Here is a 115,343-nt window from a genome sequence, read left to right on the forward strand (position 1 = left end):
CGTTGGTGAATAATACTACCAATCCCAACCACCACAATAATTACTAAAATACTAAAAATAATCAATCCTGTTCTTCTCTTGCGTTTCATTTTCTTCCTCCTTTGCCAGAAAAGAAAAACGTCCCTAAGAACAACTCAATCATGTTCTTAGGGACGTTAATAACGTGTTACCACCCTGTCTTCAGTACAAAAGTACCCTCCATTCTAATCCCAGCTTGAAATTAGAAGCATAGATAACGGTTGCTACCCCGTAGAAAATTTGCTTTTAAGCAAAGTTCACCCTCTCAATTAACCAAAGACCATCTTCATTATTTCGTTTCCTGCCATTTCTCAGCTCCTATGGCTCTCTGTATTGGTCGTAAAATAATTACTCATCTTTTCTAACGTAATTTTAATTTATTTTTAATTATACTAACAACAGACGCTACATAAGTCAATATCTTTCTAGAAGTTTTCCTGTACACAATTATGATAATTGCATTTTTTATAGACTGAACTATAATATTAGTAACAGTTATTTTATTTTTGTTAATAACTGTTATTGTTGAAGCGTTTCAGAAAAAGAGGCGAAGTTATTTATGGCACTTAGTAAGCAAGAACGTAAGGAAATGGCTCGTAAAGCTATGGAAAAGCGTGGCAGCAAGAAGCCAGATGGTTCTGGTTTTGCAAAGATTGATGCTGACGCCAAGAAACTGAGCGAATAACTCTTTTGAAGCAATTCACTTATATATTTAAAGAGACAGAGATGTATTAACACCGCTGTCTCTTTTCTTTTAGGCATTATTTTTTGCTTGCTTACAAAACTCTGCGAGACGGTCCATCCCCGCTTTAATCTGCTCAAGACTTGTAGCATAACTAAAGCGAAGGTATCCTTCTCCACCCTTACCAAAGTTTGATCCAGCTGTTACAGCAACCTTGGCTTCATTGGCAAGTTGATAAATTAACTTATTATCATCCTGATTAAGGAATGACGGAATCTTGGCAAAAATATAAAATGCACCCATTGGTTGACTACATTCAAAGCCCATCTCTGTAAGTCGCTTATACATATAGTCACGCCGTTTGATATATTGAGCATCCATTTCCTTTGTTGCTTCATCCCCAACCTTTAGAGCGGCCTCTGCAGCATCCTGAACAAATGTGGCGATATCTGTCACAGCAAATGCATGAACCTTGAACAGCAGATCGGTCACTTTAGCTGGTGCACAAAGGTAGCCAATTCGCCAACCAGTCATTGCATAGGACTTAGAAAATCCATTTGCTAAGATTGTCTGGTCTGGCATGATTTTAGCCATGCTTGAATATTCACCGTCATAGTTTAGTTCACTATAAATTTCATCACAGATTGCAAAGATTGGCTTGCCCTTAATTAAGGCTGCTAACTCATTCATTTCTGCTTGAGTATAGGCAATTCCAGTCGGGTTAGAAGGATTAACGAAAACAATTCCCTTTACTCGATCACCATATTTATCTAGATAATGTTTAAGAAGGGCGGGCGTTAGTTTAAAACCAGTCTTGGATGTATCTACTTCTACTGGCGTTCCTCCAGCAATCATTACATCAGGCGTGTAGATTGAAAAAGTAGGCGTTGGAACTAAAATTATATCTCCGGGATTAGTAATCGCAGTAATTGCAACAGAAATCCCTTCCGTTACGCCGTTTGTAACAAGAATCTCTGTTGTAGGATCATACTGAAGGCCATATTTATTAGCCAATGTATCGGCAATTGCTTGACGTAATCCCACTGTACCACGTTGGGGAGCATAGTGCGTTCGATTGTTTTCAATGCTCTCTATTCCGGCCTTCTTAATATATTCTGGTGTATCAAAATCAGGTTCACCAATTGTAAACTTAATAATTCCTGGAATTTTTGAAACGTATTGAGAAAAATCAAATACTTTCAACGTCGGAACATCATTTAAGATCTTCCGCATATGTTCACTCATTTCAACCATTTTACTTAAGATCCCCTTTTTTTACTAACTGCATATCTTAATTATATGACAGTTTAAAAGAAAAAGCATAGAACAACATCGATTAACTGTTGTCCTATGCTCAATTTTATAAAGTTAGTTTTCAAATGCTTTGATCATCCGGTCAAGCAATTCAATATCTGTATCACGAGAATAGATATCCATGATCTCATAAATTTGTGGTGCAGACGTTGAACCAGTAAAGGCAAGGTTTAATGGGAAGTATAAACCGCGACCCTTAATGCCAGTGTCCTTACCTACTTCCTTAATAGCTTGACTGTAATCCAGGTCATCGTCACCGTTTTCAAGTTTTGCCTTTAAGCCCTTGAGAACAGCTAAAACATCTTCATTAGCGAAGTCTTCGTTGTCCTTAAGCAAGTCATAGTTGAATGATTGGTCAAGAACTGTATAGTATGACCATGCATATTGAATAACTTCAAGAAGCTTATTAACATCCCGCTGGTGAACCTTAATTGTCTTCTTAAGCAATTCAGTCAATTGTTCTTCTGGAATACTTTGAAGGCGCTTAGCTTCTTCGGTTTCGCCTTCTTTAATTAATTCCATTGTCCGATCAGTTAATTCATCAATCGACATACTCTTAATGTATTGAGCATTCATCCAATCAAGTTTCTTTTGATCGAAGTAGGCTGGTGCCTTTGACATCCGCTTTGGATCGTAAACCTTAATCAACTCTTCTTTAGAGTAAATTTCACGTTCACCAACTGGAGACCAGCCTAAGAATGCGATAAAGTTAAAGATTGCTTCGTGGAGGTAACCGTGCTTCTTGTATTCACTAATGAATTGAAGGGTATCCTTATCACGCTTACTTAACTTCTTGCGAGTCTTTGGATTAAAGATCAATGGAATGTGACAGAAAGTTGGGTGTTCCCAGCCTAATGCTTCATAGATAGCAATTTGCTTTGGTGTGTTTGAAATGTGATCAGCACCACGCAAAACATGGGTAATGTCCATAGTGTGGTCATCAACTACGACGGCAAAATTGTACGTTGGCATTCCATCACTCTTTTCAATGATGAAGTCACCACCAAGGTTGTCAGAGTTAAATGAAACATGACCACGTGCAATATCGTCCCATTCGTAATCATGGTCTTTAGGGAAGTGGAAACGAATAGTTGGCTTCAAGCCCTTTGCTTCAGCCGCCTTTTGTTCTTCTTCACTCTTACCATACCAACGACCATCATAATGAGGTGGTTCATTGTTAGCCTTTTGCCGTTCACGCATCTCGGCTAACTCTTCCTCTGTTGAGTAATCCTTGTATGCAATCCCCTTGTCTAACAATTCTTGAATGTATTTGTGGTAAATACCTTCTTTATTCCGTTCACTTTGACGGTAAGGGGCATACTTTGGATTTGGCTTATTTGGACCTTCATCCCAGTCAATTCCTAACCAGTGAAGATTTTCACGTTGGCTAGCTTCACCATCTTCAACGTTCCGTTTGGTGTCGGTATCTTCAATCCGTAATACCATCGTTCCATCGAAGTGACGTGCAAATAAATAATTAAATAATGCTGATTGAGCATTTCCGATATGTAAGAAACCTGTTGGGCTAGGTGCATACCGAACTCTGACCTTTTGATCCATTATCTAAGACTCTCCTTTAGTAACTAATCGAAATATAATTCCGATTTAAAATTGGTTGCTAGATCAACTAGCAGTCTTAAAAAACGTACTACACATATTATAATAACACGCTTTTATTGCAACAAATATAATTGTATATGAAACAGCATATTTGTCAATTAACTAGTTGATTTCGTATGAAAAACACTTAGCAAGTAATCCTGCATAAGTGTTTTTTCGTTGTTTATTAACTTATTGTTATTGATTAGTATTGTTCCATATAGTGTTGACGTTCCCAGTCAGAAACGTGTTGACGATATGAAGCATATTCACGAGTCTTGGCTTCCATAAAGCTGTTATAGAGGTGTTCACCCATTGAACTCTTGATAACCTCATCGTTAGCCAAAGACTTTAATGCGTTGTGTAAAGTATCTGGTAAATCATGAATATCTTTTTCAGCTCGTTCGGCTTTCGTCATCGTATAGATGTTTTCATCAACGTTATGAATTGGTGGTAAGTTGTTGCGTAAACCATCTAAACCAGCTTCAAGAACAGCAGCGATTGCAAGATATGGGTTAGCTGATGGATCTGCTGACCGTAACTCAAGTCGTGTTCCCATTCCACGATCACTCGGAATTCGCACAAGTGGTGACCGGTTAGAAGTTGACCAAGCAACATAAACCGGTGCTTCATAACCTGGAACCAATCGCTTATAAGAGTTGACGATTGGGTTGCAAATTGCAGTATAGCTTCGTGCATGCTTCATCAAACCGCCCAAGAAATGGTAAGCAGTTGCGGAAAGCTTATCTTTATCATTTTCATCAAAGAAGGCGTTAGTACCATCTTGACTAAACAATGACATGTTGAGGTGCATTCCTGAACCATTAATACCAGAAAGCGGCTTAGGCATAAAGGTGGCATGGAAGCCATACTTCTTAGCAATTGTTTTAACAACAAACTTAAATGTTTGGATGTTATCAGCGGCTTCTAAAGCATCTGAGTACTTGAAGTCAACTTCATGCTGACCAGGAGCAACTTCATGGTGAGCAGCTTCAACATCGAAGCCCATCTTTTCAAGAGCTAAGACGATGTCACGACGGCAATCTTCACCAGGATCTGCCGGTTCCATGTCAAAGTAATTTTCCTTATCGTTAAGATTGGTAGTTGGGTTACCCTTTTCATCAGTCTTGAAGAGGAAGAATTCTGGCTCAGGTCCAATGTTAAAGTCTTTGAAGCCCATCTTCCGCATATCTTCAAGAACCCGCTTTAAGTTGTTACGGGGGTCACCTTCAAATGGAGTACCGTCAGTCTTGTAAACACTGCAGATTACCCGCGCAACCTTTCCGTGTTCAGCACCCCAAGGGAATGCAAGCCAAGTGGACATATCTGGGTAAAGATACATGTCACTTTCTTCAATCCGAACAAATCCATCAATTGAAGAACCGTCAAACATAATTTTGTTATCCATCAATTTATCTAACTGACTAACTGGTAAGTCAACGCTCTTAATCGTTCCTAATAAGTCAGTAAACATAACTCGTAAGAAATGAATATCTTCATCCTTTACCATTTGGCGAACTTCATCTTTTGTAAATACGTGTTTACCCATAAAATTTCATTCCCTTTCATACAATCTCCACAGAAATAATAGATGACCATACCAATCTATCTAAGATCTGCTTCTCTCCTTAACACTGTGACTTAGAATAACAATAGACAAGGCATAAGTCAATTCTATTTAAGAGCTTTATTTTAATAAAAAAAATCTTCCCTTCCGTACTTTATTTTTTTAACCAATCATTTATAAACTGCTTAATTTGATTAATATCATCGGGATGACGCAAAATATCAAACCAGTGAGTATCAGCCTTATTTCTAAACCACGTCAACTGCCTTTTAGCATAATGGCGAGAATCCTGCTTAATTTTTTCAACCGCCTCGTCTAGGCTAATCTCGCCACGAAAATAAGGAAATAATTCATGGTACCCAATCCCTTTACCTGCTGGCAAATCTTCCCCTCCTTGATCAAATAACCATTTTGCTTCTTCTAACAAGCCGTTTTGAATCATCAAATCGACTCGCTTATTAATCCGGTCATATAAAACAGGACGATCAGTAGTTAGGCCAATCAAGAGAAAATCATTTGTTGCTTTGAAGTGTGGCTGGTTGGAAAATAATTGACCCGTTTTTTTGATTACCTCTAAAGCCCGGATAACCCGACGAGTATTAGACTTGGGGATCCGAGCGCTGGCCACTGGATCCAACTTGTTTAATTGTTCCCAAACATACTCGGCTCCCTTTTCTTCAGCAACCTCTTTCCAATGGTTACGAATGTCGAGCGTTTGTTGGTCAAACTGGTCACTTCCCAATGCTAGGTTATCCGTTAATGTTTGAAGATAAAATCCAGTTCCACCTGCAATGATCGGCAAATGATTACGTTGAGCTATTTCGTCTATTTTTTGGTCAGCAAGTTTCTTAAAACGGGCGGCAGAAAAACGCTCCTCAATATTGCAGATATCAATGAGATGGTGCGGCACATCCCCCATTTCTTCGGGAGTAACTTTTGCCGTCCCAATATCAAGGCGGCGATAAACTTGCATCGAATCACCGGAAATTACTTCCCCATCAAATTCATGTGCCAGTTTTATTGATAGCGCAGTTTTTCCTACAGCGGTCGGGCCGACAATTGCAATTACTTTATTCATCTTAACTCTCCAATTTTTATAAATTTTATGCTAAAACTTGTCCTTCTCACTGGTAAAACACCATTAATTCTTGCATAATGGAGGTAACCTATAAATTCGAGGAGGTTTTATGTTATGAAACAATTAGCAAAAGGTATTTTAGTTGGTAGTTTAGCAACAGTTGCTGCCATTGCTAGCGGGGTTCTTACTTTCCATAAAACTGTCATTAAGCCAGCGGAAGAAGAAGAAGAAAAGTTTGATCAAAACCGTCGAGCTGCTATCCGTAAGGGCCGCTCAGCACACCAACTTTAATTTTATTTAAGATTCAAAAAGCAGAGAGGCTGGAAGAAAACTTTGTTTTCTCCCAGCCTCTTTTTTATTGGTTAAATTTCACAAGAGGCTAGATTCTAAGCATTAGCAAATAATTGGTTAGAATCATCAACCATCCTGACAAAAAGCATGTAAGATACTTTTCTTAATACTTGGACTTCTTAGTCTTACCGTCCCACGCACGATAACCATCTTTTAAAATATAAAGGTGGTTATACCCATGCTTACCTAAAAATGCAGCAGCCTGGGTACTTAATGTCATTCCTTCATCATATAAGTAAACCGGCAAGTCCTTCCGCAATTCGCCATATTGTTGACGAAGATATGGATAAGGCAAGTTACGTGCACCAAGAATGTGACCTTGTTTAAAGTCATTTTCTTGTCGCAAGTCAATAACCTGTGCTTTTCGCATTCCTTGCTTAAAGTCATCTTGACTAAGGACAGTTGCATATCTCTTTCGACGGTAAGTCTGAAATGCCCAGCTAAAAATCCATACTAACAAGATGATTATAATGACTGTATTAAGAATCATCAAGCCAGAGCTAACTCCAAGTACCACGATCATTTCCCCTTACAAATTAATCTGCGTTTACAAACTGACGAGCTAATGAAGCAGCACCGATAACACCAGCATCATTACCTAATTCAGCTAACTTCAATTGAGTTGAAGTCCGAACTGTTGGGAAGGCAAATTTTTCAAAGTTTTGCTTTACCCGCTTCAAAAGGAATTCACCAGCTGCGGAAACTCCACCACCGATAACAAGGTATTCAGGGTTCAATGCGTTACTTAAGTTGGCAGTTGCTAAACCGAGGTAGAAGCAAACTTCATCAACAACAGTATTAGCAAGGTAGTCGTTTTCCTTAGCAAGGTCAAAAACAATCTTGGCTGTAATTTCGTCACCGTTATCAATCATTGCCTTCAAACGACTGTTACCTTCATATTCTTCCGCTTTATCTTGAGCGATATGAACAATTCCAGTGGCAGATGCATATTGTTCAAGACATCCATGGTTTCCACAAGTACAAAGGTATCCATCTGGCTTAACAATCATGTGACCAACTTCACCACCAGCACCAACGACACCGTGGATAAGCTTACCATTGGAGATAAGTCCACCACCAACACCGGTACCTAAAGTAATAAATGCAACATCGTCACCTTCATTACCAGCACCCTTCCAACGTTCACCAAGTGCGGCAACGTTAGCATCGTTATCCAGAGCAAATTGCATCCCAGTGCCTTGTTCAATGTCTTCTTTAACATTTTGCGTTGTCTTCCAGTTTAAGTTGTAGGCACCAATAACAGTTCCCTTTTCACGGTCAATTGTTCCGGGAGTTCCCATTCCGATTCCAATAAATTGGTCTCGAGACATTTTGTATAAATCAAGGTGGTGATTAATTGAGTTAATGATGTCTGGCACAATGTGTGAACCATCATCCAAAATGTTAGTCCGTAAAGACCACTTTTGTTGAATCTCACCGTTCTCCGTTAAAATTGCAAACTTGATAGTAGTACCACCAAGGTCAACACCAATTAATTTCTTAGCCATAATGATTCCTTTCCTGGGTAAGGTTTAATACAGTTTACCCCTTTTAATTCTCGTTTGTTCTTCACGATGTTCTTTACGCAAAACAATCTTTGCTTTTGTATAAGTTGAATTATCTACAACTCCTGATTGATAGAGGTTATCAAGCTCAATGGCCATTAACTCAATATCATACAGGCGCTTACCAACATATACAAACACGTTGAATTCTTTTAATAGTTGCTGAACATCGTATAGTGTGCGGTAGTTTCTTGAGGCGATCGCCATAAATTATCACTTCAATTCTAGAGTCAAAATTACCAAACTTACCGTTAATACAGCTCCACTTAAAAACTGTTTTAGGTGATCAACAGTTTCTAGCATGGGAGCACCAACAATAAATGCAATGAAAAAGCCACCAAAAAGGCCGCCAATATGTCCTATCAAGTCAACTCCTGACAGGAAAAAATCCATCACAATATTAATAATAACAAATAACAAAAAAGTACGACTTAAGACGCGAACAATAACGTTATGGCGAAAACAAACGCCTAACATTAAAAATGCGCCAAATAATCCAAAAATAGCAGTACTAGCACCAGCTGAAATTGTCGATGGCATGAAGACCGCGCTGGTAAAGTTACCAAAAAGCGCACTGACAAAGTATATGACTACCATTCGCCAATGACCGAAAAATTCTTCAATATAACGGCCGATATATAAAAGCGTAACGCTATTGACTACTAAGTGTGATAAACCAACATGAAGGAACACAGGTGATACTAAGCGCCACCATTCACCTTCCCTGATTAAGGGCGTACTACGAGCCCCCATATTCAGGAGGGTTACTGTATTAGTTGAGCCACCTGCATAAACTAACCAGCAATAAACTAATACCTGAAAGATTATTAAGGTAAGCGTCACGGGCGCTAATCTTAGTCCCTGCGTCCGCATCTTCTATATCCCCGGTAAATACAACACTTTATCTATTCGCTGATCGAATTCTTCTGGTTCCCATTCGTTCTCTTCAGCCAGTTGCGTTGTCAATGCCATTGAAACTTTAGGACCCTTATAGTTTTTTAGGTAACGATCATAATAACCGCCACCAAAGCCCAACCTGTTACCAGATGCGGTAAAGGCTACTCCAGGAACAACCATCAAATCAATCTCATCTGGAGAATAAACTTTGCCATCATGTGGCTCTAAAATACCAAAAGACGTCTCGTCGAAATCGGTATCCTCATTTAATTCAACAAATTCCATTTGACGATGAGGCAACGTCCGTGGAATAACAATCTGTTGGCCCTTATGACGCGCATGAAGGATAATAGGTGCAGTATCAATTTCAAAAGATTGACTTAAAGTAACAGCAATTGTCTTAGCCCCTGTCCATTCAGGTTGATCATATAGCAAAGATGCTAACTTTCGCTCTTCGTAAAGACGGGTGTTTAAATCTAATTGTTGAAGGCGCGCAATATATGCTTGTCGTAACTCTTTCTTTGAATAAGCCATTATGTTATGACCGCTCCTTTATAGTGAAGTAACAAACGGTATCAGATTTTATTATCGCCGCTTGAGGGAATTTATGCAAGCGTTTTTTTATAAAAATAAATAAAAAGAGCCGGTCTCCCAGCTCCTTTATATGGTCATTACTTAGTTTCCCGATGTAATGTAACCTTTTGTTCCCGTGGACAGTACTTGTTTAATTCAAGACGATCTGGGTTGTGACGACGGTTCTTGCTAGTTAAGTAAGTCCGTTCGTGGCATGAAGTACATTCAAGTGTAATGTTGACACGCATTATTTTGACCTCCAAACTATTTCTTTTATTTAACGTGGTTATTTATCGTAACCCTAACTCGTACAACTATATCATTTATTCTTCTATTTGGCTAGTAATTTATCAAAGTTTGTTAAGGAAATTTCCTTGACAGTTTAATTAGTCACCAAAACCCTTGGGACTCTGAACAGTCTTCCAGTAGGCCTCAAAAATTTGTTTTGCCATTGTCAGGTTGGCACCACCATCGGAATTTGAAGCTCCTGGAATAGCCAAAGCAACTACAACTTGTGGATTATCAGATGGCGCAAATCCGGCAAAACTTAGCGTAGTTGTTGAGTGCGACTTGTAGTAGGTTTCGGCAGTCCCTGTCTTACCAGATACTGATGGTTTAACAGATGCCAACGGTTTACCAGTAACATAACGGTTAGAACCATGAACCACTTGATAAAGCCCTTGTTTAACGACATCAAAGTCAGCTTTAGAAGCAGGAATGGTTAATTGAACTTGGGGCTTTGTTGTATATTCAACGGCACCAAGTTGACCATTGGCTTTCGTACCACGGATTTCTTTAACAATGTATGGACGCATCCGGTTACCACCGTTAGCAATGGTAGACATATATTGGGCAAGTTGAATCAAAGTATAACCATCATAGTTACCATATGACAAGTCAAGTGCTGAACCGATATGCTTTTGGTCAGCAGGTCCTGTATAACCGCTTGTTTCACCAGGCAAGTCGATTCCAGTTTTAACTCCGAGTCCAAACATGTTGAAGTAACCCCGCGCTTTAGCAAAAATACTTGGCTTCATCGTAATTTGCGCATTCGGTGTATATTTCATTCCTGCTTCTTTCATGAGTAGTTGCATCATATAAGAGTTGGAAGAAACTTCGAGGGCCGTTGCTGCATTAATTGCCATATTTGCTGAGCCGCCATGGTTAAACCATGATCCCTTAGATGAAGTTCCAGCAAGCTTAATTGGCATATCGGTTAAGGTATTATTTGTTGGCGTAATTACACCATCCATTAATGCCCCCATGACCATCGCCGGCTTTACAACGGAACCCATCGTAATTGGGTGGTTGATAGCACCAATTTCATCAGGGGTTTCTTTACCTGTTTCTGGGTTACGATCAATACCAGCCATCGCATAAATTGCACCGGTATTTGGATTCATTACTACTGCATATACCCCAGTAGAGTACTGGTTTCCGGCAGCCGAGTAATTGTTTTTCAAAATCGATTGAACTTGCTTTTGGAACTTTGAATTAATCGTCAATACAAGGTTATCACCCTTCTTACCAGGGTACTTAGTCTTTTCTTTAGTTACGTCATTTCCATCAGTAGTAACCTCAGTTTGTGACTTCGACCCGGCTAAGGTTGATTGGAACTGCTTTTCAAGATAACTTTGTCCAACGCTATCATTTCGAGAATATCCTTGAGCAAGCAGTGAGTTAACTTCATCACTTGGTAAACCAGTAGTTGAGACAGTTCCTGTTAACGATTGAATATCTGTGCCTTGTGGGTAATTACGAGTCCAAGACGTGCCGATCTTTACCCCTGGCATTTCATTCAGGTGTTCTCCAACTGCTGCAAGCTCTTTAGCACTAACACCTGTTTCTTTAATATAAGTTGTCGAAAGGGAATATGCTCCACTCATTGCCGCATAAATTCGGGCATTATTCTTTTGCTGATCAGTAAGCTCCCATGAATCAGGATGCTTGCTCAAATATTCGAGAGCTTTATCATATTTAGTATCTTCAGAATCGGCATCTGAAGTCTTGACATGTTTCAAAACACTCTTAAGCCGCTCTTTATCAGCAAGGTAATAATCCTCTTCATTTCGATCAGTTAAGCGTGAATTCTTATTAGAGACAGACACATATTTTCCTAAACGATTAGCAATCTGATAGAGCTGATCAGTAGTTACATTGGCCCCTTTGGTATAGGTAATGGCTTGATGAGTTTGATTACCAACAAGAACGTTCCCTTGTGAATCATAAATCATCCCCCGTTGTACGTTATTCGTCTGCGTTGTTGTATCTGATCGCTTTACTTCCGCTTTAAATGATGTTCCTTGCAGAACTTGAAGATAAAACAGTCGAATAGTTAACGCTAATAACAAGATACCAACAATCCATAGTAGCATGTTCAGCCGGAATGGAATAATTGACTGCGCATTTTGACGCTTTTTGGTACGTGAACCAAATAAGTTCATTATTCGATCAAAGAATTTCACAGTTTTATAATTCTCCTTCATCGTAGTGAATCTATTTTAACAAAAATTACCTGCTTTAACAGATAGTTACCACTACTAACGTGAAAATAATACTCTTTATTTTATAAGAAATGAAGAATTTATTCCAATGATTTAATGAAATTTAATGAACAATAGTAATGAATATCATTTTCAAAAAGGATATGATAATGTGGATGTGTCTATTTAATTGAGAGAAGGAGAATTTTGCTGTGTTTTTATATCAACATCATCGTTTATATCGACGCAAAATTTTGATTACAAGTTTCCTGTTACCAGTTATTTTGATGGCTTGCTATTTTGCATACCGTCAAATGACTCCCTTTGGCAAAAGCAGCTTATTAACCGTTGATCTCGGTCAACAATATGTCGATTTTTTCAGTTACCTTCGAAATACCATTCTCCACCATCCCAGTAGTTTCTTTTATTCGTTTAGCAAAGGGCTGGGTGGCGAAATGTTTGGAACTAATGCATATTACTTGCTAAGTCCATTAAACTTAATTTTGTTATTTTTCCCTGCTCAACACCTTGCAACTGGGATAACCATCGTTACACTCGTTCGATACGGTCTAGCGGGATTGAGTTTTGCCTGGTTAATGCAAAAAACGGAGCTACAACAGGGGTGGCGAATTTTAGCATTCAGTACAGTCTACTCAATGAATGGCTGGATGATTGCCAACCAATTAAATATGATTTGGCAAGATGCTTTAATACTTTTGCCGTTAATTATTTGGGGACTCCTTAAACTTATTTATCAAAATCGTGTTGGCACTTATATCGCTTGGCTAGCCGTAATACTGATTGATAATTATTATATGGGCTGGATGATTGCCATCTTTACTTTTCTATTTTTCCTCTGGCAAACACCAGCTTTGGCGTCATGGCGACAACGGGGAGTAATCTTTCTCCGCTATCTCGGTAGTTCGCTGCTTGCGGCGGGGATTTCAGCAGTCATTTTATTGCCAACTTTCTATGCCTTGATGCAAAGTAAAGGGACGTATACTGAAACCAAGATTCACAGCCGTTTTGAGTACTTTGCTCCTAAAATGCTTGGGAAACTTGTTCCCGGATCATTTAATTTTAATCAAATGCCAAGCGGTCAGCCCAACATTTATATTGGAATGCTATTAATGCTCGGTGCTTGTCTCTACTTTTTCAACAATCGCTTTGACCTTCGTCGTCGTTTGATTGGGGCAGCCATTTCTATTTTCTTTATTTTCTCATTCTGTTACGAACCATTAGATCTTTTATGGCATGCCGGACAGTTTCCAGTTTGGTACCCTTATCGTTTTTCCTACCTTTTCTCTTTCTGGTGCATCTATCTTGCAGCTAAAGTGCTTCAACCTGATTTCAAAATAAAAAAGCGCAGTGCACTTATCCTGACGTTGCTTATTATCGCAATTTACTGGTATGTTGGTATGCTTAACTTATCGTATATTAATAGCAATCAACGGAATATCGGCTTATGCTTTGCGCTGATCGCTGTTAGTTGCCTTTGTATTCCCCGAACAAATTCACCGCGCTTATACGACGCGCTTCTTGTTCTCCTTGCTGTCTGTGATATTTCTATGAGTGGGTACACGGCGCTTAATAAGATCTCTTACGTTTCACAGCCTGAATTTGGCAACTACACTATTGCTCTTGATAAAAGTGTAGAAAAACTAAAGAAACATGATCCAGGCTTCTACCGCGTTGCCAAAACTTTTATGCGAACAAAAGATGACCCCTTCCAAGCAGACTTTAATTCTGGTGACCATTTTGGTTCGACCTTAGAACCGCCAATTCCAGCCTTCATGGGTGCAATTGGGCAGCCAGATGGGGATGGCTTTGTTACGTATACTAATGGAACTCAAGTGAGTGATGCGCTTCTTGGTTACAAATACACTATGAACGCTCGGAACACTTCAGCTGGACAGGCATTACCCCTATCAGGTTTCCGTCCCGATTGGTATAGTTACCCATTAGTAGGATCAACTTCAGCAGTCAATCTCCGTGAGAATCCACATGCCCTTCCGATCGCATTTGGAGCTAATGCCGCCATCCTCCACCTTCAACGGACAACAATGGATCCGTTAAATTATCAGTCACAGATTTTCCAAACGCTTGCCGGTCGTCCAACACTTCATTCATTATTTGCCGTTCAAAACTTTAATTCCGTTAAATTCAATAATGTTCAAAGTGCTAAGCAAATTACTGGCACGATCTTTAGAAAGCAAAACCTGCTTAAACCAGCATCAGTTCAACTAGAATTTATTCCGCCAACCAACGATTCTTACTACTTAACACTCGGACCAAACGTTGAGGATAATGCCACAATTACGATGAATAACAAAAAATTCACCCAATATGACACCTTTCGTAATACGGTAGTAATCAACGTTGCTCATGATCAAAAAGGGCAAAAAATCCTTGTCAATTTGCAACTAAAGAAAGCTACACTTTGGATGCAAAACGTTAGTATCTATCAACTAAAGCAACGACCATTTATGGCCAGCTTAAAGACTCTCCAAGAATCTCCCTTAAAGATTAGTTCATACCGTAGTAATCGAATCGTTGGTACAGTCAATCTCCAGCGGAATCAGCGAGTATTGATGACTACTATCCCTGCTGCCAAGGGTTGGCACGTTAAGGTAGATGGTAAGCCTACTACTCCCCAGACCGTACTTAATACGTTTATGGCTATCCCAATGAGTCCCGGAAAGCATCGGGTTGAATTTTATTACCGACCACCATTCCTCATTCTTGGACTTATAATTACAGTTCTAAGTCTCGGCTTAACTGGATGGTGGGTTAAGAAAGAACATCAAATAAAGACAATTTTTGATTAGAAATAAAGGTTTGACTAGCAATAAAGCTCTTTAGCATACTATCATTGGACAGTACATGCTAAAGAGCTTTTTCACTATATAAAAATTAATGCTGCGATGCTCCAGTAGAGGCATCAGCCTTATTATCGGAATGATCATCAGCGTCATTAACAAATCCAGCTACGTCAGGTGTATCGCCATCTTCATGTTGAAAATGAAATACCAGTCCGTCTACTTGCGGATCATAGTCAACAGTAGTGATAAGATCCTTAAAAAACCATTCATCTAGCGAATCAATGTGGTAATTAATGCCATCCTTTTTTACCTCTAAAATCGGGTCAACTGGCTTATCTTCACGAGTAAATCCTTGCGAAAAGCCATGATGGACTTCAGTTTGACCATAAGTTTTGCCGTAAAACTTTACTCCATTCCCAGGTTCTAATCCCATTTCCTCACGAAACCATTGACTTGCAGCATCAGTAATAATCAATTTCATTTTTCTTCCCTCCTACGTTTGTTGATATCGCTTTCATACACCTTACTATAGCATAGTAGAGCAACAATACCAATAAGAAAAGCGAGAGGGAGCGAGACAGAAGTTACAAGTAACTTCTGTCTCGCTCCCTCTCGCTTAAAAGATATTGATTAATCAACCTTAACAATCTTTAACTTAATTGTCCCATTAGGAACTTCAACTTCAACTACTTCGCCGACCTTGTGACCAAGTAATCCCTTTGCCATTGGAGATTCATTCGAAATCTTACCATTAAATGGATCAGATTCTGATTCACCAACAATTTGGTATTCTTCTGGTTCTTCATCTGGCAATTCTTGAATAGTAATTGTCCGTCCCATGGATACTTCATCCTTGTCGACATCTTCATTATCGATAATTTCAGCATATTGAAGCATGTTTTCAATTTGCGCAATCCGGCTTTCAACCATTGCTTGTTCATCTTTTGCTGATTCATATTCTGAATTTTCAGATAAATCACCATAACTACGAGCAATCTTTATCCGCTTAATAACTTCTGGTCGACGCTTCAAGCGGTATTCTTCAAGTTCGTCTTCAAGCTTTTTCTTCCCTTCAAGGGTCATTGGAAAAGTTTTTTCTTCAGCCATTATAAACACTCCTCATAATTTATCCAGTGCAACATTACCATTTCTACTTCAGCTTGTAAATACCTATCGCAATTCGGTGTGTCCACGTTTTACTAAAATATCGCGGATTTTTGTCGATAATAGGTCGATTGCAACTTGGTTTTCGCCACCTTCTGGCACAATAATGTCAGCATAGCGTTTAGTTGGTTCAACAAATTGATGGTACATTGGTTTTACCGTAGCCAGGTACTGAGTAATAATTGAATCAAGGGACCGTCCACGCTCTACCATATCACGTTGAATTCGACGAATAATCCGAATATCATCATCTGTATCAACATAAACTTTAATATCCATTAAATCCCGTAAACGTTCATCATCAAGAATTAAGATTCCTTCTAAAATAATGACATCAGTCGGTTCTACATGAACGGTTTTGTCGGAACGCGTATATTGTGTATAGTCGTACACCGGCATCTCAATCGCCTTATTACTCCGCAAATCCGTTAGCTGTTTAATCAAAAAATCTGTATCAAATGCAAGCGGATGATCATAATTTACTGCTTTACGTTCATCCATTGTCATATCTGACTGATCATTATAGTAAGTATCTTGGTTAATAATCTGGATCGCTTGTCCATGCAATTGGTCATAGATTTTATTACTTACCGTTGTCTTTCCACTACCGGAACCACCTGTAACACCAATAACTACTGGACGCTTATTCTGTTGAATACTCATCAATTTGTCTCCCTCATTAAACTTTCTAATCTGAAATAGTATATAGCACTCTTTTGTGATGCGCAAGATAATTACTAATTTAAATTATTAAAGGCGAGGTAAAAAGTGAATATTAATGCATAACAACATAGTAATTTCCAGGGAAGTATTGTTGGTCAGTAATTTTAACTGTTTCATTCTCGTTTGGAGCTTGAATAATCCGACCGTCCCCTAGTGAAATAGCGACGTGGTATGGCGCATCATCAGAACCATAAAAAACAAGGGCCCCATATGGCGCGTTTAAGACGTTATCGTGAATATGTGGTCCTAAAGCTTGTTGTTCATACGTCGTCCGTTGAGGAATACCGTAGCAATATTGAACCAACCCAGAACAATCAAATCCACCTGGCTTATTACCACCCCAAACATAAGGGGTTCCTAAATAAGACATTGCCTTGTTAACAGAATCTTGTAGATTTTGACTATTCTTGTTGGCTTGATCCTTTTTCTCAGTATTATTAGCAGGTGTTTCATTTTTATCTTTGGTTGGAATTGTCAACTTTTGTCCTGCAAAAATCAACTCTTTATTTTGCAAGTGATTAGCGGTTGCAATATCATCCGCACTAACATTATACTTTTGAGCAATCCCATTTAAACTATCGCCAGCATTGACCGTAACAGTTGCATCAGCCTTAGCAGTTACAGTACCCATTGCCATTGCGCCAGCTACCCCTAACGACGATGCAAGAATTTTCTTCGTTGTTGATTTCATTATTTCGTTTATCCCTCTTTAATATCAAATGTTTTTATTTTATCAAATTATTAATAAAATAGCAGAAAATTTTTAGCCCTTCAACCACTAATTATTACTTTAGTGATTGGCCCTATAATATAAATACGTAAAAAATAATTATTTGCACTAAAAAAAGGCCGAAAAAATCCAGCCTTTTAATTTTTAACGAATTTCTGCATCAATCTTATCTTGCAAGTAAGCAGTAACTTTATCAAAGGCCGCGTTTACTTGGTCTTCAGTCAATGTTCCTTTATTATCTTGATAAGTTAAGGTGTAAGCTAATGACTTCTTACCGGCAGGAAGGTGCGAACCAGCATAAACATCAAATAAGTGAATATCTTTAAGGTAAGCACCACCCTTTTGCTTAATAGCCTCGACAATCGTTGCATTTTCAACCTCATCATCAACTAAGAGGGCAATATCGCGAGTGATTGAAGGATACTTACTAATAGGTGTATATTCATTTTCAATCTTTGGTGCAGTCAGTAATAATTCGAGATTTAATTCAAATACGTATGTTTCGGGAATCTTGTATTCCTTAGCAGTTTGTGGGTGAACTTGACCAATAAAGCCAACTAATTGGTCATCAACCATAATATCAGCGGTTCGTCCTGGATGCATTTCTGGTCGATCACTAGTTGGAACATAAGCAACCTTACCAGCAATCCCCATATTCTTAAGGTAACGTTCAACGATCCCCTTTAATTGGAAGAAATCAACCGGTTGATCTTTCTTATTCCAACTATTAGCTACCATTTGACCAGTAACCGCAGCTGCAAGGTGTTCTTGTTCTACTGGACGTTCATCCCCCATTGGCAAGAAGACCCGGCCTTCTTCATATAGTGCTACATTGTCAACATTCCGCGCCACGTTGTAAGCAATATCATTAAGCAAGCCGCTAACAATATTCATCCGGGTAGCTACATGGTCCGAACTCATTGGGAAGTCAAGTTTCATTGGTTCAGCGAGTGGCTTAATTTGGAATTGCTTAGCCTTTTCAACAGTTGTGAGAGAATAGCTAATTGCTTGAGTTAAGCCCATTCCTTCGAGGTCATGACGACTTGCCCGAATAAACCGTTGACGTGGAGTAAGTCCTCCCCGGTTACGCGTCATCGTTGGTAAAGTAGATGGCAAGTTATCATAACCGTAAATCCGCGCAATTTCTTCATAAAGATCTGCTGCAAGACTAATATCCCACCGCCGTGCTGGGGCAATTACTGTTAATTGATCATCACCATCAACAGTGTAAGCAAATGCCAAGCGATCAAAAATATCAGTAACTTGTTCCATGGTTAATGAAGTTCCCAGAACATGATTAATCTTTGCAAGGGATAGTTTGATTGGGGTATCAACTGCTGGCGCTTCACTACCAGTTACAATTCCTGCTGTAATCGTTCCCCCCGCAAGCTCCTTAATCATTTCGGCTGCTTCATTCAATGCGGTTTCAACTGTTGCTGGATTGATTCCGCGTTCAAACCGCATTGAGGATTCACTATGAAGATCTAAGCGCCGTGCTTGCTTCCGGACCATTACTGGATCAAAAATGGCTGCTTCAAGGGCAACTGTTGTCGTATCATCACTTACTGCAGTTCCTTCTCCACCCATCGTTCCCGCAAGCGCAACTGGCTGGTTATCGACAGTTACAACAATATCATTTGCTTTTAAGGTTTGTTCATCCCCGTCTAACGTAACAAACTTTTCACCTTCATTAGCGTGGCGAACCCCAAAGTTTTTACCAGATAATTGGTCATAATCATAGCTGTGGAGGGGTTGACCATATTTAAGGAGGATATAGTTAGTCACATCCACGACATTATTTACAGGACGAATACCACTGTTCCAGAGGCGAATTTGAAGCCATAATGGACTTTCGGCAATTTTAACACCTTTAATTACCCGTAATTTATAAGTTGGCGCAATCTTAGTATCCGCAATTTCTGCTTGAAGAAGGTCCGCTGTCTTTTCAGTCCCTTCTTCTTTAATTGCGACTTCTTTAAAATGCGACTTTAACCCGTAAAAGGCTGCGATGTCATTAACATTTCCATAAATACTAAGCATATCTCCACGATTAGGAGTTACATCTGTATCGATGACCGTGTCGTCCATCCCTAAGTACTTAAATACGGGATCACCGTTTTTAGCATCATCTGGTAAGAAGTAGATACCATCTTCGTAATCTTTAGGCGCAATCTTGTCGCTAAAACCAATTTCTTGAAGAGCACAAAGCATTCCGTTTGACTCAACACCACGAATCTTACCACGCTTAATCTTTTGGTTATCAGCAATTCGCGCACCGTGAAGGGCAACGATTACCTTTTTACCTTCTTGAACATTAGGAGCACCACAAACAATTTGGATCGGTTCTTCTTCGCCAACGTCCACTTGACAAACATGAAGGTGGTCTGAGTCAGGGTGATTTTCACATTGCACTACTTCCCCAACAACGATCTTTTTTAATCCGTCGCTCAGTGAGTAAACGTCATTAATGTCAACAGAGGTACGAGCAATCTTTTCAGCTAAATCTTGAGGGGCAACATCTAAATCAAGGTATTCTTGAAGCCATTGATATGATACTTTCATTTCACATTATCCTTTCTGGTCAAATTGGTTAAGGAAGCGGACATCATTTTGGTAGAAGTTACGAATATCGTCAACGCCGTACTTCAGCATGGCAAAACGATCTGGTCCAAGTCCAAAGGCAAAACCACCGTATTCTTCTGGATCAACGCCTGACATCTTAAGCACATTTGGGTGAACCATACCGGCACCAAGAACTTCAATCCAACCAGTTTGCTTACAAATTGCACAACCCTTGCCAAGGCAGTTGAAACAAGTAATATCTGCTTCAACTGATGGTTCAGTAAATGGGAAGTAACTTGGCCGCAAGCGGACCTTTAACTTGTCACCAAAAAGGTTTTGAGCAACTGCTTCAAGGGTTCCCTTCAAATCAGCCATGGTAATATTTTTACCAACAACCATCCCTTCAATTTGGTGGAATTGGTGACTGTGAGTTGCATCATCAGTATCACGCCGGTAAACCTTACCTGGTGAAATCATCTTTAGTGGGCCTTGACTAAAATCGTGTTTTTCGAGCATCCGTGCTTGCATTGGTGACGTTTGTGTCCGCATCAAAACAGATGGCGTAACATAAAAGGTATCTTGCATGTCACGAGCGGGGTGATCTTTTGGCAAGTTAAGCTTTTCAAAGTTATAAACTTCTTGTTCAACTTCATCCCCAACTGCTACTTCATACCCCATTGATACAAACAAGTCCACAACTTGGTCAATGATTTGTTGAATAACATGAGGTTGTCCTTGTGCTACTGGTGTTCCAGGAAGAGTAACATCAATTGTTTGGGCTGCTAACTTAGCGTTCATAGCGGCCTGTTCTAGCTCAGCACGCTTTTCTTCAATCGCTGCTGACAATTCATCCCGCACCTTGTTAGCAAATTGCCCTACTTTTGGTCGTTCTTCAGCGCTGAGGTCACGCATGCCTCGAAGAACTGACGTAATAGGCCCTTTCTTTCCCAGCATCTTTACGCGGATTTCATTAATTCGTTTTAAATCCTCTGATTGTTTAATATCTTGCAATCCTTCTTCACGAAGTTCGGCTAATTTCTCTCTTAGTCCCATATTTTCACTCCTTAATTCAAAAAAAGCCTCATCCCAATATAGGGACGAGGCTTCGCGGTACCACCCTAGTTTGTAGGGGAAAATCCTACACACTCTAGTAATCAATAACGGTGATTGGCCGGAATACCATTACGTATCAGCTCCGAAAGTGAAATTCGCTTTAGATCACTGATTGCAATTCTCAGCTCATGGTTGCAACTCTCTAACAGGATCGTTTAGCTACTAGCTCTCATCATCGCTTTTAATTCAATTACATATTCTAGACAATCATCTGTAAGGCGTCAAGCGTTATTTTTAAATCCACTTGTCACTCCATGCGTGAACAGCTTCCATGACTGGCCGCAATTCTTGACCACGTTCAGTTAGCGAATAGTCTACCCGACTAGAACTTTCGTAAGTGTTCCGAACAACAATTTGTTCGTCTTCGAGTTCTTTTAATCGTTCACATAAGACTCGATCGCTGCACTTTGCAATGCTACTGGCAATATCCTTAAATCGCATGTTGCCATTTTTAAGTAGTACTTCAATGATTAATCCGTTCCATTTCTTTCCCAAGATCATAAACGTACGTGTAAATTTTGGACAAAGTTTACAGTCTTCATCAAGTGCCTTTTCTGCTACTAATTGTTCCATAATTTAACTCTCCTTCTCCTCTACCAAGTTGTTCGCATCCGACGTTTCTTAATCTTTCGACGCATCTTTGCACGTAGCGGGCCAAAGAATTCATGCTCTGCTTCGAAATCATCAACTAGCGATACAATTAAACTCTCCGGATAGCGTGGCACTGCCAACGTTGCGCCAAACATATGCTTAAGGATAATATCCTTTTCTTTTTTATTTAACGGGGTTAGCTTTTCAGCATTGCGTAATGCAACTCGGGGATGAATAAATGCATGGGTTCCTAAATTGAACTTAGTCGTCCGCCAATCATAATAAAAGAGATCATGCAAGAGGCCTGCCCGCGCAGTACTGCGATAATCAAGATGCATTTTTTTAGCAATTTTGTAGCTATCATACGAAACCGCAATAGAATGTTGCAGGCGGGTAGAGTGATGATGCTGAGTATAGTTCGCTAGCTTTTGAACAGCTGGCTGGGCTAAAAGATCGGCAACGATTGAAACATACTCTTTATCGGTGCGCCATTCATTTTTTGATTTCATGTAATACCCCTTTTCTATATTATTGCAATTATCATACACGATTTTAACGAGAAAATAAATTAATTTAATCTAGATTTTGATTAAGCTGAAACATTAAGATTCCCGCAGAGATAGCGACGTTAAGCGATTCGGCTTCACCACGCATTGGGATATAGAGGTTATCAGTTGTCTGTGAAAGAAGGTCATCGCTCATCCCCTGCCCTTCATTGCCCATGATTAAGGCAAAAGTATCACCGGGATCAACAGTTCGAAAGTTTTTGGCTTGGGGATTCAGTTGTGTTCCATACACCGGAGCATTGATTGATTTAAAATCATCAATCCACTTTCTTAAGTCACCCTCAAACATTTGAAGGTGGAATTGGCTTCCTTGCATTGAACGAACAACTTTAGGACCAAATAAGTCTGCTGAGCGTTGTCCAACTACTACTCCAGTAAACCCAGCGGCATCTGCTGTCCGCACCATTGTCCCCACGTTTCCTGGATCTTGAACTCGGTCGAGGAAAAGCCATGCCCCATGCAATGGCCCTGCTGGTAAACGATGAGAATCTGGTAAAGCAACAACCGCGGCAATCCCTTGCGGCGTTACCGTATCAGTAATATGCTTCATGATCTCTTCAGTAACTTCATAGGTTGCATTAGCCATTCCTTCAAGCTCTGGATGGGCAGCTAATTGTTCAGCTGTCCCGACTACTTCTAAAAGCTCGATTCCCGCTTTGGATGCCTCTTGAACTAAGTGCCAGCCATCTAACAGGTAAGTACCAGTCTGCCGTCGCGCTTTTTTGGTTTGCAGCTTCTTCCAATCTTTAACGTGCTGATTATGAATTGATGTTAATTGTTCCATATAATTTGCATGCTCCTTCTTGTTAATTAAATTATACCATGTTCCTGTTGTACAATTGTTATTAACTAATAATAAGTTTTCATTAAGGAGTTTTAATTATGATTAATTACCATCTTACCATTACTGGGCACGTTCAAGGAGTTGGTTTCCGCTGGAGCGTCTATCAGTTGGCACAGCAGGCTGGAATTGAGGGAATTGTTATGAATAAGAATGATGGGAGTGTTTATTGTGAATTGCAGGGGCCTATCGAGATTGTTAAACAATTAATCTTTAAAATTAAAACTGGGCCCACTCCTTATGCTCGAATTAATAAGGTTAAAATCATCGAGGGAAGCCTGCAAAACTACCATCATTCATTTCAAATCACGCATTAGTTCGCGATTAGCGGTAGAATTCAATTCCTGAATAGAGTAAAATACGTACTATTAACGTAATTAATATACAAAGAAATAAGGGAGTTTGATTCATTAATATGAAACGAAAACGAATAACGATCGCTGGAGGTCTCTTTACCCTCCTGTTGCTTCTTAGCGGATGTGTACGGACTACTAAGAGCGGTCGACCATACGGGTTTGTCTATGATTATATGGCTAAACCAATGCAGCACTTGATGGAATGGTTAGCCAGCCATATGGGCAATAACTACGGTTGGGCAATTATTGTCATTGTGGTAGTTGTGCGAACAATCCTTTTACCAGTGATGTTCTCACAAATGAAAAAATCAACCATTATGCAAGAAAAGATGTCCAAGGTTCAACCATTGATTAAAGAACTAACAGAAAAACAAAAAGCAGCCAAGACTCCTGAAGAACAGGCTGCCGTTAGTCAACAAATGATGGCTCTTTACCGGGATAACAACATTAGCTTAACTGGCGGTATTGGCTGTCTCCCATTGTTAATTCAGCTGCCAATTTTTGCCGCCTTATATGCTGCTATCCGTTATTCGCCAGACCTTTACCATGCGACTTTCTTTGGGATTCCACTTGGTAAGCCAAGTATTATCTTAGCGGTCTTATCTTTTATTGCCTATGCTGCTCAGAGTTATCTTGGGCTTGTCGGTGTTCCTGAAGCCCAGAAGAAGCAAATGAAGGCTGCTATTTGGATGAGTCCTTTCATGACCTTCTTCATTTCTATCACTTCTTCTGCCGGATTAGGTCTTTACTTCTTCATTGGTGGATTATTTGCCATCTTACAAACCTTGATGGTCAATGCTTACCGTCCGCGGATTCGTCGCCAAATTGAGGAAGAGAGCAAGAAGAATCCAATTAAAATGCCAGAAGCACCAGTAATTAACACCCCTAGTTCTTCAACTAAACCGACTGATGCAATTGACCAATTACGTAAAGGCGATGCCAAGCCAAGCGATCAAGCAAACCGTAATCGTCAACGTAATGCTGGCAAACAGCAACATCATAAAAAATAATTATCAAGAAGCTGGGAGAAAGCAAAAGTTTTTTCTCAGCTTTGTTTTTTCGGAGGAAGACACATGATTAAACCAATTATTAAAGATCAACAATTACTCGCCAAAAAAGCAACCCCCACAACTAAAGCTGATTTGCCCCTTGCAACCGATCTTAGCGATACGCTTAATGCTCACCAAGCTGAATGTGTTGGAATGGCTGCCAATATGATTGGTGTAAATAAGAATGCAATTATTGCACGAATCGGGCCCTTTAATGTCGTAATGTTTAATCCGCAAATTGTCGCTAAAAGTCACCCTTATCAAACTACAGAAGGATGTCTTTCATTGAGCGGAACTCGTCCTACTAAACGGTATAAGCAAATTACCGTTAAATTTCGCAATCAGAGCTGGCAAGTGCAAACATTAGAACTTGCGGATTTTGCTGCTGAGATTATTCAACATGAAATTGACCATTGTAATGGAATTATAATATAAGCAATGAGAATATTTGCTAAAATATCGATAAATGAAATAAGGAAAGTAGAATCGCCGGGTTCTGCAACAAATTAATTTATGCTTCTCAAACAGGCGTCCAACAGGGAGGATGGGAGCAAGTTTTGTGGAGGTTTTAATATGGATTTACCAATGTCAATTACGAAGGAAGTACGGCATTATGTTGTTCGTAATGTTGTCGCCACTCTTGGGATGTCAATGTATGTTATTATTGACACCCTTTTTATTTCAATCGCGGCGGGAGCTTTAGGCCTAACTACTCTTAACCTGGTGCTGCCCCTGTTCAACGTTTTTAATGGAACTGGACTATTACTTGGAGTCGGTGGCGCCACAATCTTTTCGTTAAATAAAGTTATGCATCCTGAGAGAATAAAATCATTATTTAGTCAACTGATGATTTTTGCTTTTACTTTCGGTCTTATCCTAGCAATCCTATTAAACATTTTTGCGACTCCAGTAGTTAATTTTCTTGGGGCAGATGATGCCACTCGTCAGATGGCAATCATTTATTTACGAATAATTTCATGGAGTGGACCTCTCTATATGGCTAACTACATTGCCATTAATTTCATTCGTAATGATGGCAATCCCACGTTAACCATGAAGGCCACCTTAACTGAAACATTATCTGTCATCCTCATCGACTGGTTCTTTATCTTTGGAATGGGTCTTAAATTGGAAGGAGCAGCATTGGCAGTGTTATTTTCGCCAGCAATTAGCTTGATGGTTTTAAGTTTTCATCGGAAGTTTGCCGGCCGACAATTACAATGGCACTGGGTTGTCCCTCACCTAAGAAACATTTGGCGCTCAGCACGTTTAGGGGTTGCCTCAGCATTAAACGAATTAAGTACTGGTGTTAGTATCTATTTCTTTAACCATGTTTTATTGCAACTAGCTAATAACTATGCCGTTGCCGCATATGGCGTTATTTCCAACATTGCCATCGTTGTGCTGGCAATTGCTAATGGAGTAGCGCTCGGTGTTCAACCGCTTGCTAGTCGGGAATTTGGTAAACACGAATACAAGAATGTTTCGATGACATTAAAAAATGGAATTATCATTACCCTCTTTCTAGCAACAATCAGCTTTATTATCCTAATCACCTTTAAGCATCCCATTATTGAAGTTTTTAACACTTCTCATTCTGGTCAACTCCTCGCCTATGCTAGTGTTGGCCTCCCGATTTACTTTACAAGTGTATTCTTCAGCGCGTTAAATCTATTGTTCATCCTTTTCTTAACAGCAATTGGATCAGCGCGGGCATCATTCTCTTTATCGATTCTTCGTGGTTATATTATTCTCCTCCCCGCGATCTTTATTCTGGCAAAAGTTGCCGGAATTAACGGGGTCTGGGCAGCAGTTCCTTTTACTGAATTTGTTATTACTTGCATCGGTGGAATTATCATTTACCAGCGACTTAAAAAATTGAATAAAGAGTAAGTGGAAAATCTTCTCGCTAAGGTTCGTATAGATAAAGAGACTATTGAAAAAATCAAAAATTTTTTCAATAGTCTCTTTTATCTACTTTGTAATTTTCTTTGATGCGTGATTGTAGAAAATCCAAGCAACAATTCCAAAGAAAACCGGACCAAATGCTGTCCAGAATGCAGTTTGAAAATCATGCTCAATAATCGGTTGGATACACGTAAAGATGATTCCTAGGCAAACAATTATTTCAACAAAGATAACTAATACATTTGTCCAAAAATGATTCTTAAATACCACAAAATCATGTGGAATATCCTTCTTTTGAAAGAATGGGAATGCACCAACAAGGAAGATATAAGGGGCACAGGTTGAAACATTAACCATATCTGTCAAGATTTGGTAAAAACTAGCAGCTGCTGAACCCCCAAATGCAACTAAGAAAATAATACACGAAACAAAAATTGCCTGAATCCACATTGCATATGCTGGCATCCCGTGTTTGTTCAGTGTCACAATCTTTTTAGGCCATAACTCAGGATTAGCTCCCATGATAAAGGACTTAATCGGGGAGTAAACTAACAGGAACATTGCTCCTAACATCCCCATCAGCCCAGCTAACGCAATCATTCGCGTAAAGAGAACACCAAGAAAAATATTAGTAGCATGACTTAACCCTAGCGAAACACCTAGTTGGTATCCTAATTGGTTAAAGACAACGTAAGTAACATTACCTAAGTTAACGCTTGATTTTGCAATAACATGATTGTAATTAACGCTAAAGCCAGTCATCAAGATCATTAATACGTAACTGCCAATCGTTAAGAGCGAACCAATAACTAAGCCTCTTGGAAATGTCTTCGCTGGATTCTTCATACTATCAGTAACCCCACCAAGATTTTCCATTCCACCATATGCAAAAATTGCGTAAACAACGAATGAGATAATCGCAATTGGCGTCTTAAAAGCAGGATTAGGCGATTCGATAAAACTGCTAATACCATGAATAGGCTGGGCGGTAACCCCCTTGTTAGCAATAATCGTCACTAAACTTGCAATAATAAAAATGGCATTCATTCCAATCATAAACGCCCCACCAAACGAGCTGATTTTCGTAATCCCATTAATTCCCTGTGAACTCAGCAAAGTCACCAGTAAAACGAACAGAATTGCCAAGATACCAATTAACTGATTAGAATTAAAAATCCAAAAGTGCCATTGTTGGGTAGTATCATGGCCAAATAATAGTGCCGACAATGTTATCCAAAGTCGAGATGCACTTGATACTAGCCACAGAACCCAACTCGCTAACCAAATAAAGGTTCCGATAAAGGCCAGCCGTTCCCCGATCGAACCAGCTAACCACGAATAAATTCCTCCTTGGGCATCCTTAAACGCCGAGCCATATTCAGCCATCATCAAACAACAAGGGAAGAAGAAACAAACTCCAGCAAGGATATACCAAAACATCCCCGCATATGCCATTTGATCATAAGCTATTGAAACATTACCAAACCCATATATTGTCGAAATAATCATTAACACCAATGTTGGCGTTGTGATTAATTTTTTCTGCTCTTTCGCAGCCACTCCTATTCAACTCCTCAATAAAAATCCTCATATTTTAGTATCCGTTTTCATTATACCGCCCTTGGTTGAAAACATCGCTTATTTTGTCGGCCATTTGGAAAACAATTGAATAAAAATGTTTTGTAATAAAAAAGTGAGGACAGGAGCAAAAATTTCTCATCTTGCTTCTATTCTCACATCTTAAATATTTATTTTTTTGTCTCTGGATCTTCAATAATCGGTAAAATGATTCTAAACAATGATCCAGCACCGACTGAACTTTCTAGGGTAATCGAACCGTGATAACCTTCAATTAGTCGCTTGGCAATTGAAAGGCCTAGTCCATTACCGCCCTTCTTACGACTACGCGCCTTATCTACTCGATAGAAACGATCAAAGACCCGTTTTACATTTTCTGGTGAGATCCCTTCACCAAAGTCCTGAATACCAATCTCAACAGTATTCATTCCCCGTGAAAGAATAATATGGATCTCTTTATGGTCATCGGTGGAATATTTGACAGCATTATCACATAAAATTACAAGTACCTGTTCAAGATGGTCGCGATAAATATCAACCATGATTGGCTCTTTCAGATCGTCGTCCAAACGGAAAGTAAAGTCCGGATACAACATCTTAAAGTTATTGTAGACCTGATGAACCACATCATTAACAATCGTATGCTGATTGCGGAAGTTAATCTCCACTTGCTCTGCTCGGCTCAAATCAAGCATTTCTTGAACCAGGTTTTTCATTCGGCGAGTCTCAATTAATGTTGCTTTAATTGAGTCATCCAGCACTTTCGGATCATCCTTGCCCCAACGTTGCAGCATCTCCAAGTGTCCTTGAATAATCGCAACGGGTGTCCGCAGTTCATGGCTAACATCACTGACAAATTGTGACTGCTGGTCGATATACCGCTGCATCCGATCAAGCATCTCATTAAACATCGTTATCAGTTCTGCTAGTTCATCATTACGATTGGTAGTTGGTACTCGGACATCTTTAGTCGGATCTGCACTAATCTCCTTAACCGTGTCATGAATTCCATCCAATGGTCGAAGGAGGAAAAGTGAAAGAAAGTATCCCAAGAGGCCGCTCGCAATCACAACCAGGCAGAGCGCCAAGATGCACACCAATGCTAACTGATGATAACTTTGCATATAAGCATCAAGGTTATTTTCAACTTGTAAATATCCAATCAACTGCCGATTATTCTGACCATAAATTGGCATCTGCCCGACCAACACATCATGATCAGGCCCAGCAGCAATATGAATATTGCGATTAGTCGTAAACTGTGGCTTTTTAATATAACGACCTGTACTCAAAATATTCTTTCCATCAGGATTATAAATGTTAATAACCAAGTGTCCATCACTTAATTCTTTAATTACCGGTCGTTTATATTCCTCTCCAGAAATAATATTCGACCGGTTTCTGTCTGGATCAATAAGGTGACTAACATTCTTTTTTGTTAAGGGCTTATCAACAGTACTTAATTGTGTACTAATATTGGTCATCCCTTGATTCAACAATTGTCTTTCCTGATGAAATAAATTTTGCGTAAATGCACTAAACAATGCCATGGCAACGATACAAAAGATGATTAATGACCCTAATGCCGTCCCAGCTGCCCACTTAATTTTTAGCGAAACAAACCGTCTTTCATCTTTTTGCTTCATAATTGATCATTCCTAGGAGCGAATCACATATCCAGTACCACGAACCGTTTGGATGTAGCTCTTTTCACCAGGTCGGTCGATCTTATTCCGTAAGTACCGAATATAAACATCAACAACATTGGTTTCAACTTTGGAGTCATAACCCCACACCTTACTCAAAAGGTCTTTTCGTGACATAACAACATTGATATTTTCCATCAAAATCAAGAGTAATTCGTATTCCCGCTTTGTAAGGTTAATTACTTCATCACCACGACGAACGACCCGATTCTCTTTTTCAATGGTAAGATCCTTGTAATTGACCGTTGTTTGGTGTTCTTTATTATTACCATCTTCAATACTGATTCGCCGTAATAACGCCCGCACCCGTGCAAGGAGTTCTTCAATAGCAAATGGCTTAACAATATAATCATCTGCCCCATGATCTAAACCAGAGACACGGTCAATAACAGAATCACGAGCGGTCATGATAATAATTGGTGTATCTTTTATTTCACGAACCCGTCGTGCAACTTCAATCCCATTTAACTCTGGGAGCATCAAGTCTAGCAAAATCACGTCAAAGTCTTGATTTAAAGCTGCTTCTAGTCCGGCACGACCATCAAGTTCAACATCTGTATCGTAGCCTTCATGCTTTAATTCAAGTTCTACAAAATTTGCTAAATTTTCCTCATCCTCAATAATTAAAATTCGACTCATTAATAACTCACCTACTATAATAATCTTTTTTTACTTGTTATACGTATTAATAAAACACAATAATTTTATCACAATTTTTTAATAAACCCCAGTATTCTCTGTACTAAAAATCTCGATTTATCAAGGAATTAGATTATATCATTTTTTACTTATAAATTCTTAGAAAATTTTAAAATAAAAAAACTATCCTAGGTCCGGCGCCTAAAGGATAGCTTTTATATTAATTAGTTGTTAGTGTTAACAACTTGCTTGCCGTCGTAGTAACCACAACTTGGGCATACCATGTGGGACTTGCGAAGTTCACCACAGTTTGGGCAAGGAGTAAGGCCAGGTACATTTAACTTGATGTGACCCCGACGCATACGCTTCTTAGTCTTTGAAGTCTTCCGTGCTGGAACAGCCATGTTTGACACCTCCTAAGAAATTAGAATTATCCACAAATGGTTTTTAACCGTCCGCTATTTTTTGTTATCCTGATCAGGAAAAAGGTTTTGCAACTTAGCGAGACGTGGATCAACTTTGTCATCTTTCTGCTGCTGGGCCTTGTAGTCATCTTCAGAGATAACACTCCAACCTTTTCCATTTGGCATTGGTTTGCCAGACTTTTCTTCGGCAGAAAGAACCCGTAGTGGTACCTGTTCAACGATATTTTCCGCTAATGCAGTATCAAAATCAATTGAATCACCCTTTTTAATCAGGAAAACAACCTCATCTTCATCCTCATAGCGGGCAAAGTGTGAACGATCATCGATATACGTCTCTGAGAACGTAAAATCGAGCGGTAATTGAACGGGTGTTAACGAGCGACTAGATGGAACGGTTAACGTCGTTGTAACATGAGCGCTAATCGTTGCATCACCATCGTCATAAGTAACGTAACCATCAACTTTAACTGGTTGAACAGCTAAAATAATATCTGGAAACAGCTTCGTTAATGATGCGTTCAGATCAAAAGTACTTTGAATATGAAGTGGTTCATCTTGGTAACGATGTAATTCAGCTAACGACCATTTCAACGTACTAACCTCCTAATGCAACATGTGCAATTATACTAGTCCCCTTATACGTTGTCAATGTTTTTTCCTTGACAACCTTTTAGGGAACCAAATCTACTTAGAATATTTTACCAAACTTTATCAAAGACGTTAATTAATAATTATCGGTGGGTGCTTCAAATCTTGTTCAACCGGCGTAAATAACTGATATAGTTTCCCTGCACGATAATCAAGATTAAGCAATTGATCCCGCATTTCTTGGTCAACTTTTGTAATTAGTGGTAGAGCAAGCTCCTTTTTTACCTCATGAAGGTATTCACGTCCTTGCTTATTAAAGGCCAAAACATGAAGATAAGGGTGTTTACTATGCTTCTCTACCTCTTCTTGGGTAATCTGCAAGATAGTGTATAAACAAACCCGCAATAAGTGGGCATAGGTATACCGTTTAGTCTTGGTAAATTTCATAAATGAATTAAAATCAAGGCTTCGCTGGGCCGCCTCCTTCATCCGATATTCGAGTCCTTCTGCCATTAAGTAAGTTGACTGAAGGGTTGAAACAGGCGCTTGAATAAGCTGATTCCGCAATAAAGGATAAAGTTCTGTCCATAAGGGAATACTCTTTATTGTCGCCAATATATCTCCCATCACCTGGGGGACAGCTTGCCGATAATCGCCCTTTTCACTGATTGCCTGACGGATTGCACTCGCACTAGCAATCTTGCCTTTAATTTGCTGGTCGTGATAGTTACTTCCCTGCCGCTTGATAGGCAGCAATTCAAAATGATAACCCTGGTTAATTTTAGCTTTGGTATAAGCAAAAGCTAAAATATCATTGGGATCAATTAAGGTGACACCAGTTTGTTCCTTCAATTGTTGGTTAAATTGGGTGGCGTAAGTTGCATTATACTTATTAAAACTTTCCTGGTTAAAAGCTTCTTCAGCCTTCACCAACCGAGCAAAATCCCATTCTGGATGCTCACTCCCAAAGACAATTGAATCAACGCCAAGAGCATTTAAGAGACTCAGCGCTCCTCCGGCAAACCGGTGTGCTGGTTGAACAGCGTAAAAAAGCGGTAATTCAATCACCAGGTCAACCCCATTCATCACTGCTGCCCTTGCCCGTGACCATTTATCAACAATTGTCGGTTCGCCACGCTGGGTAAAATTACCACTCATTACCGCTACCGTTACATCTGCCTCGGAAATTTTTTTTGCCTGCTGAAGGTGGTAGCGATGCCCATTGTGAAATGGATTATATTCAACAACCATCCCTACTGCTTTCATGTGAACTCTCCTTATTTATGACACTTAAAGAACCATCGTGTTGGGTTTTCTTCTTTGATAGAAGTCGAAAAATTTGATCCCACTTCAACAGAATTAAAGCCAGCTTGAGATAGCATCTGCTTTAATAAAGGCAATTCATAAGCACGTTCATAATGGGTTTCTCCAACACGATCATAGCGTCCATCATTATCTTGAGTAAAAAAAGCTAATTCATGAATTACACCATGATCAACATCATCGTCTTTAAAAGACTGCCACATGAATGCTCGCTGGTGGTCTTCATCTTCGTAGTTGAACATATACCCCGGATAAACGACATCAGTTTGATAAGGAGAAATGACATCAAATAAGAAGACACCATTATCTTTCAAGTGATCAGCAATTTCATTGAAGGTCTTTTGAACGGCCACAGCATCGTCTAAATAACAAAAAGAGTCCGCATAACAAGTAATCGCATCATACTGCGGTAAAGCACTGAGGTCCCGCATATCAGCTTGCAAGAGATTCATATTAACTCCTGCTTCCGTCGCATGTCGATCGGCAATACTAAGCATCTCAGTAGAAAAGTCAGCAACCGTTACGTCAAATCCACGAGCAGCCAGCATCACTCCCAACCGTCCACTACCGCCAGCTAAATCTAAAATATTCTTAGTATCAGCAGGAAGGTTTTTGATTGTGAATTCTTCCCACTTCTGGTACATTTCAGGATCAAAAAGCTGGTCATATAACTGGGCAAAACTTTGATAAATCATTAATCATTAATCCAGTCGCTAATATTGACAAGAGGTGCGTCGGCCCATAATTTTTCAAGGTTATAGAATTGACGAGTTTCTTCACGGAAAACATGGACAACCACGTCACCAAGGTCAACCAATACCCATTGAGCATGGTTTTTACCTTCAACACTACCAATCTTGACATTTTCTTCATGTGCTTTTTCAACAATGGCATTGGTGATCGCCTGTACTTGACGGTCTGAACCCCCTGTCATAATAACGAAATAATCAGCCATTGGACTAATCTCATCAACTTTAAGAGCGATGATATCTTCTGCGCGCCGACCATCGGCAGCTTTGACAACCATTTCTAATAATTGTTTACTATCCATTAATCTATCTCTCCTTCATATTGTGGAACCCATGCATTATAGGTATCTATTGTCTTTGGATATACCGGCTTCCCATTTCCAATCAAATAAGTCAGCGTATGTTTTGTTTGGTAAGCAACCCCTGCTTGAAGGTTTGCGGCTGTAATTACTCGTGCCTTTTTTACGCCTGCAAAGTCTCGACCCGGCTCAATATAATCAGCCATGTAAATAACCTGCTCAAGCTTTGTCATTACTGGCGCCCCAGTAGTATGGTGGCGAACCGCATTTAGGATATCTTCATCCCAAATCCCTAATTCATCCTTAATTAGCTCTGCACCAACTACTCCATGCCAAATTGCATTACCATAATCTAAGAGCAGCGGATTAAGCCCTTTTTTCTTAATCTCAGCAATAAAATCTTCGTCAGGACGCTGTTTGGCATAATCATGACACAGGCCTGCAATACTAGCTTTTTCAACATCAACCCCGTATTGCTCAGCTAACTTAATCGCTGTCTCTTCCACACGTAACACATGCTGAAATCGTTTGTCCTTTAACGCCTTTTTGAGACGGTCGATAAGTTCAGACCGTGTCATTGGGATATAATTTTTATTATAAACTAATTCTTCATTCACGATATAATTGATGCTCCTCAATAAACTTGCTTACGGCATCTGGGACCATATACTTGATTGATTGACCATGTTGCACCCGTTGTCGAATATCGGTTGAACTAAAATCAACCGTTGGGACATCTACCCAAATTACTGGATATCGTGTCTCATTCTTCGCTCTTTGACGATGAACGCCGACAAAATGAAAATGGGGCAAGCGAATTAAATCATTGATCCGGTACCACTTGTCAAGATAATCGACCATATCACCGCCGATAATAAAGTAATAATCGACATCAGGGTGCTTATCTAACAAATACTTAATAGTATCGTAAGTATAGCTAACTCCTCCTCGCTCTAATTCGGCATGCTCAATCCCTAAAAAGGGGTTATCAGCAACTGCCAATTCGAGCATCTGCAACCGCAATTGAGGATCAAGTGAATCTTTATGATCAATATGGGGAGGTTTAGCATCTGGTAAAAAATCAACCCGATCAAAACAGAGGGCATGACCAACCTGATCCGCCATAAATAGGTGAGCATTGTGAATAGGATTAAATGTTCCCCCATAGAGGCCGATTCGTTTACGGTGTCCACTAACCTTAGTCTCCGGTTGCACCTGGGTTTGCACCTTGTCTACTACACTACAGCTTTGCAAAACCGTCACTCCTACTTTTACTTAGATTTCAGCTACTCGTGATGACAATTCACGGGCATCCTTATTTGCTGAAACTTTAAATAAAACTAATACCCGACCAATAACTTGAACTACCTGAATAGAAGTTTTTTCTTCAATTAATTCGCGAACTTCATCAGTTGTAACATCTGAGTTTTGCAAAATGCTAACCTTAATTAATTCTCGACGGTCGAGTGCACCATCTAGTTGAGCAAGCCAATTGTCAGTCAGACCATCTTTACCTACAGAAAATAGTGGTTGAAGGTGGTTTGCTTGTGCTCGTAAAAATCGTTTTTGTTTTCCTCTTAATTGCATAAGTCTTTCCTTTCAAATATTAATTAAATCATTGCGCGCCGTACCAGAGCCCCGACACCTTTCGGAACCCATGCAGCAACAGTCGTTTTTGCAGGAACAGTAATCCATCCTAGACCCTCAAAGACAATATCGCTCTTTTCGGTAATGTGGAATTCATAACGTTCTAATGGTGGGAACTCATTCTTTTCATCGCTAGTCGGTGGGGTAAGCAAATCTCCTAAGTGTTTAGCATAGAAATTATCAGCATTGTTTAGCTTTGTACGGTGAATTGGTAAATTATTATCAAAGTAAGCAACCATTCCCGCACGTTCACCATGAAGATAATCAAATCGCGCAACGCCACCTAAGAATAATGTTTGACCATCATTTAATTGGTAAGTCTTTGGTTTAATCTCTTTTTGGGGTGCCACAATCTTCAAGTCTTTTGGCGATAAGACATGGGCCATTTGTTCTTGATGGATAATTCCAGGCGTATCAACTAAAACATGCCCATCATCAAGCGGAATTTCAATCTTATCAAGAGTAGTTCCTGGGAAGCGTGAAGTAGTGATCAATTCTTTTACTCCCGTTCGTTGCTTGATAATTTGGTTTATTAACGTTGATTTTCCAACATTGGTAACACCAACAACATAAACGTCTCGATTGTGTCGATATTTTTCAATCACATCAAGCAAGTGGTCAATCTGATGGTTCTTTTTAGCTGAAACAAGAACCGTATCAATTGGACGCAATCCGGCAATATTTGCCTGTTGACGAATCCAGTCAGTTAACTTTGGCCGCCGTAGAGAACGTGGCAACAAGTCTTCCTTATTTCCAACTAATAATACTGGATTATCGCCAACAAAACGGTGTAAGCCCGGAATTAGGCTTCCATTAAAGTCAAAAACATCAACAACATACACAATTAAAGCATTGGCATCCCGAATCTGATTTAATAGGCGCAGAAAATCATCATCCGTTAATGACACTGGAGCAATTTCATTGTAGTGCCGCAAACGGAAACAACGCTGACAGTATAATTCTCCTGTCTCCTTTCCCTTCTCCAGGGCTGACTTAGGCGTGTAACCCAAGCCATTAGGATCTTCCGTTTGGATAATGCTCCCACAACCTATACAACGTAATTCTTCAGTTTGTTGTTCTTGTTCAGTCATTCAAATCCTCCTGCCATTTTAAATCTGGATATTTTTTGTTTAAGCTCTTCCAAACACGACGTTCAAAGAAGCGGTTAATACGGGTATCCCACTTATCTGTATTTAATAGCGGACGTACTAAAATGCTGCGAATGCCCGCTTGGTTAGCCGCAGCAACATCAGTCAATAACTGGTCACCAACCATAACCACTTCATCTTTTGCTAAATTAAGTTTTTTTCGTGCACGATCAATCCCAAAACTTAAGGGCTTTAATGATCGCGAAACAAATGGAAGGTCAAGGCTATTAACAGCTTTCCCAACTCGTTCTTTACTATTATTAGAAATAACAATTAGTGGAATATGGGCTTCCTGTAAAGCATCCATCCATTCCTTTAATTCTGGAGTTCCATCTGGATTGTTCCAAGCAATCAAGGTATTATCTAGGTCACTAAAAACAGCTCGCACTCTCTGCTCTTTTAATTGGGCAGGAGAAACAGAATATATTGTATTAACCATCCATGTTGGTTTAAATATCTCTAACAAAGTCGCACCTCATCAAATTTAATATTCCAATCGGTTAACCCGATTAAATGTTCTAGTATTTAATTATATCGTGTGCTTTACTCGGAAAGCAACTAATTAAAAAAAGCCGCTTATCATGCATACGCATCATAAGCGACCGAAGATTATTTAGGCTTAGTTAAGAGCTTTCTTAGCTTCGTCAACGAGTGCCTTGAATGCATCTGCATCGTTAACAGCTAAATCAGCTAACATCTTACGGTTAATGTCAATGTTAGCAACTTTTAAGCCGTGCATTAACTTGCTGTAACTAATGTCGTTCATACGTGCAGCAGCGTTAATCCGAGCAATCCAAAGTTCACGGAACTTACGCTTGTTGACCTTACGATCACGGAAAGCGTAAGCGTAACTCTTCATTACTTGGTCTTTAGCAGTCTTGAAAAGACGGTGCTTTGAACCACGGTAACCCTTTGCTAACTTCATAATGCGCTTGCGACGTGCACGCGTAACAGTTCCACCTTTAACTCGCATGTTGAAATCCTCCTACGTATATTAAATAGTTATTTTTGTGAAGTTTACTTAAATGGTAATAACTTCTTGTAACGCTTTACGTTGGTCTTGTCCATCATGCTCAAACCACGTAATTGACGACGTTGCTTCTTAGTCTTACCGTGGAAACGGTGACTAGTGAATGAGTTTCCACTCTTGAATCCACCATTAGCTGTACGCTTGAAACGCTTGGCAGCAGCACGGTTACTCTTCATCTTTGGCATAACTAATTCCTACCTTCTTAAATTAATTCTTTGCTTTATCAGCAGCCGGAGCAAGAGTTAAGAAAATACTCCGCCCTTCCATCTTCGGACGTTGAACAACAGTAGCGATGTCTGAAGTTTCTTCAGCCATACGTTCAATCATGTCACGACCGATATCCTTATGGGTAATAGCACGACCACGGAAACGTAATGAAATCCGCACCTTATCGCCCTTTTCAATGAACTTACGAACGCGCTTTAACTTAACATTAAAGTCATTAGTATCAATTGATGGACTAAGGCGAATTTCCTTAACCGTTATCGTCTTTTGCTTCTTACGAGCTTCACGCTCTTTCTTTTGCATCTCGAAACGGTACTTCCCGTAATCCATAATGCGGGCAACAGCTGGGCGTGCCTTTGGTGCAACTAATACTAGGTCTAAGTTAGCTTCTTCAGCTAACTGTAGCGCTTCACGTTTAGACTTAATGCCCAATTGTTCACCATTTTGACCGATTAACCGCACTTCCCGTGCACGAATACCGTTATTGACAATCATATCTTGTGCTATGGCAACGCACCTCCAATTTTTTTAGCGAAAGATCAAGCAAAAAAGCGAGGCACAAAAGTACCCCGCTTCATAACAACGACCTTATCCTAGTGGTCGATTATCATTCATCTCGTCAGCCCGGCGATCAATACCACCTAGGCGAGAAGCGGGTGCTTCTGCTTTTTCTTTCAACATTTATTAGCTTACTAAATTCAAAGTTTAATGTCAAGAACTTTATCCCTTATCACGCAAATTCTTTCCTTCCATTTCAATCTCACGTGATAAGTACTTGATTCTTTCCATAATGCGAGCCGCTTTGAGGGGCTCATTATCGCCTTGCGCATTGATAGCAAGGTGGTTATTTTGCAACTCATCCATTGAAAAATTAGAACTAAAGAAGGTCGGTAATTCTTCTTGCATCCGATATTCTAAGATCACTCCTAAAACATCATCTCTTATCCATGTTGTCATTGCACCGGCACCAATATCATCAAGCATTAAAATTGGCGCCCGTTTAATAGCATCCAATTTTTCGCCAGTATTATTTTGCTTAATTGAATTCCGCATTTCAACAGCAAAACTAGGGAAATGAACCATCGTTGTTGCAATCCCCTTGCTCTTAGCGAGTTCATTAGCGATTGCTCCAAGGAGGTATGTTTTTCCGACTCCGAATTTCCCATATAGGTAAAGCCCTGGTTGAAAATTATCTTTTTGGTAATTATCCGTAAAGTCCATAGCTGCTTGAATTGCCTTTGTGCGTGTATCAGTTTGGGTATCTTCATTTAAATAATAATCATCATATGACGCATTTTTAATGAACTTAGGCATATTAATCGAGTTAACTAGCCGTTGAATATAACGTTGTCGTTGGCGTTCTAATAACTGTTTAGTTGGAACGTAGGTTACGTCAATCTGCCCGGCACTGATAACCAATTGTGGAGAATATCCTGGGGCAACAGTTGGCACGCCTTTTTCAATTAATTGCTTTTCATGAAAAAACTCATAAAGCTTTGATTGGCCCCGTTTAATTGCTTCTTTACTAAGACGATCACGATTTTCGTTTAAGAATGCTTGAACATCTTTATCCGCATAAACTTGCTTCATCGTTTGTTGGATATTATCTGCAATATTTTGACCGCGCATTAACTCTTGTAAAGTTTTGTTTAGTGACTGCATGCTGCCACCTCCTTTAGCTACTACTTCTTCTTACGATTAGCGATCCGTTCACGCAGTTTGGCAATTTCTTGTGAGGAAGCTTTTTTCATTAGCTCACTCGTATCTTTTTTACTCCATTCTGGCATCGGTTCCTTAATCGTTTTGCGCCACTTATTTTTCTTTGGCGTCTTTGTTTTCTTTTCTTGTGCCTGCTTGTTGAAAGTCTTTAATTGGACGATGGCTTGCTCTCCATTAATTACGCCATGTTGGAGCCAGTTATTGGCAATTGCATCGACAAAATTAGCTGTCAAAGTAGAATTTCCCCGGTCAATAATCACATACCAGGTTAAGATATTAATGGCATCTTGGGTAAGTTTTTCTTGCGCTACTAAGCCTGTCAGAATATGACGTTCACCTGAAGTTACATAGCCACCCGTCTGCCCTTTAAGGACCTGGAGAAATTCAACTGGAGAATAATCCTTAGCTGTTGCCAATAATTCTTGATCTTTACTGGTCAGTTCACTATTTTTATTTGTCACCGGCGCTTCTTTTTCCGCTACCTTTGTCGTTGAAGAATAGACTATATTATAAGCAGACGCGACAATTTGCTTAAATTTTTTCGGATTGAAATGATTAGTTTGTAGATCAATCGACCGCAAAATCAATGTCTTCATCGTTGGCGCATCAATCCCGTATAATTGATGTTCTAATAATATTAGGTCTCGATTATTTTCAAGGTCCGCACTGACAATTGGCTGATTAGCCAGTAAGTGAATGAGGGTTGACCAATCAAAGTCATCGCTCATCCCCACGGTTAACTGGGGTTGCTTTTCTACCGGTGATTGTTTTCGCGCCGTTAAAATCGCTTGTGGTGTTTCAGTAATTGACTGTGAGTTAATGTGAAATTCTTCAAAAAAGTTATGACTCACATTAGTTAATGAAGTATTAGAAGAAGCAAGCTTGTATTGCCGACTTTGCTTAGTCAAACGTTCAAACGCATCTTCTCCTACTTCCTCTAACAGTAAAATACTCAGCAAATTATCAGCTAAAAATTTTTCTGGAGTAAGGGTCGGCTGCAATTCATAAACATATACGTCCCCGATCTCATCGTGCTGAAAATAAGTTTGCACTAAGCCAACTGCCTCTAAACGATGAAGAGCCTCCAGCACTTGTTGGCCCCCAGCATTTACCTGGGCTAACAGGTCGCTTTGCAAGGTCCGGTTGGCAATCGTAGGATTAGGCAGCAGGCGCGCTTTTAACGCATAAAAAAAACTAAACGCAACTGGTCCTAAGATTGGCTGATAAAATGTTGCAAAAGTCTGGTCATTAAAACTAATAAATGCAGTGCTGGCCGTAACAACATAACCGGCTTGCGGGTCAAAAGCTGCTGCAGTCATTTTACAGCCCTCCTAAGTTATTTTTTATGTTCTGCCTTCATCATGGTTTCAAGTTCGCTCATAAAGGCATCAACGTCCTTAAATTGGCGGTAAACACTTGCAAACCGAATATAGGCAATCTCATCGACGCCTTTTAATTCGTTCATCACAAATTTACCAATAATTTGACTGGAGACTTCGCTTTCACCAATACTCCGGATTTGTTTTTCCACTTTATCTGCAATCTTGGTCAACCGCTCCATACTAACCGGTCGTTTTTCCGCCGAGCGCACAATCCCATTGAGGATCTTTTGGCGACTGAATTCTTGGCGCGTGCCATCTTTTTTAATTACTAGTAGCGGCGTTTCCTCGTACCGTTCAAAGGTTGTAAAACGAAAGCCACAATGAATGCACTCACGACGACGACGAATAAAGCTTCCGTCTTCGCTTGGCCGACTATCGACAACCCGTGATCCATTTTTGTGACAATGTGGACAGCGCAATGTGTCCCCCTCCTTTATAGTATAAGTACTTTATTTTACCACATTTTACTTTGCTTTTAGCTGATTTATTAAGGATGCGACTTGTTTTTGCAAGGCAACCTGGTCACCATTATTATTTATTTTAAAATCCGCCCGCGCTTCTTTCTCTGATAATGGCATTTGGGCAGCAATTCGCGCTTGCGCTTCCTTTTTAGAACAGTGATCACGAGCCATTAACCGTTTAAGCTGCGTTTGCGGATCAGTATAAACAACTACAACATAATCACAATCTTCATCATAGTGTTGCTCAAATAATAATGGTACATCTAACACCACGAGCGGAATTCCCTGTTTCTTCAAAGTATCAGCCTGCACAAAAATTGCATCGTAAATCAATGGCTGAAGAATCTCATTGAGTTTTTTCAACGCTTCTTTATCATTAAAGACAATTTTTGCTAAGGCCGGCCGATTGAGCTCACCTGTTGGCAAAAGCACTTTCGGGCCGAATACTTTGACAATCCTCGTTAACCCAACCGAGTCTGGTGTCTGGACTTGCCGCGCTACTTGGTCAGCATCAATCACCGGAATCCCAGCCTGGCGCAAAATGTTGCTTACCGTTGTCTTCCCCGTTGCGATCCCACCTGTTAATCCAACTATTTTTGTCATTTCCTATTCCTTCAATACTTGACAGTGGGGACAAAAGGTCGTTCCGCGTTCAGCAACCTTAATTTTAACCATTTTTGTGCCACAACGCGGACATTCATCCCCCGCATGACCATAAGCTTTTAAGCGATCTTGAAAAGCACCAGCATCACCAAATGCATTCGTAAAACTATGCACAGTGGTTCCCTTGTACTTAATCGCTGTCGCCAATTCTTTGATGATATTTTCCCGTAATTCAGCAATCTGGTTAGCTGTTAAAGTATTGGCTGGTTGCTCCGGATTTATCCCCGTCATCCATAGTACCTCATCAACGTAAATGTTACCCAGACCGGCGACATGACGCTGATTGAGCAAGAATGGCTTAATCTTTCCCCGACTCTTTTTTAATTCAGTTGTAAAGTATGGCAAGGTAAAGGCGTCTTCTGTCGGTTCAGGGCCAATCGTCTTCAATCCACCGACATTCATCTCATCACCGGTTTTTACCAATGTCATCCGACCAAATTTACGGGTGTCTTGGTAACATAATTCCGTACCATCTGTAAATTCAAAGACAACATGGGTATGTTTATCAATTGGTCCGCCAATCGGTTGGTTGTAATATCTTCCTTCCATACGAAGATGTGAAATCATCGTCAAATCATTAGTGAAACGAAAAAGAAGATATTTTCCTCGCCGATCAATATTTTCAATCGTCTGGCCAATCAACGCCTGCCGAAAATCTTCAACGTCATTGGTAATCGTTTTACCATAATAAACATCGATCGCGTTAATTTTACGCTTAGCGGCAATCTTCAGCAAACCGCGGCGAACAGTTTCAACTTCTGGTAATTCAGGCATTTAATTCCTCCGATCTATTTTTTAAGGTCATACCAGGTATCCCCATACTTACTATCTACTTTAAGCGGCACATCTAACTTAACGGCCGAATCCATTACTTTTGGCACTAATTCCGATAGAACCGGGATTTCTTCCTTTGGAGCCTCAAAGACTAATTCATCATGAATCTGCAAGATCATTTTTGCCTTTAGATGGCGTTTCTCAAGCTCATCTTGCATCCGGATCATCGCAATCTTAATGATATCAGCAGCGCTTCCCTGAATTGGAGTATTCATTGCAGTTCGCTCTGCAAATGATCGCTTGTTGAAACTTTTGGCATGAATGTCTGGTAAGTAACGACGGCGATGAGTAATCGTCTCAACATAACCATTCTCTTTAGCAAACGCAATCGTATCATTGATGTATTTCTTTACACCGGGGAATTCATGGAAGTAATTTTGAATAAATTCATGAGCTTCCGCACGGCTAACATGAATCCGTTGCGCCAGTCCATAATCACTAATCCCATAAACAATTCCGAAATTAACCGCTTTTGCCCGGCGCCGCATATTACGGTCAATCTCGGCATCTGGGGCTAAATGGAAAATCCGACGAGCTGTACTGGCGTGAATATCTTCACCATTCTTAAAGTCTTCCTGAAGGTTTTTATCACCAGTGATATGGGCAAGAACCCGTAATTCAACTTGCGAATAATCTGAAGAGAAGATTTGCCAGCCTTCATGACTAGGAACAAATGCCTTCCTAATCAAGCGTCCTTCCGGCAACCGTACTGGAATATTTTGCAGGTTAGGATCAACAGAGGACAAGCGACCAGTTTGCGTTAATGTTTGTAAGTAGCGCGTATGGATCTTCTGGTCATTTGAATGAATAACTTTCAGCAAACCAGTGATATAGGTAGATTGAAGCTTAGCAATTTGACGATATTCCAAAATTTGCTCAACAATTGGTGACTTATCAGCTAACTTTTCCAGCACATCAACTGCAGTGGAATAACCGGTCTTGGTCTTTTTGATCACTGGCAATTTCAATTTTTCAAACAGAATATGGCCTAGTTGCTTAGTGGAGTTAATGTTAAATTCTTCGCCAGCTTCTTGATAGATCTGACTTTCAATTTCTGATAGCCGTTCAGTTAGCTTACTACCCATATCTTTCAAAGTTTGTGCATCTACGTGGACACCCGCAATTTCCATTTTTGCAAGAACCCGGGTTAGGGGTAATTCAATATCAGTATATAGTGGCGTTTGCTTATTCTCGTCTAATTTGGCAAAAAGATCCTTGCGCAGCTGTTCAATTGCCCGCGCTTTCGTAGCCAGGTGACTAAAGAAGGTCTCGTCATCATCAGGCACAGCACGCTTAGCTCCTTTACCATAAACTTCCTCATCTGTTCGGACATCATCGTAACCGTGTTCCTGAGCTACTTGTCCCAGGTCGTTACTATTGTCATTAGTATTTAGAAGGTAAGATGCCAAAAGCAGATCAAAATTAATATTTTCAAGTGGAATACCGAGACGATGCAGACCAACGATTTGTGCCTTGGCATTGAAGACATTCTTTTTAACACTATCACTCTGGAGCAAATCTTTAAGGGGCTCCTCTTTAAGCAGGTCCACATCTCGACTTGTAAACCAGTGTCCTTCATTACCGATCACAAAACCAGCGAATGGTGACGTATGGTAATTTTCTTCTGGCATTTCAAGGTAAAAACTGACTTCACCCGTTAATTGTCCTAGTTCATCTAAGTTATCCTTAGTTAAAACCGTGTAGTCAATTGGAGCAATCTCAGCTTCGTCTTCCTCTCCAGTCCCATCGACATCCATCTTTTTCAAGAAAGATTTAAAGCCCATCTCTTTGTAAAACTTAATCAAGTCATCCGTTTGTGGGCCTTGATATTGCAGATCATCTAAGCCGATCTTAATCGGGGCATCCTGAAGAATTGTCGCTAATGTCTTACATTGGCGAGCAACCTCTTCATCCTCAATCAAATGTTCTTTCATCTTACTCTTTTTGAGATCATCAATATGGTCATAAAGCTCTTCAACTGAACCAAACTGTTTTACAAGCTTGATCGCCGTCTTTTCCCCAATTTTAGTTACACCAGGATAATTATCGGAAGAATCACCCATCAGTGCCTTCATATCAATTATTTGGCGTGGTGTAATCCCTAATTTTTCTTCGACATGTGCCGGAGTGTAGTGTTCCGTATCAGTAACTCCCTTGTGGGTAACGGCAACGGTCGTATTCTCACTTGCTAGCTGGGTAAGGTCCCGATCTCCAGTTACGATCAACGTCTTGTAACCAGCATCATCCGCCTGCTTAGCCAAAGTACCGATAATATCGTCAGCTTCATAGTTAGCTAATTCATAACTATGTAACCCAGAGTCTTTGATCAATTCGCGAACATAAGGGATCTGCTCGGTCAATTCATTAGGCGTCTTGTTTCGACCACCCTTATAGTCATCATACATTTTCGTCCGGAAAGTTACCTTCCCTGCATCAAAGGCTACTAAAGCCGCATCCGGTTTAAAATTTTGCAACACATGGTCAAGCATTAACTTAAAGCCATAAATTGCAGCTGTATGCAAGCCGTCCTTATTTGTAAACTTGTCCATTTGATTATGCATGGCAAAAAATGCCCGGAAAACAATACTATTTCCGTCAATTAACAATAATTGTTTTGTCATTTAATTCCCGCCCTTCTATCGCTAATAGTAATTGTACCAGAGAATATAGCAATGGTTTAGTTTCTTGACCAAAGATTTAAGTTATAATTAAAATGAAAAACATTAGATGTGAGATGAAATTCATGGATAAACTCATTAACTATCAAAAGCCTGCAGAAGCACGTCTCTTTGCCCTGCTCCTTACTTTTAGCGGTGGCTTCATCGATGCTTTTACATATATCAAATGTGGGCGCACAATGGCAGCAGCCCAAACTGGCAACATTATTTTTCTTAGTGCCGCGCTTGCCAATCACAATTTTCTCGGCGTCGTTGATCGGCTCGGCTCATTGATTGCATTTATTCTTGGATTAGCAATGGTCAGCATCCTGCACGCTCATTTAAGAACTGATTATTGGCGAGTAGTTTGTCTGTTGCCGATTTTATTAGTAGGAGCAATTATCGGTTTTCTCCCGGATAGCTTTCCTGACTATCTGATGGTACCAGCCGTTTCATTTGGTCTTGCAATGCAAAGTGCCGCTTTCAGTAAAATCGAAGGGCTCGGTTATAACAGCGTCTTTACAAGCGGCAGTGTCAAAAAAGCTGCGGTTGCCTGGAGCGAATATTATTTTCATCACGATCGCTCGCAACGATCAGCCGCCTTTAGTTATTTAATGATCGTGATCTGTTTTACGCTTGGCGCGATCATTTCCGCTCAGTTGCTTCCCTTTTTCCGAATGAAAACTATCTGGATCGCAACGTTCTTGATTCTCGTAACTGATAGTTCTTATTATTTAACAAAAAAGAATGCTAAAAATTAATCATTTAAAGTAGGAAAAAGGCTAAGAAAAAGTTTTTGCTTTTTCTTAGCCTTTTCAATTAATTTCGGTCACTCATTCCAAAAATTTGAAGAAGTGAGATAAAGAGGTTTACAAAGTCTAAGTACAATTGAAGGGCACCTAGAACAGCTAAACCATTTGTTGATACTTCGCCGCCATAGTTGATGTAGATTTGCTTCATCTTTTGTGCATCCCAAGCTGTTAAAACAGTAAAGATAATAACAGCGATAAAGGAGAAGATGTAAGCAATGGCAGGACTTTGTAAGAACATGTTGATAAGGTAAGCAATCATTAAAGCAATCAAGGCAGCCATCGCGTGAGCACCAAACTTGCTTAAGTCGCGCTTAGTAATGGTCCCATACAAAGCCATCGTGACAAAAACAGCCGCGGATGATACGAAAGCTGAGGCAATGCTTGCTCCCGAATAAACACCAGCAATAATTGCAAACTCGACACCATAGATTATTGCCGTCAGCATCAGCATAACAAATGCCCCAACTGGGTTCCGGGTAGCACTAAAGCTTACCCCCATTGACAAAGCAATCGGTAGCAATAAGATAACCCAAACCATTCCAGGGTGAGCACTAAAGAAACCGAAAACGGCACTCCGGAATACCCCCATGGTCAAGTAAGCACTGAATGCAGAAACAAGAACTGCCAACGTCATGTTTCCATACATTCGGGTCAAGAAACTATTCAAGCCAGCTGCGTCAGTGACAACCCGACGCCCTGGTTCTTGAGAAAAGTTATTCATCAAAACTCCCTCTTTCTATTTAATTTGACTTTATTTGACTAATTATAAAAATGGTAGCAGAGGCCACCATTTCGTTCAAGTAAATCTTTAATTATTTTAACAATTCTTTGTACTTTTCTTCGTACTTTTCAACGTCACCGGCACCCATGAAAACAACTACTGCATTATGATATTGCAAAAGTTTATCCATGGTATCCATGTCGATGCCTTCACTACCGTCAATCCGTTGCTCCAAATCAGCACTAGAAACATTCCCAGCATTTTCACGAATTGAACCAAAGATCGGGGTAACAAAAGTCTTATCTGCCCGGCTAAGCGATTCTGCAAAGCCATCGATGTAAGCAGCCAACCGTGAGTATGTGTGTGGTTGGAAAACAGCAATAACTTCACGATCTGGGTACTTTTGCCGTGCCGCATCAATTGTTGCCTTAATTTCGCTTGGATGGTGAGCATAGTCGTCAATAATGGTTGTATCCGCAATGTCAGTCTCGCTGAAACGACGCTTTACCCCACTAAAGTTAGCTAATTCCTGTTGAATCTCATCCATGTTCATGTGTTCCATGTATGCAACTGCTAGTACTGCTAAGCTATTAAGAACACTGTGTTCACCATATAAGTGGATGGTGAATGTGCCGAGTTTTTGGTCGCGGAAGTAAGCATCATATGTTGAGCCTTCTGGTGTTCGTTGAATATTTTCTGCCCGGAAATCATCATCTGGATTAGTTCCATAGTAGTAAACCGGAACATCAACGTTTAAGTCACGAAGACTAGGATCATCTCCCCAAGCAAAAATTGCCCGTTGAACCTGCTTACCGTACGTTTCAAATGAATCACGGACATCTGCCAAATCATTGAAGTAATCGGGGTGATCAAAGTCAACGTTCGTCATAATTGCATAGTCTGGATGGTAGGCAAGGAAGTGATCACGGTATTCATCGGCTTCAAAAACAAAGAAGCGTGCATCCGCATTTCCTTTACCTACCCCATCACCGATCAAGTAGCTGGTTGGTTCAACCGCTGCTAATACGTGTGATAACAATGCAGTCGTACTGGTCTTACCGTGTGCTCCAGCAATCCCAATACTAGTATGATTCTTAACCTCATTTTCAACAGCCTCAGGGTAGCTTAAAATTTTAAGGCCTAATTCATGTGCTCGTTTAATCTCTGGGTGATCATCATCAAAAGCGTTTCCTTGGATAACAATCATCCCTGGTTTCAAATTGGCTGGATCAAATGGCAAAATTTTAATTCCCGCCGCTAATAATGGCGCTTGTGTAAATGTTTCCTTTTCAATATCTGAACCTAGTACTTGGTGTCCTTTGTCATGAAGGATACGTGCTAAAGAGGCCATCCCGGTCCCTTTAATACCAACAAAGTAATATGTATTTTGTTCCATCAATCCAATTCCTTTCAACAATTCAATTTAAAATAAATGCGAGGGGTAGATCAGTAACTATGATCCATCCCTCACTAAATAATAAAGCATTATAAAATTTTGGCAATAGTAATCAGCTGTTTTTTGTTAGTTTTCTGGGTAGAACGTATCGGCCTTAGCAAAATCAACCGGTTCACCGACTTCTTGCCAATCATCAGGGATAATGAATAGGCCTTTTTCATCGGGCGCATTCTTAATCCGTAGTTCACGGAAACCACAGAGCATTCCGTCACTATCAACACCCATCAATTGACCAGGCCAAATGATCTTACCGTCTGGCATCATCGCACCAGGTCGAGCAACTACGACTTTAATACCTTCTGCAACATTAGGAGATCCACATACGATTTGGACAGTCTTATCATCAGCAATCCGCGTTTGTGTTACTTTTAAGTGGTCAGACTTAGGATGGTCAGTGATCTTTTCAACATAACCGACCACAAATTTAGGATCTTCGTCAGCTGTTAAGAGCTTATCAAAGCCTGCTTCTTGTAACTTTGCATTTAATTTTTCAACTTGGGCTGCATCTAAAAATACTTGCCCGTTTTCACTTGTTAATTCTGGTAAGATCTTGCTGGCGTTCATAAAGTTATAGCCAAGTAATGCACCATCTTTTTCAGCGGTGATCTGAGCTACATCATCAGCAATCTTAGTAATTTGGTCATCCGCATCTGGAGCGGTAATAACGACTAAAATGTCGCCTAATTCATTGGGATTGTAACTTGAAATTAACATCAAATATTCCTCTCTCTAATATAATCTACCATTTTATATTATTACATAAAAAGAAGACTATGAAAATCTAATTTAAAACTAAAGAAGGCTGAATGATTCAGTCCCTTTATTTTCACAGCCTTCTTATTTTACTTCAAATTGTTTAAAAAATCTTCAACTTGTTGCTTAGTTTTACGATCTTTATTGACAAATCGACCAATTTCTTTACCATTATCATATACAATGAAGCTTGGAATTCCAAATACATTTAATTCAGCAGCGAGGTCGATGTTTTCATCGCGATCAACTTCATAGAAAGTATAATCACTGAAGTCTTGTTCGATCTCAGGCATTGCCGGCTTAATGAAACGGCAATCTGGGCACCAATCAGCTGTAAAGAAAAGGACGACCTTGCCATTGCCAATAGTTTCAATTAATTGATCTTCTTTTAATTGTGGTAATCTTTTCATAATCCTCATCCCTATATCATTTTAGCAATATTATACCATGCTTCTTATCTATTGTAAGTAATCTGCTTGCAAGGACTAGATATTTGGATTCTAATAATTAAAAATGATAGAATAAATGAGAAGTTAAGAACGGATTAAATTTAAATAGTGAAGGAAGCAATCATATGAATGCAAACAATAACTCCCTCAACCCCTGGCTGATTCCAGTCACATTAGGTGCATCTGGAATCGCCGGTTTTATCGCTGGTAAACTTTTTGGTAACCGCCAAATATCTGCTGATCGGATCTTAAAATTAGTCAAAAACGATTTTGCAAGTGAAGGTTCTTTAACCGGCAGCTGGATCAATGATAAAGCAGTACCTTTTCAACGATTCGCGGTTAAAACCCATGCTTATGAAGGCGGCGTTTCTCGTCTAGAAGATGGCGAAGAAGTAGATTACGAGTTTATTGCTGATGCATATACTGGTAGTCTATTAGAATTAAAACGGATTGAGAATAACTAGAGTAAAGGCTGGGGACAAATTTCCCGGCTTTTTTAATTAAAGGAGGATATCATGAATCTTAATGACGCAATTCAAGAATGTTGGAGCAAAATTGATGAAGGACAGGTAGCAACCTACATTCCCGCTTTAGCAAAAGTTGACCCTTATCAACTTGGCGTTTACCTTTTTGACGTCACAAATGATAAAAAAGCAGAAGCAGGCGCATCGCAAGTTCGATTTGCCATCGAAAGCGTCTCGAAAGTAATCACCCTCCTCTACGCAATTGAACGTTTAGGCTTGTCAGCAGTTGAAGAACAAGTCGGAACACGCCAAACTGGCTTCCCCTTCGATACAATCCTTAACATGGAAATTACCAAAGAGACCCATCCTCTCAACGCTTTTATTAACAGTGGCGCCATCCTCATTAGTTCATTAATCGAAGAACAAGATGGGCTTTCTCCCTTTGACCAAATCCTTGAATTTAGTCGTAAAATCTGCAATGATCCCGCTATCACCCTCAATGAAGAAATTTACCAATCGGAGTTGCGAACCGGGGATATGAATCGGTCGTTAGCCTACTATCTCAAGGCCAAAGAAGTCCTCACTAATGATGTAACCCTTAGCCTTGATACCTATTTTAAGCAGTGTTCAATGATGGTCACTTGCCAAAGTCTAGCTAATCTCGGTGCTGTCCTTGCCAATGACGGGATCGCTCCTTGGAATAATGAACGAATCATTTCAAGCGAGGCTGCTACATATACAAAATCGGTCATGATGACGACTGGCCTCTACAATGAATCAGGAACCTATTCCGTTCGAATCGGCGTACCGACTAAGAGCGGTGTCGGTGGCGGTTTAGTTTCTGCTTCCCCCAATCATTACGGGATCGGAATTTTCAGTCCGGCACTCGACCATGCTGGTAATAGTGTTGCCGGGCTAGCACTCCTTGAACTCATCAGCAAAAAATTAAAGCTTGATGTTTTTAGGTACTAGTTGCAAATATCCGCCTCCTTATCGGGATCTGCTTAATTATATTCAACGTTCAATTCAGTTTCGTTAATTTACTATTCTAATTAGATATTTAGGCACATCCCAGGGATACTTTTAGTATAATTAAGGTAATTGATGTATACGTTTTCACTAACAAGGAGGTTTCTCATGATGTATCCAGTAACAATCGGTCATTCAGAAGTTAAAGTAAATCCCCTCGGTCTTGGAACAAACGCTGTTGGCGGTTATAATCTCTTCCCAGGTTTAGATGATCAAGCCGGCATTGATCTTGTTAAGACTGCTTTAGATAATGGAATTAATTTATTAGATACTGCCTATGTCTATGGCTTGGGTCATTCAGAGGAATTGATCGGGCAAGCCATTCAAGATTACGATCGTCATAAAATCATCATTGCAACAAAGGGCGCTCATGATTTTTCAACGGGTAAAGAAGTTATTAATAATGATCCGGATTTTATTACTAAGCAGGTCAATGACAGTTTAAAACGGTTGCAAACTGACTACATTGACATTTACTATCTGCACTTCCCTGATCATGATACGCCGAAAGCAGAGGCAGTCGGTGCTCTGCAGAAATTACGGGAAGAAGGAAAGATTCGGGCAATCGGAATTTCCAATTTCAGTCTTGCTCAAATTAAAGAGGCAAATGCGGATGGTTACGTTGACATTGTAGAAGACGAATTCAGCCTTCTTCATCAAGATCATTTAACGGAAGGAATGCTAGATTACCTCCATGAGAACAACATCAGCTTTGTCCCTTACTTCCCGCTTGCTTCTGGGCTATTGACTGGAAAGTATACCACTGATGCAACATTCCCTGCTGATGATATCCGTAGCCAAATTACAGACCTTAAAGAGCCACGTTACAGCACAATCTTACATGCTGTTGATCTCGTCCGTCCAATTGCTGATAACCATCATGCTACGATTGCTCAAATAATCCTCGCATGGTACCTGCAAAATCCACTCATTACTGCGGTGATTCCAGGAGCTAAAAATGCCCGTCAAGTACTCTCTAATGCAAAAGCAATGAAAATTGAACTTTCGACTGACGAATATCAAACAATTGAACAAGCATTCAATCAATTTAAACAAATTAAGAGTGGTAAATCATTAAAAGATCCAGACTAAGGGGAAAAACCACCAAATCGTTTCAAAAGGAATTTATCATGAATTATTTCATCACTAGCCGGCAAGATTTACACACCTCGGCCATCGAACTTGCCCAAGTCAAACGGCTACGAATTTTCGATCATCTAAATGTCCCCGCGATCATTGTCACGATGCTGTATAACTTCGACCATCAAGCTGTTGAAGAAAAGCTTAAAGTTAAAGGTCGCATCCTTAACATCTACCAGTATTATCAACAGCTTCCTTATCGTGATGATCCCACAGTTGATCAAGCCATTATTAAGCAGGTATTGACTGTCCCTGGCTGCCAAGTTAAGGACAATTGTGCCCTACGCAATGGCAAAGTGCGGGTCCGCGTGAACTTCCGCAACGGACGGTTATACTATATCGACTACCTTGATCAGTACGGCTTTACCAATCGACGGGACTTTTACGATCAAGGATGGCGGACATATACTGACTATTTTGAAGATAAGGGACGGTTAATTGCCCGCCAGTATTACAATCATGATGGACAAGTAAAGATAATCTATCATTATCGTGGTGGCGAAGGTAATGTCCCCATTCTTACCCTCATCCAGCTAGTTGATCAAGGGCATGAATGGCAATTTGATAATAAAATCGAATTTCGGGCGCACTTTTTAGATGAGCTTGTTGGAGATGATCCCCAATCAATCCTTATCAGCGATCGTTCTAATATCGCGCTAAAGGCGTTTACGCTAATGAAAAAGCCGGCCAGACGGTATCAGGTATTCCACTCGGCCTTTACCGACGATGGTCAAAGCAACGGCCCCATTTCGGCAATCTACCAGCCAATCGCAACAATGCTCGCAAAAGGACAGCTAAGCGGGCTGATCTCTGCCACGCAACGGGAAGCTCAAGACGCTGCGAAACGGTTCCAAACTAACCAGAGCTATGGCATCCCCGTGACTTATTTGACGGGTGCAGAGCTCACAAAAGAAATCCCCGTTAGCCAACGCCAGACAGGAAAATTCATTGCGGTTGCCCGGCTTTCCAAAATCAAACAACTTGATCATATTATCAATGCGATAATTCGTCTCCACCAAGACTTTCCGCAAGTAACCCTTGATATTTATGGTTATAGCGATAGTTGGAATAAAAACCAAACCGCTAATGCTCTGAAGTCATTGGTAAAGGAAAATAAAGCCGAGAGCTATATTAATTTCGTTGGTTATTGTGATGACCTTAGTGCTGCCTATGAACATGCTCAAGCAGAAATTCTAACGAGCTATTACGAAGGCTTTGCAATGGCAGTCCTAGAAGCACAGGGTCATGGTTGCCCAGTTGTTAGCTATGACATCAATTATGGACCAGCAGATATAATTGATGACCAGCAGAGTGGTAAACTGATTCCGCCGAATGATCAAGAGGCCCTGTATCAACAACTGCGAAAACTATTAGCAGATCCCGCCCTCGCAAAAAAGTACGCCCACCATGCACAAAAAGCGGCCCAAAAATACAACTTTGATCATGTCGCCGAAAAGTGGCAAAAGTTAATTAATCGAGTAGGAGATAATTGATTAGTTCAATTATCGACCTCTCACACCACCGTACGTACGGTTCCGTATACGGCGGTTCGACAACTTAATCACTTTGAATTGACTGGAGCGTCTTGGACATATTCATAAGTCCGAGTTGTTCCAGTTTTCTATTTGTTAGAGAATAGCTCAAGGTCTTACTGTGTGCAGTTCGCCAGTAGCCCTTGCGGGTACTAGCGAAGACGTATGCATCACGCTGGGACAGCCCCAGCTTCTGTAAGTTAGTTACCTTAGTTTTAAGCTTCTTCCATTGCTTCCAGATATACTGTCTTATTCGGGCCCTCAACCACTTGTCAAGGCGTTGAATAAAGTCAGTTAGTTTCCCAATTGAGTAGTACTGAAGCCATCCACGCATTTTTCGCTGAATTTCTTCAAACATTCTTGTCAGAGATATTCCACGATTACGTTTAGTTAATAACCTCAATGCTTTCTTTACTCGTTGTTGCGATTGTTTTGCTGGACGGGCGTAGGCTCCATTGTGCTCTACACCCAACGAAAAGCCAAGAAACTTTAACCGTAGCGGGCTACCGACTTTGGTTTTATCTGGGTTCACTTTAACTTTCAATCGCTTTTCAAGAAACTGGGTAATGCTTCGCATTACTCGTTCTCCGGCTCGTTGACTTTTAACATAAATGTTACAATCATCCGCATAGCGCACAAAGTGGTGACCACGTCTAGTCAACTCTTTATCCAACTCATTTAGATAGATATTCGCCAGTATTGGTGACAATGGCCCTCCTTGTGGGGTTCCTTTTTCACTCTTAGCGAAAAGCCCATGGTCTAAGACTCCGCTAGTTAGAAACTTACGAATGAGCCTTAGTGTCCATGGGTCATCAATATATTGTTGAAGATACTTAATCATCAAGTCATGATTAACATTATCAAAATAGGCTTTTAGGTCTAAGTCGACAACTCTTCGATAACCTTGATTATAAAGATCTACTACTTTTGCAATAGCGTCGTGAGCCCCACGGTGAGGGCGGAAGCCAAAACTATTATCAGAGAAAACACGCTCAAAGATAGGTGTAAGAATTTGGGCCACAGCTTGTTGAACCATTCGGTCCACCACTGTTGGTATTCCGAGTTTTCTTACTCCACCATTAGGCTTCGGAATTTCTACCCGTTTGACTGGTGCTGGTTTATACTTGCCCTCACGCAAACTAGCAATCAATTCCGTCTTATTTTCTCTGAGATATGGCAGAAGGTCATTGACTGTCATATCGTCAATGCCTGCTGCCCCTTTATTTCTCTTAACTCGCAAATAAGCCTGATTAAGGTTATTGCGGTCCAAGACTAAGTCTTGGATAGTGACACTCATACCTTTACCTTCACCATAATCGGTACTACGCGCCCTTGTGTACTTTCGGTTTTCCAAACCTATCCTCGACAAGCGGTCAGCTTGTTGTTCTGTTTTCTGCGATTGTCGCACCTGATTACACCTCCGATATAAGTTACAAGTTATTGTCGTTCAGTCCTTCATCTGATTACTCAGACTACTATGACCTCGGCTGACTTCTGGCTTACTCAACGCTACATCACTGCACCGCTTGTTTCTGTGGAAATTAAACTTATTCCTCTTGTCGGAAACGTGTAGGCCAGATCTCCCCGGGTAAGGATATTAACTTTCGTACCATGTCACCGGTAGCTTTACTGAAAGTAACTTCGAGTAGTGTTGGACTTTAACTTGTCATGCAGTCTTATCCAGTTAGTTCCAGCCTTATAGCTACTTCTTGTTCATCGGTGCAGTACTTTGCCTTAGACTTCCTTCAGATTCCACCTCACAGTGGACACCCTTGTCCTCAGCTCATGGTTCCGACTACTACGGCCCATAGCGGACTCTCACCGCCTAGCTAATACCCATGCCGGGCGCACATAAAGAAAAAAGGAGTAATCCTCACAGCCAAGATGGCTAAGGGTTACTCCTTTTTATTCGGAATTAATCTTTCCGTTTCTTATTTACTTTTGTTAAACCAAGCGCTGAGAGAAGACCAGCAAAACCGAGACCAATTAAGCTTGATGACTTTTGATTACCAGTTTGTGGCAATTGTTGAGCACCTTGCTTAGTAGTTGGTTGTGTTGATGAAGAATTAGTAGGTTCGACGATAGAAGTTTCGCCTTTCTTAGTATTGACTTGGGTAGTCATTGGTTGTGGTTCTTCATTCTTTTGTTCACCAGGTAATTGAGTATTTGATTCAATTGCCGGTTGTTCCGTTGGTTGAGCAGTCGGTTGACTCGTTGGCTGCTCTGTTGGTTGAACAGTCGGTTGACTTGTTGGCTGACTTGGTATTTCTGCTTTCGGCAAGTCGTAGTTCAACTCAGGACCAGACTGACCATAGTCAAGCTTAGGCAAGTCATAGTCAGTCGATGGACCTGATTGACCGTAGTCAAGCTTAGGCAAGTCATAGTCAGTTGATGGACCTGATTGACCATAGTCAAGCTTAGGCAAGTCATAGTCAGTTGATGGACCTGATTGACCGTAGTCAAGCTTAGGCAAGTCATAGTCAGTCGATGGACCTGATTGACCGTAGTCAAGCTTAGGCAAGTCATAGTCAGTTGATGGACCTGATTGACCGTAGTCAAGCTTAGGCAAGTCATAGTCAGTTGATGGACCTGATTGACCGTAGTCAAGCTTAGGCAAGTCATAGTCAGTTGATGGACCTGATTGACCGTAGTCAAGCTTAGGCAAGTCATAGTCAGTCGATGGACCTGATTGGCCGTAGTCAAGCTTAGGCAAGTCATAGTCAGTCGATGGACCTGATTGACCGTAGTTAAGCTTAGGCAAGTCATAGTCAGTCGATGGACCTGATTGACCGTAGTTAAGCTTAGGCAAGTCATAGTCAGTTGATGGACCACTTTCACCCTTGTTCTTTTCGTAAACTAATACAAGATCCTCAGGATTATTTGAAGTTGGCTTCAAATTGATTTCGTCAGCTGTACCGCTAATCCAGTGCCAAGTACCAACCATATCATCAGAAGTTGCGTACTTATCACCTGTGTTCAAGGTAATGTACTTCTGAACTACTTCATCCATAGTTTGAGTGTCATGGTTCCATTCAATATTACCAGCTTTAGTAGTTGCAACTTGCGTCCTCTTACCATTTGCATCCTTAACAGTTTCTGGAGTGGTGGTTTGACCAGTTACCATATCTACATAAATATGACCATCAAACTCAACCTTTTGAGAAACTGCATCCTTCAAAGGACTCTTGGCATCATTATTTGCAACAAAGGTAATGTTTCGAGTAAATTCCTTATGTAAATCGCTAGGATCAATAGCACGTTTCCCATCTGGATCTTTTGGCACGTCCTCAACCGGAGTGTTTGGCGTAATAGTCTTAACTGCGTGCTTCAAGTATACGTATTGATCTTGAACGCCGTGAGCTAAAGTTTGCTTACCAAGCAAATCATCCTTGGCATTATCAGATAATCCAACTAAAACATAGCCAGCCTTTTCGTAGCCTGCAGGGCTCCATAACTTTTGAGTAGCATCTGGAGTGTCGCCAACAAAGATACCTTTGCCTTCACCAACGTTAGAAACTAAGTGATCGGTAAGTTCATGACCGTCAGTTGGAGCATAAGTAGTCTTGCCTTCAACGCCGTTAACATCGATGTAGTGAATGTTATATTGAGCTTTTTCTCTGTAAACAAGATAAATATCCTTGTAAGTCTTAGCAGCATCAACATTTGCAACTTCAGGAGCAAAATTATCCGTTAATTGAGTTCCTTCTGGATCATCATAGTTAGCACGTTCAATTTCCCAAACGCCAGAAACCTTGCCTTCATCCTTGTTAAATCTATCCTTTTGGATTTGAGCAAAGTTATCAGTTCCAACAGCTTTCCAAGTTGGCATGAAGTTAGATGGCAATTCACTGTAAGTACCATCTGCATTCTTGGCAACTTCTTGCTTAGTAACTTGATCAACATAAGCAGTACGTTCAAAGTTAACAGTTTGAGTGTCAGGATCCTTCAATACTTCATACTTGCTATTGCCTTCATCAGCCACGTAGTGGATGTTACGGCTTACAGAAGTATTCTCAGTTGTTGATTTTACGTCATGAACAAACTTGATAGTGTAGCGTTTATGAATTAAGTTATCAGCATTATCTCCGCCAGTTGCACTCTTCCAAACACCATCTTTGTTATAGGTTAAATCAATTGAACTGTTGCCCTTCAAGTCGGTTTGAGAACCATCGTCATCGTTAGTAATTGAAACAAGCTTGTAACCTCTTGCTTCAATATCACTAATTACTTGACTTAAACTTTTAGTACCATTTGATGCATTATAAACATTGTATTGATTACTACCATCGTTCTTTGTCGTTAATTCGTTAGTAGCAGAATAGTTGTTCCCACTTAAATCTTGAGGATCAATCTTTGAAATATCTTCAAATGAAAGATCTACAGGTTGATTGTGATAGTAAGTAATAGTGATTGGCTCCCCTTCATTATTAGGAAGATATGTCTTCTCATGGAAGTTACCATCTTTATCATAATAGTTATGGTGGTAGAACTTTTTATAGAGGTAATTGTAAGATTCACCATTTGTTGGAATCGTATTAGAAAGATTCTCGCCCGGTGATTTGGTTTGAGTTACATCAGGATCTGGAGTAACCCAATCAGTAATAGTTGGGTTTATCTGTCATCCCATCAGGAATACCAGAAGCTACATTATACGATCTTTGAACCGTTTCATAACTCACATAGTGATGACCATCTTTTTCTAAATTAAAGTTCTTTACCACTGGATTATTTTTAGAATTGGTTACATTTGAATAACCTTCCTGGATCACATCTGGAGAAGCAACACTATCAGAACCCGTTAGACCATATTTTACATAATGAATAGTGCGTGAAGTTATTACCCAATATGGTTCATTATAAAGGCGAGTTTCGGTTCCCAAATTGATAGTGTAGGTACCTCCATTTGTTAATGGAGCATTCGATAATGAATCAATCTCTACAGTGTAACCCGCAAAAGGATAATTCTTTTCTTTATTTTTACGCCAATCGTCATAGGCTAATTTCATACTAGGATCAGTGATACTGTCTGCAGTATTTCCACTTAAATAATCTTCTGTATCTTTAGGCGTTGATACTAATGGGGAAACTTCATACTTTGAATTATCTGTAGTTATTAAACCTTGAATGTATTTACCTACATCTTGAAGAGTATCACCAGTTTTACCTTCATAAGTAATGCTTGGAAGATTTTCTGGCTCTCCGTTTTCATTAGTCCAGTTTAAATTAATAGTAGCTGAAAGTGAAGTTACAATTGGTGTATTTAAATTTTGTAATTGGACGTCATTAGTTTTAATTACATTTTTATTTCTGTTAGTAACCATTTCGACTTGACTTCCACTTGTTTGTGAACTAATAGCTGCCTGTGATTGAGCATCATTTTGACTAACGACATTAGTGCTTACTGATTCTGCTGCGGTTGGCGCCGGTGTACTATCAGTATTAGCGTGTGCTACTGTACCTCCGACCATAAAAGTAGTTCCTAGTAACACAGACGCAACACCAACACTGAGTTTTCTTAATCCAAATCGTTGCCGTTGCGGCTCCATTTTGCGTACATATTCTTGTGCATTGTTCTTCGACATTCAATATCCCCCCATATATCTGTACGTAATAACTTGTTATTTATATTTCGAAAACATTCTAGCACATATTTATCGAACCATAAACACAAAATTATTATTTCATTAATGGTGGAATTACTTTTAAATATACTTTTTCACTTGATATCGCGATAAAGAAATCGATTTCTCACCCCAGCAAAAAAGCGAAAAAATACTAGTCAGCAAGTATTCGTCTACTTACTGACTAGTATTTTACTTAAAATTAGCAATTAGCTTATAGATTGGTTGGCCTTTTGCCGCAAATTTTTGCTCGTATTCCGTCTCAACATTATGTTCATTTTCTTCGCTGTGGTGCAGGTCTAACCAGACGCCATCAAAGATCATCCCATAGTTATTCATACTTTCCAATGAGAATTCAAAGAGACCCATGTTATCCGTCTTCAGTTCAATTGCCCCTTGATCTTGGAGGATCTGCTGATAGGTTGCTAAGAAGGTCTTGTAGGTCAGGCGCCGCTTAGCATGCCGTTTCTTCGGCCATGGATCAGAGAAGTTAAGGTACATCTTCGCAACTTCCCCATCTTCAAAGTATTCTTGCAAGTCTTCCCCATCCCCACAAATCAATTGCAAGTTTGGCAAGTCTTCCTCAAGTGCTTTTTTGAGGGCGATTGCCGCAACAGTCCGCTGAATCTCCAGACCGATAAAGTTGATTTCTGGGTGATCCTTCGCCATGCCAATGATAAATTGACCTTTTCCCATCCCCACTTCTAAGTGGAGGGGTTGTTCTTTTGCAAACCGTGATTGCCACTTGCCCTTAAATTGAGTAGCATCATCAATCATTAGTTCTGGATGGGCAGCAATTAATGGATCAGCCCACTTTTTATGTTTCACACGCATAAATTAAAATCCTCATTTCATTAGTTTTTTGACTCTGACATTGAAGTAGAAACGACTTAATAAAACCACTTCCACTGCCGCAATAATAAGATTAATTACCATCTGGCCGACGTTCAACTGCCAACCGATACTAGCAAGAGCGATCAATAATGCTTCAAGCGCCGTCACCTTGGCTAATAGCTGCTTAAAGTCTGCCTGTTGCTGGCTAGCAGGAATCGGATAGATATGGGTAAAGACATTCGATTCATACTGGTCATAAAGTGGCATTAGCTGAGTCGCGATCAAGTAAATAAAGAGCACGACCACCAGAGTACTTAGCCAACCTGCTGGCAGTAAGAAGACAATCACCATTCCTAGTAGGGTCAACCGACTGACAATCCCGCTCACTTCGGTACTCCGGACAAATGTGCGAGCGTATAAGTAAGACCATGGTTGGTCACCCTTGCTTAGCCAGCGAATCAAGCCATCTGCCCACTTCCGCCGTTTGGTATTTCCTTGAACACTTGGCACATCGGTAAAGAGATTAAAGAAACGGTAGACACTGTACATCCGATCTTGTTCCGCCTTAACGGCAATCCGCCAATTAACGGCAAGATCACGATAATAAACAATTACCGCCAAGTACAAGATCACTGCCACGACAAGACCGACATAGGGATTTACCAGCCACATTGCGATTGAAGCAAGGAGCGGATTTACCCAGTATTCTAGCCGGGTCCGCCACTGTTGATCACCCCAGCGCAAACTCAGTGATTTACGAGCTACGTGCATCCAATCAGCCTTATTGACAATGGCGACTAAAAAGATGGTCACAATCTCGGCACTGCTGAGTTTTTCCGTTGTCAATGCGAACGGTAAGGCGATAAAGGCCCCCACTACCGTCATTATTTCCGCTAAGATCAAACTATACCAGGTCGCCTGGTTAAGGTAACGATGGATTCCTTCAACTTGCGGCAAGAGAAAGACTGGGTCCGGCTTTTTGATCAGCGTTGCAAGCCGACCAATTTGGGCGATGACCGTAAACCAGCCGATCAAGATCAGCCGGGTCCACCATTCATGCGATCCCAAGGTTGGCAGCCATTGGGAGTAGCCATACGCCAAGGCTCCGAACAGGAAAAATAAGGCGATAACAAAGTGGTCATTGAAGACTAGCCGCCAGTAACGCAGTAGGAGCATAAAGTGTTGACTGCGACGCTTGCTAAATAACTTATTCATCACGATCACCCTTTGCAAGATGCAAGTAAATCTCATCTAAGGATTCGCCAGCATGATCCCCAGCAGCTCGCAATTCATCAAGGGTTCCGTGCGCCTGGACTTTTCCATCTGCCAATAGGACAAAGCGGTCACAATACCGTTGCGCCGTATCAAGAACGTGGGTCGACATCAAAACCGCGACGCCCTCCTTTTTCTTTTGCTCAATCAGGTCTAGCAAATCATGCACTGCCAAGGGGTCCAGCCCATAGAATGGTTCATCGATAATCAACAGCTTGGCCTTCGTCATAAAGGCACAGCAGATCATTACCTTTTGCTTCATCCCCTTAGAAAAGTTAGCGGGGAACCAGTCAAGCTTATTATCCAGCCGAAAAAGTTTTAATAGTTTTGTTGCCCGTTGCCATGCTTCACCGTGGTCCAACTCGTACGCCATAATCGTTAAATCAATATGCTCACGGAGAGTCAATTCATCATAAAGAATTGGCGTTTCGGGAACATAGGCGATCTGCTTTTTATACTCTTCCGGGTTGGCCTGGATAGTAAGACCATTAATTTTGATTGAGCCCGAAAATGGTCGCAGCAAGCCGATAACGTGGTTTAGCGTTGTTGACTTTCCGGCACCATTTAGTCCAATCAAACCAACTAATTCACCTGGTTGGACATCAAAGCTGACATCCTTCAACACGGGAATCTGGGAATATCCACCAACAAGTTTATTTATCTCTAAAGCCATTATTCATCCCTTCTTAATTATTGCTTAGTCATATCTTTTTATTATATCATAGGTTATTTCTTCTACTAAATCATGCACGAACACGATTTTTTCGGTATACTTATGATAAGTTTAATCTTCAAAAGGAGCGATTAATATGGACGATAATTGTATTTTCTGCAAAATCATTAACGGTGAGATTCCTAGCTACACAGTTTATGAAGATGACGTTGTAAAGGCCTTCCTTGATATTTCACAAGGAACTCCTGGTCATACCCTCGTCATTCCGAAGAAGCACGTTCCCGATTTATTTGCCTACGATGCTGATCTCGCTGCCCAAGTATTTTCCCGTATTCCAAAGATTGCCCGGGCAGTTAAGGCTTCTAACCCGGCCATCAAGGGGATGAACGTGGTTAACAACAACGGTGAAGTCGCTTATCAATCTGTCTTCCACTCCCACTTCCACTTGATTCCACGGTACACTAGCGATGATGATTTTAAGATGATTTTTAAGGACAATTCTGGTAACTACAACGATGAAAAGTACAAAGAAATCCAACAATCAATCATCGATCAAATGAAAGAAGACTAGTTATGCAACGGCTAAAAGAAATTCAAGAGGAATTCAAACGGCTCAGCAGCGAAGTTTCACAGTTGAAGAACAGCATCGATGAACTACAAGCTGCCATCCCTGGTGTGCAAAAATTTATTAACGATGTTGAACGTGATGTTAAGAAGTGGAAATTCAAGACTGAACCCCGGCTGAACCGCATTCAGATTATTCTGGATGTGCTCAAGATTGATCAAAAGGAACAGCAGAAGTAATAAAAAAGGGTCTGTAACTTAAGCCAAGTTACTTTCATAAAAGACAAATAACGCAGTACAACAATGGCCTCCAACGCCCGGTAAAACCGAACGTTGGAGGCCTATTGTTGCTTGCGGGGGCTCGAAAACGAAGTCACAAGTGAATTCTGTCTCGCTCCCATTTTTTATACCCTATTTTACTTGTTTGAGCTAGCACTACTGCTGTTATTGCTGGAGCTGCTTGTAGTGGCGCTTGAGTTAAGGTAATCATCAAGGATATTCTTAACATCGTTTTCCTTGATTGAAACGTTACCCTTCTTCAAGACGTTTGAAACAACCTTCCGCATGAAGTTTTGGTTGTTCATGTTTTCTTGAACGATTTGGTTCTTTAAGTCATTGATGTGTTGACTCTTCTTACCCTTAGCTGGGTGTTCGATCATGTAAATTACTTGGTAGCCGTCATCAGTCTTAACTGGGGTCGTAGTGTATTCACCAGTCTTCAACTTAAAGGCAGCCTTCTTGTAAGCTGAGTCAAGTTGGTTGTCAGTATTATCAAAGGCTGGAAGCTTACCACCGTTGTTCTTGGTTTGACTATCAGTTGACTTGGACTTAGCAAGCTTCTTGAAAGTCTTGTACTTGTTGCTGGAGTCATTTAATTGGTTAATGATATCTTCAGCATCAGACTTACTACCAACAAGGATCGTCGCAGTTTGAACTTTAGGTTGGTACTTAGTCCATTGCTTATTGATCTGCTTAGTAGTGATGTGGGAGTAATGACGAGCAGCGGCAGTCAAGAGTAAGTTTGACCGAATTTGTTGCTTCAATGACTTTTCAGTTAAGTTTTGACTTTGAAGATAAGCATTAAAGTCTGAACCGTACTCGTTCTTGTAGGTATTATATTGCGCGTTAACTTGCTTATCACTGACTTCTTTACCGTATTGCTTCTCCAAAACCTTATCTAAGATCATTTGTTGAAGCACTTGCTTACCAGCACTGGTTTGCTTCATGCTGCTGTAGTATTCGCTCTCAGTGATTTTACCGCCGCTAGTAGTAGCGACAGCCTTATTTCCACAAGCAGCAAGCGGCATCATCAATGCGACTCCTGCAATGATAGCAATTAACTTTTTGGATTTCATGTAAGAAACACATCCTTAAACAAAATATTTTTTCGATAACTTCACTCATCCAATATACCACACTTATTTTTTCGTGCCAGTCTCCTAAATAAATGTTTATACCATCTTCATAATTTATTCACGTTTTAATGCTTGCAGGTCAAGAATCTTAACGTCAAGGTCCTTAATCCGATCATCAGCAGTAAAATAGATAACCTGATTCTTCTCAGCAATTTTTTCTAGCAAGGCCAGCATTCGTTGTCGCCGAACGTTATCAAAATTAACAAACCCATCATCAATAATTACTGGGAAGTTAGCTTGATCACTCATCACGGTGACAAAGCCAAGCCGGAGCGCAATATACAATTGTTCAGCCGTTCCCTGCGACAATTCTTCCACTAAAAAGACTTCTTGATCTCTCCGCACAACCTTAATCTCATCCGCCGTTAAGTCGATCTGGGAATACCGATGATCAGTTAGCAAGGCAAAATATTGCTCTGCCTGCCGAATGATTGCGGGGTAACGGTCAGCTGAAGCGCCTGCAAGAGCCTTATTTACCCACTGAATCGCCAATTGGTACCTCAACCATTCCTGTACCTCACGCCAAATCTTAGCAGCCAGATTGGCCCGCTCTTGTTCCAGATTGCTGAGGGTTCCATCTTTAACTAAGCTATCAATTTCGACTTTACCTTTTTGAATCTCCTCGTGGGTATGAGAGATTGTTAGGTTGAGCTGATCAAGCTGGTGCCGAGCCTTCGCTAAAGCCGTCATTAGCTCATCGCTATTTGCGTATGCAGCAAGGGCTTGGCGGTCTTCTGCGGTCAATTGTTGTCCATAGGCATCTGATGCCAAGGCTTGTGATTGTGCTACAGAACGATTTGCTAAGTACTGGGTAAACTGGTTATCATCGTGCACCCCTGCTTGCTGATAAATCGCCAGTTTTTGCTGATGAATTTTATTGTAGTCTTGATTGAGCTGGGCTAAATTGTTAGCAATCGTTGCTTTTTCCCGAGTATTCACTTGGATATCCTGGCGCGCTTGTTGCCCTTGTTCCAGCAAATCATCCAATTTAGTCCTAACAGCCGCCAACGTTAGATTTTGCAAAGCAGGTGGCAATTGTTGGTTAAAGATAGCAAGCTGGTGGTCATATCTTTGCTGATCTTGTTTGGCAGTTTGGAGCTGGGCAGCTAATTCGGCATTTTGTTGTAAATCTCCCTGGATTAATAGCCATTGATCAGGTGGAAAATCCTGTAAGCCATGTTTTTGACCGAACGCCATGATCGCTTGAGAATCTGTCGTTACTGAAGTAGGATGATTTCCTTGGCGTTGATAATAAAGATACATAACTGTCGCAAAGGCCGCAATTGCTCCGATAGCGGTAATAAAAGTAGCATTCGCTAACAGCCCGATGATAAAAAGGACAAAGCCGCCGACAATTCCGATCATTGCGGTCCGAGAAAGATCGCCATTTGACTGGTTCGTATTTGCCCGAGAAAGCGGTTGAACATTAAGAAGGCGGGCAAGTTCTGCTTTTTCCTGTGAGGTTAATGGCGCTGGCAAGGGATGATGGTAGCGAGTTTTAATTGCAGTTAATTCCTGTTGCCACTGATTAGCTTGTGTTTGTTGACGGTGCTGCAAAGCCTCTTCCGCTTGTAATTCAACTACCTGCTCCTTAAGCCGTTGAAGTTCCGGGATGCTTTGTGGTGAATGTTTAGTTGCTTGTGGAGGCTGATGATCGATCCTTGCCAAGCGCTGTTGATAAACCTGTTGTTGGCGACGAAGTTCCTTTTCCCTAACTTGTAGTTCTTGAGCCATCGTAACCTGCTGATCAGTTAAATAATTAGCAAGCGGCCGAGTTTGGTGGCTACTTTGCCATTCATGGTAAACCGGCCACAACTGTTGTAAATGTTCTAATTTTTGCAAAAGCGGCTGTTGTTTTTGCAATTCTGCCTGTGCTTGCCGTAATTTTGCTTTGTTTGTCTTCAAATCTGCTTGTAGGTCCTGATAACGGTGAAATTTACCACGCGCTTGGTTAATTTTATCTGTCAAATTTGCATATTGATGAAGATCTTGATTGAGCGGCCATTTCCGTCCGCGCGGTTTATAGAGATGGTCAGCTTGTTTCTGGTACTGATTGATCAACTGGTCCCACTGTGCACTACCAACTGCCCCTAATTGCTGCAGATGTTGTTGCCATTCATCCCGATTAAGCTCGTCCACAGCTGTTAGGTCTCGTTGACCAAAACTAAAAAGAGCTTGATAGAGCGACCGATCCATCGGGCCAAGCAATTGCTCTAGTTCTTGCTCACCACCTTGACGTCCTTGTGAATCAGTCACACTAACCTTACCGCCATTCCGCCCGCGTTGCCGTTTAATCACGTAATCATGGCCGTTGATCTCAACTAATAAACTTCCACCATAACTAGAAGTAGTTTTCGGAATATACTGGGCAAACCGATTCTTTCCCCGCCCATCCGCAAAGCCAAATAAAATACTAACAAGAAAGGCCATCAGAGTTGTCTTTCCGGCCTCATTAGGGCCATAAATTATTTGGGGGTTAGCTGTAAAATCGAAATCTTGATCATGCCATTTGCCAAAGCCATCAATATGGGCTTTTTTTATTTTCATCTTCTAATCCTCCCGCCGCAATAATTGGGTCGTTGCTTGCTTCAATTGCTGAAGATCAAGGTTTGTCAACTTAGCTGCTAAATCAGCATCCCGTGCTAAACTTTTTGTTAATTCTGCAATATTAGCAGGGGTAAATACTTCTTGGGCGGCTTGTTGCCAATACTGTTCATCTAGGTCAGTCATTGATGGCAACAAATTTTGCTGGTGGAGCAAGAGGTCATAGATCCACCATTTACCATTATCTGCATTTTGGTCCTGCAGGTGTTCAAGGACATCCCCATTTGCAAGCAGGTGCCGAATCGTTGGGGAAAGTTGTTCAATGTTAGCAATCGTCAGCTCTACCAGTTGGAAAGGTGAGTTTTTAAGTTTGCCATCAATTGCTTGCGACAGGGATCGCTCCACTTCAGCAAGATTACTAGTTGATAAAGCATTAACGGTTAGACTTATCCATTCAATTTCCGCAATTGGTTTAAATTGCGGCACAAGTTTATTGCCCTGACTTTCCACTAAATAATAACCGTGCTGTCCGGCTTCATTTTTATGCCGTCCCTGCGGATTACCGCTGTAAACAATTGGCGGCTTCTCATTCAAGAATTGGTGCTTGTGAATATGACCAAGTGCCCAATAATCATAATTTTTAGCGATTAATTCATCGGTCGTAAACGGAGCATAGTGGTTATCTTGCCTTTGCCGGACTGCTCCATGAAGCATCCCGATGTGCCAGGTTTCGTTTCTTTTTGATGGATATTTTTGTACTTGATCTTCTTGAATCCAGCGTTGATCATAACTAAAGCCTGAGATAGCAACACTGTCATGATTTGCCAAAGTAAGAGTGGTGGTCGTTACGCGATTGCCAAAAATATGAACATTTGCTGGCAACTCTCCCGTGTCTTGGACAATTTGATAATCGTGGTTACCATAAAGTAGATAAACGGGGATGTGGGCTTGATTAAGTCGTTCACATTGCTTGATGAAAAAATCAGTAGCGGCAATGCTTTGCTGATCACGGTCATAAATATCCCCGCTAATTAAAATAAAATCGACTTTTAATGCAATCGCATCGTCAACAATCTTTTGAAAAGCAGTAAACGTCGATGAGTGGACGCGTTCCCATAACGGCTTGGGCATCGAAGTCAACCCTAAAAAGGGACTATCAAGGTGTAAATCGGCTGTATGAATAAATCTCATAATTTTTCCTCTTAACAATAAAGGAGCTGAGAAAAAATTTGCTTTCTCCCAGCCCCTTACTTGGATCGTAATAAATTAATTATTCTTGTCCTGGCATCTTTGGCATTACTTCACTGTAAAGATCTTGAATTGGACTTGTAATTGTCTTATTCAATTGTTGAAGCATGCTATCAACTTGCCGTTCTTGGTTCATCAAGTCTTGAACAACCTTCTTGCCACTTACTTCCTTGGCAAGGTTTTGGATGTTTTTAATTTCATCATCAGTTGGTTGTTGACCAGTCATTTGCTTGTGTTGAGCATCTGCTTGAGCTTGTTGGAACTTCTTGAAAGTGTCAAAGGTGTCACCGTCAGCCTTTAATGCTTCAAAAGCCTTTTGTAATCCTTGATATTCTTGAGTTTCGCGCAATTGGCGACTAAGTTCATTTGCAGTATCATAAATATTTACAACCATGTAAAAGTCTCCTTTATCTCGTTCTTAGATTAATTGTATCATATTATCCTAGAAAAGCGATCGAACATTGCTCCACCATTGACTCGCCTTATTACCAAAATTATTTACTGATTGGTTGAAATTATTTACAAAGTCGTCCCCATCTTTGAGGAATGATCCCCATCCTTTAGAGGAACCCTTTGTCTTTTCTTTTGCCCGTGTTTGAGCATCTTCAACCGTGAATTTGGTTCCAGCAGTATTTGGCAAAATCGCACTCATTTCATTCTTGTAAAGGTAGTTAATGCTCCGTTCAGAAATATCGTTTAGGGTGTGGCTTTGGTTTGTATCATCATAGCCTTCCCACGTTGCAACCACTACATCGGGCGTATAACCTACGATCCACTTATCACGATCATTGGAATCATCGCCTTTTACCCCTGAGTTTGTAGTCCCCGTTTTACCGGCAAGCGTATAGCCACTTGGTTTGGCCGTTTCACCAGTTCCGTGATCAAATACGCCAATTAGCATACTAGTCATCTCTTTAGCCGTCTTACCAGAAATGATCCGTTTGTTTTTACTACCATCATTTTTGGCAATCACTTTTCCAGAGGCATCCTCAATCTTGGTAATGTAGTGCGGGGATGGCATCAACCCATCATTGGCAAAGACTGCATAGGCACGAGCCATTTGTTGCGGTGATACTCCGCGAGTCATACCACCGAGGGCCAAGGCAAGGTTCTTATCACCCTTTTCGACTGGCAAGCCAAACTTCTTTGCCATGTCATAACCACGATTGACCCCGATCTTATTTAATAACCAGACTGCCGGAGCGTTAAGACTCTCATAAAGGGCCTTATACATCGGCACCGTCCCGCTATAGGTATCATCGTAGTTCTTTGGCGTGTAATTATTAGTTCCATACGATTGTTTCTTATCTTGAAGCGTTGAATCATAGAAATATCCATGCTCTAAGGCTGGTGTATATACAACAATCGGCTTAATCGTTGACCCGGGCTGCCGCCGCATCTGCGTAGAACGGTTAAATCCACGGAAGACATGTTTTCCACGTCCACCAACGACCGCGGTAATTCCCCCATTTTTCGGATTCATCGCAATCGAGGCTGATTGAACCATTGTGCCATCGGCTGAGTTCTGTGGGAAATTATCGTCATCGTCATAAGTTTGCTGCATTGACCGCTGCTGATCCTGATCCAGCGTCGTATAAATCCGATAACCATTATTCATGATATCTTTTTCCGAAATATGATAACGGCTTTCTGCTTCGGCAATGACCGCATCAAAGAAGTACGGGTACTTATAGCTGTCATTTGGCACGTAGCCGTTGGTAATATTCAACGGTGTTTGCTTATATTGATCCGCCGCACTTTGACTCAGCTTATGATTTTCAACCATCAGCTGAAGAACCATATTCCGTCGTTGCTTCGTCGCTGTTGGATGTTCTACTGGGTCGTACATCCCTGGCGACGTCAGCATTCCGGCCAGGGTAGCTGCTTGGGGTACCGTTAGCTGACTGGCGTTTTCATTGAAGTAACGCTTAGCCGCATCTTGAACTCCCCATACCCCATGACCAAAGTAGGCATTATTGAGGTACATTGTTAAAATCTCATTTTTGCTGTATTGGTTTTCTACCTCAACCGCAATAAAAATTTCCCGGGCCTTTCGGGAGAAGGTCTGTTGTTGAGTCAAAAAGGCATTCTTAACCAGTTGCTGTGTTAAAGTACTACCCCCACCAGAGATATAGTCACGGTGAAGAAGTTTGTTTTTCACTAGTAAGAAGCCAGCCCGGCCTAACCCTTTGACTGAAAAGCCGTGTTCATGATAGAAGTTCCGGTCTTCAGTCGAGAGGACCGCGTTAGGAACGTTTGATGAAATATCTTTTAATTCCACATAAGTTCCCTTTTGAGCGTAGAGGCTCCCGGCCGATTGATTGCTACGATCATAAATCATTGTTGGCCGTTGCAACCGGTTCTTAAGATTTTTAACATCTGCAGTTTTAGCAACAAACGTCAAATGGATACTAGTAATTAAGAAAATTCCTAGAAAAATAACAATGATCCATCGCGTTAATTGATAACGATGCCAGAACTTTTTCAGCATCGCAACAAAGAGCTGCCAATAGTGCTTAAACCAAACTCGGAATGACGCCCAAGCCTTTTTTAACCACTCTATGATTCGCTCTTTCAAACCTGAATTAGATTGTGGTTCACGATTCATTAATAAATCTCCATTTTCATTTCAAAAAGCTGACAATTATTTTATCACATTTTGGCAAATGGTAAGCTATTTTCTCCGCTAGCTTTACTAGAAATTAAAAATGAAGAGACTAGAGAAAAACTTATTCTCTCAAGTCTCTTCACAATACAATTTAGTAGTTATAACAATTACATCTCATCTGGCGCCTTGATATCAAGTAAGTCAAGGGCAGATTTGAGCACATCACTAACTGCTTGAGTAAGAGCTAACCGTGCTGGTTGAGCTTCGTCCTTATCAAGAATCCGAGTGTGAGCGTAGTATTGGTTAAACTTCTTAGCCAATTCAAGGGCATACTTAGCGATTACTGATGGATCGTAGTTTAATGCAGCCCGCTTGATTGCTTCGCTGTATTGGCCAAGGAAGCTGATTAATTCCCAAGCTTCAGCACCGGCCTTTGTCAAGTCAACATCACTAAAGTCCCGAATACCGCCCTTACGTAAGATACTCTCAGCACGAGCACGAGCATATTGAACATAAGGACCAGTTTCACCTTCAAACTTAACAACATCTTCAAGCTTGAAGTTAACGGCATTCCGACGGTAGTTCTTTAAATCGTGGAAGATAACGGCACCAACACCGACTTCTTTAGCAACTTCATCAGCGTTTTCAAGGTCAGGGTTCTTTTCGGCAATTTGCTTCCGTGCTAAATCAATAGAATCATTCAATACATCTTCAAGGGAAACAACATTACCCTTCCGCGTAGACATCTTCTTACCGTTTAAGTTCATTAAACCAAAGGAGATGTGTTCAATTTGATCCCACCAGTTGAAGCCCATTTCCTTTAAGGCCGCACGTAATTGCTTAAAGTAAGTTTCTTGTTCGGCACCAACAACGTAGAGGGACTTAGCATGACCATACATCCGCTTCCGGAAAAGTGCAGTTGCCAAGTCACGAGTGATGTACGTTGTCGTTCCATTACTCTTGATGATTAGCAATGGTGGTAAGTTATATTCATCAAGGTCAACAATTTCTGCACCACGACTAGGCTTTAATAAGTCCTTATCCCGTAACAATTGGATAGGTTCTTCCATCTTTTGAGCAGAGAAAGCTTCCCCATTGAATGAGTCGAAGTTAACATCTAGCATCTTATAAACACGTTGGAACCGTTCAAGAGAAACTTCACGGAACCAGTGCCAAAGCCGCCATGCTTCTTCGTCACCATGTTCAAGCTTAGCAAACCAGTTACGACCTGCTTCAGTGTATTCTGGATGTTCGTCAGCTTCATTATTGATCCGCACATAGTACTTAAGCAAAGTATTAATTGGATCCTTCTTAACTTCCGCTTCGTCTCCCCACATCTCATAAGCAGCCATTAACTTACCAAATTGAGTACCCCAATCACCAAGGTAGTCAATCCGAATCAAGTTGTAGTTAACTTTTTCAAGAATCCGGGCAACAGCTTCACCAATCATGGTTGAACGAAGGTGCCCCATTCCCATCGGCTTAGCAATGTTTGGTGATGAATAATCAATCGTAACATTTGATTGGTGACCAAGATCAATCTCACCATAATGTTCAGGATCTGCTAAGATAGTTTGCAAAATCTTAGCACCAACTTGGGCTTTATCAAGGAAGAAGTTGATATATGGGCCTGCAACAACTACCTTTTCAAAACCGTTTTGGTCAACCTTTTCAACCAACTCACTTGCAATCATTTGCGGTGCCTTATGTAAGGTCTTAGCTAAGAAGAATGTCGGGAAAGCATAATCCCCATTACTAGAATCTTTTGGCCGTTCAATCTTAGCTTCAATTTCTTTAACATCCATCTCTGGCAATGCTTGTGCCAATGCAGCTGCAACTTGTTGCTTATCGCTCATATATATTCCTCCTTATACTTATAAAAAAACGCCCCTAATAAGCATAATGCTTACTAGAGACGAGATTTACCCGCGGTACCACTCTAATTGAATTAGAATTCCACTCATTCATTGATTTAATTGAAATATCTGAGGCACGCCTTCACAAATCGAAAAGCCCCTAACTCTCATCAACAAAGGGTCGCTGTAGATTTCAAAATGCTACTACTCCTCAAATCCTATTTTCATACTCAATTATTATAACAAATTTAGATTTAAAAACAAGGACTAATCTACAAGGGTGAGTTATTGCTTTTTTCTTACTTATTATATGTTACAATTATTATCATTAAATAATAATGAAAGGTTGATGAGTTATTTATGACAAACCCTACAATTCAAGCTGTCACAATTGCAGGTCATGATTCGGACGGGAGTGCTGGAATGCCCGCTGACCTTCATGCCTTTTTTGCGGATGGCGTATATGGTCACGGTATTTTAACTGCCGCTGTTTCCGGAAATTCTTACGGGATCACCTCTTCCCAAGTAATGCCGCAAGAATTTATTGCCGAACAGTTTAAGGTATTAAGTGAAGATTTTGACATCAAAGCAGCCAAAACTGGAATGCTTGCTAATGACGATGTAATTAATGTCGTTGCTGATAACTATTCGCCTGAACATTTTGGCCCGTTAGTTGTTGACCCTGTGATTATTACTAAGCACGGTGCAATGTTGCTTGAACAATCCGCCTATGAACTATTTCGTGAACGAATTATTCCCCTTGCAACTGTTATTACCCCTAATTTCTATGAAGCACAAAAATTAACAGGAATTGAAATGACCACAGATGAAGAACGGGTTAAAGCAGCTCATTATCTTCAAGACTTAGGGGCAAAAAATGTGGTGATTAAGGGCGCGCATAATGATGATAGCCAAACAACTGTTGATGACTTTGTTCTTCTTGAAGACGGTGATAGCTTCTGGCTCAAAAAACCTTTTGTTAAGACAGATCGATTGAATGGAACCGGGGATAGTTTCTCCGCAATCATTGCTGCCGAGCTTGCGAAGGGAAATAATGTTAAAATATCAGTAACAAAGGCTAAAGATGCCGTTTACGCAGCAATCGCAAATCCATTAACGGTTGGTCATAAATTTGGCCCAATCAATCATTGGGATGCGCAAAAGGAGCTGCATTAGGAGGAATTTTTGATGCTTGATACGTATAGGCACAAAGTTGTATTAATAGGTGACGGGGCTGTCGGCTCATCATTTGCATTTTCATTATTGCAGTCAACAAATGAGGTCGATGAATTGGTACTGGTGGATCGTACAAGGTCAAAAGCAGTTGGGGATGCGGCTGATCTTGCTGATATTACACCCCTGACAAACCCAGTAAAGATTTATGCGGGAACCTATGAAGATGCTGCTGATGCTGACGTAGTTGTTATTACGGCTGGGATTCCCCGTAAACCTGGTGAAACTCGTTTAGACCTTGTTAATAAAAACACTACGATTCTTAAGTCAATTATTGAACCAATTGTCAAAAGCGGATTCACTGGTGTTTTCGTTATCTCGAGCAATCCTGTTGATATCCTTACAACAATTGCGCAGCGAATCAGCGGGTTTCCTAAAGAACGTGTTATTGGGACCGGAACTTCTCTTGATTCAATGCGGCTACGGGTCCTCTTAAGCAAGAAATTACACCTATCCGTCAATGTCATCGATGCCTTAATGCTTGGCGAACATGGTGATACTTCTTTTGCGGCCTTTAATGAAATCACAATCGGTGGAAAGGCCCTCAATACAATTACTGCCCTTTCAAATACTGATAAAAGTGAAATTGAAAAAGCAGTTCACGAAGCTGGCAGTCAAATAATTGCCAATAAAGGGGCTACTTTCTACGGAATTGCTAAATGCCTCTCGTATATTACACGGGCAATCATCGAAAACCGTAGTCTTGTCCTACCGATTTCGGCTCCGCTTGATGGACAGTACGGAATTAAGGGCCTGTACTTAGGCACGCCTGCCATCATTAATAGTCAAGGAATCGGCCAGGTCGTTGAATATCCATTAACATCAGATGAAGTTAAAAAGATGCAACAGTCTGCTGAAGCGATGCATCAAGTTTTAGCTAAGATTGAGATCTAAAAAAGCTGAGGCTAGGAGAAAATTTTCTCTCAGCCTCAGCTTTTTTATAAGAGCGGGTAACGAGAATCGAACTCGCGACGCAACCTTGGGAAGGTTGAGTTTTACCACTAAACTATACCCGCATTAACTAACTAAGTTCAACACTTAGTTAGTATATACCTCTTCTAATTATTTGTCATCTGTTTTTAAGATTTTTTTGAAGATTTAGCATCTTCTGCTGTTTCTTCGTCATCCTTTTTTTCTTCACGAGGAACAGCTTTTACCATCTTAGCTTCTTTTTGGCGAATAACAGCGCGGCCATTTAATTCGTTAACCCCGCTTTTATCAGACGGATCAAAATCTTGGATAGATACCATAATTGAATTAGTATAAACCTTTTCAACAACACCAGAAAATTCATGTTCGAGGGGACCGAATTTCTTTCCTTTTACAATATCGCCAATTTCAAAATCTGCCACTTGATTTCACCTCAAATATTATTTATTTTTACGCAAGCAATATACGTACCATACACTTTTTTTATTATATTTTCAAGTCAAAAGCATATAGTCAGTTTCTCTCATTAATGCTAAAATCAAAGCCGAAAGGAGTTTATCCATATGTTAAAAATAATAGTGGCGGTCTTAATCATTATTTTGATTCTCACCACTACCACTGGTCTGCATGCAAAAATTGAACGGAAAGTGACTAACTGGCTTGAATTAAGCCGTTTATTCTTTTTCCTTTTATTGACCGCTTCGATTGTCCACACCTTTCTTCATTTTAAAACTCAGCTTCTGAGCAACCTAGTATGGATCATCTTTTTAATTCTAATCTATATCTTAATGGAAACTGCTTTCCGCCTTAAACGGGAAACATTTGGCAATCCCTATCTAACAGCCTTACTTTTTATTGCCCTTATTATTGCCTTTGGGATTGGCTGCTGGTGGATCTAAACCAATAACTGTTTTCAATAGTGTCAATCATTTTCACTAACTGACTAGTTTCCTCGACATCATGAACTCGTAAAACACGACCGCCTCGCAAATACATTGCTGTCTCAGCAATCAATGTTACGCCGAGACGGTCTTCTTTTGCTAGATTAAATAATTTTTGACCAAAACCTTTTCGGGATATCGCAACCATAATCGGGCGCTGGAGGTAATTAAGCTGGTCAATGTTGCGCATCATCGCATAATCTTGGTAACCATCCGCAACCTTTGCATACCCAATTCCTTGGTCTAAAATCACTCGTTCAAGATCAATACCAGCAGCTGCTATTGTCCCAAGATTGTGTTCAAAGAATTTCTGCATCGCGACGGTAAGGTTATCATAGTCATGGGTTCGGCTGCTATGCATCGTTACCATTCCAACATTTGCCTTAGCCATCAAAATTAGTTTTTGTTTTGAATTAAATGCCTGCACATCATTGATAATATCTACTCCGGCCTTAATTGCCGCTGCCATTACTGGGAGTTTATACGTATCAACTGCGATCGCAATCTGGGGATAGTTTTCACGAAGAAGCTGAATAGCCGGCATAATTCGCGCAATTTCTTCTTCCGGATCAACCTCTTTAAAGCCACCCGGTTTCGTAGTTTGCCCACCGACTTCAATTACGTTTGCCCCAGCTGCCACCATCTTAGCAATTTGACTAGCAATAGCGGAGTGGGATTGAAATTTACCCCCATCATAAAATGAGTCAGGAGTTACATTTAAAATTCCATAAATCACCGGTTGCTCTGTCAGATCAAAAGTAAACCGGCCTGCACGCCAAATAATCTGGTGACGATGGTAAACCTGCTCAAGAGAAGCAATTAATTCTTGGTCGTTCTCCCACTGCTCTTTCACCTGCGCTATTAGTTCTTTTAGGGAAAGGAGCGGGAAAGAAAATTCTACACGCTTTTCAACACAAGCGACGGGGCTATCAAAATGACGGATAAATTGCTCTACCATTCCAGCCGTCTCCACATCTGAACACTCCCACGTCAATAAAAGCTGCTGATGACGATTAACTTGGTCGGCTAAGATCGCGGACACTAACTTCGAATGGTCTTTAGTAACTAAATTTTCAGTAACTTTCATTTCATTCTCCTAATTGATCTAATAAATTTTTAACAGCTCGTGCACGATGTAAATAAGAAATGCGGGTCGGCTGGTCCATTTCGGCAAGCGTTTGTGATTCGCCAGCTGGAATAAAAATCCGATCAAACCCCGTCGCATTGACTCCGCGTTCGGCATGAGCAATTGTCCCCTTTAATTGACCATGACCAATTTTAACCACTTGATTATTTATCGCCAGGGCAATTGTTGTTTTCATTATAAATTGTCGTGACTTACCATCGACTAAATGGATCAAGTAATCATTTAAATCACCATCGGGAACTTCTTGGGCCAATTCCCGCGCTGTCTGCACCCCGTACCTTCCAGGAAAAGCCGGGAGTTCTAAGCCAGAATCATCGGCAATTATTTTTGCTGCCGGTAGTTGTTGACTGATAAAGAGGGCCTTCTCCTTTGCATTTTCTTCATAGCTCACTGTTGATTCAGGAGGAAAAGCTTGTTGCGGCAACTTTTTTCGATACCCCTCACCATGTTGGCGGTAAAAATTTAGAATGGTTTCGATTTCTTTAATTTTATGAATATTATGGGTTGCAATAATAAAATTATTTTTCATCTAAATTGGCCTCGATATCTTTAATCGTATAAAAAGAACCCGTTACAATAATTAAATCATTCGGCTCCGCAATCTTTTTTGCCACCACTAACCCTTGTCGGGGATTGTTGGCAATAATCGCTTGAGGCAGAACTGATTTTAACGCACTTGCATCAAGGGCGCGAGTTGGATGGTCAGGAGTAGTAATTATTATCTCATCTGCCATTTGCTGATAAATTTTAACCATTTGACTAATATTTTTATCAGCGAGAAAGCCAAGAACCATAATTACTTTATTATGAGGAAGCTTAGAAATAGTTTTGGTAAGTTGCTTGGCTGCATCTGGGTTATGGGCCCCGTCCAAAATAATAGGGGGATGATCAGCGATTTTCTGCATTCGACCAGCAATCTTCACTGTCGCAAGCGTCGATAATAAAGGCTGCCAAGAAGTAACAAGTCTTCGTTGATAAAGAAAATTAAATACACTGACAACGGTGCCCAAATTTTCACTTTGAAATGTCCCTAATAAATTAAAAGGAACTTTATAAATTTTATGATTAACTTTCAGGATCGCCTTTCCATCAACAATTGACTGGGCATCTGCTTGCGTTAATCCTACTTTTTGCTGTTGAGCCTTTTCTCTAATAATTGTGAGAGCGTCTTTTTCTTGGTGCGGCGCTAAAAACACTTGTTTAGTACCGGTCTTGATAATTCCTGCTTTAGCCTGGGCAATTTTGGCAATCGTTGGACCCAAAATCCGTGTATGGTCAAGGGCAATATGCGTTATCACACTAATAAAAGGCGCGCTGATAATATTGGTTGCATCATCTTGACCGCCTAAACCGCATTCAATGACTGCCCAATCCACTTTTTGGTCTGCAAAATATTGCAGCATTATCAGGGTCCACCACTCAAAAATGGTAATATCATCAGGTAAAAGATCAGCGGGTAAATGTTCGGTGATCTTTTGGTAAGTCATCGCAAAATCTTTTTTACTAATCAAATGGTCATTAACCTTAATTTGCTCCCGATCATCTACCAAAGCAGGACTGCTAAAATAGCCGACCCGGTAGCCAGCATTTTGTAACCCCTGTTCTAACATTGTCCCAGTCGAGCCTTTTCCGTTTGTCCCTGCAATATGGATAATTTTAAATCGCTGGTCAGGGTTTCCTAAACGAGTAAGAATTCGTCGCAAAAATTTTACCCGATCCCGTTGTCCTCCCAGCATTTGGCGATTAAAGCCCGCGTTAATTTGTTCATAGGTCCGCACGATAATTCCTCGTTTGATTTAGAAATTCTTGTTTCAAATCACGGTCAGTCTTAAATTGACCTGTAAACTTATCAGTATAAGTAAATTGACCAGCCTTATTCACACCCCGCATTTCCATACAAAGGTGGCGGGCCGCAATGGTTACTGCAATTCCGGCTGGATCAAGAATTCGTTGCAACTCGGCTACTAAATCAGTTGTAACGCGTTCTTGCATCCCCGGTTTTTTCGTTACAAAATCTAACAACCGGGGAATTTTACTAAGGCCAATAACTTTTTTATCTTTGGGAACATAAGCCACATTCGCGTATCCGAAAAAAGGCAGCAAATGGTGTTCACACATTGAATAAAAAGGAATGTGTTGCACTAATACCATCTCCGGCACATCATCAACATGGAAAACCTTATAGTTGGCCATTTCTTCTGGTTGATGATTAAGAGAAGAAAAAACTTCTTGGTACATTTTGGCAACGCGTTGGGGTGTCTCTGCCAATCCTTCTCGTTCCGGATCTTCACCGATTGCAATTAGTAAATCTTTAACAGCCTTTGCTATTTTTTGTTGGTCCATGAAAACACCTCTCGTCCATATATCTTTTTAAGCCAATTATGGTCTGGAGTCTTATTTAACAAATGATCCAATTGTTGATAATAAGGATCATTTTGATTAGTAATTTCGCGCATTGGTAATAAAACAAACTGCCGGTTAGCCATTTCTGGATGAGGGATCGTTAGCGTTGGTGTTTTGATATGTTGATGACCAAAATCAATAATATCAAGGTCAATTGTCCGTGGTCCCCAATGAATAAGCCGGCGTCGATGTAACTCTTGTTCGATATTGTGAAGGTGGTCGAGGAGTTGCTGAGCTGTTAACTTAGTCGCAACCTTAACTGCAATATTGTAAAAAGAATCTTGTTTGACATCCCCCACCGGTTCTGTTTCATAAACTGAGGAAATCGCCATAATATCAATTTTAGGTGGCACATTCAACAGCTGAATCGCTTTTTGAAGGTTCGCTAACCGGTCGCCCATATTACTGCCAATACTTAGGTAGGCTTCAGTCATAATTACTTGCCCCCTGCTACTTCAATTTCGACATTATCGAAAATTCCGGCGATCGGCACACTATACTTTCGGATGCGAAGACGAATTCCATCAAGCATCGGGTAGGTCTTGAAAAGCTCATGTAATAAGTTATTAGCAAGACTTTCAATCAAATTGTAGTTATGATGAGCAACAAATTCCGCGATCGTTTCATAAACATCAGCATAACTGACAGTTTCCTCTAATTCATCGGTTTTAACCATCGTTTCAATTGGGTAGTCCATTTCACAGTCAATTTCAATTTTTTGACCAAGCTTTTTCTCTTCCGCAAACACACCATTGTAAGTATTAAATGCCATGTTGTTAATTCTAATCTTTCCGATAAGCTATTGCCCCTTCATTTTTTATTTTCTATCATAACGCATAAGTTAGTTGGTGAAAATATCTTAATAGATTAAGGGCGCAATCTTTTCCTGGTACCATTGTTCCCCAGCTTTTGAGAAAGGATTAGTAAACGGCGCAGGTTTAATCAAGCGGTCATCGACGTTAAACAATTTTAACTGTCCCTTAACTTTTAATGGTTCAATCCAATAAGAACCACCTTCCTCAAAGGGTGCAATCATCCATGCATAATATTTTTGTTCACCGTCATATCGTTCCTCAATTCCAGTGATCTTAGCAACACATAACGCGTGACCAACTACCGACCCACGTGTCTTCTTCGCACTATTGCAAATTAAGAGGTCACCACGATACTTAGTTGTCCATGTCCGATATTCCTCTGTTTTTGTGCCACTTAAGATTTCCATTCCATATTCGGGATGAATTGATAAAGCTTTCATCTTGCTCTTCCTTTGCAGTTTTATTTCAATATAAAGAAAAAAGCCCGGCAAATTAATGTTTACCGAGCTGTTATGATGCTTCAGGCAGGATTCGAACCTGTACATGGATAACCATACAACGACCTGAACGTTGCGCGTCTGCCAATTCCGCCACTGAAGCACTAACTATTTTGTAACATTATTAAGTATACCGAACTCATCAAAAATTACAAGTATTTTTATTGGCAATCCTCAATTTACTCTTATTTAACAAATTGAATCATTGTTCCATATGCGGTTAAGACCAAGAATTTTGGTGCAACCTGCATATTAGCAACATCCGTAGTAAAACGAACCCCAACAACACCATCTGCACCTTTTTCACTGGCCCGCCGCTTTAATTTTTCTTGAACATCACTAAATAATTGATCCATGGACTCAAATGAATCAATTGCTTCGGTAGGCATCGCCAAATGACTGGTGGCATTAACAATCCCTAAAATTCGGTGAGCTTGTGGAAATCCCTCGGTTGATAAAAACATCTTGCTATCCTCCTAAAATCACTACCACTTTAAAATAACAAAGAGGCCGGAACATTTCCAGCCTCTTTAGTTTATTGCGGAAAGAATCTGCTACTTTGCTAGAGAACTAATTATTAATTCATTTTGATTCTAACTTCCGCAAAGTCGCATTTATATCATCAACCTAGTGCACCCTGGTGACCTTATTACATAAATATTCAGTCTAAGATTTCATGTCACACTTATGTTGCTTCTAGCCTACTATTAATTTCTTCGGTGCTAGATTGATATAAGGGATCTTACCACTCTAATCTTTCCACACTTATAATGTACCACTATCTGTAAGCGATTTCAACGATTAACTTTAGACAATTTGAGCTAAGAGAACATACATCGCAATCGCATTATTAATCATATGAATCGCAATTGAATTTCGAATGTCGTCCGTTCGCAAATAAACATATGCCAAGACCATCCCCATATAAGCATACATCAAAAAGCTAATGGGGTTAGTACTCATATGTCCAGTAGAAAAGATTACCCCCGAGAGGATAACTTTCGGCCAAATGTTGCCACGCTTAAAGAACATATTTGTCAATGTACCACGAAAAATAAATTCTTCAGCAATTGGACTTAAAACAACTGCCGAGAAACAAAATACGATCGTGATCACTTGATTATGGCCAAGCATACTTCCCAATGCCGCGTTATTAGCTGTCTCAGTTTGATGATAGATAAGTTGGTTGAGGTAGCTAAGGACATCCATTCCCAAAATAATTGCTAGGTACCCACCGATAATCCAACCAACCTTTATTCCCGCTGGCTGCCCTAATTGGTTATAAGCTTCATATGTCCGGTGTGCCCACCAAATAATCGCTAACATTAAACCGATGAATAAGGCCATAAATCCGTCCACAATAAGCTGATTGGTTTTTGAATAACGTAAAGCAAAATTAACTGCCATCGGGGGAACTTCAATTGCAATTAGCATCAGTGCAATTAAAATCACCTTAGATGTCCACTGTTTAATTACTTTTATCATTATTTTTCTCTTCCTTTGCCCGTTTCTCACGCATTCGTTGGATACTCCACCGGGTAGAAATTTTTGTCACAATGATATTTGCAACTACGAAACCAATTACCCAGAGAAGGTACATCACCCAACCAGAAATATAATTTTCAGCAGTCAACCATACTAAAAGCGCAAAGATGATAAACGGCGGAATGACCACCTTAAGAATAAATTCTGCTTTCACAAAGAAAACCTCCATTATTATTTGTCCAACAGTTTACTAAATCAACATGTAAAGTGCAAGGGTACTAAGAAGGCTGAGAAAAGTTTTCGCTTTCCTCAGCCTCACCATTTTTAATTTATATTTAACTAAACCTAGTTATTCTTTGATGCAGCAACTACTTCGTCATAAGTAGGAATTGATGGTAATGCACCAAGCTTTTGAACAGCTAATGAACTTGCCCGTTGAGCGTAAACAATTGCCTTTTCGATGTTGCTCATATCAGGCTTTAATTGGGATGAAAGAGCACCAATGAATGTATCACCAGCGGCAGTAGTATCAACAGCATTAACCTTAAAGGCAGGAATGAAGTTGTAACCATCTTGAGTACAGTAGAAGGCACCTTTTGCTCCAACAGTAATAATTAAATTACGGACACCCATTTGAGCAAACTTAGCAGCTGACATAAGCATTGAAGTTTCGTCTGTAATAATAATCCCTGTTAAAGCAGCACTTTCTGTTTCATTTGGAATGATTAAGTCAGTTAACTTCAATAGGTCAGGGTTAATTTCATGAGCAGGAGCAGGATTCAAGATTGTCTTTACACCATTTTCCTTTGCAATTTGGAATGCCCGTAAAGTAGCTTCTTGTGGTGTTTCAAATTGAGCAATGACAAAATCGGCAGCAGCAATTTGATCGCGAGCATCTTCAACTTCCTTAACGCTTAATTGTTGGTTTGCTCCTCCGTATACTAAGATACTGTTTTGGCCGCTTTCATCAAGTAAGATGGCTGCAGATCCAGTACCTGCTTGATCGTCAACATGGATCCCAGTTGTGTCGACGTTGTTATTCTTGAGGTCATTGATCATCATCTTACCACCAGCGTCATCACCAACTTGACCAACAAATGCTGTTTCAGCGCCTGAACGTGCAGCAGCAACAGCTTGGTTTGCACCTTTTCCCCCGGCAGCATTAGTTTTACTTAAAGCGGCAATTGTTTCCCCAGGTAATGGCATCCGCTTAACCTTCATTGTTGTATCAACATTTAAACTACCTACAATTGTTACATGATTTGTCATTTGTTTATTTCCTCCTTAAACAATTGGCATCTAATTGATAATATCATCATACCATATTATTTTGGACGATAGGAACTTGTACTATCTCGTTTAATTAATTTTACCGGAAAGTTTTGCACACGGGCTTCAGCACTACTATGACTAATCTGTTCAATGAGCATTTTAGTAGCTCCCGCACCGAGGTTAAAAATAGGCTGTTGCACCGTAGTTAATCGGGGATAAACATAATCATCCCAGTAGATGTTATCATAACCAATCACAGAAATATCTTCAGGAACCTTAACGTCTAATTCATGTAGCCCCCGCAACAATCCAATTGCCATTTCATCATTTGCCGCGAAAACAGCAGAGGCACCAGTTGCTAAAACATCTTTTACCGCTTTATATCCGCCATCCTTTGTCAAGGGTGCCCGAATAACATCGTGAATCGGATCTAGGCTTAGATTATTTTCTTTAATAATATTTTTAAATCCATTCATTCGGTGATTTAAGTTTTCAGTAGGATTATCAGAAGTAAGAACGGCAATATGTTTGTGACCAAGTTCAATGAGGTGCTTAGCCGCAATTTGACCACCAAGGTAATCATTGGTTTGTACCCGGTCACCCTCCTGCGTATGATTCTGGTCAAATAAAATATAAGGAATTTCATTAAAGGAGATAACCTCTTTAATTGTCTCAGTAGTCATCGTTGCACTAGCAATTACTAATCCACTAATTGATCGTTCAATCATCTGGGAAAGGTAATATTTTTCCAGCTTTGGGTCACGGTTGGCACTAAAGACAAGCGGAATAAATTCTGCTTCACGAGCAATACTCTGTACCCCTTCAACAAAAGTACCAAAAAACGGGTTGGCAATATTAGGAACTAGTACCCCAATTGTCTTGGCGCTCTTTAAAATTAAGTTACGAGCATTAAAATCAGGAACGTATTTATACTTATCCCGTAATGCCAAAACTCGTTCTTGAGTTGCTGTACTGAATCGATCACCTTTATTATTTAAAATTTGCGAAACAGTGGTTACAGAAACACCAGCTTCTTTTGCTAAATCACGAATTGTTATTTTCTTTTTCATGGCTGTTCAACCTCTTTAGTAAACAGTTTTATCTAGTTAATAATATTTAACTAATTTAAACTATCTCAACTCATATTGCAATCACATTTCATTAAAAATATCATTAAAAATCTGTTTCCCGGTTGCCATTTGAGTCCCACGAACGCGGAGGTAATCAATCTTAGCTCGCAAAATATCATATTCCCACAATGAAGATAGGTCATGGTCATTATAGTAATGAATTGTTACCTTAATGGGCGTAAGATCAGTAATTATCCCTGTAAAATCATCACTCCCCTTATACTTTTCAGTGCCAATCACAACTGGAAGGCGGTTTTCATAAGAATCATTGAGAAGGTTTGACAATAGGTTCCCTTGAGTAATTTCTGGATGGTTATCGATAAACTTTTGCACTTGCCAAATATCAAAATAATTGTAATCATGGGCAACTTTAGTCTTTTCAGAAACCGTCATTAGATAATCACTGTGACGTTCCGTATAAAGGATGCTCTTAATCCGAATAGCAATTAGTCCGTTGATTTTACCGTCCCAGTCAATACTGATCATTAAGCAAAATACCGGGTCGAGGGCAACCACAAATCCGACATTAAAATAATCGTCATTTGGCAAGTTATGAACCTCAATCAACGTTCCCTGTTGCTTAGCCATTGTTAATTGAACGCGATTCTCACTTTCACTTTCTTTTCTCATCTTTACTTCCTTACTATTAATTTTTCACATGATTAGATTTTTAAAATTTAATCACATCTCTATTCTTATTATAATCGCTAACAATGTGGATGTGATAACTTTTACCACGATAAGTTAAATCTAGGAACCACCAAATATTGTAAAATTAGGTGTGTCATTCCACAATATTTTGTAGTAAGATATTTTTTGTGACAAAAAAGTAAAGAGGGGCCATTATGGTGATTATTACAGCAGGGATGATTGGTGTCGGTAAAACAACTTTAACTGGGAAGATTGCCGAACACTTACATACAAAAGCATTTTTTGAACCAGTCGGAGAAAATCCAGTTTTACCACTGTATTATAAAAATCCAAAACAGTACGGCTTTTTACTCCAAATTTATTTTTTAAACAAGCGTTTCTCAATGATTAAACAAGCCCTTACTGATGATAACAATGTGCTCGACCGTTCTATTTACGAAGATGCCTTGTTTACACGAGAAAATAACGCCGAGGGAAACATCACTGATACTGAATTAGAAGTATACTTAAAGCTTCTCGACAACATGATGAGTGACCTCCAACAGTTACCTAAGCGCGCACCAGATTTAATGGTTTATTCTGAAACTGATTTTGAAACCATCTTATACCGAATTAAAAAGCGCGGACGGGATTACGAGCAAATTGATACTAATCCAGAGTTAAAGGATTACTATTACAAGATGTGGAGTGCCTACAAGCAATGGTACAAGGATTACGATGCTAGTCCAAAAATGAAAATTGATTTAGAGCGTTATGATCTTGAAGATCCTAAGAACGTTGATGCGGTCTTAGCAATGATTGATGAACGGTTGAAGTCATTACGCTAAATAATTGATAAGAGCATGATTAGAGGTTTGCCTTTTAATCATGCTCTTTCCTTTTCTTCAACAAACGACGAAACATTTCAATCGTTCCTGCCGTCCCTACTCCACCAAGCAAAGGAACATATTGAGGGATATTAACATCGTTCTTTCGCGCTTGAACGGGATGTTTGACAACAATTGGCATCGCCTCACTCTCCTCTTTCCTATCTGTCATTGGAATAGGATTAGCCCGTTCATTGCTGGTGTTAACTTGATCATCGTATTTAGTAAGTTGGTAAGTATCAATCAGCTGATTTAGCTTCCGATCATACTCGGGATCTGTTGCATATCTTCCGCAAAGTGCCCGCGTAGCTTCACGATAATTTTTGGTATTTTGACGATGAACTCCTTGATAAAGTGGGGCTTCTAATGTTTGCGCATAATCTCTCAATGCTTCATATTCACTTGCATACTGGCGAAAATTACTAACGACCTGAAACTTATGTCCTTGTTCGTCATATTCAGTCGTGGGTTGAGCAACTGTTTGCCGGGCAAAATAACCCTTAACCCCAAAAAGATTATTATTAGGCGCCTTTCCCAACGTACTGCATCCCCAGTCGCTCTCTAAGGCTGCTTGCGCAATAATAAGTGATGGATACAAATCATATTCCCGACCAATTTGTTGAGCAGCTGGGGCTATTCGATTAATAAATCGTGCTTGGACTGCGGATGGTTGTTGAGGTTGATAAACCTGCTCATCTTCTTTACCTTCTAGCAGCTGCCTTTGTTCAGCAGAGTTTTCAGTTGAAGATTGAATAGTTTCATGCTCTGGCGCTTCCTCTGTACCTGTCAAAGCATTATTTTGCTCATTTTCCTTTGCTTGAGCAGCATTTTCATATTCTGTTAAATAAGCATCAATATATTCTTCATCATGATTAACTAAGGCCTCTTCATCAATCGGCTTTGCACGTTTCACATCTTCATTTGCATCAAATTGTGCTTGTTGGATAGCGTCCGCTTTAATCGGTTGCCCATTAAGACTTGTTAAAACAATTAATGCACTCGTAATAGCACGGCGGTTTAACACAATAAAACACTCCTTCATAATGTCCTATAGTATATATACGTGAAAATTATGAATTTGCATTTTTAAACTAGAAAAGACTAGAAGAAAATTCCCCTAGTCTTTATGCTTTACATTTCAGGATATGTCGTTTCCTTAATATCCAACTTTTGATTCTTCAAATTTGTCTTAACAACGGTAACGTCACATGGTGCTTCACGAATAGTATAAGCAGCCGTTGAACCAACAAGCAGACGACCGACAACATTTAATCCGGTTGCGCCAATAATGATTAAATCAATATCATTTTCTTTTGGATAACGTTCTGCAAGTTCAACCTTAGCGTTACCAACTTTTACATCAGTTTCAACATCTTTTATTCCAGCAGCTTCTGCTTTTTTCTTGTAGTCAGCTAATTTCTTTTGCATTGTTTCAATTGCTGAATCATAAATGCTATGACTAACAAAGCCGTATCCACCAGGACCAGTACTTGGATAACGTTCACCATTGATAATACTTAATAAGTACAATTTAGCATCATTGGTCTTAGCAGTGTCAACCGCTTTTTCAAAAGCCATATCAGCTTGCTTTGAACCATCAACACCAACAAGAATATTTTGATAACTCATTCTTGACACCTCCATTTTGTATCCTTATTTTAGCACAAAATTAATCAGTAACGAGATTATTAATTGCCTCCATGTAAATCGCCATCGATGTAATTAAATCTTTAACAGGTTGATATTCATTAGCCTGATGCATTGTATTTGGCGTATGTGGCATTAAAGCACCAAAGGCAACGCCCCGCTTCATCAAACGACCATAAGTTCCACCACCAACGACTTCTGGTTTTGCGTCTGTATCTCCAGTTTGGTCAATATAAGCTTGCATCAATGTCTTAACGATTGGATCATCTGGATCAACATAATGTGGAGCTTGAGATGGACCTTGTGTAACTTTAATTTGTAATTTGTCGGCAATCGCCTTTACAGTATCCTCTAGCTTATCTGGTGTCACACCTTTAGGGAAGCGGAAGTTCATGTCAATGTGGCCACCCTTGTCCGCATCAAAGTTTAAAATTCCGGCGTTCATAGTTAATTCACCCATTACCGGATCAGTGTAAGCACCATTAAAGCCATCCATCCGCGTATCTAAATGAAGATAATCAGCTAAGAATTCAATGAAGCTCTTTGCGCCTCCACCAAAGTCATATCGATTTAAGAACTTTGCAAGGTAGGTTGCTGCATTGATTCCCTTTTCTGGTTCCATTCCATGCGCAGCTTTTCCGATGACAGTAATCTTAAGCCCCTTATCTGTTGATTCAATATTACCTTCAACCGGGTTTTCTTCAATAAAGTGGCCAAAATCATTAGTAACTTCTTGAGGGTTATCCGTCCGCATGAGGGCAACTGCTTCCCGCGGTACCATGTTGAAACGTAAGCCAGATTCAAAACTAACTAGTTGTGTTGAGGCATCCCCATTGCCAGCAGGGACATCAAGCAAGAGCGATACTTGACCCTTTTCACCGTTAATTACTGGGAATTCCGCATCTGGTGAAAAACCAAATGTTGGGGCTGGCTCAACTTCAAAGTAACGGTGCATTCCAGTCCAGTTACTTTCTTCATCAGTTCCAACGATAAAACGAACTTTCTTGTTAAACTTTACGCCTTGATCTTTCAAATACTTCAAGGCATAGTAAGCGGCCATTCCAGGTCCCTTATCATCAGAAGCACCACGACCATATAAGTTGCCATCCTTGATAACTGGGTCAAATGGATCCGTATCCCAACCCTTACCAGCAGGCATTACGTCAAGATGGGCTAAAATAGCAAGTGTTTCATCGCCTTCACCCCATTCAGCATACCCAACAAGGTTATCGATGTTCTTTACTTTAAAACCGTCTTGTTCTGCCATCTCTAAAAATGCTTTTAGCGCTTGCGCAGGACGAGGGCCAAGCGGGTATTCATCTGTTGCCGCCGAATCATCACGGACACTGGGGATCTTCATTAATGCTACGAGATCATTTAAATAATTTTCTTTTTGCGCCTCTGCGGCTTTCATCCAATCAGTCAAGATTAATCCCTCCAAAATATTCTACTTTGACTAATTTTAATGATACCATTAAATTGTCTATTAAATAAAATAATAAGGAGTCTTAACTGTGAAAAAACTTACTGACCAAATCTTAAAGGATGTTATTACTCCCCGTCCTGAAAACAGTTTTAAAGGTACTTTTGGGAAAGTTACTCTTATCGGCGGCAATCGTAATTTTGGTGGCGCAATCATCATGGCATCAACCGCGGCCGTCTGTGCTGGTGCTGGGCTTGTAACAACTGCTACTGATGAAATCAACGCTAGTGCCCTCCATGCGCAGTTGCCAGAAGCAATGTTCGCTGATTTTACTGATGATGCCCTAGTCGCTGACCTTACCCAAGCTGCTACCAGTGTGGTCGTTGGGCCAGGCCTCGGAAATGATGGAACAAGTTTACGAATTTTGAAAAATGTTTTTGCTCATACGACCGAGAAACAAAATGTGATCATTGATGGATCTGCAATTACTCTTATGGCGATGGAAAAGCTTGAACAGCCACAAGGAAATATCATTTATACTCCACATGAAATGGAATGGCAACGACTCTCTGGAATCAAGATTGGCGATCAAACTGAAGATAAGAACAAGGCAGCTCAAGAAAAACTCGGTGCTACCGTTGTCTTAAAGAAGCACCACACAGAAATTTATACTGATGACCAAGTATATCAGTTGCCAATCGGTACCCCCGCCCAAGCAGTTGGTGGAATGGGTGATACTCTTGCCGGGATGGTGGGAGGCTTCACTGCTGAATTTAATGAAAAGGCAGATAAGGCCGTCCTCGCTGCAGTTTATGCGCACAGTGCGATTGCGGAAAAGATCGCCGAAAGCCAGTATATCGTTCTCCCTCACCAAATTAGTCGTGCTCTCCCAGCCTTCATGAAAAAGATGGAAGGGATGGATGAAGACCACCATATTGGATTTTTGAATTAAGAATTTAAGGATATTAAAAAGGTTCAGAGCAAATCCTCACTCTGAACCTTTTTGTGTGCATTGTTATTTAATGTGTAAAATCGTTCGTAATCTTGCTACTCGTGGTCCCAATAGCTGGTCGGCTAATCGTGACTTTAAGCAGAGATAGAGATAAATTCCTGCTCCGACTATTACTCCCGGAATCAAGGAGAAGAAAGCAGTGTAGCGCCCATATGGACTAACAAAATGGCCAATGATTAACATTACAATCTTTGTCCCAGCAAACATCACTAAGGAGTAAGCTAAAATCTGGTTAGTTGGCAGGGCCATCTTATCAAAACGTAGGTGGAATTCCATATTAAAGGAATGCAAGATCAAATAGTTAATCACAAACATTGAAATCCCAGTTGAAACCAGTGGTCCTAATCCTTCAAAGATCCAAATACATGGGAACTGGAGGATAAATTTAATTACGATTCCGATGGCTAAGAACATCATCATCTTCTTATTCTCAGAAATTCCCTGCATCATTGCTGCGGCTACAGTATACAAGCCTAACATGATCGAAATGTAAGCTGCAAATTGCAGTACTACGACCCCTGCCGCATCATAACGGTAAAAGACGGTGTAGATTTGCTGAGCAACCGCGGATAATCCAAGAGCTGCCGGAATCATCACAAAATAGAATAACAAGAGAACGTTTTGAATCTGTTTTCGCATATCCTCTTGATCGTTCTGAGCCCGGGCTGTCGCAAGCAACGGAATAACTGTTGCAGCTAATGCAGAAGCTAATGAAATAACAATCATGTAAAGCTTATTGGCATTAAACGCGAATAAGGCATAAGTAACATCCATCTGGTACTTAGTAAAGTGACCAACTAATGGCATCATCCGCTTAAAAGTGTATTGGTCAATTAATTGGAAAATCGTTACCCCTGATTCAATAATGATGAACGGAATTGACTGATAAATAATCTTAAAAATTAATGTTTGGGTTGAAACTTCAGTATTTATTTCACCATGTGCCACCAAGTCATTCATTTCACGTTGATGACGCATCCAGGCAATTCCCAAGACAATTACTGCACCAATTGCCCCGATAAAGGCCGCAAAGGTTGATTGGGAAACGGCGCTAACCCAATTACCATTTTGAATCTTCATGATGAAATAAGTAGCCGCCAGCATATAAATAACTCGGAAAAGCTGTTCAACAAATTGCGAAATTGCTGATGGTGCCATCCAGTTATATCCTTGTAAAAATCCTCGGGTAATCGACATCCCTGGGATAATCAAAATAGCCCAAGCTAACGAGCGGATAACCGGAATCATATTTGGATCTCCGTTATCCATTAAACGAGCCCCAAACATCATCACTGTCGTACAAATTACACCCATTGCCATTGCAACGTACATTCCAGAATGATACAGTCGGCGACTAACGCCATACTGGTTTATTCCGTTATAATGCGCGACCATTTTAGAAATTGCAGAAGGAATTCCCGCCGTTGCAATCACTAAAAACATATTATAAATATTGTACCCTTGAGCATATAAGGCATTCGCTTCATTACTGTAAGCTCCTAACCATGTAACCCATGGAATAATGTACAGCGCCCCTAAGATCCGCGAAGTAATACTACCAGCTGTCATCCAAGCTGATCCTGTAATCATTTTTGTTCGCGAATCTTTTTTAACTGCGGTGCTGCTCAAATCATTTACTTTATTTTCTTCCATGATTTGTTGCAATCCTACCTTTTTTATTTTAATCGAGTTTACACAATCTTAATCATTTTATCGTGAATAAAAAGCTGGTGCAATTCGATTTACCGTTTTTAATATTTCTTTAACCTAGTATTGTTCCAAATCAACAGTTACCATTTTAATGATTTGATCTGGATGTTGTTGCTTTAACGTCTCTAATGAGCTTACGGCTGGGGCATCTTCAAAGTGGCCGAGTTTATCATTAAGGGTAATCGCTAAGCCCAATTTAGCAAAATCCATCGCCTCATCCATTGTTTTCCCCTGAGTAAATGCTTCCGGCAAATCTGGAAAATCAACTTGAATTTCATTATCTTTCGGGGTAAAAATTGCTGGATAACTCACTATTTCCATAATTTATATCTCCTCAAATAAAAAGAAGCAGGAAAACATAGATTCCCTGCCCTTTATTAATTTACTATTTTGCAACGATGTTAACGATCTTGTTAGGGACAACAATGACTTTTTTAATATCCTTGCCATCAGTAAACTTCTTAACATGTTCGTTTGCTAAAGCAAGTTGTTGTGCTTCATCGCGGTCAGTATCCTTGGCCATCTTAATCTTAGCCCGTACCTTACCGTTAACCTGAACGATCATTTCAACTTCATCTTCAACTAAAGCTTTTGGATCGTAAGTTGGCCATGGTTGGTAAGTGATTGTATCACTCTCACCAAATTGACTCCAGAGTTCTTCAGCCATGTGCGGCATGATTGGTGCAATCATCTTTACAAAGCCTTTCATGTATTCAACTGGTAAATCATCAACCTTGTAGGCTTCGTTTACAAAGACCATCAATTGAGAAATAGCCGTATTGAAGTGCATCCGTTCGTAGTCTTCGGTAACCTTCTTAACAGTTTGATTGTAAACCTTGGTAAGCTTACCATCATTGAAAGTGGATACCCGGTCACGGAGGTGGTTATTATCATCCATCAACAACCGCCATACACGTTGAACCCACTTATTAGCACCATGAAGTCCTTTTTCATCCCAAGGTACCGATTCTTCAAGTGGTCCCATGAACATTTCGTAAAGACGTAAAGTATCAGCCCCATATTGGTCAACAATGTCATCAGGGTTAACAACATTACCTTTGGACTTCGACATCTTTTCATGGTTTGAACCAAGAATCATCCCCTGGTTAACAAGCTTCATGAATGGTTCTTTAGTTGGTACGAGACCGAGGTCATAAAGAACCTTATGCCAGAATCGAGCATAGAGCAAGTGAAGAACAGCGTGTTCAGCTCCACCAACATAGAGATCAACTGGTGACCAGTAATCCAGGGCTTCTTTTGAGGCAAATTCCTCGTCATTATGAGGATCAGTGTACCGAAGCCAGTACCATGATGAACCAGCCCATTGTGGCATGGTGTTAGTCTCACGAAGACCATGACGACCATTTTCGTCATAAACGTTAACCCAATCTTCAACATTTGCTAATGGACTTTCACCAGTTCCTGATGGTTCAATGTTATCAGTCTTTGGCAATTCAAGTGGAAGTTCATCTTCTGGAACTAATGAGGTTGTCCCATCATCCCAGTGGATAACTGGAATTGGTTCACCCCAGTAACGTTGCCGACTGAAGATCCAGTCACGAAGACGGTAGTTAACCTTCTTGTGCCCAGCATCGTGTTCTTCAAGCCAATCGATCATCTTTTGCTTTGCATCAGCAATGTTTAAACCATCAAGGAAGCCAGAATTAATGTGTTTACCATCGCCATCAAAAGCACCTTCTGAAATATCTGCACCTTCAATAATAGGCTTGATTGGCAAGTTAAACTTAGTAGCAAAGTCATAATCCCGTTGATCACCGGAAGGAACAGCCATTACTGCTCCGGTTCCGTAAGAGGCAAGCACGTAATCACTGATCCAAATTGGCAGTTTTTCACCGTTAACTGGATTAATGACGTAAGAACCAGTAAATACCCCGGTCTTATCCTTATTTAAATCAGTCCGTTCAAGGTCAGACCGCCGTGATGCTTCTTCCTTGTACTTTTCAACTTCCGCCTTGTGTTCTGGCGTCGTCAATTGATCTACTAATTCTTGTTCGGGAGCAAGAACAACATAAGAAGCACCAAAGAGCGTATCTGCCCGCGTCGTAAATACTTCAATCTTAGTATCTTCATCCCCCACAACTGGGAAAAATACTGAAGCACCTTCTGAACGACCGATCCAGTTACGTTGCATTTCCTTAACGCTTTCTGGCCAGTCAACAAGGTCAAGGTCATCAATCAAACGGTCCGCATAAGCAGTAATCTTTAAAACCCATTGACGCATTGGCTTACGGTAGACGGGGTAACCACCACGTTTAGTCTTGCCGTCTTCAACCTCTTCGTTGGCAACAACTGTTCCACCCATAAAATCAGGGGCCCAGTTAACCATAATTTCACTTTCGTAAGCAAGCCCCTTCTTGTAGAGCTGTTCAAAAATCCATTGAGTCCACTTGTAGAACTTAGGATCAGTCGTATTTACTTCGCGGTCCCAGTCATATGAGAACCCAAGTGATTGGATTTGGTCACGGAAATGGTCAATATTTTTGTTCGTAAAGTCCTTAGGGTTGTGGCCGGTCTTTAATGCATATTGTTCGGCTGGTAAACCGAATGCATCCCACCCCATTGGATGTAATACATTAAATCCTTGCATCCGTTTCATCCGTGACATTACATCCGTAGCGGTATAACCTTCTGGGTGACCAACGTGGAGTCCTTGACCAGATGGATATGGGAACATGTCTAGTGCATAGTATTTCTTTTGGTCCTTATTAAGGTCGGCCTTGAAAGTCTCATTCTTCTTCCAAAACTTTTGCCACTTTTTTTCAATCGTCTTATGATCGTAAGCCATATTTTCTACTCCTTATTCTGATTTTGATGATCGTAATAAAAAAGTCCCGTAGAAATCAATCTACGAGACGAAATAACTCCGCGGTACCACCCGTTTTCCATGGAATCCATGGCGCTTAAGACCTTAACGCGGTAAACGTCATTACCTACTAAAATTCAGTAATAATCACATTTAGATGAGTTCGTAAATGACCAGTCTCCTGTTCACACCACCACAGGATCTCTGCTGACCTCGTCAAATACTACTATTTCTATTACGATCAAATATTTAACGCTTATTTTAACAACCACTGTTAATGATTGCAAGTGTGTAACTAAATTATTAGCCTAAAATTTCTTTTAATTCGTCAACTTTATCAAGGTGTTCCCATGGTAAGTCCACATCAGTCCGGCCAAAGTGACCATAAGCAGCAGTTTGCTTGTAAATTGGCCGCTTCAAGTCGAGCATTTCAATAATTCCAGCTGGACGTAAATCAAATGCTTTTCGAACAGCGGCAATTAATTCTTCTTCTGAACGGGTACCAGTACCATAAGTATTAATCATGATTGATACTGGTTCTGCGACACCGATGGCATAAGCAACTTGAATCTCGGCCTTCTTAGCATAACCAGCTGCGACAATGTTTTTAGCAATATAACGCGCAGCATAACTAGCAGAACGGTCAACCTTAGTAGCATCCTTTCCAGAAAAGGCTCCACCACCGTGATGAGCAGCCCCACCATAAGTATCAACAATAATCTTCCGTCCCGTTAAACCGGCATCCCCTTGCGGTCCACCGATTACAAACCGACCTGTTGGATTAATGAAGTACTTAGTTTGGTCATCAAGGTACTCAGCTGGAATGACAGCTTCAATCACTTGTTCTTTAATATCCTTTTTAATTTGATCAAGTGAAACCTCTGGATCATGCTGGGTACTTAAAACAACGGTGTCAACACGTAATGGCTTGTCATTCTCATCGTATTCTACGGTTACTTCGGCCTTTGCATCTGGACGAAGGTAAGAGATAACGCCATCCTTACGTAGTTGAGCAATCTTACGCATTAACTTATGGCTTAAAACCAATGTTAATGGCATATATTCAGGTGTTTCGTCAGTAGCGTAACCAAACATCAATCCTTGGTCACCGGCACCAATCTTATCAAGCGGATCAGCTTCACCTTCACGCGTTTCTAAGGAGTCATCAACCCCTTGCGCAATGTCTGGTGATTGTTCATCAATCGCAGTGATAACAGCACAGTTATCAGCATCGAAACCGTACTTGCCATCTGTATAACCGATCTTACGAATTGTGTCCCGCACAATCTGTTGGATATTAACGTAGGCCTTAGTAGAAACTTCACCAAAGACTAATACTAGTCCAGTAGTAACTGAGGTTTCAACTGCAACCCGTGAATCAGGATCCTTCTTAAGCAATTCATCTAAGATCGCGTCACTGATTTGGTCAGCAATCTTATCTGGATGTCCTTCTGATACTGATTCGGATGTAAATAAATGTCGTTCTGCCATTTTCTAATTCCCCCATATTCTATTGAAACTTTCAAATAGTTTGTAGTTGCGGTTACAAGGCATCTTCACGTTCAGACGTGAATCCTATCGGGAATTGCTTTATAACGAGAATAATCTTAGCATAATTGTTAACCAACAATCAATGTTAATCCAGACATTCTTACTTCAAACGGGCATTGACCATCCCTACCGCTGTCATGAAAGAGTAAATAATTGTCGGACCAACAAATTTAAATCCATCCCTCCGCATTTGCTTAGCTATTTCTTCCGAAGCAGGTGTTTTAGGAGCTAATTCAACATCGGTAGTTAACCCCAAGTCTTGTGGCTGATCATCAACAAAGTGCCACACATAATTATCAAACGTCTTTCCCGTTTTCAGTAATCTTAAAATCACTTGTGCATTATTAATTACTGCTACTATTTTACGACGATTACGAATAATAGTTTCATCCTCACATAATCGATTAATATCTTCATCGGTAAAGGATGCCACTTTTTCAATATTAAAGTTCGCAAATGCCCGATTAAATGCTTCTCGTCGCCGCCAGATTGTTTGCCAAGTTAAACCGGCCTGAAATAATTCTAAAGAAAGCATTGCAAATAACTGCTGGTCATCATGAACTGGAAATCCCCAGTAGTGATCATAATAGTTTTGCATTTCCAGTGTCGAATTTGCCCATTGTGGTCGTTTAAGTGTCATTATTAATACCTCTTTTTTGATTTTAAAATAATAGAATCTTAAGCATAATTGCCGGATGCGATGAAGGGCGGCCGGTAGCCGCTCCTGAATCTTCTAATAGCACATCTTGTGGAATCGAGTCGACAAAATCACTAATTAGTCGCGCAACATGATTCTGTGGTAAATCATAGTTATAGTTTAGTACGAATTCGGTTTGCCCTATGGTATAATTTTGATACATGGAAATCGCTCCCTTTGGTTGTTTTTAGGGGTAATTACATCATATCAGGAACGATTTCCTGTGTACATAAAAACCGGATAATGAATTGTTTGAACAATTCATCATCCGGTTTTTATTTTGGACTAGGAGTTTTTTCCCAGCCTCGGTTTTTATTTTGGACTAGGAGTTTTTTCTCCTCCCTATTTTATATACGAATTTTTGGTTATTTTGTACTTTTTTCTTTATTAGTATTTTTTAGCATAAATGCTAGTATGAGCCCAATCAATTCAGTGATGATCATGCCGATAAATACCAAATGATAGCCGTGAAGGGAAGCAACTTGCGCCGAACTTTCCCGTTGAAGTGCATTTGTAGTAGCAACCGTTAAAATCAGTGTTGAAATAGTAACGCCCGCGGAACCGAGAACTTGCCGGACAGTTGTTATTACGGCTGTTCCGTGGGGGACTAATTCATCAGGTAAGGCATTTGCTCCCAGTGTAACAGCTGGCATCATTACAAAGGCATTGCCACCCTCAATTACCATTGCGCAAAGGATCATTCCCAATAAGCTGAGGTGATTAAGGACGATTAATCCAGCAACCCAGCCAATGATAATCATAAACATTCCTACCAGCATTGTCGGTTTAAACCCAATTTTATCAGCTAATTTTCCTGACAAAGGATTCAGGATACTAAGAAAAGCAGCGCCAGGCACTAGGGCCATCCCAGAAACAAATGGACTAACTTTTAATACTCCCTGATAATAAAGGGGGAAAATAATTGTCGTTACAATTAAGGCAATATATGAAATCGACGTTAAAAGAATTGCTAAATCATAATTAAAAGTCTTCAATACCCGTAATTCCAATAGCGGGTGTTTGAGACGAAGCTGTCGAATACAGAACCAGATAACCGCAATAATACTAACGATAAAGATCCCTGCATTTATTCCCCATGCAGGATTCTTTTTTCCGGTTTGGTCAACAACGTACATAATCCCAATTAATCCAACTAGTAAGATTACTGATAGCCAATCAAGGTTTGTTTCATGCCGTTCCATTACGTCTTGGATCAATCCGCTAGCAGCCATTAAAATAATTATGGAAATAACAAGCATGAAGAGGATAAAAAGGCTCTTCCAGCTAAAGAACTTTAGTACAATTCCTGAAACAATCGGTCCACAGGCAAGGGCGGATCCCATTACCAAACCAGCAATTCCCATTGTTGATCCCCGCTCTTCTTTAGGCGTAATCTCAAGCAAAACGGTTTGATATGATGGAAATAAAACTCCAACAGCAAATGCTTCCATGGCCCGTCCAATCATCATAAACCAGAAGCCATTAATTCCCCAAGATGCGGGGGTTAAAACAATCATCAAGGATCCAATATCAAATAGTCCCAGTGCTCCAATGAACATTGTCTTAAAACTCATATTATTGAGCATCCACGGGCTAATTGGCATGCTGACACACATTACGAGCATAAAACCAGTTGTCAGCCATTGAACGGTTGATGCTGAAATCCCAAAAGCATTCATTAAGGTTGGATAGGCGGTTGACAACGATGATTGACTAATTGACATCGTAAAGGTACCAACTAATAAAGTAAAAATAAACCAAAAGCGACTATATCTTTTTCCATTACGTGCGATACTTTGATCCATATCACTCTCTCCCTCTTTAGAATAATTATTATCTGACTGTTAATTATTATATGTTTTGAATTAGTGAATGTAAATGTTATAATATCATTAGATTATAATTATTTTAAGAAAGGGGACGACATTATGGCAGAAGCAGAATTTGATCGAGCTCTTGATCATCTCCGTGAAAACAAGGTCCGTCTTACTCCCCAACGGAAAACCATCTTAAATTACTTAATCAATCATCATACTCATCCAAGCGTTGAAATGATTTATGATGATCTTAAAGACTCAGTTGCCAATATCAGCATGGCAACTGTATACAATACCCTAAAGCTCTTCGTTGATTACAATCTCGTAATTGAGTTAAAAAATGGTGATGGTAGTACCCACTTTGACTATTTCGGCCATCCGCATTATCATGTCGTCTGCGATAATTGTGGTAAGATTTCTGATGTTTTTGATGAGCATTTTACTGAAATCACGAAAGAATTAACGGTTATGACTCATGAAAAGACTGGCTACCTAGTTACAGGAAATAACATCGAAGTCCATGGCATTTGTCCCGAGTGTCAACGTAAATTACATTTGAATCGTTAGTAAAAAATTCCCCGAGTTTTCGGGGAATTTTTTATGCTTTCTTTTGTGTTAATGAAGCAACGGCAAGAATTGCAAACCAAGCTAAAGTTAGTATAAGCGCAATTAAAGTTTGTTTCTCCATACATAAAACAATTAGCACAATAAAAAGAAAAACTAAAATAACATAGTCAGTAAAAGGTGCGCCTGGCATCTTAAAAGTCCTTGATTGCGGATGCTGACGAATATATTTTAAATGCGCCAAGATGATAGCAGCCCACACAAAGAGAAAACTCGTGGTAGCAATACTGGAAACAAAAGTAAAAACTCCTTCTGGTATTACTAAGTTTAAGATAGCGGCAATTCCAATAACAACTGCAGAAATAATAACCGCTGTTGCAGGCACCGACCGTTTAGATAAGCGACTAATCTTACGGATAACAGGCCGGTGAGCAGTAGAGGTTAACTCAGCCAGCATCCGACCAGTTGTATATAGAGAACTGTTACAAGCAGAAGCCGCAGCAGTAATTACTACAAAATTAACGATACTAGCAGCCCCCGGAAGACCGATGTCGCGAAAAACAAGGACAAATGGACTATTGCTTGGTGAAAGTTTACTCCACGGATAAATGCACATAATGACAGCCAAAGCACCGATATAAAAAAGCATAATTCGAACGGGAATGCCATTAATCGCCTTAGGAATAACAACTTTAGGTTTTTCTGCCTCAGCGGCTGTCACCCCTACCATTTCAATTCCAACAAAGGCAAATACTACCATTTGAAAAGAAAGCATGAAGCCCTTTGTCCCGGTAGCAAAAAAGCCCCCATCATTAACTAAATTAGCAGGAGTAGCGAGATAGCCGCTTGCCGAATGAAAATGAAGTAAAACTAAAATGACACCAACAGCAATTAAAATAACAATTGCCAAAATTTTAATAAGGGCAAACCAAAATTCGAGCTCACCAAACGTACTAACAGTCATTAGATTTAATCCCAGTAAAATTAGCAGAGTTACTAATCCAGGTAACCATTGCGGAACTTGAGGAAACCATAGTTGAAAATATAAGCCAATGGCGGTAACTTCGGCCATTGCCAATGCTAGCCAACACACCCAATAAGCCCAGCCCATTACAAAACTCACGCGATTACCAAGATAATCACGAATCGCATCCATAAACGAATGATAATGTAAGTCGGAAAGAAGCAACTCTCCCAGGGCCCGCATAATTCCAAAACAAATAATCCCAGTAATTAAATATGCTAAAAGGATTGCTGGACCAGCAGCGTGAATTGCCTTTCCCGATCCGAGAAATAATCCCGTCCCAATTGTTCCACCAAGTGCCATTAATTGAATATGACGACTTTTAAGTTTACGTGTAAATTCTTGTTTTTCTGCCATGATCCTCTCTCTTCCTCAATAATTGAAGTTTTATTAATCCTAGTTAGGTTTACTAGTCATTACTAAAAAAATCAACTATGATATATAACATTGAAAACTTATTGTATACCATTTTTCGTAGAAGGAGAAATCACATTGCATGCATTAGTTCACTGGATCCCATTTTTTATTTATTTCTTTGCAGGATCTGTTCTCGTCACTCATAATCACCTTTGGGAAAAATTCCCTAACTTCGGCCAGCACATTACAATTGCAACCTTTTTTATCTACTTAACTGCAATCGACTGGCTCTGCTTAACTCCTTCAATGTTTAATTTTAGTTCTGCTAATAAACTTTTATTTTACTTTCATAGCGTACCATTTAATATCATCCCCCTCCAAGGACTCAGCCAAGAATTCTTCTTAAACATTGTGATGACTTTGCCGCTAGGAGTTTATCTTTATTTAATTAATCACCAAATGCCCTTCAGTCGTGCTATTCTCTACGGCTTTTTCTTCAGCTTATTTATCGAGTGTAACCAATTTGTTTGCGACCTTCTTTTCCATATTGGAAGGGTTGCCGATGTGGATGATTTGATTAGCAATACCATCGGAACTACAATTGGTTTTGCAGTAATGATCATACTTGATCAAACGATTTTTCATCAAGTTATTAAACAATTTATGCTAGTGGGTGGAAAATCTGATAAACTGAATAACTGAGGTGGTAAAAGATGATTACAAATGAACAAAGAGCGCACGATATTGCTCTTACCTTACTACAATCACGAGCAAAAGATCTAAAGCCAATCGAAGCGTATCATGAATATGTTAATTCATTATTACCAATCTTAAAGGAGATTGATAAGGACTTTCCCAACGGTATTAAAGAGCACCTTTAATTTCCCGGGAAATTACGACAAAAGCCGGAAGAAAAAACTTTTTTCCGGCTTTTACTATTTCAACTTATATATTGTCATAACTACTTTGTTGAGATTTCCTTTCTTCTTGTTTTATCAACCTATTTGAACTATGATATTAATGATTTTATTTTTAGGGAGGTTTTTCAATGTTTGAAGAAACTAAAAAGGGCTTTGACTGGTTTAGCCTAATTGTTGGAGTCTTATTTATCATTGCCGGAATTGCATCATTCACGCGGCCAGATAAAACCCTTCACTTCTTAGCCATTGTTGCCGGAATTGCTTTTATTTTCCGCGGAATTTATGAATTATGGTTCCGTCAACGAATCGGTCGAATCTTAGGAGAATCCTCAGGTTGGTTAATTTTTTCTGCAATTTTAGATATCATTTTAGGAATTATTTTTCTTTTCCAACCAAGCTTTGGGGTACTCTTCATTGCTATCATCTTCGCTATCTGGTTTATCCTTGACTCTATCACTGAGTTGATCAGTGCTAAGTTTTTCAAGGAATTCCATCGCGGATACTACTGGTTCATTATAATTCTGGCAATTTTGAGCTTGGTCTTAGGAGTTATTCTTTTATTTAGCCCATTACTTTCCGCTATTACAGTGGTATGGTTAGTTTCAACATTCTTGATTGTTTTCGGAATCATGAAACTTATTCAAGCATTTTAACATATACCTTATATTAAAAGAGATCAGTTTTGCTGATCTCTTTTAATTTTACGAATATTTTGAATTATAAGCCTTGTTCCATCATCAAATATTAAGTGGTGAGCATGGTGATCAATTCGTTTTAATTGCCCCGTGTATTCTTCATAAAAACCAGTCTTACCATTAAAGAATTCAACTTTTATTAGCGGATGTGATCGGCCCCGTTCAATCATGGCAAGTTGGACTCTAATTCGATGCCTCATCTCAGCTGTGGGATAAGTTTTATGACCATACTTTTCCCCTACCTTTGCTAATAATTGATGGTAGCCGGTCAAGGCCGCAAAAGGAGAAAACTGCGCAGCGCGATCTTCGGTGGTCATTGGCGTATGAGCTTGAGAAACATGCCGAGGGGTATTGATGATATCACGATACTTTGAGGTATCACTAAACAAGCTTTTTTCTATTTTCAACAAATCTTCATTTTCCATTATGCTTGGTGCCCTCCAATCTGATTATTTCTTTCCAAAAGAGTAGCACCTTTTTTCAAATCCGCCGCTCGAATAATGGCGTTTTTACCGTACTCATTTTGCAAATCAAGGACAAGCCTTTGTAGTTTTTGATCTTTTTCTTGAACCTTGGAACGACTCTTATGTTTTTTCGTTGAGTCCGTAAATAAATCTAACTGCTCATTATAATTCGCCAATCGGGCAAGTCGTGGTGAAAGAAGGTTGTTCGCTATTACCGTAATTTTACGAGCTGTCAATCGCCGATCAAGGTCAGAATCACATAACTTCATAAATGCCTCCATCAATTCTGTCCCAGATGAAGTCGGTAAGGAAAGATTAGCTTTTCCGTGCATTGGCTTTGGCGCCTGGCGTCCATAGAAGTCTGTCACTAATGGTCCTTGGTAATCCTCCGATATATTAGAAACATCATAGGCGACCCTTAAAGCTACTTGATCAGTTACTAAGTTTTGCTTGGTTAACTGGAGAGCTAATGAATTAACCATCTCTTGAATCACTAACCGGGTTTCTGTAAAGTTATAAGGTCGAGGCAACACCTGCCCAGAATACACCCCATGATCTGATGAATGATAATTTTTGATATCTTTAATGGTGGCTGACTCATATCCCCACGCATGGTCAATAATGATTTCCGCATTTTTTCCAAATTCGCGGTATAATACTTCTTCATTCATTGGATCAGATAACTTTCCCAAAGAACAACGAGCAATATCTCCCATTGTATGAAGACCTAGCTTTTTTAGTCGTCGTGCATATCCAGGGCCAATTCGCCAAAAGTCTGTTAGTGGCTGATGCGCCCAAAGGTAACGGCGGAAAGTATGTTCATTCATCTGTGCAATCCGGACCCCGTCTTCATCCCCTGGAATCCGTTTAGCTACTATATCCATCGCTACTTTCGCTAAGAAAAGATTGGTCCCAATTCCTGCAGTTGCAGTAATCTGGGTCTCTGCTTTGATCGTTTGGATGATTTCCTTAGCTAAAGAACGGGCACTAACATGATATTCATTAAGATAATCAGTAATATCCATCATTACCTCATCAATAGAATAAACGTGGATCTTTTCTGGTGGTAAATAGCGTAAATAAATTTCATAGATGGCGACACTTTTTTCAAGATAAAAATTCATTCGTGGGCGCGCGATCTTATAACCAATTTTAAGTTCTGGTGATTTTAATAGTTCATCCCGGTAAATTGAAACAACTGGTGATAATCGCTGGTGAGACATTTCTTTGGCACGACGATTATTCAAGTACGCTACCCGTTGTTCCACCTCATACAATCGCGGACGACCAGAAACGCCAAACTTTTTTAAAGCTGGTGAGACGGCGAGACAAATAGTCTTACTAGTTCGCGATTCATCGGCAACTACGAGGTTAGCGTTTAAAGGATCGAGCCCACACTCAGTACATTCGACCGAAGCATAGAATGATTTTAAATCGATTGCCATATATGTTCGCCCCATCATAAGAATACCTCCATCGCTTCAATAAATACTATTATATCTTCAATCAAACATATGTTCAAGAAACGAATGAAAAATAAAGGGTTGCAGAAAGTAATTTTCCACAACTCTTTACTCAGCTTAATTTAATTATTCAATATCAATATGGTTTTCGTCGTCATCCGTCTCATCCATCTTAGGAAGAGTAATTGTCAAAACACCATTCTTATATTGAGCCTTGATATCCTTCTTATTTACATCCGGCAAACGATATTGCCGACTCATTTGGCCATACCGACGCTCAGAATGCAAAACATTGCCATCCTTGTCACCATCATCATCAAAAGTGTCCCGATGACCAGTAACTGTCAAAATATCATTAGCATAATTAATGTGAATATCCTTCTTATCAAATCCAGGCATGTCAATCTTTACGGTATAATTCTTGTCATCTTCTGTAACATCTGTCTTCATGTGATCAGCCACCGGAGTTAGGTTAGAGAAGAAATCATCGTTCATCCAGTTACGCATGTTCATCAAACTATCAAATAAATTATTACGGTTTTGTAATTCATTAGCCATAAAGAATGCTTCCTTTCTTTCTTATTCATTGTCTATGTTAAACGCTTTCAGCTAAAATGCAATTAATATGCTAGGGACCATTGACTAAAAAGAATATAATAGAAGTAGGAAAATTGAAAGGAGCCGTGCAAGATGAAAAAAGTCACAATCAATAATGTTTCAATGCCCGCAATTGGAATCGGAACATGGAATATAGGAAATTCCCTCGTCAACCGGTCCACAGAAATTAAAGCAATTCAAACTGCAATTGACGCTGGCGCACAAGCTATTGATACTGCGGAAATGTATGGCGATGGTCGTTCTGAAGCGCTTGTCGCTGAGGCCATCAAACCATATAACCGGGAAAAGCTATTCTTAATTGATAAAGTTCTTCCTTCAAATGCCAGCAAAACAAAACTTGAGCATAGTTTAGGCCAAAGCTTAGAAGCCGTAGGAACAGACTATTTTGACCTTTACCTTTTGCACTGGCGGGGTGGGATCCCGTTGGCAGAAACAGTCAATGAATTAGAACGAGTTAAAAAGGCAGGAAAAATTAAGGCATGGGGGGTCTCAAACTTCGATGTCAGTGATCTTGAAGAATTATGGCGCCTAAAAAATGGCACTAATTGCGTCGCTAATGAGGATCTCTATAATCTCGATAGTCGGGGAATTGAATTTGACCTTCTTCCCTTAATGAAACAACATCAGCTCCCATTAATAGCTTATTCCCCGCTTGCACAGGGTGACAGCCTATCTGGAAAGTTAACCGATAATTCGCTACTAAAAGAAATTGCCGCAAATCACCATGCAACTGTCAGCCAGATTATGCTTGCGTGGGTTTTAAGAATTGGAAATGTCCTTGCCATTCCAAAGAGCAGCAGTCCAAAACATGCTGAAGAAAATGTTGCAGCTGGTAATATTGAACTAAGTGATGATGAGTTACTTGCTTTACAAAAAGAATTCCCATCACCAACTAAAAAAGAGCCCCTCGCAGTAATTTAAGAGTTGTAATGGGATGTAATAAAGCTAAAAAGCAAACTACAATTTTGCATTTCACAAAGTTGCAGTTCGCTTTTTCATATATGAGGAAAACTAATAATTAATTTTCTTGATTAGCCTTTACCGGGTGATAGCGATGAAGACGTTGAGATCCTACATCAATTTCTGCTGGATTACCTTTGTGACCCGGCTTAATTTCAACAAGGCCTAACTTAATAGCCCCCACAGGACAAACAAGTGCACAAAGTTGACAACCGACACACTTACTCTTATCAAAGACTGGTTGCCGTTTTTCATCATCCCAAGTTAAAGCTTGGTGGGCACCATCTTGGCATGAGATAAAGCAACGACCACAACCGATACACTTATCCCAATCGATCTTAGGATAAACCTTGTAATTTCGGTCAAGTTGGTTAGTAGGAATAATATTCTTATTAGCTAAGCCGACAAGATCTTGAAGGTGATCTACATGTTGTTCTTCCATGTAATGCATTAAACCATTAGTAAGGTCATCAATGATCCGATAACCATATTCCATGATCGCAGTTGTAACTTGAAGAGTGGTAGCACCTAAAAGAATAAATTCAGCAGCATCTTCCCAGGTCTCAATTCCCCCAATCCCAGAAATCGGTAGTTGTTCAAGGCCGGCTGCTGACCGTAATTGTTGTAAGAAACGTAAAGCAATTGGCTTAACAGCTTTCCCAGATAATCCAGAAACAGAAGATTTACCATCAATATTTGGTAAGCCAACTTTCTTCTTTAGATCAACATCAACAATTGATTTAACCGTATTGATTGCGGAAAAGCCATCTGCCCCTCCTTCTAGACATGCCTTTACAACTGGAACCATCGTCGTAATATTTGGTGTCATCTTCGCAAGGACTGGAAGGCTAGTCCCACGTTTAACAGCTTCACAATTCTTCTTACATAATTCTGGATTAGTTCCCACATCAGAACCCATGGTATGAGAAGTCATCTGCGGACAAGAGAAGTTTAGTTCAATCATATCAGCTCCAGTCTCAGTTACTAACTTGGCCAGGTTGGTCCAATCTTCCAAGGTTTCACCCATGATTGATGCGATCAAGACCTTATTGGGGTATTCTTCTTTTAACCGTCGCATATCAGCCAAATCTTGTTCCAAGGGGTGTTCTGATAATTGTTCCATATTCTTAAAGGCAACAAAATGCATGTCTTCCTTGGCTAATTCATCGAACCGGGGAGAAACTTCATCAATCTTAAAGTGTGTTGGTGATAAAGTCTTATATACGATACCGCCCCAACCAGCGTCATATGCATTCTTACACATTTCGTAACAGTTCCCAACAGGTGAGGACGACAAGCAAAATGGATTTTCAAAATGAACGCCTAAAAAGTCTACAGATAAATCTTTTTTAATCATTTTCTTGTCCTCCTAACAACCGGTCTATTTCTTCGGCTACTTCTTTTCCTTTCTGTACTGCTACCACAACGGTTTTATCTCCGGCAACAATATCACCAGTCGCAAAGACTTTAGGATCCTTTGTCCGGAATCGTGGTTCACGGAATGGAATTTCATTATGCTGTAAGTCAATGTCTAGTCCTTCTGCATTCGCTTTTTGACCAACTGCTAAAATGATCTTATCAGCAGTAATAGTTAATTCACTCTTAATCTTCCGGTGAGTAAAGGTAGCACGATTCTGATGAACTTCTTTTGGAACGTAACCATCAACAATTGTTACACCAGCTTCTTGAGCACCGGCAAGTTCTTTTTTAGAAGCTTTGAATTCATCAAACTGCTCATAAATAACATCGGTGACATAAGGGACGTTAAGCTTCTTTAAGGTTGTTACAACATCCATTGCAACATCCCCACCACCAATAACAAGGACATTTTGCGGAAGATCTTCTAAATTGCCCTTACTTTCTTTTGCCCGGGCTAGGAATGAGATTGCTGATTCGGTACAGATATTGTGTTCAAACATTGGCAGCATCTTTGCTTCACTTGTCCCAATAGCAACAATCACTGCATTGTAACGAGCTTTAAGATCATCCATTGAAATATCTTTTCCAACAGTTGTGTTATAGATAATGTGCGCACCAAGGTCGACAATTCGTTGAACTTCATAATCCACAATTTCTTCCGGCAACCGATACTCAGGAATGCCGTAGGTCAAGTAACCGCCAGCCTTAGCAGCTTTTTCATAGATATCAACTGCATAGCCTTTTTCGCGGAGAGTCGTAGCTGCCTGTAAACCTGATGGGCCACTACCAATGATAGCAATACTCATCCCGTTTGGTTTACCGGCTTTAAGGATCTTCATATTCATCTTTCGTTCCATATCAGTGACATACCGTTGAATCCCACCGATATCAATTGGTCCGTCGATTTTAGCCCGGGTACATGCCTTTTCACAGTAACGCTCAGTTGGACAAACACGCGCACAGATTGATCCTAGCGCATTGTTTTCCCGAATCGTTTCAGCTGCCCCTTTGACATTACGAAAAAGAACGCTTCGAATAAATTTGGCCGGATTAGTATGTGCTGGACAGGCTTGTGAACATGGTGCATCATGACATAATAAACATCGTGCAGCTTCCTGCATTACGGTTGTCATCGTGTAACCTTTCGACTCTGTTTCATACTTTGAAGTCATTAGACGCCCTCCTCTAAGTTGTGACTCTTTGACAATTTTGTGATAAACGTAACTTTATATATAAATAATATTATATAAACGTTTTCAATATAAGTAGGCGATCCCCTTAATATATTGACCTTTTTATTCTTAAAGTTGATATTCTCGTATATACAATATGAATATTTTTATTTAACATCCACAATAGTTTTTGTATCAAAAATCACAAAAAGAGTCTTATTACTTAATGAAAAATCAAATTCCTTGTACAATTATTACAGAGACATGGTTTGGTTAAATTGAAAGAAGGATTAACATGAAATTTATTTCTTGGAGTGTCAATGGCCTGAAGTCAGCTATTAACCATGGATTTGTCGAAGATTTTAAGCGCCAAGATGCTGACTTCTTCTGTCTACAACGTACACGATTGGATAAAGGCGAAGAACCGATTCAAATTCCTAATTATTACCAATACTGGAATTATGCAGAAAAGAAGGGTTATTCTGGTACCGCCATTTTCACTAAATATAAGCCAGAAAACGTTATATACGGAATGAATAATTCAATTTTTGATAAAGAAGGGCGACTAATCACGCTCGAATATCCAAACTTCTATTTGATTGATGTATACGTCCCAGTTTCAGGTGAAAAGCTGCAACATCTTGATTATCGTCTCGACTGGGATCGTGCTTTTCTTGATTATGTTATTAATTTACAAAGTAGTAAGCCAGTAATCATTGGCGGTGATATGAGCATTGCCTATCAACCAATTGACTTAGCAGAGCCAACAGAAAATCATCATAAAGCCGGCTTTACAAAACAAGAACGAGCTGATTTTGGTAAATTACTTAATGCTGGCTTGACGGATACTTTCCGTTATCTCCATCCTAATTTGCATGGTGCATATACCTGGTGGAGCTATCGGTATGACGCACGGGAACGAAATGTAGGTTGGCGTCTCGACTACTTCTTAGTTTCTGATGTATGGAAAGAACGAATTGAAGAAGCCAAGATTCTTTCAGATGTTAAAGGCTCAAGTCACTGTCCAATTGAACTTGTTGCGAATGTTGAATTATAGGAAAACCAAGCTGAATTTTATAATATTTAAACGAAACGAGGTTGGAAAAACTAAAATTTTTCCAACCTCGTTTTATCGTATGTTTGAAATTTGTTGATTATCTATTTTATTAAATCTTATTTTAGTACCAACCGTGTGATTGCCAGAATGATTGAGCAGCACTCCAGGAACCGTAACGACTAGCTACGTATTGATCAGCTACTCGTTCTTGGTTAGCTTCTGAGTAGTCACCATTTAAGTATGATGCTGACAATTGGTACTTACCAATGTATTGACCATTCCGTGCACTGTAGCTACCACCTGATTCGCGAGCTGCGATCCAAGCCTTGGCAGCAGCATCATTTCCAGCTACATTTGAGTTATAGCCAGTTGATGCTTGAGCACTAGATTGTTGTTGTACATTTTGTGTTTGTGGAGTTTGTACTTGTTGTTGAGCAACTGGTGCTTCTTGGTTTGATTGTACTTGTTGGTTTTGTTGTGCTTGATTTTCAGCAGGTGTAGCTTGTGTATCTGCTTGTGGTGCAACATTTGCGGCTGGTAAAGTAGCAACTTCTTCTTGAGTAGCTGGTGCAACTTCACCATCATCCTTGATTACTAATTGTTGACCAACGTAAATCAAGTTCTTATCAGCAATATTATTGTTGTTTGCTAATGTATCTACAAAAGTTAGATCGTGACCTAATTTGTAAGAAATCCCAGAAAGGGTGTCACCTGCTTGCACCGTGTAAATACTGTCGGCGTTTGCAGTCGTTGCAGTAGCTACTGTTCCTAATGCAACTGCACCAGTAATCGCTGCTGTAATCTTGGCTACTTTCTTAGATAACTTCATTATAAATTCAATCCATCCTTTTCTCTTAATTAATCAAATAACTCATTTCAACGATAACTACTATACAGGATTAGGGTTACAAGCGGGTTACTAGGACTTATCAAATTTCGTTATTTCTGTAATTTTTTGTAACAAACGTTCGCTGATTTTTTTATAGTCGCTTAAACGTTGATTTAATCGCTTTTGAGTAACTTGTAAAATTATAACTAGAATTATCTCATGTAAAAATTATTCAAAAAAACTGCTCATTTTTTCTTGACGACACAAAAATCGCCCTGTAACGGACTGTTTGTTACAGGGCGATGACAAAATTGTCTTAATCGTAATCTTAATTATTCATCAAAACATCAAGCAATTCTTGAGCTGATTCTTTCAAAGCATCCTTTGACTTGTCATTACCAAGGTGAGTAAAGATTTCTCCAACGTATACATCTTGGTCAAATAGCTTTGTAAAGACCTTGTCAATAATCGGCTTAGTTAATTCTGGTTCTTGAACTGGGCCAAATGGGTTAGCAAAGAATGTCTTGCTCATTCCAACTTCATCAGTTGTTCCAAGGGCCTTCCGTTGTCCAGCAATAAATACTTTTTCTGCCTCTTCCTTTGTATCAAAACGATGAATACCAACTTCATCACTGTAATTGTTAGCGTATAGCCACATATCAATATGGTGATGTTTGATTACGTTTTCGTAGGTATCAGCAGGAATAATAACCCGGGCATTCTTTTGTTCAGGATTAAGGTAAACACCACGGTCCATGTTATTGAAGGCCACGGCACTACTTAAATCATCAAGACGAACAAAGGCACCAGTTTCTGTTCCTTGAGCATATACCCCTGGTTCACCATCAGTAAGGGTAAAGCTTCCCATGTCATCAAAGATTGTCTCCATGCTGACAATCTTATCGTCAGCTAATTCTTGCAATGCTTCAATTGATTCTGACTTTCCGGCACCTGAATCACCGAAGAAAACAACATTCTTTTCTTTACCATTAGTAAATTTAATCTTCAACATGGACCCGTGAATTGGCAGGCGACCATTGTAAATTTGATGAAGGTTATGGAGCGTCAAGCACATCTTCTTCATGTAACCAAAGTAAGTAGTCTTATCTGCGTAAGGTACTTCACCAACCCACAAATCATTCTTTTCGTCACGATAGTAATGAGAAACCATGCCTTCTGTTTCTTTTAGACCGAAAAGAAGGATCATATCAGGTTTTTGCCCCTTAATCTCATCAGGGGATGCAATTTCAAATAAGTTTGAAAGCGCGATTCCGTTTACCAAGTAATCAACATTGAAGTAAATAAAGGCTAAACTTTCACCAATCTTTGCTGGGTAACAATACCACTTACCACGTTCACCACGGAAACGTTCGATCGGGTTATCTTTTACTTCAGAAAAGACCCCTTCCCGTTTGTTACTCTTAGTGTGCATCATCATTGGTGGACGAAGCATCACGGTATTAATAAAATCAATATCCTTTAATTCTTCATAACCAGCTGGAATTTTCCAATCTTGTTGTTGAACTAAGATTGTTGCGTTAGTTGCCGCATTAACTTGTCGATAAGTCCGGTTTTCAAAACCTTGGAGCTTTTCTTCGAGGATCCGGTATGCTTTACGCACTAAGTCGTTGAATTGAGTATCAATAGTCCGGAACTCGTTACCGATAATCTTATTATCACTAAGATTAATTACCGATACCCGTAATAGTGAACGATAGTATGAGTATAATTTTTCAACACTCTCAAGAATATCTTTAGGGTCATATTCATCAAATGCACTATCATCATCAAAAAGAACTTTCTTTAAGATATCAACAAACTTGTTAACAGTGGCATTATCAAAAGCATCATCATCATTATCAGGGTTACGTGAAGCTAAATATAAACGGACAATTTCCTTTACTTCATCACTATTAATTAATGAAGGAATATCAGTAAAGTAATTTTGACTATAGTTTAACGTTGCAACACCGCGGTCAGGATTTACATATAATGATTTTGTATCAATAATCTGACTCTCTTTTGACATGGATCTCATCCTTTCATCACTTGAATAACTCTATTATAATATATTTTTTAAGATTAGGATGAAAATAATATTAACTTTTTTTCATTTTACAAAAAAATAGGAAATTATCCCTTTATTGAGACAATTTCCTACTTTAACAATTAATTATTAAATTTTAGTACCAACCATGTGATTGCCAGAATGATTGAGCAGCACTCCATGAACCGTAACGGTTAGCTACGTATTGATCAGCTACTCGTTCTTGGTTAGCTTCTGAGTAGTCACCATTTAAGTATGATGCTGATAATTGGTACTTACCAACGTATTGACCGTTACGAGCACTGTAGCTACCGCCTGATTCGCGAGCTGCGATCCAAGCCTTAGCAGCAGCATCATTACCACTAACATTTGAGCTGTAGTTTGAACTAGTAGCTTGTGCTTGTACTGGTGCACTGTAGCTTTGTTGTGCAGCAGCTGAAACAGTTGATTGTTGTGGAGCTACTGATTGAACTGGTGCTTGTTGTTGAACCGGTGCTTGAGATTGTACTTGGCTTGTTGCTACAGGAGCCTGACTAGCAACCACCGGAGCTTGGCTAGGTTGTTGACTTTCAACACTAGCTGATGCTGGAACTTGAGATGCTTCAGGTAAAGTAGCAGCTTGTTGAGCAGTTGCTTGAGTTACCTCACCGTCATCTTTAATTACTAACTTTTGACCAACATAAATTAAGTTCTTATTGGCAATTTGATTAGTTGAAGCTAAAGAGTCAACATAAGTTAAGTCATGGCCTAACTTATAGGAAATACTTGATAAGGTATCACCACTTTGCACCGTGTAAACAGAATCAGCATTAGCAGTAGTTGCAGTAGCGAATGTTCCCAAGGCAACAGCACCTGCAACGGCAGCAGTGATTTTCGCGATGTTTTTAGTTAACTTCATAAAGAAAAATCCCATCCTTTTCATAAAATACTTTTTTATTAATTAGTTATTTATTAGTTTAATTTAGTTTAAGTTGTTGAGTCCTCATATCTCTCAACACCTATTACTATACTCCCTCAAAATTACATGCGGATTACTCCGAAATATCAATTCAGTTGTTTTTCGTAATACTTTGTAATAAAAATTTTAATAGTCTGTCAAGCAAATCAACCTCGGCCACGTCCTGATAGTAACTTAGGTTTGGTTAACTTTTTCCCAGAATTAGCCAAAATTTGTAACATAATAATAAATAAGTCGCTGAATTTTTCTTATAAAGAAGAATTTCAACGACCTATTTTTCGTTATTAATGTTTTATTGTAACATTGCTGTAATTAACTTTAGCCCTATTCAACAGTCATTATTTGTTTTAGCCAACGCTCACTACTAGCTAATTCTTTTAATGGATGGATATCTTCGTTAATTGGCAGTCGTTCGCCGGCTTTTACTTTAAAAGGTGCGCCAGTGACCATTTCTAAATCCCGATATTGGGTAAGAGTGGCAGAAGTTCCCTTACCAAAACCATCAACCATTGCGGTTAACCGCTGCGTTCCACTTAATGCAATTGTGGGGGCCCACTGAGTATTTTGACCATCCAGAAAACTATAAAGATCAACAGTAGCTTTAGTTTGAACTTGACTCGCTACTTCAAACTGCAGCGTTGAACCATGGGCTTGGTATGCATGGATTGCCCGATAGATATTTTTACTAGTTGAGCGGTTTGCCTGCCGGTACGTAACATGCGCGTTAGCTCCGACTAAAATCTCCGTCCCTTCATATGATGGTAATAACGTATCATTAACCATCCGTTCTTCAATTACTGCGTTAGCCCCCGCGCTGATGACAATAATATTGTGAGTGTTCGCAGAGTTAAGGTGGGGACTAAAGACAACTGGACGCTCCTGAGTAATTTGTGGACGCAAATATATAAACTGTCCACAATCAATATTTGCAAGGTGCATGGCCGCTAACTGGCTATCCTGCCAAAAGATGGCCTTCTCCATTAAATTTTCTTGTAATAGTGTTGAGTATTCATTAACCGCTTGTTCAAGAGGCATCGCTGTTAGGCTGTCTTCCTGTAAAGAAAGCCAACCCCTACTTACACCAGTTGTTCTCTTTTGCCAGTGATCTACCCATTCTTCTTGACCAGGTAAAGTCGAGAACCGTGATTGCAGCAGAACTGCTAGTTGACGTTTTTTCTCTAACCATGCTGGCTCTTTCTTCCAAATTTTTGCCATCATTTTCTCCTCTAATGAACAAGCTTATCCCAAATAACCACTTTCCCCGTTTGAAGAGATTGCGGAACATCAATAATTCGTTGGTTAGAACTCCCTCTAAACTGAAGGGTAAGATCCTTTTTAGCCAGCAAGAATCGACCATCGACTAGAATATCGAGGTAGTGTAGAAGTTCAAGTTTATCGCTCGACTCCTTCATTAATTCTTCCCAAGTATAGCCAGACCAAGACCAAATATCCTTTTCGTGACCGAATTCTTTACGAACCCGTTTAACTAACTTCAGACAAACCTGAGTATTAAGGAATGGTTCGCCACCCAATAAAGTCAATCCTTGAACATAACTCTGCGAAAGGTCTTCGATAATCTGGTCTTCTAAATCCTGGGTATATGGCTGTCCATAATGAAAATTCTGCGCCGCCTTGTTATAGCATCCGGGGCAGTTAAAAAGGCATCCACTAACATATAAACTACACCGGACCCCTTCCCCGTCAACAAAATTGAAGGGCTTATAGTCTGCAATATATTGTAATGAATGATCTTTTGCTAACCACTCTTGCGGCTTAGGATTGCGGGGTAATCGTGTTTCTGCCATTTCTTTTTCCTCCTATATAATAAAAGGCCGGTAGCTTTGTGGGCGACTGGCCTTTTGATAATTAATTAAATTTGATCACCAGTAATATGAGCATGGGCTTTATTATCCATTTGCCGCTGCTGCTCAAATTCAGCTGCATTCTTGATCATGCCAGCATTCATATGTTTAACCCGGTGAATAATTTCCTCATGCCGTCCATGAACCATTGGCCGCTGCTGAGGATTACCAAGATAACCACATGTCCGCTTAACAACATCACAAGTTGCTGGGTCATGGTTTCCACACTGCGGACACTTAAAACCGCGAGCAGTTGCTTCAAATTCA

At 40.0% G+C, this 115,343-nt stretch carries 119 protein-coding genes, 2 tRNA genes, 1 pseudogene, 1 riboswitch and 3 other annotated features (2 of these 126 cut by a window edge); of the genes and pseudogenes, 25 read left to right on the forward strand and 97 right to left on the reverse strand.

Translation table 11 applies throughout. The features are described 5' to 3' along the window. Positions 1 to 89, reverse strand: the 5' portion of a protein-coding gene (locus tag LREU_RS06290; RefSeq protein WP_003668431.1) for a MetQ/NlpA family ABC transporter substrate-binding protein. Its footprint begins 763 nt before the window's first position; 89 of the gene's 852 nt are visible here — the first part of the coding sequence; the start codon lies at positions 87 to 89; the stop codon falls past the left edge of the window. A gap of 488 nt (positions 90 to 577) precedes the next feature. On the opposite strand from LREU_RS06290, the gene LREU_RS10650 reads away from it, so the two are divergent. After that, a complete protein-coding gene (locus LREU_RS10650) occupies positions 578 to 703 on the forward strand; it encodes a hypothetical protein (RefSeq protein WP_003664033.1) in 126 nt (41 codons plus the stop codon). Between the two features lie 69 nt (positions 704 to 772). Here LREU_RS10650 and LREU_RS06295 read toward each other — a convergent pair whose 3' ends face one another. From LREU_RS06295 to miaA, 4 genes are all read right to left on the reverse strand, one after another. Then, complete coding sequence (locus LREU_RS06295; RefSeq protein ID WP_003668432.1) at positions 773 to 1,954, reverse strand: aminotransferase class I/II-fold pyridoxal phosphate-dependent enzyme; 1,182 nt, start codon at positions 1,952 to 1,954, stop codon at positions 773 to 775. Positions 1,955 to 2,068: 114 nt separating this feature from the next. Next, positions 2,069 to 3,574: a glutamate--tRNA ligase gene (gene gltX / locus LREU_RS06300; RefSeq protein ID WP_003668434.1), complete on the reverse strand. Its 1,506-nt coding sequence runs from the start codon at positions 3,572 to 3,574 to the stop codon at positions 2,069 to 2,071. Positions 3,575 to 3,818: 244 nt separating this feature from the next. After that, entirely contained in the window at positions 3,819 to 5,162 is a 1,344-nt protein-coding gene (gene glnA / locus LREU_RS06305; RefSeq protein ID WP_003668435.1) for a type I glutamate--ammonia ligase, read from the reverse strand. A gap of 172 nt (positions 5,163 to 5,334) precedes the next feature. Then, positions 5,335 to 6,258, reverse strand: coding sequence for a tRNA (adenosine(37)-N6)-dimethylallyltransferase MiaA (miaA, locus tag LREU_RS06310; RefSeq protein WP_003668437.1), 924 nt, complete (start codon positions 6,256 to 6,258; stop codon positions 5,335 to 5,337). A gap of 114 nt (positions 6,259 to 6,372) precedes the next feature. Here miaA and LREU_RS10255 point away from each other — a divergent pair, with 114 nt between their 5' ends. Then, positions 6,373 to 6,549, forward strand: coding sequence for a DUF3042 family protein (locus LREU_RS10255; RefSeq protein WP_003664039.1), 177 nt, complete (start codon positions 6,373 to 6,375; stop codon positions 6,547 to 6,549). A 163-nt stretch (positions 6,550 to 6,712) separates the two neighbouring features. Here LREU_RS10255 and LREU_RS06320 read toward each other — a convergent pair whose 3' ends face one another. From LREU_RS06320 to LREU_RS06350, 7 genes are all read right to left on the reverse strand, one after another. Further along, positions 6,713 to 7,132, reverse strand: a complete 420-nt coding sequence (locus tag LREU_RS06320) for a rhodanese-like domain-containing protein (protein WP_003668438.1) — start codon at positions 7,130 to 7,132, stop codon at positions 6,713 to 6,715. Positions 7,133 to 7,145: 13 nt separating this feature from the next. Then, positions 7,146 to 8,117 carry an ROK family glucokinase gene (locus LREU_RS06325; RefSeq protein WP_003668439.1) on the reverse strand — a complete coding sequence of 324 codons (972 nt, stop codon included), beginning with the start codon at positions 8,115 to 8,117 and terminating at the stop codon, positions 7,146 to 7,148. 24 nt (positions 8,118 to 8,141) lie between these two features. After that, on the reverse strand, positions 8,142 to 8,381 hold the full coding sequence (locus tag LREU_RS06330; RefSeq protein ID WP_003668441.1) for a YqgQ family protein: 240 nt from the start codon (positions 8,379 to 8,381) through the stop codon (positions 8,142 to 8,144). 6 nt (positions 8,382 to 8,387) lie between these two features. Further along, positions 8,388 to 9,047 (reverse strand): rhomboid family intramembrane serine protease, encoded by a 660-nt coding sequence (locus tag LREU_RS06335; protein ID WP_003668442.1) that lies wholly within the window; start codon positions 9,045 to 9,047, stop codon positions 8,388 to 8,390. 3 nt (positions 9,048 to 9,050) lie between these two features. After that, positions 9,051 to 9,605, reverse strand: coding sequence for a 5-formyltetrahydrofolate cyclo-ligase (locus LREU_RS06340; RefSeq protein ID WP_003668444.1), 555 nt, complete (start codon positions 9,603 to 9,605; stop codon positions 9,051 to 9,053). A 137-nt stretch (positions 9,606 to 9,742) separates the two neighbouring features. Continuing rightward, complete coding sequence (rpmG, locus tag LREU_RS06345; protein WP_003664049.1) at positions 9,743 to 9,892, reverse strand: 50S ribosomal protein L33; 150 nt, start codon at positions 9,890 to 9,892, stop codon at positions 9,743 to 9,745. Between the two features lie 138 nt (positions 9,893 to 10,030). Next, positions 10,031 to 12,130 (reverse strand): peptidoglycan D,D-transpeptidase FtsI family protein, encoded by a 2,100-nt coding sequence (locus LREU_RS06350; protein ID WP_003668445.1) that lies wholly within the window; start codon positions 12,128 to 12,130, stop codon positions 10,031 to 10,033. 209 nt (positions 12,131 to 12,339) lie between these two features. Between LREU_RS06350 and LREU_RS06355 the strand changes: the two genes are divergently transcribed. Continuing rightward, positions 12,340 to 14,955, forward strand: coding sequence for a YfhO family protein (locus LREU_RS06355; protein ID WP_003668446.1), 2,616 nt, complete (start codon positions 12,340 to 12,342; stop codon positions 14,953 to 14,955). An 85-nt stretch (positions 14,956 to 15,040) separates the two neighbouring features. On the opposite strand, the gene LREU_RS06360 is transcribed toward LREU_RS06355, so the two are convergent. The 9 genes from LREU_RS06360 to LREU_RS06400 form a co-directional block, all read right to left on the reverse strand. Further along, positions 15,041 to 15,430: a HesB/YadR/YfhF family protein gene (locus LREU_RS06360; RefSeq protein WP_003668448.1), complete on the reverse strand. Its 390-nt coding sequence runs from the start codon at positions 15,428 to 15,430 to the stop codon at positions 15,041 to 15,043. 149 nt (positions 15,431 to 15,579) lie between these two features. After that, positions 15,580 to 16,056: a transcription elongation factor GreA gene (gene greA / locus LREU_RS06365; RefSeq protein WP_003664064.1), complete on the reverse strand. Its 477-nt coding sequence runs from the start codon at positions 16,054 to 16,056 to the stop codon at positions 15,580 to 15,582. A 63-nt stretch (positions 16,057 to 16,119) separates the two neighbouring features. Continuing rightward, the gene (gene udk / locus LREU_RS06370) at positions 16,120 to 16,776 is read right to left on the reverse strand and encodes a uridine kinase (protein ID WP_003668449.1); all 657 of its coding nucleotides are present in this window, start codon (positions 16,774 to 16,776) and stop codon (positions 16,120 to 16,122) included. A 112-nt stretch (positions 16,777 to 16,888) separates the two neighbouring features. After that, positions 16,889 to 17,527 (reverse strand): C40 family peptidase, encoded by a 639-nt coding sequence (locus tag LREU_RS06375; RefSeq protein ID WP_003668451.1) that lies wholly within the window; start codon positions 17,525 to 17,527, stop codon positions 16,889 to 16,891. A 183-nt stretch (positions 17,528 to 17,710) separates the two neighbouring features. Beyond that, positions 17,711 to 20,128, reverse strand: a complete 2,418-nt coding sequence (gene pheT / locus LREU_RS06380) for a phenylalanine--tRNA ligase subunit beta (RefSeq protein ID WP_003668452.1) — start codon at positions 20,126 to 20,128, stop codon at positions 17,711 to 17,713. A 6-nt stretch (positions 20,129 to 20,134) separates the two neighbouring features. After that, complete coding sequence (pheS, locus tag LREU_RS06385) at positions 20,135 to 21,181, reverse strand: phenylalanine--tRNA ligase subunit alpha (RefSeq protein ID WP_003668455.1); 1,047 nt, start codon at positions 21,179 to 21,181, stop codon at positions 20,135 to 20,137. 37 nt (positions 21,182 to 21,218) lie between these two features. Continuing rightward, positions 21,219 to 21,426 (reverse strand) — a binding site (T-box leader). Between the two features lie 49 nt (positions 21,427 to 21,475). Beyond that, positions 21,476 to 21,814: a winged helix-turn-helix transcriptional regulator gene (locus LREU_RS06390; RefSeq protein ID WP_003668457.1), complete on the reverse strand. Its 339-nt coding sequence runs from the start codon at positions 21,812 to 21,814 to the stop codon at positions 21,476 to 21,478. A 20-nt stretch (positions 21,815 to 21,834) separates the two neighbouring features. Continuing rightward, positions 21,835 to 22,341 carry an HD domain-containing protein gene (locus LREU_RS06395; protein ID WP_003668459.1) on the reverse strand — a complete coding sequence of 169 codons (507 nt, stop codon included), beginning with the start codon at positions 22,339 to 22,341 and terminating at the stop codon, positions 21,835 to 21,837. 64 nt (positions 22,342 to 22,405) lie between these two features. Next, on the reverse strand, positions 22,406 to 23,182 hold the full coding sequence (locus LREU_RS06400; RefSeq protein ID WP_003668462.1) for a TrmH family RNA methyltransferase: 777 nt from the start codon (positions 23,180 to 23,182) through the stop codon (positions 22,406 to 22,408). A gap of 98 nt (positions 23,183 to 23,280) precedes the next feature. Here LREU_RS06400 and LREU_RS06405 point away from each other — a divergent pair, with 98 nt between their 5' ends. The 4 genes from LREU_RS06405 (at position 23,281) to LREU_RS06420 (ending at position 26,537) form a co-directional block, all read left to right on the forward strand. After that, positions 23,281 to 23,556, forward strand: a complete 276-nt coding sequence (locus LREU_RS06405) for an acylphosphatase (protein WP_003668464.1) — start codon at positions 23,281 to 23,283, stop codon at positions 23,554 to 23,556. A gap of 98 nt (positions 23,557 to 23,654) precedes the next feature. After that, a complete protein-coding gene (gene yidC / locus LREU_RS06410) occupies positions 23,655 to 24,605 on the forward strand; it encodes a membrane protein insertase YidC (protein ID WP_003668465.1) in 951 nt (316 codons plus the stop codon). Between the two features lie 63 nt (positions 24,606 to 24,668). After that, entirely contained in the window at positions 24,669 to 25,079 is a 411-nt protein-coding gene (locus tag LREU_RS06415; RefSeq protein WP_003668467.1) for a peptide deformylase, read from the forward strand. Positions 25,080 to 25,157: 78 nt separating this feature from the next. After that, entirely contained in the window at positions 25,158 to 26,537 is a 1,380-nt protein-coding gene (locus LREU_RS06420) for an MATE family efflux transporter (RefSeq protein WP_003668469.1), read from the forward strand. A gap of 81 nt (positions 26,538 to 26,618) precedes the next feature. Here LREU_RS06420 and yjeM read toward each other — a convergent pair whose 3' ends face one another. The 22 genes from yjeM to polA form a co-directional block, all read right to left on the reverse strand. After that, positions 26,619 to 28,112 carry a glutamate/gamma-aminobutyrate family transporter YjeM gene (gene yjeM / locus LREU_RS06425; RefSeq protein WP_003668471.1) on the reverse strand — a complete coding sequence of 498 codons (1,494 nt, stop codon included), beginning with the start codon at positions 28,110 to 28,112 and terminating at the stop codon, positions 26,619 to 26,621. Between the two features lie 188 nt (positions 28,113 to 28,300). Further along, the gene (locus LREU_RS06430) at positions 28,301 to 29,776 is read right to left on the reverse strand and encodes a HAMP domain-containing sensor histidine kinase (RefSeq protein WP_003668473.1); all 1,476 of its coding nucleotides are present in this window, start codon (positions 29,774 to 29,776) and stop codon (positions 28,301 to 28,303) included. Between the two features lie 12 nt (positions 29,777 to 29,788). Continuing rightward, the gene (locus LREU_RS06435; RefSeq protein WP_003668474.1) at positions 29,789 to 30,475 is read right to left on the reverse strand and encodes a response regulator transcription factor; all 687 of its coding nucleotides are present in this window, start codon (positions 30,473 to 30,475) and stop codon (positions 29,789 to 29,791) included. Positions 30,476 to 30,699: 224 nt separating this feature from the next. Further along, a complete protein-coding gene (gene rpmF / locus LREU_RS06440; RefSeq protein WP_003664092.1) occupies positions 30,700 to 30,879 on the reverse strand; it encodes a 50S ribosomal protein L32 in 180 nt (59 codons plus the stop codon). 54 nt (positions 30,880 to 30,933) lie between these two features. Then, entirely contained in the window at positions 30,934 to 31,491 is a 558-nt protein-coding gene (locus tag LREU_RS06445; RefSeq protein ID WP_003664093.1) for a DUF177 domain-containing protein, read from the reverse strand. A gap of 129 nt (positions 31,492 to 31,620) precedes the next feature. Next, positions 31,621 to 32,754 (reverse strand): nucleotidyltransferase, encoded by a 1,134-nt coding sequence (locus tag LREU_RS06450; RefSeq protein ID WP_003668476.1) that lies wholly within the window; start codon positions 32,752 to 32,754, stop codon positions 31,621 to 31,623. Positions 32,755 to 32,765: 11 nt separating this feature from the next. Continuing rightward, on the reverse strand, positions 32,766 to 33,506 hold the full coding sequence (locus LREU_RS06455; protein WP_003668478.1) for a class I SAM-dependent DNA methyltransferase: 741 nt from the start codon (positions 33,504 to 33,506) through the stop codon (positions 32,766 to 32,768). After that, positions 33,506 to 33,862 (reverse strand): ribosome silencing factor, encoded by a 357-nt coding sequence (gene rsfS, locus LREU_RS06460; RefSeq protein WP_003668479.1) that lies wholly within the window; start codon positions 33,860 to 33,862, stop codon positions 33,506 to 33,508. The genes LREU_RS06455 and rsfS overlap by 1 nt, the downstream gene beginning before the upstream one ends. Next, positions 33,862 to 34,476: a bis(5'-nucleosyl)-tetraphosphatase (symmetrical) YqeK gene (gene yqeK / locus LREU_RS06465; RefSeq protein WP_003668481.1), complete on the reverse strand. Its 615-nt coding sequence runs from the start codon at positions 34,474 to 34,476 to the stop codon at positions 33,862 to 33,864. The genes rsfS and yqeK overlap by 1 nt, the downstream gene beginning before the upstream one ends. After that, a complete protein-coding gene (locus LREU_RS06470) occupies positions 34,469 to 35,122 on the reverse strand; it encodes a nicotinate-nucleotide adenylyltransferase (protein WP_003668482.1) in 654 nt (217 codons plus the stop codon). The genes yqeK and LREU_RS06470 overlap by 8 nt, the downstream gene beginning before the upstream one ends. Before the next feature lie 12 nt (positions 35,123 to 35,134). Further along, the gene (gene yhbY / locus LREU_RS06475; protein ID WP_003664099.1) at positions 35,135 to 35,446 is read right to left on the reverse strand and encodes a ribosome assembly RNA-binding protein YhbY; all 312 of its coding nucleotides are present in this window, start codon (positions 35,444 to 35,446) and stop codon (positions 35,135 to 35,137) included. A gap of 23 nt (positions 35,447 to 35,469) precedes the next feature. Next, a complete protein-coding gene (gene yqeH / locus LREU_RS06480) occupies positions 35,470 to 36,597 on the reverse strand; it encodes a ribosome biogenesis GTPase YqeH (protein WP_003668483.1) in 1,128 nt (375 codons plus the stop codon). After that, positions 36,590 to 37,120, reverse strand: a complete 531-nt coding sequence (locus tag LREU_RS06485) for a YqeG family HAD IIIA-type phosphatase (RefSeq protein ID WP_011953512.1) — start codon at positions 37,118 to 37,120, stop codon at positions 36,590 to 36,592. Before LREU_RS06485 ends, yqeH begins: the two co-directional genes overlap by 8 nt. A gap of 153 nt (positions 37,121 to 37,273) precedes the next feature. After that, positions 37,274 to 37,627 (reverse strand): 50S ribosomal protein L20, encoded by a 354-nt coding sequence (gene rplT / locus LREU_RS06490; protein WP_003668485.1) that lies wholly within the window; start codon positions 37,625 to 37,627, stop codon positions 37,274 to 37,276. A 44-nt stretch (positions 37,628 to 37,671) separates the two neighbouring features. Further along, the gene (gene rpmI, locus LREU_RS06495) at positions 37,672 to 37,869 is read right to left on the reverse strand and encodes a 50S ribosomal protein L35 (RefSeq protein ID WP_003664106.1); all 198 of its coding nucleotides are present in this window, start codon (positions 37,867 to 37,869) and stop codon (positions 37,672 to 37,674) included. Positions 37,870 to 37,891: 22 nt separating this feature from the next. Next, positions 37,892 to 38,404, reverse strand: coding sequence for a translation initiation factor IF-3 (gene infC / locus LREU_RS06500; RefSeq protein ID WP_003668486.1), 513 nt, complete (start codon positions 38,402 to 38,404; stop codon positions 37,892 to 37,894). Positions 38,405 to 38,446: 42 nt separating this feature from the next. Further along, positions 38,447 to 38,583: a sequence feature (ribosomal protein L20 leader region), on the reverse strand. Positions 38,584 to 38,629: 46 nt separating this feature from the next. After that, on the reverse strand, positions 38,630 to 39,571 hold the full coding sequence (gene dnaI / locus LREU_RS06505) for a primosomal protein DnaI (RefSeq protein ID WP_003668487.1): 942 nt from the start codon (positions 39,569 to 39,571) through the stop codon (positions 38,630 to 38,632). A 20-nt stretch (positions 39,572 to 39,591) separates the two neighbouring features. Then, positions 39,592 to 40,947: a replication initiation and membrane attachment family protein gene (locus LREU_RS06510; protein WP_003668488.1), complete on the reverse strand. Its 1,356-nt coding sequence runs from the start codon at positions 40,945 to 40,947 to the stop codon at positions 39,592 to 39,594. Between the two features lie 17 nt (positions 40,948 to 40,964). After that, the gene (gene nrdR, locus LREU_RS06515) at positions 40,965 to 41,429 is read right to left on the reverse strand and encodes a transcriptional regulator NrdR (protein WP_003668489.1); all 465 of its coding nucleotides are present in this window, start codon (positions 41,427 to 41,429) and stop codon (positions 40,965 to 40,967) included. Positions 41,430 to 41,474: 45 nt separating this feature from the next. After that, positions 41,475 to 42,074, reverse strand: coding sequence for a dephospho-CoA kinase (coaE, locus tag LREU_RS06520; RefSeq protein WP_003668490.1), 600 nt, complete (start codon positions 42,072 to 42,074; stop codon positions 41,475 to 41,477). 3 nt (positions 42,075 to 42,077) lie between these two features. Then, positions 42,078 to 42,908, reverse strand: coding sequence for a bifunctional DNA-formamidopyrimidine glycosylase/DNA-(apurinic or apyrimidinic site) lyase (gene mutM, locus LREU_RS06525; protein WP_003668491.1), 831 nt, complete (start codon positions 42,906 to 42,908; stop codon positions 42,078 to 42,080). Positions 42,909 to 42,922: 14 nt separating this feature from the next. Then, positions 42,923 to 45,589 (reverse strand): DNA polymerase I, encoded by a 2,667-nt coding sequence (gene polA / locus LREU_RS06530; protein WP_003668492.1) that lies wholly within the window; start codon positions 45,587 to 45,589, stop codon positions 42,923 to 42,925. 122 nt (positions 45,590 to 45,711) lie between these two features. On the opposite strand from polA, the gene LREU_RS06535 reads away from it, so the two are divergent. Next, positions 45,712 to 46,386 carry a YoaK family protein gene (locus tag LREU_RS06535; protein ID WP_011953513.1) on the forward strand — a complete coding sequence of 225 codons (675 nt, stop codon included), beginning with the start codon at positions 45,712 to 45,714 and terminating at the stop codon, positions 46,384 to 46,386. Between the two features lie 58 nt (positions 46,387 to 46,444). On the opposite strand, the gene LREU_RS06540 is transcribed toward LREU_RS06535, so the two are convergent. The 4 genes from LREU_RS06540 to LREU_RS06555 form a co-directional block, all read right to left on the reverse strand. Further along, a complete protein-coding gene (locus LREU_RS06540) occupies positions 46,445 to 47,158 on the reverse strand; it encodes a Bax inhibitor-1/YccA family protein (RefSeq protein ID WP_003668494.1) in 714 nt (237 codons plus the stop codon). Positions 47,159 to 47,249: 91 nt separating this feature from the next. Beyond that, the gene (gene murC / locus LREU_RS06545; protein ID WP_003668496.1) at positions 47,250 to 48,554 is read right to left on the reverse strand and encodes a UDP-N-acetylmuramate--L-alanine ligase; all 1,305 of its coding nucleotides are present in this window, start codon (positions 48,552 to 48,554) and stop codon (positions 47,250 to 47,252) included. A gap of 126 nt (positions 48,555 to 48,680) precedes the next feature. Beyond that, positions 48,681 to 49,328: a YtpR family tRNA-binding protein gene (gene ytpR / locus LREU_RS06550; protein WP_003668498.1), complete on the reverse strand. Its 648-nt coding sequence runs from the start codon at positions 49,326 to 49,328 to the stop codon at positions 48,681 to 48,683. A gap of 128 nt (positions 49,329 to 49,456) precedes the next feature. Further along, a complete protein-coding gene (locus LREU_RS06555) occupies positions 49,457 to 49,777 on the reverse strand; it encodes a thioredoxin family protein (protein WP_003664132.1) in 321 nt (106 codons plus the stop codon). Positions 49,778 to 49,941: 164 nt separating this feature from the next. Here LREU_RS06555 and LREU_RS06560 point away from each other — a divergent pair, with 164 nt between their 5' ends. The 4 genes from LREU_RS06560 to LREU_RS06575 all read left to right on the forward strand — a co-directional run bounded on the left by LREU_RS06560 (position 49,942) and on the right by LREU_RS06575 (position 53,942). Beyond that, positions 49,942 to 50,280, forward strand: coding sequence for a PepSY domain-containing protein (locus tag LREU_RS06560; RefSeq protein ID WP_003664133.1), 339 nt, complete (start codon positions 49,942 to 49,944; stop codon positions 50,278 to 50,280). Positions 50,281 to 50,331: 51 nt separating this feature from the next. Further along, the gene (gene glsA / locus LREU_RS06565) at positions 50,332 to 51,252 is read left to right on the forward strand and encodes a glutaminase A (protein WP_003668502.1); all 921 of its coding nucleotides are present in this window, start codon (positions 50,332 to 50,334) and stop codon (positions 51,250 to 51,252) included. A gap of 168 nt (positions 51,253 to 51,420) precedes the next feature. Then, entirely contained in the window at positions 51,421 to 52,401 is a 981-nt protein-coding gene (locus tag LREU_RS06570) for an aldo/keto reductase (protein WP_003668503.1), read from the forward strand. A 38-nt stretch (positions 52,402 to 52,439) separates the two neighbouring features. Further along, entirely contained in the window at positions 52,440 to 53,942 is a 1,503-nt protein-coding gene (locus tag LREU_RS06575) for a glycosyltransferase (protein WP_011953514.1), read from the forward strand. Positions 53,943 to 54,006: 64 nt separating this feature from the next. Here LREU_RS06575 and ltrA read toward each other — a convergent pair whose 3' ends face one another. The 6 genes from ltrA to LREU_RS06605 form a co-directional block, all read right to left on the reverse strand. Beyond that, positions 54,007 to 55,389, reverse strand: a complete 1,383-nt coding sequence (gene ltrA / locus LREU_RS06580; protein ID WP_003668504.1) for a group II intron reverse transcriptase/maturase — start codon at positions 55,387 to 55,389, stop codon at positions 54,007 to 54,009. A 507-nt stretch (positions 55,390 to 55,896) separates the two neighbouring features. Then, positions 55,897 to 58,134 carry a mucin-binding protein gene (locus tag LREU_RS06585; protein WP_003668505.1) on the reverse strand — a complete coding sequence of 746 codons (2,238 nt, stop codon included), beginning with the start codon at positions 58,132 to 58,134 and terminating at the stop codon, positions 55,897 to 55,899. A gap of 442 nt (positions 58,135 to 58,576) precedes the next feature. After that, entirely contained in the window at positions 58,577 to 59,563 is a 987-nt protein-coding gene (locus LREU_RS06590; protein WP_003668506.1) for a YSIRK-type signal peptide-containing protein, read from the reverse strand. A 231-nt stretch (positions 59,564 to 59,794) separates the two neighbouring features. After that, positions 59,795 to 60,436, reverse strand: coding sequence for a tRNA (guanosine(46)-N7)-methyltransferase TrmB (gene trmB / locus LREU_RS06595; RefSeq protein WP_003668507.1), 642 nt, complete (start codon positions 60,434 to 60,436; stop codon positions 59,795 to 59,797). Between the two features lie 12 nt (positions 60,437 to 60,448). Next, the gene (locus LREU_RS06600) at positions 60,449 to 61,651 is read right to left on the reverse strand and encodes an ABC transporter permease (RefSeq protein WP_003668509.1); all 1,203 of its coding nucleotides are present in this window, start codon (positions 61,649 to 61,651) and stop codon (positions 60,449 to 60,451) included. Then, complete coding sequence (locus tag LREU_RS06605) at positions 61,644 to 62,381, reverse strand: ABC transporter ATP-binding protein (protein ID WP_003668510.1); 738 nt, start codon at positions 62,379 to 62,381, stop codon at positions 61,644 to 61,646. Before LREU_RS06605 ends, LREU_RS06600 begins: the two co-directional genes overlap by 8 nt. A gap of 136 nt (positions 62,382 to 62,517) precedes the next feature. On the opposite strand from LREU_RS06605, the gene LREU_RS06610 reads away from it, so the two are divergent. After that, positions 62,518 to 62,952 (forward strand): HIT family protein, encoded by a 435-nt coding sequence (locus tag LREU_RS06610; RefSeq protein ID WP_003668511.1) that lies wholly within the window; start codon positions 62,518 to 62,520, stop codon positions 62,950 to 62,952. Between the two features lie 2 nt (positions 62,953 to 62,954). Then, the gene (locus LREU_RS06615) at positions 62,955 to 63,185 is read left to right on the forward strand and encodes a hypothetical protein (RefSeq protein ID WP_003668512.1); all 231 of its coding nucleotides are present in this window, start codon (positions 62,955 to 62,957) and stop codon (positions 63,183 to 63,185) included. 176 nt (positions 63,186 to 63,361) lie between these two features. Here the strand turns inward: LREU_RS06615 and LREU_RS06620 are convergent, their stop codons facing one another. From LREU_RS06620 to argS, 6 genes are all read right to left on the reverse strand, one after another. Continuing rightward, positions 63,362 to 64,300 carry a peptidylprolyl isomerase gene (locus LREU_RS06620; protein WP_003668513.1) on the reverse strand — a complete coding sequence of 313 codons (939 nt, stop codon included), beginning with the start codon at positions 64,298 to 64,300 and terminating at the stop codon, positions 63,362 to 63,364. Positions 64,301 to 64,414: 114 nt separating this feature from the next. After that, positions 64,415 to 66,907, reverse strand: a complete 2,493-nt coding sequence (locus tag LREU_RS06625) for an ATP-binding protein (RefSeq protein WP_003668514.1) — start codon at positions 66,905 to 66,907, stop codon at positions 64,415 to 64,417. Between the two features lie 3 nt (positions 66,908 to 66,910). Then, positions 66,911 to 68,095 (reverse strand): metallophosphoesterase family protein, encoded by a 1,185-nt coding sequence (locus LREU_RS06630; protein ID WP_003668515.1) that lies wholly within the window; start codon positions 68,093 to 68,095, stop codon positions 66,911 to 66,913. A 79-nt stretch (positions 68,096 to 68,174) separates the two neighbouring features. After that, positions 68,175 to 68,546: a YlbF family regulator gene (locus LREU_RS06635; protein ID WP_003668516.1), complete on the reverse strand. Its 372-nt coding sequence runs from the start codon at positions 68,544 to 68,546 to the stop codon at positions 68,175 to 68,177. Positions 68,547 to 68,594: 48 nt separating this feature from the next. Continuing rightward, positions 68,595 to 70,760, reverse strand: a complete 2,166-nt coding sequence (locus LREU_RS06640) for a PBP1A family penicillin-binding protein (protein WP_003668519.1) — start codon at positions 70,758 to 70,760, stop codon at positions 68,595 to 68,597. Between the two features lie 167 nt (positions 70,761 to 70,927). After that, complete coding sequence (gene argS / locus LREU_RS06645; RefSeq protein WP_003668521.1) at positions 70,928 to 72,616, reverse strand: arginine--tRNA ligase; 1,689 nt, start codon at positions 72,614 to 72,616, stop codon at positions 70,928 to 70,930. A 360-nt stretch (positions 72,617 to 72,976) separates the two neighbouring features. Here argS and thiD point away from each other — a divergent pair, with 360 nt between their 5' ends. Further along, complete coding sequence (gene thiD / locus LREU_RS06650; RefSeq protein ID WP_003668522.1) at positions 72,977 to 73,792, forward strand: bifunctional hydroxymethylpyrimidine kinase/phosphomethylpyrimidine kinase; 816 nt, start codon at positions 72,977 to 72,979, stop codon at positions 73,790 to 73,792. A gap of 12 nt (positions 73,793 to 73,804) precedes the next feature. Then, positions 73,805 to 74,743: an L-lactate dehydrogenase gene (locus tag LREU_RS06655; RefSeq protein WP_003668523.1), complete on the forward strand. Its 939-nt coding sequence runs from the start codon at positions 73,805 to 73,807 to the stop codon at positions 74,741 to 74,743. 51 nt (positions 74,744 to 74,794) lie between these two features. Here LREU_RS06655 and LREU_RS06660 read toward each other — a convergent pair. Beyond that, positions 74,795 to 74,865: transfer RNA gene (locus LREU_RS06660), tRNA-Gly, on the reverse strand. Positions 74,866 to 74,928: 63 nt separating this feature from the next. Next, complete coding sequence (locus LREU_RS06665; RefSeq protein ID WP_003664174.1) at positions 74,929 to 75,201, reverse strand: hypothetical protein; 273 nt, start codon at positions 75,199 to 75,201, stop codon at positions 74,929 to 74,931. Between the two features lie 141 nt (positions 75,202 to 75,342). On the opposite strand from LREU_RS06665, the gene LREU_RS06670 reads away from it, so the two are divergent. Further along, entirely contained in the window at positions 75,343 to 75,678 is a 336-nt protein-coding gene (locus LREU_RS06670) for a hypothetical protein (protein ID WP_003664176.1), read from the forward strand. Here the strand turns inward: LREU_RS06670 and folP are convergent. From folP to LREU_RS06740, 14 genes are all read right to left on the reverse strand, one after another. Further along, on the reverse strand, positions 75,644 to 76,807 hold the full coding sequence (folP, locus tag LREU_RS06675; protein ID WP_003668524.1) for a dihydropteroate synthase: 1,164 nt from the start codon (positions 76,805 to 76,807) through the stop codon (positions 75,644 to 75,646). The genes LREU_RS06670 and folP overlap by 35 nt on opposite strands. A gap of 1 nt (position 76,808) precedes the next feature. Then, positions 76,809 to 77,396 (reverse strand): dihydroneopterin triphosphate diphosphatase FolQ3, encoded by a 588-nt coding sequence (locus LREU_RS06680; RefSeq protein WP_003668525.1) that lies wholly within the window; start codon positions 77,394 to 77,396, stop codon positions 76,809 to 76,811. Further along, entirely contained in the window at positions 77,386 to 78,645 is a 1,260-nt protein-coding gene (locus LREU_RS06685) for a bifunctional folylpolyglutamate synthase/dihydrofolate synthase (RefSeq protein ID WP_003668526.1), read from the reverse strand. The genes LREU_RS06680 and LREU_RS06685 overlap by 11 nt, the downstream gene beginning before the upstream one ends. Then, a complete protein-coding gene (gene folE, locus LREU_RS06690; protein ID WP_003664184.1) occupies positions 78,632 to 79,210 on the reverse strand; it encodes a GTP cyclohydrolase I FolE in 579 nt (192 codons plus the stop codon). Before folE ends, LREU_RS06685 begins: the two co-directional genes overlap by 14 nt. After that, positions 79,192 to 79,704, reverse strand: a complete 513-nt coding sequence (gene folK, locus LREU_RS06695; protein WP_003668527.1) for a 2-amino-4-hydroxy-6-hydroxymethyldihydropteridine diphosphokinase — start codon at positions 79,702 to 79,704, stop codon at positions 79,192 to 79,194. Before folK ends, folE begins: the two co-directional genes overlap by 19 nt. Positions 79,705 to 79,706: 2 nt before the next feature. Next, positions 79,707 to 80,066, reverse strand: coding sequence for a dihydroneopterin aldolase (gene folB / locus LREU_RS06700; protein ID WP_080502973.1), 360 nt, complete (start codon positions 80,064 to 80,066; stop codon positions 79,707 to 79,709). A 63-nt stretch (positions 80,067 to 80,129) separates the two neighbouring features. After that, positions 80,130 to 80,525 (reverse strand): ASCH domain-containing protein, encoded by a 396-nt coding sequence (locus tag LREU_RS06705; RefSeq protein ID WP_003668529.1) that lies wholly within the window; start codon positions 80,523 to 80,525, stop codon positions 80,130 to 80,132. Positions 80,526 to 80,601: 76 nt separating this feature from the next. Then, a tRNA-Leu gene (locus LREU_RS06710) sits at positions 80,602 to 80,685 on the reverse strand. An 82-nt stretch (positions 80,686 to 80,767) separates the two neighbouring features. After that, positions 80,768 to 81,046, reverse strand: coding sequence for a heavy metal-binding domain-containing protein (locus LREU_RS06715; RefSeq protein WP_003664194.1), 279 nt, complete (start codon positions 81,044 to 81,046; stop codon positions 80,768 to 80,770). A 343-nt stretch (positions 81,047 to 81,389) separates the two neighbouring features. Continuing rightward, a complete protein-coding gene (locus LREU_RS06720; protein WP_003668531.1) occupies positions 81,390 to 82,067 on the reverse strand; it encodes a CPBP family intramembrane glutamic endopeptidase in 678 nt (225 codons plus the stop codon). Beyond that, positions 82,051 to 82,296 carry a hypothetical protein gene (locus LREU_RS06725; protein ID WP_003668533.1) on the reverse strand — a complete coding sequence of 82 codons (246 nt, stop codon included), beginning with the start codon at positions 82,294 to 82,296 and terminating at the stop codon, positions 82,051 to 82,053. The genes LREU_RS06720 and LREU_RS06725 overlap by 17 nt, the downstream gene beginning before the upstream one ends. 116 nt (positions 82,297 to 82,412) lie before the next feature. Next, positions 82,413 to 83,336 carry a ribokinase gene (gene rbsK, locus LREU_RS06730; protein WP_003668535.1) on the reverse strand — a complete coding sequence of 308 codons (924 nt, stop codon included), beginning with the start codon at positions 83,334 to 83,336 and terminating at the stop codon, positions 82,413 to 82,415. A 56-nt stretch (positions 83,337 to 83,392) separates the two neighbouring features. Beyond that, positions 83,393 to 84,409, reverse strand: coding sequence for a ribose utilization transcriptional repressor RbsR (gene rbsR, locus LREU_RS06735; protein WP_003668536.1), 1,017 nt, complete (start codon positions 84,407 to 84,409; stop codon positions 83,393 to 83,395). An 81-nt stretch (positions 84,410 to 84,490) separates the two neighbouring features. Next, positions 84,491 to 85,099: a hypothetical protein gene (locus LREU_RS06740; RefSeq protein WP_003668538.1), complete on the reverse strand. Its 609-nt coding sequence runs from the start codon at positions 85,097 to 85,099 to the stop codon at positions 84,491 to 84,493. A 215-nt stretch (positions 85,100 to 85,314) separates the two neighbouring features. Between LREU_RS06740 and LREU_RS06745 the strand changes: the two genes are divergently transcribed. Further along, positions 85,315 to 85,947, forward strand: a complete 633-nt coding sequence (locus tag LREU_RS06745) for a deoxynucleoside kinase (protein WP_003664204.1) — start codon at positions 85,315 to 85,317, stop codon at positions 85,945 to 85,947. A gap of 34 nt (positions 85,948 to 85,981) precedes the next feature. Here the strand turns inward: LREU_RS06745 and LREU_RS06750 are convergent, their stop codons facing one another. The 3 genes from LREU_RS06750 to pepV form a co-directional block, all read right to left on the reverse strand. Continuing rightward, the gene (locus tag LREU_RS06750) at positions 85,982 to 87,028 is read right to left on the reverse strand and encodes a glycoside hydrolase family 73 protein (protein WP_003668540.1); all 1,047 of its coding nucleotides are present in this window, start codon (positions 87,026 to 87,028) and stop codon (positions 85,982 to 85,984) included. An 89-nt stretch (positions 87,029 to 87,117) separates the two neighbouring features. Beyond that, on the reverse strand, positions 87,118 to 87,630 hold the full coding sequence (locus tag LREU_RS06755; RefSeq protein WP_003668541.1) for a universal stress protein: 513 nt from the start codon (positions 87,628 to 87,630) through the stop codon (positions 87,118 to 87,120). Positions 87,631 to 87,655: 25 nt separating this feature from the next. Continuing rightward, complete coding sequence (gene pepV / locus LREU_RS06760; protein WP_003668542.1) at positions 87,656 to 89,059, reverse strand: dipeptidase PepV; 1,404 nt, start codon at positions 89,057 to 89,059, stop codon at positions 87,656 to 87,658. Positions 89,060 to 89,147: 88 nt separating this feature from the next. Here pepV and LREU_RS06765 point away from each other — a divergent pair, with 88 nt between their 5' ends. Then, positions 89,148 to 90,008, forward strand: coding sequence for an NAD(P)H-hydrate dehydratase (locus LREU_RS06765; RefSeq protein WP_003668543.1), 861 nt, complete (start codon positions 89,148 to 89,150; stop codon positions 90,006 to 90,008). A 63-nt stretch (positions 90,009 to 90,071) separates the two neighbouring features. Here LREU_RS06765 and LREU_RS06770 read toward each other — a convergent pair whose 3' ends face one another. The 7 genes and pseudogenes from LREU_RS06770 to LREU_RS06800 all read right to left on the reverse strand — a co-directional run bounded on the left by LREU_RS06770 (position 90,072) and on the right by LREU_RS06800 (position 98,655). Continuing rightward, entirely contained in the window at positions 90,072 to 91,721 is a 1,650-nt protein-coding gene (locus LREU_RS06770; RefSeq protein WP_003673339.1) for a putative polysaccharide biosynthesis protein, read from the reverse strand. A gap of 114 nt (positions 91,722 to 91,835) precedes the next feature. After that, entirely contained in the window at positions 91,836 to 92,099 is a 264-nt protein-coding gene (locus LREU_RS06775; protein WP_003668545.1) for a type II toxin-antitoxin system HicB family antitoxin, read from the reverse strand. A gap of 64 nt (positions 92,100 to 92,163) precedes the next feature. Continuing rightward, entirely contained in the window at positions 92,164 to 94,584 is a 2,421-nt protein-coding gene (leuS, locus tag LREU_RS06780; RefSeq protein ID WP_003668546.1) for a leucine--tRNA ligase, read from the reverse strand. Between the two features lie 60 nt (positions 94,585 to 94,644). After that, positions 94,645 to 94,853: a binding site (T-box leader), on the reverse strand. A gap of 52 nt (positions 94,854 to 94,905) precedes the next feature. Next, positions 94,906 to 96,093, reverse strand: a complete 1,188-nt coding sequence (metK, locus tag LREU_RS06785) for a methionine adenosyltransferase (RefSeq protein ID WP_003668547.1) — start codon at positions 96,091 to 96,093, stop codon at positions 94,906 to 94,908. Beyond that, positions 96,091 to 96,203, reverse strand: a riboswitch (SMK box riboswitch). Its footprint overlaps the gene before it by 3 nt. A gap of 50 nt (positions 96,204 to 96,253) precedes the next feature. Beyond that, a complete protein-coding gene (locus LREU_RS06790) occupies positions 96,254 to 96,793 on the reverse strand; it encodes a DNA-3-methyladenine glycosylase I (protein WP_003668549.1) in 540 nt (179 codons plus the stop codon). A 25-nt stretch (positions 96,794 to 96,818) separates the two neighbouring features. Next, positions 96,819 to 97,013: pseudogene (locus LREU_RS06795) on the reverse strand (IS5/IS1182 family transposase); the annotation flags it as partial. Between the two features lie 202 nt (positions 97,014 to 97,215). Beyond that, on the reverse strand, positions 97,216 to 98,655 hold the full coding sequence (locus LREU_RS06800) for an MFS transporter (RefSeq protein WP_003668551.1): 1,440 nt from the start codon (positions 98,653 to 98,655) through the stop codon (positions 97,216 to 97,218). A gap of 123 nt (positions 98,656 to 98,778) precedes the next feature. On the opposite strand from LREU_RS06800, the gene LREU_RS06805 reads away from it, so the two are divergent. Further along, positions 98,779 to 99,234 (forward strand): Fur family transcriptional regulator, encoded by a 456-nt coding sequence (locus LREU_RS06805; RefSeq protein ID WP_003675841.1) that lies wholly within the window; start codon positions 98,779 to 98,781, stop codon positions 99,232 to 99,234. A 31-nt stretch (positions 99,235 to 99,265) separates the two neighbouring features. Here LREU_RS06805 and LREU_RS06810 read toward each other — a convergent pair whose 3' ends face one another. Further along, a complete protein-coding gene (locus LREU_RS06810) occupies positions 99,266 to 100,612 on the reverse strand; it encodes an amino acid permease (RefSeq protein ID WP_003668553.1) in 1,347 nt (448 codons plus the stop codon). Between the two features lie 90 nt (positions 100,613 to 100,702). Between LREU_RS06810 and LREU_RS06815 the strand changes: the two genes are divergently transcribed. From LREU_RS06815 to LREU_RS06820, 3 genes are all read left to right on the forward strand, one after another. After that, positions 100,703 to 101,314, forward strand: coding sequence for a VanZ family protein (locus LREU_RS06815; RefSeq protein WP_003668554.1), 612 nt, complete (start codon positions 100,703 to 100,705; stop codon positions 101,312 to 101,314). Positions 101,315 to 101,325: 11 nt separating this feature from the next. Beyond that, the gene (locus tag LREU_RS10480) at positions 101,326 to 101,493 is read left to right on the forward strand and encodes a hypothetical protein (protein WP_003664220.1); all 168 of its coding nucleotides are present in this window, start codon (positions 101,326 to 101,328) and stop codon (positions 101,491 to 101,493) included. A 167-nt stretch (positions 101,494 to 101,660) separates the two neighbouring features. Next, positions 101,661 to 102,185, forward strand: coding sequence for an HdeD family acid-resistance protein (locus tag LREU_RS06820; protein WP_003668555.1), 525 nt, complete (start codon positions 101,661 to 101,663; stop codon positions 102,183 to 102,185). A 23-nt stretch (positions 102,186 to 102,208) separates the two neighbouring features. On the opposite strand, the gene LREU_RS06825 is transcribed toward LREU_RS06820, so the two are convergent. The 3 genes from LREU_RS06825 to LREU_RS06835 all read right to left on the reverse strand — a co-directional run bounded on the left by LREU_RS06825 (position 102,209) and on the right by LREU_RS06835 (position 104,712). Continuing rightward, a complete protein-coding gene (locus LREU_RS06825) occupies positions 102,209 to 102,652 on the reverse strand; it encodes a hypothetical protein (protein WP_003668556.1) in 444 nt (147 codons plus the stop codon). Next, complete coding sequence (locus LREU_RS06830; protein WP_003668557.1) at positions 102,652 to 104,154, reverse strand: Y-family DNA polymerase; 1,503 nt, start codon at positions 104,152 to 104,154, stop codon at positions 102,652 to 102,654. Before LREU_RS06830 ends, LREU_RS06825 begins: the two co-directional genes overlap by 1 nt. 126 nt (positions 104,155 to 104,280) lie before the next feature. Next, positions 104,281 to 104,712: an Hsp20/alpha crystallin family protein gene (locus LREU_RS06835; RefSeq protein ID WP_003664225.1), complete on the reverse strand. Its 432-nt coding sequence runs from the start codon at positions 104,710 to 104,712 to the stop codon at positions 104,281 to 104,283. Positions 104,713 to 104,844: 132 nt separating this feature from the next. On the opposite strand from LREU_RS06835, the gene LREU_RS06840 reads away from it, so the two are divergent. Further along, positions 104,845 to 105,693 (forward strand): aldo/keto reductase, encoded by an 849-nt coding sequence (locus LREU_RS06840; RefSeq protein ID WP_003668559.1) that lies wholly within the window; start codon positions 104,845 to 104,847, stop codon positions 105,691 to 105,693. A 97-nt stretch (positions 105,694 to 105,790) separates the two neighbouring features. Here LREU_RS06840 and preA read toward each other — a convergent pair whose 3' ends face one another. Beyond that, positions 105,791 to 107,089, reverse strand: coding sequence for an NAD-dependent dihydropyrimidine dehydrogenase subunit PreA (preA, locus tag LREU_RS06845; RefSeq protein WP_003668560.1), 1,299 nt, complete (start codon positions 107,087 to 107,089; stop codon positions 105,791 to 105,793). Further along, on the reverse strand, positions 107,082 to 108,323 hold the full coding sequence (locus LREU_RS06850; RefSeq protein WP_003668561.1) for an NAD(P)-dependent oxidoreductase: 1,242 nt from the start codon (positions 108,321 to 108,323) through the stop codon (positions 107,082 to 107,084). The genes preA and LREU_RS06850 overlap by 8 nt, the downstream gene beginning before the upstream one ends. A 295-nt stretch (positions 108,324 to 108,618) precedes the next feature. Between LREU_RS06850 and LREU_RS06855 the strand changes: the two genes are divergently transcribed. Beyond that, on the forward strand, positions 108,619 to 109,380 hold the full coding sequence (locus tag LREU_RS06855; protein ID WP_003668562.1) for an exodeoxyribonuclease III: 762 nt from the start codon (positions 108,619 to 108,621) through the stop codon (positions 109,378 to 109,380). 121 nt (positions 109,381 to 109,501) lie between these two features. Here LREU_RS06855 and apf (LREU_RS06860) read toward each other — a convergent pair whose 3' ends face one another. The 6 genes from apf (LREU_RS06860) to nrdD form a co-directional block, all read right to left on the reverse strand. Then, positions 109,502 to 110,209 (reverse strand): aggregation-promoting factor, encoded by a 708-nt coding sequence (apf, locus tag LREU_RS06860; protein WP_003668563.1) that lies wholly within the window; start codon positions 110,207 to 110,209, stop codon positions 109,502 to 109,504. Between the two features lie 328 nt (positions 110,210 to 110,537). Continuing rightward, positions 110,538 to 112,238 carry a phosphoenolpyruvate carboxykinase (ATP) gene (locus tag LREU_RS06865; protein ID WP_003668564.1) on the reverse strand — a complete coding sequence of 567 codons (1,701 nt, stop codon included), beginning with the start codon at positions 112,236 to 112,238 and terminating at the stop codon, positions 110,538 to 110,540. 154 nt (positions 112,239 to 112,392) lie between these two features. After that, positions 112,393 to 113,154 carry an aggregation-promoting factor gene (apf, locus tag LREU_RS06870; RefSeq protein ID WP_011953516.1) on the reverse strand — a complete coding sequence of 254 codons (762 nt, stop codon included), beginning with the start codon at positions 113,152 to 113,154 and terminating at the stop codon, positions 112,393 to 112,395. 384 nt (positions 113,155 to 113,538) lie between these two features. Next, the gene (locus LREU_RS06875; RefSeq protein ID WP_003668566.1) at positions 113,539 to 114,432 is read right to left on the reverse strand and encodes a SufD family Fe-S cluster assembly protein; all 894 of its coding nucleotides are present in this window, start codon (positions 114,430 to 114,432) and stop codon (positions 113,539 to 113,541) included. Positions 114,433 to 114,440: 8 nt separating this feature from the next. Next, entirely contained in the window at positions 114,441 to 115,019 is a 579-nt protein-coding gene (nrdG, locus tag LREU_RS06880) for an anaerobic ribonucleoside-triphosphate reductase activating protein (protein WP_003664234.1), read from the reverse strand. A 65-nt stretch (positions 115,020 to 115,084) separates the two neighbouring features. Next, positions 115,085 to 115,343: the 3' portion of an anaerobic ribonucleoside-triphosphate reductase gene (gene nrdD / locus LREU_RS06885; RefSeq protein ID WP_003668567.1), read on the reverse strand. 1,976 nt of this gene lie beyond the right edge of the window; 259 of the gene's 2,235 nt are visible here — the last part of the coding sequence; its start codon lies beyond the right edge, outside the window; its stop codon occupies positions 115,085 to 115,087.

It is taken from the genome of Limosilactobacillus reuteri subsp. reuteri (assembly GCF_000016825.1).
Classification (GTDB): domain Bacteria; phylum Bacillota; class Bacilli; order Lactobacillales; family Lactobacillaceae; genus Limosilactobacillus; species Limosilactobacillus reuteri.

Bases quoted from the DNA above. Each gene is read 5' to 3' on its own strand.
- LREU_RS10650 (WP_003664033.1), top strand. From the start codon at position 578: ATGGCACTTAGTAAGCAAGAACGTAAGGAAATGGCTCGTAAAGCTATG.
- LREU_RS06295 (WP_003668432.1), bottom strand. From the start codon at position 1,954: ATGGTTGAAATGAGTGAACATATGCGGAAGATCTTAAATGATGTTCCG.
- gltX (WP_003668434.1), bottom strand. From the start codon at position 3,574: ATGGATCAAAAGGTCAGAGTTCGGTATGCACCTAGCCCAACAGGTTTC.
- glnA (WP_003668435.1), bottom strand. From the start codon at position 5,162: ATGGGTAAACACGTATTTACAAAAGATGAAGTTCGCCAAATGGTAAAG.
- miaA (WP_003668437.1), bottom strand. From the start codon at position 6,258: ATGAATAAAGTAATTGCAATTGTCGGCCCGACCGCTGTAGGAAAAACT.
- LREU_RS10255 (WP_003664039.1), top strand. From the start codon at position 6,373: ATGAAACAATTAGCAAAAGGTATTTTAGTTGGTAGTTTAGCAACAGTT.
- LREU_RS06320 (WP_003668438.1), bottom strand. From the start codon at position 7,132: ATGATCGTGGTACTTGGAGTTAGCTCTGGCTTGATGATTCTTAATACA.
- LREU_RS06325 (WP_003668439.1), bottom strand. From the start codon at position 8,117: ATGGCTAAGAAATTAATTGGTGTTGACCTTGGTGGTACTACTATCAAG.
- LREU_RS06330 (WP_003668441.1), bottom strand. From the start codon at position 8,381: ATGGCGATCGCCTCAAGAAACTACCGCACACTATACGATGTTCAGCAA.
- LREU_RS06335 (WP_003668442.1), bottom strand. From the start codon at position 9,047: ATGCGGACGCAGGGACTAAGATTAGCGCCCGTGACGCTTACCTTAATA.
- LREU_RS06340 (WP_003668444.1), bottom strand. From the start codon at position 9,605: ATGGCTTATTCAAAGAAAGAGTTACGACAAGCATATATTGCGCGCCTT.
- rpmG (WP_003664049.1), bottom strand. From the start codon at position 9,892: ATGCGTGTCAACATTACACTTGAATGTACTTCATGCCACGAACGGACT.
- LREU_RS06350 (WP_003668445.1), bottom strand. From the start codon at position 12,130: ATGAAGGAGAATTATAAAACTGTGAAATTCTTTGATCGAATAATGAAC.
- LREU_RS06360 (WP_003668448.1), bottom strand. From the start codon at position 15,430: ATGAAATTGATTATTACTGATGCTGCAAGTCAATGGTTTCGTGAGGAA.
- greA (WP_003664064.1), bottom strand. From the start codon at position 16,056: ATGGCTGAAGAAAAAACTTTTCCAATGACCCTTGAAGGGAAGAAAAAG.
- udk (WP_003668449.1), bottom strand. From the start codon at position 16,776: ATGAGTATTCAACAGAATAAGCGTCCAGTAGTTATTGGTGTTACAGGT.
- LREU_RS06375 (WP_003668451.1), bottom strand. From the start codon at position 17,527: ATGAAATCAACAACGAAGAAAATTCTTGCATCGTCGTTAGGGGTAGCT.
- pheT (WP_003668452.1), bottom strand. From the start codon at position 20,128: ATGAAAGTATCATATCAATGGCTTCAAGAATACCTTGATTTAGATGTT.
- pheS (WP_003668455.1), bottom strand. From the start codon at position 21,181: ATGGGACTAAGAGAGAAATTAGCCGAACTTCGTGAAGAAGGATTGCAA.
- LREU_RS06390 (WP_003668457.1), bottom strand. From the start codon at position 21,814: ATGGAACAATTAGTAGCAGAAAAGGCACTTGATGAAGACTGTAAACTT.
- LREU_RS06395 (WP_003668459.1), bottom strand. From the start codon at position 22,341: ATGAAATCAAAAAATGAATGGCGCACCGATAAAGAGTATGTTTCAATC.
- LREU_RS06400 (WP_003668462.1), bottom strand. From the start codon at position 23,182: ATGGAACAATTAACATCAATTCATAATCAGCACGTTAAAGATTGGAAG.
- LREU_RS06405 (WP_003668464.1), top strand. From the start codon at position 23,281: ATGATTAATTACCATCTTACCATTACTGGGCACGTTCAAGGAGTTGGT.
- yidC (WP_003668465.1), top strand. From the start codon at position 23,655: ATGAAACGAAAACGAATAACGATCGCTGGAGGTCTCTTTACCCTCCTG.
- LREU_RS06415 (WP_003668467.1), top strand. From the start codon at position 24,669: ATGATTAAACCAATTATTAAAGATCAACAATTACTCGCCAAAAAAGCA.
- LREU_RS06420 (WP_003668469.1), top strand. From the start codon at position 25,158: ATGCTTCTCAAACAGGCGTCCAACAGGGAGGATGGGAGCAAGTTTTGT.
- LREU_RS06430 (WP_003668473.1), bottom strand. From the start codon at position 29,776: ATGAAGCAAAAAGATGAAAGACGGTTTGTTTCGCTAAAAATTAAGTGG.
- LREU_RS06435 (WP_003668474.1), bottom strand. From the start codon at position 30,475: ATGAGTCGAATTTTAATTATTGAGGATGAGGAAAATTTAGCAAATTTT.
- rpmF (WP_003664092.1), bottom strand. From the start codon at position 30,879: ATGGCTGTTCCAGCACGGAAGACTTCAAAGACTAAGAAGCGTATGCGT.
- LREU_RS06450 (WP_003668476.1), bottom strand. From the start codon at position 32,754: ATGAAAGCAGTAGGGATGGTTGTTGAATATAATCCATTTCACAATGGG.
- LREU_RS06455 (WP_003668478.1), bottom strand. From the start codon at position 33,506: ATGATTTATCAAAGTTTTGCCCAGTTATATGACCAGCTTTTTGATCCT.
- rsfS (WP_003668479.1), bottom strand. From the start codon at position 33,862: ATGGATAGTAAACAATTATTAGAAATGGTTGTCAAAGCTGCCGATGGT.
- yhbY (WP_003664099.1), bottom strand. From the start codon at position 35,446: ATGCAATTAAGAGGAAAACAAAAACGATTTTTACGAGCACAAGCAAAC.
- yqeH (WP_003668483.1), bottom strand. From the start codon at position 36,597: ATGACTGAACAAGAACAACAAACTGAAGAATTACGTTGTATAGGTTGT.
- rplT (WP_003668485.1), bottom strand. From the start codon at position 37,627: ATGCGAGTTAAAGGTGGAACTGTTACGCGTGCACGTCGCAAGCGCATT.
- rpmI (WP_003664106.1), bottom strand. From the start codon at position 37,869: ATGCCAAAGATGAAGAGTAACCGTGCTGCTGCCAAGCGTTTCAAGCGT.
- infC (WP_003668486.1), bottom strand. From the start codon at position 38,404: ATGATTGTCAATAACGGTATTCGTGCACGGGAAGTGCGGTTAATCGGT.
- dnaI (WP_003668487.1), bottom strand. From the start codon at position 39,571: ATGCAGTCACTAAACAAAACTTTACAAGAGTTAATGCGCGGTCAAAAT.
- LREU_RS06510 (WP_003668488.1), bottom strand. From the start codon at position 40,947: ATGACTGCAGCAGCTTTTGACCCGCAAGCCGGTTATGTTGTTACGGCC.
- coaE (WP_003668490.1), bottom strand. From the start codon at position 42,074: ATGACAAAAATAGTTGGATTAACAGGTGGGATCGCAACGGGGAAGACA.
- mutM (WP_003668491.1), bottom strand. From the start codon at position 42,908: ATGCCTGAATTACCAGAAGTTGAAACTGTTCGCCGCGGTTTGCTGAAG.
- polA (WP_003668492.1), bottom strand. From the start codon at position 45,589: ATGACAAAACAATTATTGTTAATTGACGGAAATAGTATTGTTTTCCGG.
- LREU_RS06535 (WP_011953513.1), top strand. From the start codon at position 45,712: ATGGATAAACTCATTAACTATCAAAAGCCTGCAGAAGCACGTCTCTTT.
- LREU_RS06540 (WP_003668494.1), bottom strand. From the start codon at position 47,158: ATGAATAACTTTTCTCAAGAACCAGGGCGTCGGGTTGTCACTGACGCA.
- murC (WP_003668496.1), bottom strand. From the start codon at position 48,554: ATGGAACAAAATACATATTACTTTGTTGGTATTAAAGGGACCGGGATG.
- ytpR (WP_003668498.1), bottom strand. From the start codon at position 49,328: ATGTTAATTTCAAGTTACAATCCCAATGAATTAGGCGACATTTTAGTC.
- LREU_RS06555 (WP_003664132.1), bottom strand. From the start codon at position 49,777: ATGAAAAGATTACCACAATTAAAAGAAGATCAATTAATTGAAACTATT.
- LREU_RS06560 (WP_003664133.1), top strand. From the start codon at position 49,942: ATGAATGCAAACAATAACTCCCTCAACCCCTGGCTGATTCCAGTCACA.
- glsA (WP_003668502.1), top strand. From the start codon at position 50,332: ATGAATCTTAATGACGCAATTCAAGAATGTTGGAGCAAAATTGATGAA.
- LREU_RS06570 (WP_003668503.1), top strand. From the start codon at position 51,421: ATGTATCCAGTAACAATCGGTCATTCAGAAGTTAAAGTAAATCCCCTC.
- LREU_RS06575 (WP_011953514.1), top strand. From the start codon at position 52,440: ATGAATTATTTCATCACTAGCCGGCAAGATTTACACACCTCGGCCATC.
- LREU_RS06590 (WP_003668506.1), bottom strand. From the start codon at position 59,563: ATGTCGAAGAACAATGCACAAGAATATGTACGCAAAATGGAGCCGCAA.
- trmB (WP_003668507.1), bottom strand. From the start codon at position 60,436: ATGCGTGTGAAACATAAAAAGTGGGCTGATCCATTAATTGCTGCCCAT.
- LREU_RS06600 (WP_003668509.1), bottom strand. From the start codon at position 61,651: ATGAATAAGTTATTTAGCAAGCGTCGCAGTCAACACTTTATGCTCCTA.
- LREU_RS06605 (WP_003668510.1), bottom strand. From the start codon at position 62,381: ATGGCTTTAGAGATAAATAAACTTGTTGGTGGATATTCCCAGATTCCC.
- LREU_RS06610 (WP_003668511.1), top strand. From the start codon at position 62,518: ATGGACGATAATTGTATTTTCTGCAAAATCATTAACGGTGAGATTCCT.
- LREU_RS06615 (WP_003668512.1), top strand. From the start codon at position 62,955: ATGCAACGGCTAAAAGAAATTCAAGAGGAATTCAAACGGCTCAGCAGC.
- LREU_RS06620 (WP_003668513.1), bottom strand. From the start codon at position 64,300: ATGAAATCCAAAAAGTTAATTGCTATCATTGCAGGAGTCGCATTGATG.
- LREU_RS06625 (WP_003668514.1), bottom strand. From the start codon at position 66,907: ATGAAAATAAAAAAAGCCCATATTGATGGCTTTGGCAAATGGCATGAT.
- LREU_RS06630 (WP_003668515.1), bottom strand. From the start codon at position 68,095: ATGAGATTTATTCATACAGCCGATTTACACCTTGATAGTCCCTTTTTA.
- LREU_RS06635 (WP_003668516.1), bottom strand. From the start codon at position 68,546: ATGGTTGTAAATATTTATGATACTGCAAATGAACTTAGTCGCCAATTG.
- LREU_RS06640 (WP_003668519.1), bottom strand. From the start codon at position 70,760: ATGAATCGTGAACCACAATCTAATTCAGGTTTGAAAGAGCGAATCATA.
- argS (WP_003668521.1), bottom strand. From the start codon at position 72,616: ATGAGCGATAAGCAACAAGTTGCAGCTGCATTGGCACAAGCATTGCCA.
- thiD (WP_003668522.1), top strand. From the start codon at position 72,977: ATGACAAACCCTACAATTCAAGCTGTCACAATTGCAGGTCATGATTCG.
- LREU_RS06655 (WP_003668523.1), top strand. From the start codon at position 73,805: ATGCTTGATACGTATAGGCACAAAGTTGTATTAATAGGTGACGGGGCT.
- LREU_RS06670 (WP_003664176.1), top strand. From the start codon at position 75,343: ATGTTAAAAATAATAGTGGCGGTCTTAATCATTATTTTGATTCTCACC.
- folP (WP_003668524.1), bottom strand. From the start codon at position 76,807: ATGAAAGTTACTGAAAATTTAGTTACTAAAGACCATTCGAAGTTAGTG.
- LREU_RS06680 (WP_003668525.1), bottom strand. From the start codon at position 77,396: ATGAAAAATAATTTTATTATTGCAACCCATAATATTCATAAAATTAAA.
- folE (WP_003664184.1), bottom strand. From the start codon at position 79,210: ATGGACCAACAAAAAATAGCAAAGGCTGTTAAAGATTTACTAATTGCA.
- folK (WP_003668527.1), bottom strand. From the start codon at position 79,704: ATGACTGAAGCCTACCTAAGTATTGGCAGTAATATGGGCGACCGGTTA.
- LREU_RS06705 (WP_003668529.1), bottom strand. From the start codon at position 80,525: ATGAAAGCTTTATCAATTCATCCCGAATATGGAATGGAAATCTTAAGT.
- LREU_RS06715 (WP_003664194.1), bottom strand. From the start codon at position 81,046: ATGTTTTTATCAACCGAGGGATTTCCACAAGCTCACCGAATTTTAGGG.
- LREU_RS06720 (WP_003668531.1), bottom strand. From the start codon at position 82,067: ATGATAAAAGTAATTAAACAGTGGACATCTAAGGTGATTTTAATTGCA.
- LREU_RS06725 (WP_003668533.1), bottom strand. From the start codon at position 82,296: ATGGAGGTTTTCTTTGTGAAAGCAGAATTTATTCTTAAGGTGGTCATT.
- rbsK (WP_003668535.1), bottom strand. From the start codon at position 83,336: ATGACAAATCATGTAACAATTGTAGGTAGTTTAAATGTTGATACAACA.
- rbsR (WP_003668536.1), bottom strand. From the start codon at position 84,409: ATGAAAAAGAAAATAACAATTCGTGATTTAGCAAAAGAAGCTGGTGTT.
- LREU_RS06740 (WP_003668538.1), bottom strand. From the start codon at position 85,099: ATGAGAAAAGAAAGTGAAAGTGAGAATCGCGTTCAATTAACAATGGCT.
- LREU_RS06745 (WP_003664204.1), top strand. From the start codon at position 85,315: ATGGTGATTATTACAGCAGGGATGATTGGTGTCGGTAAAACAACTTTA.
- LREU_RS06750 (WP_003668540.1), bottom strand. From the start codon at position 87,028: ATGAAGGAGTGTTTTATTGTGTTAAACCGCCGTGCTATTACGAGTGCA.
- LREU_RS06755 (WP_003668541.1), bottom strand. From the start codon at position 87,630: ATGGAGGTGTCAAGAATGAGTTATCAAAATATTCTTGTTGGTGTTGAT.
- LREU_RS06770 (WP_003673339.1), bottom strand. From the start codon at position 91,721: ATGGAAGAAAATAAAGTAAATGATTTGAGCAGCACCGCAGTTAAAAAA.
- LREU_RS06775 (WP_003668545.1), bottom strand. From the start codon at position 92,099: ATGGAAATAGTGAGTTATCCAGCAATTTTTACCCCGAAAGATAATGAA.
- leuS (WP_003668546.1), bottom strand. From the start codon at position 94,584: ATGGCTTACGATCATAAGACGATTGAAAAAAAGTGGCAAAAGTTTTGG.
- metK (WP_003668547.1), bottom strand. From the start codon at position 96,093: ATGGCAGAACGACATTTATTTACATCCGAATCAGTATCAGAAGGACAT.
- LREU_RS06790 (WP_003668549.1), bottom strand. From the start codon at position 96,793: ATGACACTTAAACGACCACAATGGGCAAATTCGACACTGGAAATGCAA.
- LREU_RS06800 (WP_003668551.1), bottom strand. From the start codon at position 98,655: ATGGATCAAAGTATCGCACGTAATGGAAAAAGATATAGTCGCTTTTGG.
- LREU_RS06805 (WP_003675841.1), top strand. From the start codon at position 98,779: ATGGCAGAAGCAGAATTTGATCGAGCTCTTGATCATCTCCGTGAAAAC.
- LREU_RS06810 (WP_003668553.1), bottom strand. From the start codon at position 100,612: ATGGCAGAAAAACAAGAATTTACACGTAAACTTAAAAGTCGTCATATT.
- LREU_RS10480 (WP_003664220.1), top strand. From the start codon at position 101,326: ATGATTACAAATGAACAAAGAGCGCACGATATTGCTCTTACCTTACTA.
- LREU_RS06820 (WP_003668555.1), top strand. From the start codon at position 101,661: ATGTTTGAAGAAACTAAAAAGGGCTTTGACTGGTTTAGCCTAATTGTT.
- LREU_RS06825 (WP_003668556.1), bottom strand. From the start codon at position 102,652: ATGGAAAATGAAGATTTGTTGAAAATAGAAAAAAGCTTGTTTAGTGAT.
- LREU_RS06830 (WP_003668557.1), bottom strand. From the start codon at position 104,154: ATGATGGGGCGAACATATATGGCAATCGATTTAAAATCATTCTATGCT.
- LREU_RS06835 (WP_003664225.1), bottom strand. From the start codon at position 104,712: ATGGCTAATGAATTACAAAACCGTAATAATTTATTTGATAGTTTGATG.
- LREU_RS06840 (WP_003668559.1), top strand. From the start codon at position 104,845: ATGAAAAAAGTCACAATCAATAATGTTTCAATGCCCGCAATTGGAATC.
- preA (WP_003668560.1), bottom strand. From the start codon at position 107,089: ATGATTAAAAAAGATTTATCTGTAGACTTTTTAGGCGTTCATTTTGAA.
- LREU_RS06850 (WP_003668561.1), bottom strand. From the start codon at position 108,323: ATGACTTCAAAGTATGAAACAGAGTCGAAAGGTTACACGATGACAACC.
- LREU_RS06855 (WP_003668562.1), top strand. From the start codon at position 108,619: ATGAAATTTATTTCTTGGAGTGTCAATGGCCTGAAGTCAGCTATTAAC.
- apf (WP_003668563.1), bottom strand. From the start codon at position 110,209: ATGAAGTTATCTAAGAAAGTAGCCAAGATTACAGCAGCGATTACTGGT.
- LREU_RS06865 (WP_003668564.1), bottom strand. From the start codon at position 112,238: ATGTCAAAAGAGAGTCAGATTATTGATACAAAATCATTATATGTAAAT.
- apf (WP_011953516.1), bottom strand. From the start codon at position 113,154: ATGAAGTTAACTAAAAACATCGCGAAAATCACTGCTGCCGTTGCAGGT.
- LREU_RS06875 (WP_003668566.1), bottom strand. From the start codon at position 114,432: ATGATGGCAAAAATTTGGAAGAAAGAGCCAGCATGGTTAGAGAAAAAA.
- nrdG (WP_003664234.1), bottom strand. From the start codon at position 115,019: ATGGCAGAAACACGATTACCCCGCAATCCTAAGCCGCAAGAGTGGTTA.